We start from the raw sequence: 113,082 nt of genomic DNA, 5'->3' as shown, positions 1-113,082 counted from the left end.
GCGTAGATGGTGGCTGTCTGGCGACGCAGCAGCACCCTTTTCCCCATGCGGCCGCGGTTCTCCCGGTTCTCGCCGGTGATGGTGTACAGGCTCAGCACCGGATCCCCGTTGATTGCCAGGCTGAACTGATTTTCATTGCTGATGCTGGTGGTGGCGGTCTCCACGCTCCAGTCCCACCAGCTCTCCGGTATGGTGAAATACCACCCGCAGGACAGGCTGTGGTACGTCTTGGCCACGGTGGACAACTGCCCGTCGCCGTTGCAGCAAAGCCAGCTGACCAGACCGTCCGTCTGCTCCGCTGTCCAACTGGTGTCCGGACTGGGCAGCTCGATAATCCCGTCGCCGTTGATATCCTGGGGCAGCAGCTGACGATAGGGAAACACGGCGTTGGACATGCCGGTGCTGCTGCCGCTGAGTGCCAGATTCACCAGCCCCAGATCCTGGCGGAACACCAGAATATCCGTGGCGGCCATACCCTGCTCGTCCACACCGGTGATGTACAGCGCCGGCGTGTCGGCATCCAGCCGATCGCTGACCAGGCTGCCCCGGTTCACCGAGGCCATGGTGCTGGACAGCACGCAGCGGTAGGCCACGCCCATCTGCTCATCCTGCCAGCCGTAGAACTCCGCCACCGGCTGGCTGTCCGCGTCGGTGCGAAGCACCAGCAGGCTGGGGATACCGTCACCATTCAGATCCTGTATGGTAAAGCGCGTGTAGCCGCTGGACATCAGCGCCACTGGCTCCCGCGCCACGGTGTACACCGCCACGGTCTGCACCTCGGCGCTGATACGCCAGCCCACGATCAGCTCACGCCGGCCGTCGCCGTTCAGGTCCTGATAGTACACGCTGTCGATGGCGGTGCCGCTGCTCTCGATGGTGCAGTAGCGGGCATAGCTGTCGCCCTCGATCTTAAATACAAATATTTTCAGCGGCTTTTCGTCGCTGCTCATGCGGAAAAAGGCCAGGGCCTCCTGCTGTCCGTCGCCGTCCAGGTCAGCCATCTGCACCGACTGGATATTCCGCCCGCCGGTAGGCGAGGCGTACTCATAGCCCTGTGTGATCAGTGCCTCCAGCTCCTGTGTCAGGCCGGTGTACTCCTCCGCCATTCGCGGCAGGGTAAACAGTTCCTCCACCGAATCGTCAGAGAAACCGCAGCCGGTCAATGCCGCTGCCAGCAGCGCCAGCAGCCCGACCAGGCAGATATACCGTTTAAAACGCCGCATACAGCAGCACCTCCCTCCGGGTCATACTCTTACTTAAATATCATACCACATCTTGCACCGCTTTGGTAGAGGGAAAATCGTAAATAAACAGCAAATTAATGCCGGACGCAGAGAGCACCCCTTTCGGGGTGCTCTCTGTATTCCCCTGCCGGTGCAGGGTGGAAGACATCAGCCGTGGGAGGGATATCCTCTTAGGCATCGCGGCGGCCACGCCTCCCGCACAGCTTTACCGCGCCGGCCAGCGACAGGGCGGCGACCTCAGCGTATACGGCAATTCCCGCGTCAAAGGTCGTGGGGCTGACCGTCCTTTTCACAGGTGCAGGGGGCTCGCTGTAGTAATAGGCGGCCGCCGTGTAGGACACGGAGGGCTTGGGGAACTCCAGAGCCTCACCCTGCCCACCGACTGTGGCTACCGGTGTCAAGATCGCGCTCTCATTGGTATAAAGCGCCTTTGACACGTCTACGAGTGTGGTGGTGTCATCCACATAACCGTCCCCATTCAGATCCATCACACCGTGGGTGCCGGCGGCGGGCGTACCGGCGAGCTTTACAGTGTAGGAAAGCTTGACCGGGGCAAAGTTGGAGACCGGTTCGTTGATTTCCCATGTGAAGCTGTCGGCGGCACCGTCGTACTCTATCTTGAAGCGGTAATTACTCTCATTCCGGTCGCCGCCGAAGTAGGTCACATTTCCATCCTGCTTATATTGCAGTTCTTGCCCGCCAACGGTGAGACAAAACGTGCCGGGAACGAGATCGAAACTCTTGCCGACAGTATCCGCCACAGCGGAACCCTTATCAACAGCGTAGAGGACTTTATGTTGGATTGAGTCAAAAGCGACTGCTCTCCCTCCCGCCAGTCTGTTCATAAAGGCGGTACCCCACTGCCGTGTTTCCCTTGCCAACACGGCATGGCACTGATAGCCACTCTCCTGCATCGCTTTGTAGGTACTCTCTGTCAGATGCAGGGCTTTCTCCACATTTGAAACGTTTTCCTTTTTCTGCAGCAGTTTGCTATTTTCGGTCGGAGTCTGCCCAGTATATTGATAGTCCCAATCCTCGTTGTCATTGTCTGTCTCCATTCTTCCGGCAATATCGCTCATCCAGTCATTGATGCAGCCCTTGGGAATAAACGTTCCTGCCTCTTCGTCACTGTACCCGTACTGCACGTTCAACTCACTTAGCGTACCGCACTGGTTAACACCATTCGAGATTAGGCTGCCATCAAAGCTGCGCGTATACGGGGTAGTATGATCATCCCCCTTGCAGAACTGATAGGTAACGCCGTCACTGACAAATATCAGATGCTTGCGGTGCGGCTCGACCGCCGTATCGCCATCGAGCATTTTCTTGCCCGCAAGAAGTCCCGCATGCGTATTGCTGCCGCTGGATATAGTTTCCCTTATCGCAGCCTCAATGGTAGTATAGTTTTCCTTTGTAAGCTCCGTAAGCGGGAACGCAACATTTGCCTCCCGATTGAAAATAACAACGCCGACCTTGACCATCACACCGCGTTCCCTCACCTCTTTCTTCAGGTCGGCAAGAAGCTCTAACGCCTTATCCTCCTCATTTTCTCCTCCTTTTCCATTGTACAGACCTCTTTGTTTCAATTGTGCATTGAAACAAAGAGCAGTGGTACCACTGCTGGTTCGTGTATCTATTATATATTTTTATAGCGAAATATCAAGCAGTTATTGATATATTGGTAATTTTTGCAAAATTCGTATATACCCTTCTATCAGCGGCAAAAAAAGAGACATCCTCACGGATGTCTCTTTTTTGGTGCCGGTGACCGGACTCGAACCGGTACGCTGTCGCCAGCGGTGGATTTTGAGTCCACTACGTCTACCAATTCCATCACACCGGCAGATATTACCCGCACATTATACCGTAAATGGCCGGCGATTGCAAGACAAATTTACCCGCCGAAAGCACTGACGCCCAACAGGCTCAAGCCACCCATGATGGCACCGGCCAGCAGGACGCCGGCGGCGCAGGCGAAGGTGCTTTTTTTGAAGTCCATATCGAGCAGGCTGGCGGCAAGAGTGCCCGTCCAGGCGCCGGTGCCCGGCAGGGGAATGCCCACAAACAGCAGCAGCGCCCAGTACAGTCCGCGGCCGGCTTTGGCCTGGAGCTTACGCCCGGCTTTCTCCCCTTTTTCCAGGCAAAAGGTGAAAAATTTTCCGATATACCTCTTATCTCTCCCCCATACAAGCACTTTTCGTGCAAAAAAATAAATGATGGGAACCGGCAGCATATTGCCCGCGATGGCGATCAGATACGTCAGCCACAGGGGCAGACCGAAGGCCACGCCGTAGGGGATCGCGCCCCGCAGCTCGATCAACGGCACCATGGAGACGAAAAAAACGATGACACAATGCTTAAACATATACGTTCCTTCACTTTACTTCATTGTATACCTTATTGTATCCTTACTGTGCTTTTTTTGTAACTGTCATTATACCCGAAGGTGCTCTCTTTGACAAGAACCACAAGGGCTGTTTAAGAAAAACCTAAAATTTCTACCGGCTTTTTTACAGTTTCAGTCGACAAATCCCCCCTGTACCTGTTATACTACCTATAAGAAGATTTTATCATGGGAGGGAATGGGCCATGAGCGTTGCAGACGTCATATCGCTGCTGGGCGGTATCGCACTGTTTTTGTTCGGTATGTCCCTGATGGGCGAGGGCCTGAAAAAGGTCGCCGGCAGCCGCCTGGAGCTGGTGCTCTATAAGCTGAGCAGCACACCGCTGAAGGGCGTGCTGCTGGGCACCGGCGTCACCGCCGTGATCCAGTCCTCCTCCGCCACCTCTGTGATGGTGGTGGGCTTCGTCAACTCCGGCATGATGAAGGTCAAGCAGGCCATCGGCGTGATCATGGGCGCCATACTGGGCACCAGCGTCACCGGGTGGATCCTGTGCCTGTCTTCCCTGGAGGGCGGCAGCGGCGTGGTGCAGCTGCTGAGCACCGAGGTGCTCACCGGCATCGTGGCCGTGGTCGGCATCATCCTGCGGATGTTCACCGGCAAGACCAGCAACCGCTATGTGGGCGAGATCCTGCTGGGCTTCGCGGTGCTGATGTACGGTATGTCCGCCATGTCCGGCGCGGTGTCCCCCCTGCGGGAGAGCGAGGCCTTTATCCGCATCCTGACCAGCTTCTCCAACCCCATTTTAGGTATTCTGGTGGGTCTGGCGTTCACCAGCGTTTTGCAGAGCGCCTCCGCCGCGGTGGGTATTTTGCAGGCGCTGGCCATTACCGGCGCTGTCACCTTTGAGGTGGCTCTGCCCATCGTCATGGGCATCGCCATCGGCGCGGCGGTGCCTGTGCTGCTGTCCGCCCTGGGCGCCAACCTCAACGGCAAGCGCACCGCCTTTATCTATCTGCTGATCGACGTGCTGGGCGTGCTGATCTGGGCGCTGCTGTTCTACGGCGCCAACGCCATTATCCACTTCACCTTTTTGGACGCGGTCATGTCCTCTGTGTCCATCGCACTGATGAACACCCTGTTCCGCCTGGCCACCGTGATCGTGCTGCTGCCCTGCATTGGGCTGATGGAGCACATGGTGGAGCTGCTGTTCCCCGACGACGGCTCCGCCGCCGAGGAGCAGGAGATGGACCGGCTGGAGGAGCGCTTTTTGCAGCACCCGGCGCTGTCCATCGAGCAGAGCCGGCTGGTGACCAACTCCATGGCCGAACGGGCCGAGGGCAACCTGCTGATGGCCGTTGGCCTGCGGAACCGCTGGTCCGACAAGGATTTCCGCATGGTGGGTGAAACGGAGTCCGTTATCGACCGCTACGAGGACAAGCTGGGCACCTATCTGATGAAGATCACCAGCAAGTCCCTGTCTCAATCCCAGAGCGAGGAGGTCAGCAAATACCTGCACACCATCTCCGACTTTGAGCGTATCTCCGACCACGCACTGAACATTTCGGAGGCCGCCAAGGAGATACACGACAAGGATCTGCAATTCTCCCCTGAGGCCTGTCATGAGCTGGACGTGATAGAGTCCGCCGTCCGGGAGATACTATCCATCGCCGTGGGCGCCTTTGTGGAAAACGATCCCCAGCGGGCCGCCCGGGTGGAGCCGCTGGAGGAGATCATCGACGGCCTGTGCGACGAGATGAAGTCCCACCACGTGGACCGATTGCAGTCCGGCAGCTGCACGCTGAACCAGGGGTTCGTGTTCAACGACCTGCTGACCAACTACGAGCGCGTGGCGGACCACTGCTCCAACATCGCCGTGGCCATTATCGAGCTGGAGTCCGACTCCTTCGACACCCACGAGTATCTGAACAGTGTCCGGGCCATGAAGTCCAGTTCCTTCGCGCGGTACTATGAGGAGTACAAGCAGGAATATCATCTGTGAAAAACAGCCCTTCGGCGGTGGCCGGAGGGCTGTTTTTTTGTGTGCCGGGATGGGGAGTTTCGCGCCCCCTGGCGCGAGTAGCTTTCTTTCATCGTTGAAAGAAAGCTACCAAAGAAAGCCGCTTGAAACTACGTTTCAAGACTTCCTTGGCGCGGGAATGTGCAGGTGTTGCGCCTGCGGGCGCAAGCCTCCGGCGGCCACATTTCTTTCTGCGAAGAAAGAAATGTGGGAAAGAAAGTCGCTTAGACCTACGGTCTAAGGACCCCTTGGCGCGCTGTGGGTCATGCAGATTTGGCGGTATGCACTCGCGCATGAAGTGCGGTGGGTAACATTGTCGGTTCAGGGGACTGCTTGTACCTCTTGCGCCGCTGCCGCTGACGCTGTGCGAGGGTAGGGGTTGGTGCGCTGGTCGAGTGGCGATTATCAAATCGCGCCAAAGCCGCCCGGAGGGCGGCTTTGGTTGGTGGCGGCTGATGCCGCCGGGGTATGGGGGACGCCGCCTACGGGCGGGACGGGGAGTTTTACGCCGCTGCGCGGCTACACCTCATCCGTCACGGCTTCGCCGTGCCACCTTCCCCTCGAGGGGAAGGCTTTTTTCAACCGGGGGCGCTTCTTTTGGCTTTGTTTATCTCTTTTTGTTTGTTTATCTCTTTTTGGTGGCGCAGGTCAGGCCCGTCAGAGACAGGAGCGACAGGGCGGCGTAGAGGGCTACGCCGGGGTCGGCGGTCTTGGGGGCCTCGATGGGCTGCTCCGCGGGCGGGGCGTAGTAGTAGCCGCCGGTTTGGGGTTTTTCCTCCCACTTGGCCAGCAGATGCAGGGGACGCGTCACCGGCGTACTGAAGTTCCATGCGGCAGAGCCATCCGTTCCCGCTTCGTACCAATATTGGAAAACAAGATTTGGTTTGGTCGGGTCAGCGGGCTTTTCTGCCGGGGAGCCCAGCTTCGTCTCTCTCACCGTAATGTCATTGTCACTGCCCTGGTCCAAGTCAAATTTCACCGGGTACATGGCCGTAGTACTGCCATTACCCTCAAATGTGATCGTCTCGTCAAAAATGGTATAGCCCTCTTGGGAAGGTTCATGCGTAATAACACAGTTACCGACCCCACTCACGCAGACATTCCCCTTTACCGTGCCGCCGTGGGCTTTCATCGTCCCCGGGTCCATATAGATCGCACTGCTCTCCACAGAGCCAGCTGTGCAGTTCCGGATGGTACCGCCGGTCATTTCAAACCATGCACCGCCGACCAGGCAAACACCACCGCCGGTATAGGAAGCTTTGCAATCGCTGATCTCACCGCCGTTCATAGTGAATGTGCTCGATCCGGTATGTACCACAACGCCGCCACCCCAAACAGCGGTGCAGTTGGTGATCTTGGCCGTACCGGACATGGTAAAGCTCCCCTTAAATACAAACACACCGCCGCCCCGGCCGTGGTCGGTCGCACAGCCGGTGATGGTGCCGCCGGTCATCACAAGGTGTCCTTCTGATGAATTGTCTCCTATGTATACGCCGCCGCCATCCTCGGCATTACCGCCGGTGATGGTGCCGGACTTCGCCGCGCTGCTGTCCGTGATGGTCAGGGTCGCACGGTCACTCACCTCGAGCACACTGCCGGTGCCTCTCATCCTCAATACACAGCCGTTCAGGTCGAGGGTCAGGTTTTTTGCAATTTGCAGCGTGGCAGCAATCTCCGTATCAGAGCTCAATGTAATCGTATCGCCAGCGTTTGCCTTGTCTATCCTCCCCTGCAAGGTCAGTTCCGTCGCGCCGGCGGTGCACACCAGGGGATTTGTTACATCCCCCGATGTAACAAAAGCTGCCCATATGGGCAGCGCGCATACCAATACCAGGGTCATCAGGATGGGGAGCAGTCGTCTCTTCATGGCGGTTCCTCCTTCTATGGCTCACATATTTCTCTCCCGGGCCTGTGTGCCGCAAAATTTCTTGTTGGGAAAGTTTTTTTGCGTGCAGGCTCTGTTGTACGACCATCTTACCAGAAAGTGTCGCGAAAGGCAACGGGAATATCCAGATGTTGGCATAAAAAATCTGTGTGGGAGGTATAAGGGGAAGTTATGGGCCTTGGCGGGGGACGAAAAAAGACCGGCGGGGCCGGTCTTTTGTGTTCAGGCGTGGTATTGGGGTTCGTTGCCCTGGTAGATATCCTGCATCTCCCGGTCGATCTCGCTGATGGCGTCGGAGCACAGGCGCAGGCGGGCGGCATCCTGCTGGGTGAATTTGCGGTCGGATTTATACCGCAGCTCGTGCTCCAGACTGGCCCACATATCCATGGCGATGGTGCGGAGCTGGATCTCCACCGGCAGGACCATGGTGCCCTCGCTGATGACGATGGGCACGTTGACGATCAGGTGCAGGCTGCGGTAGCCGGTGTCCTTGGGCTCCTTGATATAGTCCACCTCGCGGAGGACGGTATAGGACTCGCTGCGGGTGAGCAGGGAGCGCAGGTAGTAGATATCGTCCAGATAGTTGCAGATGACGCGGATACCGGCCACGTCCTGGATGTGGGCGTAGATGTTGTCGATGCTGACCTCCAGGCCCCGGCGGCGCAGCTTGTCGATGATGCTGTCCAGCGTCTTGATACGGTATTCGATGTGGTGGATGGGCGAGTGGTCATACAGACGGGCGAACTCCTCGTCCAGGATCTCCATCTGCGTTACGGCTACCTTCAGCGCACTGCGGTACAGGTGCGTCACCCGCACCATGCCCGCCGCCAGCTCCTGCTCCTTCGGGGAAAGGCCCGCGGCGGTGGGAATGTCCCGCAGGCGGATGGTACCGCTTTTTTCGATCATCATGGGCAGACGCCCTCCTTTCGGCCGCAGCCCACGTCCGGGGCCGCAGTTTCATCCTACTATACGAATATGACCTGCCTGTGAACAAATCGATATTTCTTTAACAAGTATACCGACAGTTTGCGCGAAATGCAAGAGGGACGCCGTACAAAAAGCGCAAAGAAGGCGCCCACGGCTGCCGCCGTGGGCGCTGGGGTCATTTCCTGCAGCGGGCGAGGACGGCGGCGGCCACACGGTCGGCGGCCAGGCCGTCGAAATCGCGGCTCTGGGCAGCGGTGATGGCCTGACGCTGCTGTTTGTCCTCCAGAAAGGCCAGGGCCGACGCGGCCATGTTGTCCGGCGGGCAGGAGGCCGCCCAGCCGTGGGCGGTGAAGAACGCCTCGTTCCGCGTTTCGCAGCCGCCCACCATATCCGCCAGCAGCAGCGGCACGCCGCGGGTGCCGGCCTCGGTGATGCTGATGCCGCCGGGCTTGCTGACCAGCACGTCCGCGCTGTCCATGTACAGCTGCACCTGGGTGGTAAAGCCCACAGCCTCCACGCGGTACAGGCGGCGCAGCTCCAGGGCATAGCGCATCTGCTTGTTGCTGCCGCACAGCACCGTGGCAAAGTCGCCGTCGGCCATACGCATATCCAGGTCCTCCGCCACGTCGCCCATGGGGCCGCAGCCGATGCTGCCGGACATGAGGACGATGTGGCGGCCGGTCTCCGGCAGGCCCAGAGCTCTCCGCGCCGCGGCTCTATCGCCATGCTCGCGGAAGGCGGAACGCACGGGAATGCCGGCGGGCAGAAGGGTATCGCGGGCGATGCCGCAGCTGACGAACTCGTCGGCCAGCTCCTGATGGGGAATGACGCAGATATCCGGGGTGCAGGCACCTACCGTGGGGCTGCAGGTATAGTCCGTGGCCACGAAGCAGAACACCGGGCAGGCGCTCCACGCCTGCTTCAGCGCCGTCATCATCATGGCGGGGATCACGTGGACGCAGACAACGGCATCGTAGCCGCCGCTTTGCAGCGTGCGGCCCAGACGGCGAGCACCGCGGGCAATATAGCGGTACACCGGGCCGTCGCGCCGGTCCATCTCCTTGTCGCCCTCGGCGGACATATAGCCCGCCTTGTAGAGCTTGGGATACCGGCGGTAGAACCGGGTGTGCCACTTGGAAACGAATTTGGAGGCCTTTTTGGAGATGAAGCCCAAGCCGTCCATCACGTCGCAGGACGCGCCGCAGCGTTGGAGGCTGTCACGCAGGGCGGCGGCTACGGCGTTGTGCCCGCCGCCGGTGTTACAGGTCAGGATCAGTACGCGCATTTTGCTCTCCTTTCCGCTGCGCTCGCTTTCGCAGCAGCGCCGCCAGGCGCATGAGCCGGGGGCGGTTGTAGCGTTGTATCAGAATAAAGGGCAGATTGGCCAGCAGCACCCACACCGCCAGCACGATCGCGCCGCCCCAGCCGGGCCACAGCCACAGAAACGCCAGGCCCAGCAAACAGGAGGCCCCGTGGACCAGCTCCGCGCGGCACGTCTCCTGCACCAGCGCCGCGGCCTGATCCGCCGTCACGGCGCCGCTGCCGGGCAGTTCCTTCTTCACCATGTCCGGCAGGATGCGGCTCATGTCCGGCACCAGCTTCTTCCACTTATCGATGGCCAATTTGGTGTAGATGCGGCCGTTCTGCTCCCATTTCCGGCTGCGGAAGGGCCGCTTCTCCGGGTCAAAGGGACCGGGGATCGCCTGACCCAGCGGGTGCGCCAGCAGGGCCAGCGCCGCCGCGTACAGGACGCATTTCCAGAAGCCGCTCACGCCTTCTCCCCCCCGCAGCTGCGCTCCAGCGCGTAGCGCAGCGTGCCCTCCGTCAGGCGGGTGACGCGCTCCACGAACTGTTCCTCATCGTGCTTCATGCCGTAGTGCAGCCAGCTTTGCAGCAGGCCCACCAGCGTGGCCGTATACAGCGCCGCGATGGACTGCACATCCGTCTCCGCCACCGGCAGGTCCTCCGCCGTGCGGCGCACCAGATCCTCCACGGCACCGTAGACCACCTGGTAATACTCGCGCTCCAGCAGGTCGCGCTGGCTGGACTGGTACAGGTGGTAGACCGCGCGGCGGTTGGCGCGCATGAACGCCGCCACCCGCATCATCAGTTGGTACCAGCTGGTGCAGAGGGGTGGTGCGTTGAGGACGCGGTCCAGCTCCGTCTCCAGCACCTCGCGCACCAGGGCGTAGATGTCGCAGTAGTAGTAATAAAACGTATTCCGGTTCACGCCGCAGTGATCTGCGATGTCCACCACGGAGATCTTATCCAGCGGCCGCTGCTCCAGCAGGTCCAGAAAGCCCTTGCGAATGGCGTTTTTTGTGGTCTGTGCCATGTCCATGCTCCTCTCTTTGTGCAAAAACTGCCTTACCGCCTGTATCATACCGAATTCAGACAGTTTTTGCAAGATGCCCGTACTATGCACTTTAGGCAAAATGTGTGGAAATGTATGAACATAGTGTAAAAAAGCATCCCCGCACGGTGTGCGGGGATGCTTTTGCTTCAAATGGGGTCAGGCCGTCACCACGGGGCCGCCGTGCTTCTTGGCGCTGATCTTCTGGTAGGCGATGACCGCCGCCACCAGCACCAGGCCGACCACGTCGGTGAGCGTGCCGGGGATCATCATGCCCAGGCCGCCGACGGCCAGGACGATACGCAGCACCCAGTGGACCTTCTTATACAGATGGCCGTTCAGGGACGCCGCGATGGCAAAGATGCCCAACAGGGCACTGACGCAGATCTGCGCCACCTCCCACCAGCCGGAGATGTTTTCAAACAGCAGCGCCGGACTGTAGGCGAAGATGTACGGCACGATAAAGGCGGCGATGGCCAGCTTGGTGGCGTTGATGCCGGTCTTCATGGGGTCGGACTTGGCGATGGCCGAGCCGGCGTAGGCCGCCAGAGCCACAGGGGGCGTGATATCCGCCACGATGCCGAAGTAGAACACGAAGAAGTGGGCGGCCACCAGCGGGAAGCCCAGCTGAATGAGGATGGGCGCGCAGGTGGAGGCCATGATGCAGTAGTTGGCCGTGGTGGGCACGCCCATGCCCAGGACGATACAGCACAGCATGGTCAGCACCAGGCCGACGATGGTGGCGTTGCCCGCCAGCTGGACGATGGCGTTGATGAGGATGGAGGCCAGGCCGGTGACGGTGATACAGCCGGCGATGATGCCCGCCATGCTGCAGGCCACGGCCACGGTGATAGCGCCGCGGGAACCGGCTTCCAGAGACTCCACCGCGGAGAAGAAGGAGCGCTTGCCGGCATTACCCAGCGCCTTGCCGGTCGTCATGGGCTGGGTGTCGCCCTCACCGCGCTTGCCCTGCAGGAAGAAATTGACGAAGCCCACGGCAATGGCGGCCAGAATGGAATAGGCCGCGGAGTGGGACATGGTCTTGCTGCCGGAGGACACCAGCCACACCAGCAGGATCAGGGGAATGATCAGGTAGCAGTCACGGACCAGCAGACGCCACGCAGGCAGCTCCTCGCGGGGAACGCCCTTCAGGCCCAGCTTCTTGGCCTCCAGATGGACGGCGATGAAGATCCCGGTGAAGTACAGCAGCGCGGGCAGGATGGCCTTGACGGCCACCTGGGCGTAGGGCAGCTTCATGTACTCGGCCATGAGGAAGGCCGCCGCACCCATGATGGGGGGCATGATCTGGCCGCCGGTGGAGGCCGCGGCCTCGACGGCGCCGGCGAACTCGGGCTTGTAGCCGGTCTTCTTCATCATGGGGATGGTGAAGGAACCGGTGGTGACGGTGTTGCCCACGGAGGAGCCGGACACCATGCCGCACAGGGCGGAGCTGATAACAGCCACCTTCGCCGGGCCGCCGCTGGACCAGCCAGCCAGACGGTTGGCAAAGCTGATGAAGAAGTTGGCGATGCCGGTGCGCTCCAGGAACGCGCCGAAGATGATGAACAGAACGATGTAGGTATAGCACACGTTGATGGGCGTGCCGATGACGCCGGAGGTGGTGTAGAACAGCTTGTAGATGATGGTTTTCAGCGCGTCATACAGGGTGGTACCGTTCACCGCGCCGGCGTAGCTCAGCTGGTTGATGAACGCGTACACGATCAGCACGCCGGCCACGCACAGAATAGGCAGACCCACGCAGCGGCGGCACAGCTCCATCAGGATCAGGATACCCACCACGCCGATGATGACGTGGACCGTCTCGATACGGGTGGACAGGCGCACCAGCGTCATGGCGTTCAGCGCGAAGTAGAAGAAGCAGGCCGCGCCCACCACCATCAGCACGATATCGTACCAGGGCAGGTAGTTGACCCTGACGTGGTGCTTGCTGGCGGGGTAGGTCAGGAAGCCGATGATAATGATGCAGCCCACGAACATGGTGAGCCGGATCTCGGGCATGGCCTTGGAAAACAGGGTCATGCCGATGCAGAACAGACCGAACGCGGCCATGAGGATGCGGATGATCAGCTGGGGCGTACCCTCCCACAGGCGGGTGGCGGATTCACGGTCATATTTACGCATGACCGCGTCCAGATCCGGGGCCTCGTCCGCGGCGGTATTGACGCCGTCGGCCGGGCTGGTATCCGGTTTTTTCTTGTCGATGCTCATAGTCGTTTCTCTCCCTGAAGATTACAGAATAGCGCGAGGACTACGGCGGGAAACCCCGCCGTAGCCTCGAAAAGCGTCAATTCTCTGCTAAGGATTTAGTCGCCGAAGTACACGTCCTTGGCGATGACGGTCTCGGTGTAATAGTCGGAGGTCTCCAGCAGCTTGGCGATGTGCTCGCTGTCCAGGCTGACCAGGTAGGTATCCTTGGTGGTGGCCAGGTCGGTCACAGCGGTGGTGGGGGCACCGGCCACGATGAAGGCGGCGTCGATCTGGCCGTTCTTCAGGGCGTCGGCGCTGTCGCTGAAGGACTGGTAGGTGGGCTTGATGTCGTCCTCGGTCAGCCCGTAAGCACCCAGGACGTCAATGGCGTTGAAGTACACGCCGGAACCGGGAGCGCCGATGGACACGGACTTGCCGGCCAGGTCAGCCACGGTCTTGATGCTGGCGTTGGTGGTGACGATCTGCACCTGCTCCATGTACAGGGCGGCCACGGTGGAGAAGCCCTCGACCTTGCTCTCGAACAGGTTGGTACCGTTGTAGGCGTAGGCCATCACGTCGGACTGGCAGAACGCGAAGTCAGCGGTGCCGTCCACCAACTCCTGCACGTTGGCCTGAGAGCCGTTGCCCACCAGACCGACCACGTTGATGCCCGCGTTGTTGGTGGCGTGCTGGGCGATGACGGAGCCGAAGGCGTAGTAGGTGCCGGACTCGCCGCCGGTGACGAAGCGCAGGTTGCGGGAGTCGGTGTTGCCGGCGCCGTCCTTGACGGATGCGACCTCAAAGCCCTTCTCGGAGAAGTACTTGGCAGCGCCGGGGTGATAGGGCACGGAGGTGATGGAAGCGCCGTACTCCAGGCTCAGCTCGCCGTACTTGGCGTGGCTGGTGGTCAGGGACGCGGCGTTGTCGAAGATGTCCGCCACGAACTTGTACACGTCATCGCTGGACACGTCGTCGCGGGCCAGGATCACCGCGCCCACGGCCACGGTGGTGGTGTCGGTATGCTCAGCGGTCACATCGCCGCTGTCATCCTTCTTGTCGCCGCAGGCGACCAGGCTCAGCGCCATGACCAGCGCCAGAACCAGTGCAAAAAACTTTTTCATGTTCTTTCTCCTTATTGATAGATAAATTGTTTTCCTCTTCCTGAAAAACAGCTTTTTCCGCCGGCCGGTCGGGCGCGGCGGTGTTCAACGGTGCCATTATATCGCAGGCGTAAACTTTTTGCAATATCTAAATGCGGAAAATTTCATTTTTCTGCGGAACGATTTTCTCGTCCGTGCGGACGTTCCGCTTTTCTTAGTCAGCATTTCTTTCGGCAAATCCGTAGTTTTGTCTGTATCATGGTACTTTTTAGCGGTGGTCTATTCATAATGCTAAATTGTTTTATGCAGGAACGCCCCGCAAGAAGTGCATTTTCTGCCGGGCAATCCTGCAAAATAACAGAGGCGGGGCAAAGCCCCGCCTCTCAGCTTTCTGTCACATTCAACAGCTGCGCCGCAGCAGCTCGCATACCAGTTCATAGGTGCGCTCCGTGGAGGGCACGCTTAGCCGCTCCCGCACGGAGTGTACATCGTGCAGCTCCGGCCCCATGGACACCGCGTCCAGACCGGGGATCTTCTCCATCAGCAATCCGCACTCCAGACCGCCGTGGGTGGCCTCCACCACGCCGTCCTTACCGGTAAGATCCTTATACGCCGCCAGCAGCGTATCCCGGAACTGCGACTCCCTCTTGTACTGCCAGCCGGGGTACACGCCCCGCTCTGCCACAGTGCCGCCCGCCAGCGCCGCCACAGCCCGCACGCGCTGCGCCAGCATCAGCTTCCGGGACGCGATGGACGACCGGATGGAGAACGCGATGTGCAGTCCGTCGCCGCCCAGCTTCACCACGCCCATATTCAGGGAGGTCTGCACCAGACCGGGGAAATCCGTGTCCATAGCCTCCACGCCATGCGGCATGGCCGTCAGCGCCTGCACCAGCGTCACGGTGCGCTCTGCGGACACGGCTTTTGCCGTCTCCGCTGCCGCGCAGGTCAGCGTCACATCGGGGTCGGTGACGGCGTACTCGTTCTTCAGCACCCCCTCAAGCTCCCGAATAAACGCTTCGAACGCCCGGCCGCTGCCCTTGGGCAGCGCCACCGCCGCATCGCAGCGGGAGCAGATCACGTTGTCGAACTGCCCGCCGGAGAAGGCCGCCAGCCGCAGGCCGGGGAACTTCTCCAGCGCTGTGGCCAGTACCCGTCCCATGAGGCGGTTGCCGCTGCCGCGTCCCAGATGGATGTCCGCACCGGAGTGACCGCCCCGCAAGCCGGCCACGGTGATGCCGAAGCCCTCCATGCCCGCCGCATCGGTCAGCGCTGCGGGCAGCAGGCAATCGGAGCGCATGCCGCCTGCGCAGGACACGGTGAACACGCCCTCCAGCTCGGAGTCCAAATTCAGCAGTTTTTTGCCCTTCAGGTCAGAGCAGTCCAGCGCAAAGGCGCCGTCCATGCCCACCTCCTCGTCCACGGTGAACACCGCCTCGATGGGCGGATGCACCAGCGTATCATCCGACAGGATCGCCAGGATCATGGCCACGGCAATGCAGTTGTCGCCGCCCAGCGACGTCTTGTCCGCCCAGACCCACTCCCCGTCGGTCATCAGGTCAAGTCCCTCGCGGGTCATGTCCTTGGTGCAGTCGTCGGTCTTGGCGCACACCATGTCGATGTGGCCCTGCAGGATGATCGGCTCGGCGCTCTCGCAGCCGGGGGACGCCGGCTGCCAGATCACCACGTTGTTGCACGGCTCCTGCCGGTACTTCAGTCCCAGTTCCTTGGCAAAGTCCACGCACAGATCGCTGATGATCTTCGTGTTGCCGCTGCCGTGGGGCACCGAGCACAGCTTTTCAAAATATGTGAACACCTTTTCTGGCTTCAAGCCTTTCAAAACAGCCATTTTGATACTCCTTTCCCATGCGGCCGCGGTCTCCGCGCCGCCCATTCAGTATAGCATATCCGCCTGCCGAGCGCAAGCAAGTCCCTATGTGCCCACAGCCCATGCTTTCGCATGGGCTGTGTATGCAGCACACATTATCAGAAGTCGCCCAGGCCCATATCGTCCTCGGTGTTGGGCGCTTCCTCGTCGTCCTCCTCGGTGGGAGGCGCGGGGATGAATTCCTCCAGATAGGCCTCCTCCGGCAGGCCAGCCATATACGCCGGCAGGTTGATGATGATGCCGTCGATGTTATGGGGCAGTGTCATTTGGTACGTTTCCGTTGTCTCGCTGCCGCCCTTCTGCTGCATGACCTCCACGGTCAGCTCCAGCTTGTCGCCGATGACGGTGGTCAAGCAGCGCTCCTTTTCGTACAGCTTGGAGATCTGCTCGCCGTTCACGTACACAGTGATCTTATAGGGTGCCTCCACAGACTGGCCGCCCTTGTCCACTGCGCGGTTGTCGAAATAGACGGTGTGGCCGCGGCCGATGCGCAGCATCAGCACGGCGACGAGCACCAGCACCAGGATAAAGGCGATACGGATGAGCCACGAGCGTTTCGTCGTTTTCATGCGGTTCTCCCCTCCTCCTCGGCCTTCTGCTCAATGGCCAGCTGCTGACCCAGCGTGCGGTTCTCCTTGCGCTTCTTGGCCTCGTACATGACCAGTGCCACGGTGATAACGGCGTAGGACACGAACACGCGGAAGTACTCGCCGATCATGGAGTCGCCGGTGATCTTGGTTCCGGCGGCCGGCGCCACGATGAACATGGTATGGAACAGGAGCACACCCAGGAACACGTTGCCGATGGACGCCTTTTCCACGGAGGCGCCGCCCACCAGCAGCGCGGCGATGCAGAACATACCGACGTTGGTATGCGCCGTATAGGTGGGGAAGTTGCCCATGTTCTGCAGGTAGATGATCATGCCGAAGCCCGCGAACACGGTGGACATGACGATGGAGATCAGGCGGGTGCGGTCCACGTTGATACCGGCGTCCCGCGCCACGTTCATGTCCTGTCCCACCGCGCGCATGTCCTGTCCCAGCTTCGTGCGGCGGAACCACACGATGAACAGGCAGGCCAATGCGATGATGATCAGCGTCAGCACGGGGATCTTCACGCCGCCCACGTAGATGGCCAGCGCATTATCGATGCTCTGCCGCATCTGCAGAAGGCTGACTGTGTTGCGGATACCAAAGCCGCGGGGCAGCTTCAGTGTGTTGTGGAGGATGGGGATGATGGGCCCCATCATATACAGCACCACCAGCTGGTACACACCGGTCATGCAATAGGCGATAAAGTAGCTGGTGACCATCTCGCGGCCCTTGGCGCGGTTCAGGATGCTGCCGCACATAAGACCCAGCAGAATGGACAGGGGGATGGACAGGATGGCCGCCAGCACCAGACCTGGGATACCCCAGATCTGCCAGTCCGCCACCAGGATCAGCGCGATCTCGCCGGCCATAGCGCCCAGCGTCATGGCAAAGTTCAGACCCATACCGGCCATAATGGGGATCAGCAGGCTCAGGATCAAAAAGGCGTTGCGCCCCAGACGGGTCATAGCCTCGTTAAGTATGTAGCTCACCGGCAGGCCGGACACGGGAATGAGCACGGCGCAGATGATGATAAACAGGACGGGCACTGAGTTTTTGCCCAGGAATTGCTTTACGTCGAATCTCTTACCCTTCATGTCAGCGCCCCCTTTCCGTCTTTCTGGTCAGGGCATAGAGGATCATGCCGTTGGATACCACGATACGGATGACCTCGCTCATATCCATCTGGAAGGCGGCGCTCATCACGGTGGGGGTCATGGTCACCACGCCCTGATACAGGATCGTACCGATAATCACATTGCCGATGGATGCCTTATTCACCGACGCGCCGCCGATCAGGATGGCGGCCACGGCGGGCATGGCCATCCAGAAGGGGCCGTTGTACAGCTGTATGAAGCCGAAGCCCTGCTCATACACCAGAATACCCACAGCACCCAGCCAGGTGGACATGATCACGGAGATAAGCCGCATCTTGTCCACGTTGATGCCCGCTGCGCGGGCAAAGGCGGGGTTGGAGCCCACAGCGGTCATGGCGGTGCCGGTCTTGGTGTGCAGGAACGCCCACATCAGCACGGCCAGCAGCACGAAGAACAGCAGCGTACCGGTGGGGATCACCAGATTGATGCCGATGCAGTTCAGGTCGATGGTCAGAATGTTGGCCAGCGCCTTGTCATAATAGCCCTCCAACGAAATGACGGTACGCAGACCGCTGGCGGAGAAGCCCCACACCATGGTGGGATGCTTATACGGCAGCAGCAGCCACATCATGCACATGAAGGACACGGACGAGAAGCCCACATAGGTGGCGATCATCATCTCGCCGCCCTTGATCTTGTTCAGCAGCCAGCCGTAGCCGCCGCCGAACAGCAGGGCAAAGGGCGTGGCGATGAGGATGGCCATCAGGAAGCTGGCAAACCCCGTATAGCCCAGCTCGATGGACAGCGTGGCACCCAGCAGTCCGGACACGATACCCAGCGGCAGGCCGAAGTTCAGGCCGCAGCCGGAGTGTACCATGGGCACCATGGCCAGCACCATCACGGCGTTCCAGCTGAAACGGGTGATGATATTGGTGATCTGTGTGGGGAAATCCAGCCCCACGCAGGGCGCGGCGATGAGCAGCAGCAGCAGGAAGCACGCGATGATCAGACGCGGCAGGCCGAAGCTGTCCACCAACTCTCTGAATTTTGACTTGTTTCCAAGTGTGGTCGTATTGCCCATTTCTTCCTCCTTACTTCACCTGACTGACCATGAGCATACCGAACTCCTCGGAGGAATGGTCAGCAGGCAGGATACCGGCGACCCTGCCGCCGGAGACGATGGCGATGCGGTCGCAGATCTGGCGCAGCTCCTCCAGCTCGGAGGAGATCATCACCACCGTGACGCCGGATTCGCGGTTAAATTTCTTCAGCGCCTCCAGCACCAGCGCCTTGGCGCCCACGTCGATGCCGCGGGTAGGCTCGGACACGAAGAGGAAGCGGGGCTCCAGCGCGAACGCCTTGGCCAGACACACCTTCTGCTGGTTGCCGCCGGACAGCTCTCTGGCCTTCTGGGCGGAGCCGGTACACTTGATCTGCAATTCATCGATATACCGGTTCGTCACCGTGTGGATGGCCTTTTCGTCGCGCCATGTGAAGAAACCCATTCTCTTCAGGAACTTGTTCTGCACCTGCATGGCGGGGAACGCCACGTTCCACTCCAGCGACTCGTCCAGCAGCAGACCCACGCCGCGCCGATCCTCGGACACGAAGGCCAGCTGGGAGTCCAGGCACTTCCGGGGGCTGTTCAGCGCGATAGGCTTGCCATCGAACTCCACGGTGCCGCCCGCCTCGTACAGGCCCATCACACCGTTGGGAATACCCAGCTTGCCCTGGCCGGCCAGACCGCCGATGCCCAGGATCTCGCCCTCCTTCACGTCCAGATCCACGTTGCGGACGATCTCGCCGGGCATATCCACCCACAGCTTGCGGATGGACAGAATGGTGCGGGCATCGGAGTGGTCGCGGATGTCGTGGGCAGCGCCGCCGGCAGCCACCTCGCGCCCCACCATGTAGTGGGTGATGTCGCGGACATCCGTCTCGCGGGCAGCCACGTCCTTGACAACGTAGCCATCCCGCATGATGACCACCTTATCGCACACCGACAGGATCTCCTGCAGGCGGTGGGTGATGAAGATCACGGCGATGCCCCGGGAGGCCATGCCGCGGATGGAGTCCAACAGCGCCTGCGCCTCCTGCTCGGTGAGCACGGCGGTGGGCTCGTCCAGGATCAGCAGCTTCAGGTTCTCCTTGCTCAGCTCGCGGGCGATCTCCGTAAACTGCTTGTGCCCCACGGGCATGCTGCTGATGACCATCTTCTGGTCGATAGCCACGCCCATCTTCTCAATGGCTTTTGCGGCGCGGTTATCCATTTCCTTATAGTCGAGAGTGTCCAGGCGCGGGCCGAACACTTCTGAAATGACGCTTTTTTTCTTGGGCTCGCGGTTGAGGAGGATGTTCTCCGTGGCAGTAAAGCCGGGGATCAGCGAGAACTCCTGATGCACCATGCCGATGCCGGCCTTCAGCGCATCAAAGGGGGTGTTGAACTGCACTTTTTCTCCGTCGATCAGGACATCCCCCTCGTAGCCGCCCGTCTCACGGATCACGTCCATGCCAAACAGTATTTTCATCAAGGTGCTCTTTCCGGCGCCGTTTTCGCCCACCAGCCCCAGCACCTCGCCCTCTTTCAAGGTGAAGTTGATGTCTGTGAGCACCTGATTGCCGAAAAAGCCCTTTTTGATATTCCGCATCTCAAGCAGCGGAGCATTGTTCTTTTCCATATTCATCCCTACCTATAGCAGCGGGGAGGGAGGATGCCCTCCCTCCCCGCTTTAATGGTTGCTTCAAAAGCCTGTCGTCAGCTGATGGTAAAGTACTTCTCCGGGATCTCCACGTCGGCATTGCCCATGAAGTGGCCGGGATCGCCCATGATATAGGTATCCTGATAGATCAGGAACACGTTTTCAGACTTCGCGCCGGTGGTGGCGTTGGTGTAGCTGGCGCCGTTCCAGGCCGCCTTGGGAGAGTAGACCTGCAGCGCGGCAGCCACATCGTCCATGTCCTTCAGCTCGCTCTTGCCGTCCAGCACGTTCTTGGCGTGCAGAGCAAGACCGGCGGACAGGGTGTAGCCGTAGGAGTAAGCCCAGGTGCCGAAGTGATCGGCGCCGCCCTTCTCCACGATGGCGGACTCGACCTTGGTCAGGATCTTCTCGAAATCACCGGCTTCCTTGGTCAGATCAATACCCAGCGCGCCGGGATAGCCCATCAGGGGGGAGGGCAGGTCGGCCTCGATGAAGTAGCCGCCGCACTCCAGCAGGCGCTTCAGCAGAGGCTCGGTGTGCGCATCGTTGGTGCAGAAGTAGGCAGCGTTCTGGCCGTACTTCTCGACCCAAGCGGGCACCTGCTCCAGAATGTAGGCCTGAGCGCCGGAAACGCCCACGTCAGAGGTGGGATCGGGAGCCGTCTCCAGGACGAACTTCATGCCGAACTCCTCGCAGGCGGCCTGCATGATGGCCACGCGGCGGCTCATGGTCTCGTAGGACATGTGGCGGGGGAAGGAGATATGTACGAAGGTATCGCAGCCCAGCTCGTGCGCGGTGCGGATGATCAGGTAGCCGCGGGAGACGAAGTCATTGTTGGTGACCAGGTCGGCAGCGGAGCCGATCTCGGGCAGATCCTCGTGTGACTCACCTGCGATGCAGATGATGTCGGGGCGAGTCTCTTTGATCTTGCGGAAAGCCTCGGTGGTGCCGGGGACAGCCTGATTGACAATGATGGCCTTCATCAGGGGGTCGGCGGACAGGTTCACGATGCTCTGGATGGTGGTCTCGGTCTCCTCGGTGAAGTTGTCGGGATAGATGGCCAGCTGGACCATATCCTCGCCATACTCCTTCTGGAAGGCCTCGGCGCCGCGGCGATCATCCTCGGACTGAGAGACGGAGCCGGTCACGATGCCGATCTTGTAGGGCACGGTGTCGGTGTTGTCATCGGTCTCGCCCTTCTTTTCGCCGCAGGCGACCAGGGAGAACGCCATGATGAGAGCCAGCAGCAGAGAAACTACTTTTTTCATGTTTACCTCCTAATTCCTTTACCATAGTTTGTTGTTTCCTCCGCCAGAAGGAAACAGCGAACAGGGCGCGCCCCGTTCACTTCTATGCATTCGGGTGCTGCGCACCCATTTGATTTTACCAGATAAGTTCACACTCTGTCAACATATTTGTGTCTCTGAATGGTGTTCAATAGCGCATTTCCTTGTTTTTCATCCATACACTTTCCCCTATTTTTTGGCGCATTTGCATCATTTTCATGTATTTTTCATGCGGTTTTCTGTCAGAAGCCTGCTGTTTTGCTATAATAAACTTTTCTTTTGGCGAAATCTGTTTTTTGTCTGACTGCAGCAAAAGAGACAGGCTTCTGCCTGTCTCTCTCGCTTACCTTATAACTTATGGCACTCGTCAGATCTTCTGCTTCTCATCCACGATCTGGCGCAGCTTGGCGGAGAAGTCCTCCAGCGTCATGGCGCCCAGATCCTCGCCCTTGCGGGTACGGACGGAGACGGTGCCGTTCTCCATGTCGCGGTCGCCAACCACCAGCATGAAGGGGATCTTCTCCAGGGTAGCCTCGCGGATCTTCTTGCCGATCTTCTCGTTGCGGCTGTCCACCTCCACGCGGAAGCCCTGCTTGCGCAGCTCCGCGGCCTGCTGCACGCAGTAGTCGGCAGCGCGGTCAGTAATAGGCAGGAAGCGTACCTGCTCGGGCATCATCCAGGTGGGCAGCGCACCGGCGTACTCCTCGATCAGGTAGGCCAGCGTCCGCTCATAGCAGCCCAGAGACGTGCGGTGGATGATATAGGGCAGGGCCTTGTTGCCGTTCTCATCGATATAGTACATGCCGAAGCGCTCCGCCAGCAGCATATCGATCTGGATGGTGACAAGGGTATCCTCCTTGCCGTACACATTCTTGTACTGGATGTCCAGCTTGGGGCCGTAGAACGCGGCCTCGTCGATGCCCACGGTGTAGTCCACGTTCAGATCCTTCAGGATGCGCTCCATGGCGGCCTGGGCGTGGTCCCACTGCTCCGCCGTGCCCTCGTACTTGTTGTTGGGGTTGGCGGGGTCCCACTGGGAGAAGCGGAACGTGCACTTTTCCAACAGGCCCACGGTGCCCAGGCAGTACTTGGCCAGATCCAGGCACTGCTTGAACTCCTCCTCCAGCTGGTCGGGGCGCAGCACCAGATGTCCCTCGGAGATGGTGAACTGGCGGACGCGGATCAGGCCGTGCATCTCACCGGAGTCCTCGTTGCGGAACAGGGTGGATGTCTCGCCCAGACGCATGGGCAGGTCGCGGTAGCTGCGGCCGCGGTTCAGGAACACCTGATACTGGAACGGGCAGGTCATGGGACGCAGGGCAAAGCACTCCTTCGTCTCATCGGCGGGATCGCCCATGACGAACATGCCGTCCAGATAATGATCCCAGTGACCGGAGATCTTGTACAGCTCACGCTTGGCCATCAGGGGCGTCTTGGTCAGCAGATAGCCACGCTGCTGCTCGGTGTCCTCCACCCAGCGCTGCAGCAGCTGGATAACGCGGGCACCCTTGGGCAGCAGGATGGGCAAGCCCTGGCCAATGCAGTCCACAGTGGTGAAATATTCCAGCTCGCGTCCCAGCTTATTGTGGTCGCGCTTCACGGCCTCCTCCCGCTCCTTCAGATAGGCTTCCAGCTCGTCCTTGCTGGGGAAGGCCACGCCGTAGATACGCTGCAGGGTCTGCCGGTTGGAGTCGCCGCGCCAGTAAGCGGCGTTGCAGGCGGTCAGCTTGATGCCGTTGCCCTTGATGCGGCCGGTGGAGTCCACATGGGGACCGGCGCACAGGTCCACGAACTCGCCCTGCTTGTAGAAGGAGATGTGGGCATCCTCGGGCAGGTCGTTGATGAGTTCCACCTTGTAGGGCTCTTCCTTTTCCTCCATGTACTTGACAGCCTCGGCGCGGGGCAGCTCGAAGCGCTCCAGCTTCAGCTTCTCTTTACAGATCTTACGCATTTCAGCCTCGATCTCGCCCAGGTCGTCCTGGGTGAAGGCGAAAGGCGCGTCCAGATCGTAATAAAAGCCGTTGTCGATGCTGGGGCCGATGGCCAGCTTCACCTCCGGGTGCAGGCGCTTGACAGCCTGGGCCAGGATGTGGGAGCAGGTGTGCCAGTAGGTCTTGCGGTACTGTTCGTTTTCAAACGTAAATTCCTTGTTGACTTCGCTCATAGTCTGTTCCTCCTTGTGATCGGGGCTGGATAAATAAAAATCCCCACCCCTGAATGGTATCAGGGGTGAGGTAATAGGCATTACTCCACGGTTCCACCCTGCTTACGGCCTGCGCAGCATTTTTACTGTCCGCTGCGGATGGCGGGATATCTTTCGTCGAGACAAGGCGCAGGAGCGCAGGAATACGGTCTGTATTTCAAGCTTCTGCAACGCAGTATCGGCGGAAGAGATCCGGCATACGCCGTCGCTTTCGATCGCTGTAACGGGCGATACCCGTCCTGCTCGTCGCAGGCGGCTCGGAAGTGGTACGGGCCGTGTCCTTGGCGGGGTGCTTTCAGCCGGGGGCGCCCCTCTCTTTGGCCGCGGAAAAACAGCTTCTTCTTCGTCACTGCCTTTTTGATGGCAATAAGTATAAACCGTTCGGCGCGGTTTGTCAACGGGTGGTTTCACGGGGGAAGGGCAAAATCAGCCGCGTGAAGCAAAAAGAGACATCCTTTCGGATGTCTCTTTTTGCTGGCGCGGAAGGAGGGATTTGAACCCTCGCGCCGCTTTTGACGGCCTACTCCCTTAGCAGGGGAGCCCCTTCGGCCACTTGGGTACTTCCGCATACATATTTATTTTCTGGCGGAGAGAGTGGGATTCGAACCCACGGATGCTTTCACATCGCCGGTTTTCAAGACCGGTGCTTTCGACCACTCAGCCATCTCTCCGTGCGTAAAAGCGTCTCTCGTGCCAAACGCGAGTATTATATTACCATGCGCCGACGCCTTTGTCAACAAAAAGCCTCGGAAGAAATTTGAAAAAAATTCAAAATAGGACTTGCAAACCGCCGAAAACTGTGGTATTCTAAGTGGGCTGTTTGAGGCACAACAGAATATCCGGGTGTGGCGAAGTTTGGTATCGCGCTTGAATGGGGTTCAAGAGGCCTCGAGTTCGAATCTCGACACTCGGACCACGTCGGAGCAGGTTTGTATGCTTGCTCCGACTTATTTTTTACATAGCGGAGAGGGAGATGGTGTTGTCATCTCCCTCTTTTTTGTCCGGCGAAGGACGCGAAAAAGCGCGGCAGCTGCCGCGCTTTTTCCTCTTCCTCCCTGCTCGGTCCTTCCTGAAAGAAGGTCCCCCTCGCTGTTAAGTGAATTTAGTATACCATGAATACGCCCGTTTGTCTATCCTTTTTGCGCGCCGCATCCAGCATTTGCCACTGTTTTTCATGCATATCGCGCTGTCGCGCGGCAAAACTACCGTTGCGATACCCAACAAGGGCATTTGCCCCACAACATGAAAGGAGAACACAACTATGTCTACCAAGAACAGCAACAAGCTGAATGTCCCCGAGGCCAAGGCCGCTATGGATCAGTTCAAGATGGAGGCCGCCTCTGAGGTCGGCGTGAACCTGAAGAACGGTTACAACGGTCACCTGACCAGCCGCGAGGCCGGCTCCGTGGGCGGCCAGATGGTCAAGAAGATGATCGAGTCCTACGAGAAGAACCTGTAAACGGCCCTTCCCGCACGAAAAAAGAACCGCCTTCGGGCGGTTCTTTTTTACGTTCTCACAAGGTGACCTCCGTGCCGTTGTTCACCTCGATGCGGTAGCCGCCGGGGTTGTATACATCCGTTCCGTTGCCCCGGAAGCGGCAGTCATCCAGCGCCGCATAGGAGTTCGGCGGCAGGCACAGAAGCTCCAGCGCCGTGGTGTTGTTCAAAAAGTCGATGTGCCTGATGGTATATGTATAGGAGTTGCTGTACGCGGAGTCGTACCGCGCGCCCACCCCGTTGCCGCCGATATACCCGCCGTGGAGATAGACCCAGCCGCCGTTCACGGCCAGCGCGCCCACGTCCCAGCCGGTTACGCGGCAGTTCTCCAGATAGGTGGGCGCTCTGGCGGTCACGCCGGTTCCGCCTCCGTCTCCCTCGAAGCTGACCTCCGAAAAGCGGACGTAGGCGTGGCACCGCTCCGTGTCGCTCAGGGGCGTCACCGTCACCGGCGCGGCAAAGGTGGTGCCGCTGCCCTTCAGCGTGACCGCGCAGCCCACCGACACCGGCGCGTCATAGGTCACGTCCGGCAGCTCCACCGTGATGGACGTGTCCGCGTCGTACTCCTCCGCCAGCCGATCCAGCAGCGCCTGCAGCTCCTGCGCCGTTTCCAGCGGCGCGTCCTCCGGCGTGATGCGCAGCGCCTGCTGCTCCTCAAATTCCACGGTCATGGTCAGGTGCAGCACGTCGCCGCTCTTCATGCGCAGCGTCCAGACCACCTCGTTGTGGGTGCAGGTGGGATCCGCACGCAGCCGCCGGTACAGCAGCGCCGGGGACTCCGGTGTTTCCTCCTCCGCGTCCCACAGCTTCACCCGGCTCACGCCCTCCGGCGCGGTGACGGACACGTCCCAGCTGTCCAGCAGCGCGGCGAAATCCTCCGCTGCGTAGTCCTGGGTCACGGCGTCCTCCACCATGACGGTGGCGGGGAAGTCCACCGTTCCGCCCGCCGGGATCAGCTCCGAGCGATACCCCACCGGGTCGGTACGGCCCTCGATGGACGGCGTCACAGCCGTGAACACATGGTACTCCCGTCCGTCCGCGCCGGTGTAGTAGGTCTGGCAGGCCGCCAAATAGGGATCCGGGGCCGGGTCGGTCGCAGCGGCCGGATCGGCTACGCTGTTCGGGCGCTGCGGCTCCGTTTCGGCGGCCGGCCACAGCCAGACGGCCAAAGCGGCCAGTACCGCGGCAAGGCACGCCGCCAGCAGGCGCAGGCGGCAGTACGGGCCGATAAACAGCGGGAACAGGCAGAGAAAAGTGGCAATCGAACACGGCGCACTTTTGACCGGGGAGGTAGGTAAAAAAGTAGATTTTCCTATAGGTTTATGATATGCTGTTCTAAAAAATAAATGGTAAACCGAAATATCATATAAAAGTAGTGGAGAAAAATGATGGATTTGTTGTGGAGGTATATGAAATGAAAAAGATTCTCGTATTATCACTTTGCTTTGTACTTGCACTATGGATGGCAGGTTGCGTCCAGAATAAAAATATCAATTTTGGGGATGTCACGATGAAAGTTGTAGAGGGAAGTGTAACTCCTTCAGGTTTGACAGTTCGCATTTCAAATAACACAGGAATTGATATCAATGGCGGGATCAATTACGATTTTTCTATTGAAAAAAAGGAAGATGATAAATGGTCACCAGTAAAAGAGATCGGCGATAGAACTACTGACACCGAAACATATATTTTTCAAGGAGAAAGAGATTTGAATATCAATTGGTCTGAAATATATGGTTCGCTTTCGGCGGGAGAATACAGAGTCGTTAAGTTCTTTTATCCATCGACAGAAGATGGCTCTTATGGTACAGACGATGGTTTTTACCTATTCGCTGAGTTCAGTATCGAGTAACAAATACGAATTTTATCGGGGAGCAGCAACCTCTGTCGGGGCTGTCAATGGTCGAGATGAACGGCGCACAAGTGCGCCGCCATTGACCGCCCCGCCCGGTCTTGCCCTGCGGTTATCAAGGCGGGCAAGCCCTAGGGGTGCTTGCCCGCCTCCTTTAATTTTGGGCGGAGGTCAGTAGCCGAAATTGGCCTCAAATTGAGGCCAATTTTGGCAGGGGCTTGCAAAGCCTAGATCCCTTGCAATCGCAGGCTTTCTGTGATACTATTTTGATACTAAGAAAACGAGGTGTCCTAAATAGCAGGTGAAATATTAACATATTTGCGAAAGTTTTTCTTGTGAAATCACTTCAAATACACCCACATATATTTGAATTTGCCGAGCAGCAATAATCTGGACCGCTTTCTGTCGGAGAACAATGAAAATTTCCGGGACACGCCGCTACAGCTGACGCTGCAGCGGCTCTATACCACCACCGGCCTCTCCAAGGCCGCGCTGGCCAAGCAGTCCGGTATCAGCGAGGTATATCTGCACCAGCTGTTCTCCGGCTGCCGCTTCCCCTCCCGCAACCGCCTGCTGTGCGTATGCTTCGGCCTGGGCGCATCGGTGGAGGACGCCCAGGACCTGCTGCGGCAGGCGCGGCACGCGCCGCTGTACACCCGCGACCGGCGGGACGCCATCATTCTCTATGGTCTGAGCCACAGCATGACCTTGTTCCAGATCAACGACAAGCTGTTCACCGAAAAACTGGATACCTTATGCTGACACCGACAGGGGAAACCGGGGAGAAAGCAAGAGGAGCGCCCATGTGGGCGCTCCTCTTGCTTTTCAGTCCGGCAGACGGCCCTCCGCCAGCAGCCAGGCGCCGGCGGCCAGCAGCAGCGCCTCCGGCGGAAGCCGCCCCCAGCGCAGGGGCAGGGGGATATCCTGCGGCTCGATGGCCGCGCCGTTCACCGCCGTCAGCCGCCGCTGCACGCACAGCACCGGGCGGGGCGTCAGGCCGGACAGCGTCAGGCTGCATCGGGGCGACAGGCCGCAGCCCACCACCTGCTGCGCCCGCAGAGGCGCGGCGGTATTCTCCTGGGGCAGCAGCACCGTGCGGCACAGCGGCGCGCGTCCCAACACCGCCAGCCGCGCCGTGCCGGGCCGGTCCAGCACCAACAGCTCCCAGCACCGGCGCAGCAGCACCGCCTCGTCCACCGGCGGTACGGACGGCGGCAGCCAGCGCCCCAGTCCGCCGCGAAAAAATGCCATATCGACCATGTACGTCTCACCTCCCGCGTAGTCTGCCGCGCTTTGCGCCGTCTTATGCCCCGGCGGAAATTTCCCCTGTCCTTTTCGCGCCGGATGTGCTATACTGTCAGGTAGCTTGTTTCAGGAGGTGCCGCCATGCCATTCCGCGCGCATTTACATACCGTCAACCGTCACCGGCGCCTGGTGCGGCACTATTGCTTCAAGCTGGGTCTGGTGTGGCAGGGTCTGACCCACGACCTGAGCAAATACAGTCCCACGGAGTTTTGGCGGGGCGTAAAATACTACCAGGGCTGGCGCAGCCCCAACGACCAGGAGCGCCTGGAAAACGGCGTGAGTCTGGCGTGGCTGCACCACAAGGGGCGCAACCGCCACCACTTTGAGTACTGGATCGACTACTGCCGCCGGGAGGATGGGACCATCTATATCGGCGGATGCAAAATGCCGAAAAAGTATGTGGCGGAGATGTTCTGCGACCGGATCGCCGCCTGCCGGGTCTATCAGGGCGACGCATATACGGACGCCTCCCCCTACGACTACTACCAGCGGAGCAAGGACCTGCGGCGGACGGATGCCAGCCGCTTCATGCATCCGGAGACGGCGGCGCTGCTGGACCGGTGGCTGCTGCTGCTGAAGGAGCGGGGGGAGGAGGCGGCCTTTGCCGCTATTCGCGCCGAATTGGCGGACAGCGCCTACTGACGGCGGAGCGCAGGCGCTTTGTTAAGAAGAAAACAATAGATTTTTGAACATTTCCCTTGCTTTCCATCACTATTTGTTTTACAATGTTTTGGTACATTTTGATGTGAGGTTGTCAACAACATGGCCCATCCCTATAAAACGCGGGAAGGCGGCGCCACCGTGACGGTGTTCGTACCCTACGACTGCCAGAACAACTGCCCCTTCTGCATCAACAAAAAAGAATACGCGGACTGCTCCGGCTTCAGTCTGGAGAAGATACTGGCAAGCATCCGGGTGATGGACGGCATCACTCCCCGGTGTGATTTTGTGTTCACCGGCGGCGAGCCGCTGGCCGACCTGAACGCACTGCAGCAGATGCTGGACGCCATCCCCGCCACCCACAAGATCTATATCAACACCACCTTCCCCGCCCAGACCCACACCTCCTTCGAGGAAATGCTGGCCTTTACGGAGAGGAACAAAGACAAGATCACCTGCATGAACATCTCCCGCCACCTGCAGCACTATGTGGAGGAAAGCCCTGACCAGGTGCTGGGGAAGATCGCCTGCCCCACGCGCATCAACTGCGTGCTGTACAAGAACTATCCGGCGGCGAAGCTGGTGGACTATGTGGAACGCTTCCTGCCCTACCGTATCCCCATCCAGTTCCGGTACGACTACACCGAGACGACACCGGAGAACCTGTACGAAGAGGAACACGACAAGATATTGCAGGACCTGAAGCGCCTGTTCACCTACAAGGGGCTGGACGGCTGCCGGATGCGCAACGGCTTCCACTTCGAATACAAGGGCCTGCACATGACGTACCACAAGACGCTGCCCTACTCCACCATTGAGGAGAAGGGGCCGGACGGCGTGACCTACGACATTCTGTACGACATCCTCATCAAGCAGAACGGCGAGATACACAGCGACTGGACGGGCGTGAAGATGGACGTGGATGCCTACCGCAGGGTGGTGTTCGAGCCCTACGACCTGAAGGTACTGAACGGGACCATTGACTTTTGAAAAAGAGACCGCTTTGCGGTCTCTTTTTTTCGGAACCCGCGGCGGGGTCGCTCCGTCATAGGTAGTGAAAGCCTTGGCGGAAAATAAATGGCTTGTTTGTATTTACCCCCTTTTACTTCCGCGCGGTTTGTATTATAATGATGTATTGAGCCGGTATCTCATATACCGGCGGGCAAAACAGTCTTGAGTGAATGATAAGGAGCAATTCTATGAAACGTTTTATGACCCTGCTGCTGGCCATGCTGATGGTCCTGTCCCTGGCCGCCTGCGGCGACAAGTCCTCCGCCACGGTGGATGCCGAGGGGCTGGGCAAGGCGCTGGCCGAGCGCGTACAGTTTGACAGCACCATGAGCGCTATCGACGCCGGAGACTATCTGGAACTGCCCGAGGGCAGCAGCGCTGCCGCCTATATGTCTGACGGCAGCACCATGGAGGAGATCTTTGTGGTGTCCTGCAAGGATAAGACGGACGCATCGGCGGTGAAGATCGCCATGCAGGAGCTGCTGGACAGCCAGACGCAGGAGGCCGGGCGCTACCAGCCCGAGGAGGCCGAGCGCCTGAACAACGCCGTTTTCGCCACTTACGGCACCTGCGTGGTGCTGTGCGTTACCTCTGACACGGATACCGCCAATGCGGTCATCAAGGAGTATGTAGGATGAGTCCGCGGTATGAACGGCGGCAGCGGGGCGGAGGCGGCGCGCTGCTGCTTCTGATCGCCGCCGCGGCGCTGGTGGTGGCGGTGCTGGCCATCTTCACCGATGTATTCAGCGGTAAAAAGGCGCCGGACAAGGATACAGACAGCCCTGCCGTCACCCAGCCCGCGGACGGCGAGCCTGACGGGACCGGCGACGCGGACAACACCGCGAAGGACCCGGAGGGCGATCAAAAGGGTGGTCAAAGCGGGAACGGCGATGGGAGCACTGATAAGCCCGCCGTGGCCACCACGAAGCCGGCAGCCTCCAATGTGATCACCACCGACGCCACGCCTTATCAGTCCGGCGGCGTATACATCGTGGGCAATGCCGGATATGAGATGTACAACTATGTGGGCTCCCTGGCGGAGAAGTACCAGTCCACGGTCAACGCCGTGGCGGACAGCCTCAGCGGCGTCAGCAATGTCTACGCCATGGCGATCCCCCTGTCCAGCAGCATTACCCTGCCGGACAGCCTGCTCAGCGACATACCCGGCAGCGATCAGGCACAGGCCGAAAAGGATATTCTGGCGGGAATGGGGCAGAATATAAAAACGGTGCCCCTGCATGACGCGCTGAACGCCCATCGGACGGAGTACATCTATTTCCGCACCGACCACCATTGGACGGCGCTGGGCGCCTATTACGCCTATGTACAGTTCTGCAACGTCAAGGGCATTACGCCCCACGACCTCAGCGACTATGAGGTGAGCCAGTACACGGGCTTTTTGGGCTCCTTCTACAACGACGGCGGCAAGCCTCAGGCCATGGCGGATGATCCGGATACGGTGAACGCCTATCATCCCGTCAGCAGCACCGCCGCCATGAAGTACGGCAGCAGCGAGGACAGCGAGCTCACCGGCGGCAAGGTGATCTTTGACGAGTCCACCGCAGCGGCCAGCCTGAAATACGGCGCGTTCATCATGGGCGACAACCCCTTCACCGTGATCGAGAATCCCGAAGTCAGCAATGGGCAGAGCTGCATCGTGGTGAAGGAGTCCTTCGGCAACGCCTTTGTACCGTTTCTGGTGGACCACTACCAGACGGTGTATGTGGTGGACTACCGGTATTACGGCGGCAGCGTCAGCGCACTGGCCAAGGCCAAGGGCGTGACGGACGTGTTGTTCGTCAACAACCTGTCCGCCATACGCGGCAGCTATCAGATGGGTAAGCTGGCCGGCGTGAAGTGACATCTGTTTTGAACAGGGCGGGCAAGCCCGCCCTGTTCCTTTTTCTGACTATCCGCAAAGGAGAGCACATCACATGGTATTCAGCAGCACCACATTTTTATTGGCGTTTTTGCCGCTGGTGGCTATTTTATACTATATCTGCCCACGGAAGCTGCGGAACGGGTTGTTGCTTGTCTTCAGCCTGCTGTTTTACGGCTGGGGTGAGCCGAAGTACATTCTGATCATGCTGTTCTCCACGGTGTTCGACTACTGCAACGGTCTGGCCATCGGCCGCTTTCGGAACAAGGGAAGGGAGGGCGGCGCCAAGGCGGTGCTGGTCATCTCTGTGGTGGGAAACCTGGCGATCCTGGGCTTTTTCAAGTACACGGATTTTGCCATCAGCAACCTGAACGGTCTGCTGGGCACAGCCATCCCGGCGCTGGGGCTGCTGCTGCCCATCGGTATCTCCTTCTACACCTTCCAGACCATGAGCTATACCATCGACGTGTACCGGGGGCTGGTGCCGCCCCAGCGGAACATCGTGGACTTCGGCGCGTATGTAACGCTGTTCCCCCAGTTGATCGCGGGGCCTATCGTGCAGTACAAGACGGTGGCCTACGACCTGGAGCACCGGCGGGAGTCGGTGAGCGAGGCCAGCGAGGGTCTGCAGCGGCTGGTGATCGGTCTGGGCAAGAAGGTGCTCATCGCCAACCAGATGGGCGCCATCTGGGAGGACATCGCCGCCATGTCGGACCCCACAGCGGTCACGGCATGGATCGGCGCCATCGCGTACACGTTCCAGATCTATTTTGACTTCTCCGGCTATTCGGACATGGCCATCGGCCTGGGGCATTTCTTCGGGTTCCATTTCCTGGAGAACTTCAACTATCCCTATGAGTCACGTTCCGTCACCGAGTTCTGGCGGCGGTGGCACATCAGCCTGTCCACCTGGTTCCGGGAGTACGTCTACATCCCCCTGGGCGGTAACCGCAAGGGCAAGGGTCGGCAGCTCCTGAACATTGCCATCGTCTGGCTGCTGACCGGCCTGTGGCACGGGGCCAGCTGGAATTTCGTGCTGTGGGGCGTATACTACGCCGTACTGCTGCTGCTGGAAAAGACGTTCCTGCTGAAGTGGCTGGACAAGGCGCCCCGGTTCGTAGGGCACGTGTACACCTGCTTCTGCTTCGTCATGGGCTGGGTGCTGTTCGCCATCACAGACCTCGGCGCGCTGGGGGCCTATGTGGGCCATATGTTCTCCGGAACCTTTGCCGACAGCACCACGGCGTACCTGCTGCGGTGCGGCTGGCTGCTGCTGGTCCTGGGCGTCATCGGCTGCACGAGCCTTCCCAAGCGGCTGTGGGAAAAGCGGGAACAGGCCCTCTCCCCCGCCCTGTCGGACGGACTGCGAACGGTGTGGGTAGTCGTCGTACTGCTGGTGAGCATGGCGTTCCTGGTGGGCGACAGCTACAACCCGTTTTTGTACTTTAGATTTTAAGGAGGCGGCGCTATGAAGAAACGAAGCGGCATCGCGCCGCTGATCGCCATCGGCGGCATACTGCTGGCGCTGTCTGTCGGCAGCTTTTTCCTGACGCCGGACCGGGCATTCTCGGAGAACGAGAACCGCTATTTGCAGCTGACGCCCAGACTCACCTGGGACCGCATCATGTCCGGCGACTTCATGGAGGACGTGGAGGACTATACCAGCGACCAGATCGTCTTCCGGGACTTCTGGACCGCCGCCCGGTCGGTGCTGCAGCGGGCCGAGGGCAAGGAGGACATCAGCGGCACCTATCTGGGCGCGGACGGGAGGTACTTTGCCAAGGTGACCGATGACAGCTTTGACTGGGTAAGGCTGGAGAAGAACGCCGGGTATATCCGGGATTTCTTTGCCGCCAGCGGCAAGCCCTGCACGGCGCTGATCGTGCCCAGCCCGGCCGGAATTCTGAGGGATATGCTGCCGGAGAACGCGCCGTATTTCAACGAGGACAAGGCCTTCGGCCGGCTGGGTGATATTCTGGGCGGTACGCTGCTGGACAGCCGGGAAACGCTATCGGCGGTGGACGATCCCTACTACCACACGGACCACCACTGGACCACCATGGGCGCGCAGGCGGCCTATACACTGTGGGCACAGGCCACGGGGCACACCGCCCGCAGCTATGACCTGACGCTGGCCACGGACAGCTTCCGCGGCACGCTGTACTCCAAGGTGCTGCTGCCGGACAGCGTATACGACAGCGTGTACTACGCGCCGGAGATCACGGTGGAGAGCGTGGTGTGCGACGGGAAAGACGGCGCGCTGTACGACCTGTCCGCCCTGGAGCAGAAGGATAAGTATGAGCTGTTTCTGGGCGGCAACTACGGCCAGTGCGTCATCACCACCGGCATTGAGAACGGGAAGCACTTGCTGCTGGTGAAGGACTCCTTCGCCAATTCCTTCGTACCGTTCCTCACCGGCGACTATGAGACCATCACCATGATCGACCTGCGGTACTACCGGGGCAGCATGGCAGAGCTGGCGGCGGAGGCCGACAACATTCTGGTGTTGACCGAGGTCACGAACCTGGCGGGCTCGGGAGACTATTTCAAGCTGAGTAAGTGAAAACAGGCGTGCGCTCCGCGCACGCCTGTTTTGTCCTCTTTACAAACGGCTGTTTTTTGGTATAATAGTAAGGCTAAGGAAATTTACAGGCACAAGGAGAGACGATATATGGCCGTTATCGAGTACGACGAGTATAAACAGAAACTGCAGGCGCTGGAGCCCACCCTGGGCGAGCTGGAGAAGGCGCTGGGTATCCCCAAGGCCCGTGAGGAGCTGGCCGAGCTGCAGAAGGAGACGGAGCAGGAAGGCTTCTGGAACGATCTGGAGCGCAGCCAGCAGGTGAGCCGGCAGGTGAAGCGCCTGGAGAACAAGATCAAGAAGCACGACAAGCTGGTCAGTGAATGGGAGGACACCCTGACCCTGTGCGAGATGGCCCAGGAGGAGGACGACCCCAGCCAGCTGGAGGAGGTCGTCAGCGGATATGAGACGCTGGAAAAGGAGATCAGCGAGCGCCGGCTGGCGGCGCTGCTCAGCGGTGAATACGACGCCAACAACGCCATTCTGACCTTCCACGCCGGCGCCGGCGGCACCGAGGCCCAGGACTGGACGGAGATGCTGTACCGGATGTACACCCGCTGGGCCGAGCGCCACGGGTACACCTACCAGCTGATGGACTATGAGGCCGGCGACGAGGCGGGCATCAAGTCCGCCACTATCCTCATCGAGGGCGAGAACGCCTATGGCTATCTGAAGAGCGAGAACGGCGTGCACCGGCTGGTGCGCGTGAGCCCCTTTGACGCCAACGCGCGGCGGCAGACCAGCTTTGCCGCGCTGGAGGTCATGCCGGAGCTGGACGACGACAGCGAGATCGAGATCCGTCCGGAGGACATCGAAATGCAGGCCTGCCGTTCCAGCGGTGCAGGCGGCCAGCATATCAACAAGACGTCCTCCGCCGTGCGTCTGACCCACCTGCCCACGGGCATCGTGGTGTTCTGCCAGACGGAGCGCAGCCAGTTCCAGAACCGGGACAATGCCATGAAGATGCTGCGGGCTAAGTTGGCGGAGCTGAAGCTGCAGCAGCACGCGGAGAAGATCAGCGACCTAAAGGGCGTGCAGATGAAGATCGAGTGGGGCAGCCAGATCCGTTCCTATGTGTTCATGCCCTACACTCTGGCCAAGGATACCCGCACCGGCTATGAGATGGGCAACATCCAGGCGGTGATGGACGGCGATATCGATGGGTTCATCAACGCGTACCTGACCGCCGCCGCTAACGGTGAGATCAAGAAATAAAGATTTTGGGAGGCCGCTGCGCGGCCTCCCTGTTTTTCCCCGGTGTACAAAAAGAAGCGGCTCTTAAGAGCCGCTTCTTTTTCATTCAGTTCAGCACTTCTCGAAGACCACCGCGGTGCCCATGCCGCCGCCGATGCACAGGGTCGCCAGGCCCTTCTTGGCCTCGGGACGCTTCTGCATCTCGTGCAGCAGGGTGACGATGATACGCGCGCCGGAGGCGCCTACGGGATGGCCCAGAGCGATGGCGCCGCCGTTGACGTTGACCTTGCTCATGTCAAAGTGCAGCTCGCGGGCCACGGCGATGGACTGGGCGGCAAAGGCCTCGTTGGCCTCGATCAGGTCGATGTCGTCGATGGTGACGCCGGCCTTCTTCATGGCGTTGCGGGAAGCGACCACGGGGCCGACGCCCATGATCTTGGGATCCACGCCGCCCTGGCCCCAGCCGATCAGCTTGGCCATGGGCTTCAAACCGTACTTGGCCACAGCCTCGCCGGAGGCCAGCACGATGGCGGCAGCGCCGTCGTTGATGCCGGAGGCGTTGGCGGCGGTAACGCGCTGGGTGCCCTTATCGGGAGCATCCTGGCAGCCGGTGGGCTCGAAGGTGTTGACCACCACGGGGTTGGGGGACTCGGGGCCCACGGGGAACGCGCCCTTCAGCTTGGCGATGCTGTCCGCGGTGACACCGGCCTTGGGATACTCATCCTTGGCGAAGGGAACCATTTCCTTCTTGACCTTGATCATCACGGGGACGATCTCGTCATCGAACCTGCCGGCGGCCTGGGCGGCCTCAGTCTTCTGCTGGGAGGCGGCGGCGAACTCGTCCTGCTCGCGGCGGGTGATACCCCAGATGTCGTTGATATTCTCGGCAGTGGTGCCCATGTGATAGTTGTTATAGGCGTCCCACAGGCCGTCCTTGATCATGGTGTCCACCAGCTTCTTGTCGCCCATACGAGCGCCCCAGCGGGCGTCCATGGAGGCAAAGGGAGCGGCGCTCATGTTCTCGGTACCGCCGCAAACCACGATGTCGCTGTCGCCGGCCAGGATGGAACGGGCGCCCTCGATGACGGACTTCATGCCGGAGCCGCAGACCATGCCCACGGTATAGGCGGGGACGGAATAGGGGATACCAGCCTTGATGGAGACCTGACGGGCCACATTCTGGCCCTGGGCAGAGGTCAGGATGCAGCCGAACATCAGCTCATCCACATTCTCGGGAGCCACGTTTGCGCGCTTCAGAGCCTCCTTGACCACCACGGCGCCCATTTCGGCGGCAGGGGTGTTCTTCAGGGAGCCGCCAAAGGAACCGATGGCGGTACGGCAGCAGTTAACAACATACAGGTCTTTCATGAAAGTTACCTCCTATAAAATATGTTGAAGATAGTATACAACAAAGGCTCGCGCCTGTCTATCCCTAATGATAGTCACAAATTTAACAATAGTCAATCCCAAATTGCAACTTCGTTAAAAAATCGTCAAATCGAGCATATCAAATGGCGGTTTCCCGTCATTTTGACGAAATGACGCATCCTCATGCCGCCGGTTCGGCGTCAGCTCCGGTATCGGCAGTGTCCTCCCCCGCCGTGTCGGTACCGGCGTCGGCGCTGTGGTCATGGCCATCATCGGCGGTATGACCACCAGCCTCCGCCATGGCGGCCTGCATCTCCGCGCGGAGCTCCGTCATCCGGTCATAGAAGGCTCCCACGTCCAGGCTGCTATACAGCTTGGCGTTGGACACCACGGAGGCGTTGGCCAGCCGGTCGCTCTGGACCTGCTGGAAATAGGCGTCCGCAGCCACGGACAGGTCCAGATCGGTACGCAGGATCACATAGCAGGAGCCATCGCCGTAGGGATCAATGACGGCGGTCAGCTCCTCCAGCTCCAGCGCCATGATGGCGTCGCTGAGGGGATCGCCCTCAGCGGCGGTCAGGGTAACGGCGCCCACAGCCTCCTGCTGCAGCTCCTCGCACATGGCGGCGTACTCCGCCGCCTTGTCCTCCGCCTTCTGCCAGCGCTCCAGCAGATCGGCGGCCATGGTCTCGGCATTTTCGCCGGTGAGGGTCAGCACATAGACGCTGGCATAGCCCTGCTCCTGGGCGTAGGCGCGGACGGCATCCTCGTCATACAGGCTGCCGCCGGGGCCATAGGCCGTTTGCAGGCTGCTGTTCAGGTATTGGGCGGCCAGCATACCGTCGAAGGTCTCCTCGCTGATGCCCATCAGGGCCAGCTGCTGCTGATAGCCCTCCTCGCCGTAAAGGGACACCAGCTTCTGCCGCTGGAGAGCCAGGGCGGCCATGTCTCCGTCGGTGAGGGCGATGCCCTCCTGCTCTGCCCAGGCGCGGGTGACGGCAAAGCGCTTGGCGGCGTTCACCGCCTCCAGCTTTACATAGTCGCCGTAGGTAATGCCGCCCTCGGACACGGCGGCGTTCCAGTCCACGTCCGGCAGCTGGCTCGCCAGATAGGTACAGACGTAGTCCACCCAATAGAGGTACTCCTCACAGGTGACGATCTGACCGTCGACGACCAGCATCTCGCCGTCCGGGTGAAGGCCGCTGGCCTGATACAGCAGGCCCTCGGTGCTCTTACCGCCCTTCATGCCGCCGGTGAGGGCAAACGCGCCCACCAGCATGACGGACACCAGCGCGCCCGCCAGAAAACGGATCCAGTTATTCTTCATGTTTTGCCTCCTCAGGGGACTGCGCCCCGTTCATTTGTTGTGTATCTGTCTGATGGAGCCGCAGGGCCTCCACCAGCGCGCCCGCGGCGGCCAGCGGTTCCTCCCCGGGCTGCATATACAGTGTCAGGCGGGGCGCTGCCCCGGCGGACAGCTGCGCGCGGCTGCGGTAGGCCGCCATGGTGCACACCGCCAGCAGCGCGGCGGCATCCACCCGATCGTCAAAGCTGAACACCAGCTGGCGGCCCTTCTGGGTGATATCGGTGACGCCGCAGTCCATAGCGGCGGCGCGGAGCAGCGCCACCTGCAGCAGCGCCGTCACCGGCGGCGGCACGTCGCCGTAGCGGTCCAGCAGCTCGTCGGTGAGCTCGGACTCGTCCTCCGGCGTGCGGAGGGCCGCGATGCGGCGGTAGAGGTCCATGCGCTGCCGGGCGGCGGGAACGTAAGACTCCGGGATATAGGCCGCCACGGTGATGTCAGCGGAGCACTCCACCCGGGCGGGGGCGGTCTTGCCCTGCTGCTCCAGCACCGCGTCGTTCAGCAGCTTCAGGTACATATCATAGCCCACGGACATCATGTAACCGGACTGCTCCGGGCCCAGCAGATTGCCCGCGCCGCGGATCTCCAGGTCGCGCATGGCGATCTTGAAGCCGGAGCCAAACTCTACATACTCGCGGATGGCGGTCAGACGCTTGGCGGCCACCTCGGTGAGCACCTTGCCGGCCCGGTAGGTCAGATAGGCGTAGGCCCGGCGGGGACTGCGGCCGATGCGGCCCCTCAGCTGGTGCAGCTGGCTCAACCCCATGTTGTCCGCGTCCTCGATGATCAGCGTGTTTACATTGGGGATATCGATGCCGGTCTCGATAATGGTGGTGCAGACCAGCACGTCGATCTCACCCTCGGCCATGCGGGCCATCACGTCGCTGAGCTGACCCTCGGCCATCTTGCCGTGGGCTGTCTCGATGGCAACGTCCTCGCCCAGCAGGTCACGGAGACGGGCGGCGGTGGCATCGATGCTGTCTACCCGGTTATGCAGGTAATACACCTGTCCGCCCCGGCCCAGCTCCCGGCGGATGGCATCCGCCAGAAGGCCCCAGTCATGCTCCAGCACATAGGTCTGGACGCTCTGGCGGTCCTGGGGCGGCTGCTCGATGGTGCTCATGTCGCGGATGCCGGACATGGCCATGTTCAGCGTCCGGGGAATCGGCGTAGCAGAGAGGGTCAGGGTGTCCACCTGCCGGGCCACCTGACGCAGACGCTCCTTGTGCGTGACGCCGAAGCGCTGCTCCTCATCGATGATGAGCAGCCCCAGGTCCTTGAACTGCACACCCTTGCCCAGCAGCTTATGGGTGCCGATGAGCAGGTCCACACGACCATCCTTCACCCGTTCCAGCACATCCTTGACCTGCTTGGGGGTGCGGAAGCGGGACAGGACCTCCACCGTGACCGGGAAGGCCCGAAACCGGGCGGCGGCGGTGGCATAGTGCTGCTGCGCCAGCACGGTGGTGGGCACCAGCAGCGCCACCTGCTTGCCGTCCAGGATGCACTTCATGGCGGCGCGGAGGGCCACCTCCGTCTTGCCGTAGCCCACGTCGCCGCAGAGCAGCCGGTCCATGGGCACGGGTTTCTCCATATCGGCCTTGATCTCCCGGATGGCGGTCAGTTGATCGTCGGTCTCCGTATAGTCGAAGGCCTCCTCAAACTCCTGCTGCCAGGGGGTATCCGGTGAAAAGGCGTGGCCGCCCAAGCGTTGGCGCTGGGCGTACAGCTTGATGAGCCCGTCGGCCAGGTCCTTGGCCGCGGCCTTGGCACGGCGGGTGGTCTTGGTCCACTGGTCGCCGGAGAGCTTGTTGAGCTTCACCTTTTCGGTGTCATCCCCGCCGCCGATATACTTGCTGACCAGGTCCAGTGAGGTGGCGGGGACGTACAGGCAGTCGCTGCCGGCGTACTGTATCTTGATGTAGTCCTTCTCCACGCCGTCCACCGGCAGGCGGATCATCCCGGCAAAGCGGCCGATGCCGTGGTGGATGTGGACCACCAGGTCGCCCACCTCCAGGTCGGCGTAGCTCAGCAGCCGCTGGCGGCTGTCGGGTTTGGGTGGGCGGGGCCTTTTGGCCTTGCCGGACAGGGCACGGGTCAGCTGCCCCTCCGTCAGGACAGCCAGCTTCAGGGCAGGCCACTCGCTGCCGGCGGACAGTGCCCCCACGGAGACGAGCGTCTGGCCCGGGGCGGGGACGGCATCGCCCTCCAGCGCCAGGGCGGCGGGGATATGGCGCCGCTGGAGAAACTCCTGCATATTACGGCAGCGGACCGCGCCGCCGCAGAGCACCAGCACGCCGAAGCCGGCGGTCAGATAGTGGGTGATGTCGGTGGCGGCGGCATCCAGGCTGCCGCCGTAGCCGGAGAGCTGCTTGGCGCTGACGTCCAGCAGCAGGCGGGGCGGCAGCAGATAGCGGCTGGTGGGCAGGCTCTCCAGCTGGCAGAGGGCAAAGCGGGAGAGCACCGTCTCCAGCTCCGGCTCCGTAAGGGTCAGGTCGCCGAAGGCGCCGGCCATGAGGCCGGCCTCCACGGCGGCGGTAACATCCTGGCGGGTCTGAAACAGAAAGGCCCGAAGCGTCTCCTGCACCCGGCCGGCCTCGCCGGCACAGAGGATGGTGTCCTGGGCTAGATAGTCAAACGCGGTGGTCTTGTCCGGGCAGACGGCGGCCATATAGCGGTCCGCGCCGGGTGGCGCGATCCCCTGGCGCAGCAGTTCGGCATCGTCCAGCAGACGCTGACGAATGGCGGCGTGCTCCTTCTTCAGGCGGCGGGCGGCATCCTCCATGCGCCCGGCGGCGTCGGCGGCGGTGGTCTCTTCGGCAAAGGGCAGCAGCTCGGACGCCGGCAGAATACACACCTGGCGGCGGTTCAGCACGCGGCGCTGTGTGGCTGTCTCGAATTCGCCCAGGCTATCCAGCTCGTCGTCGAAAAACTCACAACGCAGCGGGCGCTCCTCCCCGGGGGAGAACACGTCCAGAATACCGCCCCGCAGGGCAAACTGACCGGGCCCCTCCACCTGATCGGTGCGGGTGTAGCCGGCGGCGGTCAGACGGCGGCAGAGGTCCTGCACGTCGTACCGCGCGCCCACCTCCAGAGAAAAGGCGGCGGCGAGCAGCACCTCCCGGGACAGACAGCGCTGCACCAGGGCGGCGGCGGTGGTCACCACAACGGGGGCGTCGCCCCGGGCCATACGGTACAAGGCGGACAGCCGGGCATTCTCCCACTGGCGGCTGTAAGCGGCGGGGCGCAGCTGCAATTCGCGCTCCGGCAAGCACACCGGCTCCACGCCCAGCAGAACGCGGATATCCGCCGCCTGACGCTGAACGTCCTTCTCATCGGCACACAGGAGCAGCAGCGGACGCTTCGTCTCTGCCGCCAGCGCGGCGGAGAACATGGCCCGGTGGACGGGGGCAAGCCCCGTCACGGCAGCGCAGCAGGTAACGGCGCTGCTGTGCAGCGCCGCCAGCAGCTCCTGAAGCTGCGGCAGAGCAGATAACTTGTCTAACAATCCGGTCACGGGGCATCCCTCCTTTCCCCTCCGGCGGCACTTCGTGCCGGTCAGTTAAATCTGTTCATAGCCCGGTCCGGGCCTTCATCAATGACGGACAGGGCGGCATCGGCTGCACGGTCCAGGGCAGCGCGGAGGGTCTTGGCCTCCTCGCCCTGGGGCTTGCCGATGACCCAGTCGATCATCTCGTGATCCGGGTGATCGGGCATCCCCACACCCACCTTGATACGTGGAAACGCATCGGTGCCCAGGTGCTGAATGATGTTCTTCAGCCCGTTGTGACCGCCGGCGGAGCCGCTTTTGCGGATACGCAGCTTGCCCACCGGCAGGGACACGTCGTCGGAGATGACCAGCACATGGTCGGCGGGTACCTTGTAAAACCGCGCGGCCTCGCCCACGGACTCGCCGGAGAGGTTCATGTAGGTCTGGGGCTTCATCACCAGTATTTTATGCCCCTTGTAGTCCAGCATACCGGTCCATGCCTTGAAGCGGAGCTTATTCAGGGCAAATTTCTCCTTTTCCATCAGGCTGTCCAGGGCCAGCCAGCCCATATTGTGGCGGGTGGACTCGTACTTGCTGCCGGGATTACCCAGGCCCACCAGCAGCCACTCCACGCCTCCGCTGCCGTTCCGATTAAAAAACAAGGCTGTCGCCTCCTTGCATGCACAAAATAAGAGGACTGCAGACGCAGTCCTCTTATTATAGCACCGTTTTTCGGGTTTGGAAAGTATTTTAGTTGAACAGCTTGGCGATGGAGATCTCCTGATAGATGCGCTCGATGGCCTCGGCGAACATGGGGGCCACGGAGATATACTTGATCTTGTCGCAGCCCTCGCCCATAGACTCGGGAATGGTGTTCAGCAGAGCGACCTCCTTGATGACGCTGTTGTTCAGGCGCTCCAGCGCGGGGCCGGACAGCACGCCGTGGCTGGCGCAGGCATATACGCTGTTGGCTCCGCCCACCTCCACAATAGCCTTGGCGGCGTTGCAGATGGAACCAGCGGTGTCGATCATATCGTCGAAGAGGATGCAGTCCTTGCCCTCCACGTCGCCGATGACGTTCATGACCTCGCACTGGTTGGCCTTCTGGCGGCGCTTGTCCACGATGGCCAGGCCCATGTGCAGCTTCTGGGCGAAGGTGCGGGCGCGGGCCACAGAGCCCACATCGGGAGAGACGACCACCATGTCCTCGCACTTTTCGCCGAACTTCTTGGCGTAATAGTCCACGAACACGGGGTTGCCCAGCAGGTTATCCACGGGGATATCGAAGAAACCTTGGATCTGGCTGGCGTGCAGGTCCATGGTCAGCACGCGGTCGGCGCCGGAGGCGGTGAGCATATTGGCCACCAGCTTGGCGGAGATAGGGTCGCGGGACTTGGCCTTACGGTCCTGACGGGCATAGCCGAAATAGGGGATCACGGCGGTGACACGGCCGGCGCTGGCGCGCTTGCAGGCGTCGATCATGATGAGCAGCTCCATCAGGCTGTCGTTGACGGGTTTGCAGGTGGAGTTGATGAGGAACACATCGCTGCCGCGGACGGTCTCGTACAGGGAGACGGACGCCTCACCGTCAGCGAAGCTTTTAACCTCTGCCTCGCCCAGCTTGATGCCGATGAGCTTGCAGATCTCCTGTGCCAGCGCGGGATTGGCGTTGCCTGTAAAGATCTTCATATCCTTGCCGTGAGAAATCATGGTGCGTACTCTCGCTTTCTATCCGAATTTTTATAGGTACAGGTATATTGCAAACAGCTGCGCTGTTCCGCACTTGTTAAAAAGAAAACAAAAATGCCGCCCACTGACAGTGCGCTCTACAGCGCGGCGTACAGCGTGGACGGCACGGCACCCGAAAGGCGGGTGCGGTCATGGACAGTATTGCACTTGTCGGCGCGAATGCGGCCCATTGGCACTCACCTCTTTCTGCATTGTTCTCTGCCCCTATTATAACAGGTCCTGCGGGAAAATCCAGTATTTTTCCCGTTTTTTTCGGCAATAATTTTTCCGGCAGCGGTCCGTGGGCGTTCGTCTGTCTTTTGGTGGGTCAAACAGAAAGTATTTTGAATGTTTCGGAGAAATATCGCCTGCTTTTGGTATTTTATAGTTGCATTTCCCATTACATTGTTTTACAATAGTTGTCGCTTATGTAATAGGAGTGTGATACGGTCATGCTGCACATCGTACTGGTCGAACCGGAAATACCCCAGAATTGCGGTAATATCGCCCGCACCTGCGCCGCCACCGGCAGCCAGCTGCACCTGGTGCGGCCTCTGGGCTTTGATATTTCCGACCGGGCGGTGAAGCGTGCCGGACTGGATTACTGGCACCTGGTGAACGTACAGGACTACGACGGGCTGGAGGCGCTGTTTGCGCGGCACCCGGAGGCGGCCGCCGATCTGTGGCTGGCCACCACCAAGGCACCGCAGGACTACACCCGGGCACGGTTCTCGCCGGATTGCTGGCTGTTCTTCGGCAAGGAGACAGCCGGGCTGCCGGAGGACTTCCGCAGGACCCACTATGACCGGTGCATACGGCTGCCCATGCGCCCGGAGGCGCGGAGCCTGAACCTGAGCAACTCCGTGGCGATCCTCACCTATGAGGCGCTGCGGCAGAATGGCTTTCCCGGTCTCGCCGGAACCGGCGAGATGGCAAATATATGAATTTCACGTGAGAGGAGCGTATTCCATGAATTACAATAAAAAAACAGTACAGGATGTAGACGTCAAGGGCAAGAAGGTCCTGCTGCGCTGCGACTTCAACGTGCCCCAGGACAAGGAAACGGGCGCGATCACCAGCGACAAGCGCATCGTGGCGGCACTGCCCACCATCAAGTATCTGCTGGACAACGGCGCGGCGGTCATCGCCTGCTCCCACCTGGGCAAGCCCAAGGGTGAGTGGAAGATGAAGCTGACGCTGGCGCCCGTGGCGGAGCGTTTGAGCCAGCTGCTGGGCCGGGAGGTCATCTTCGCCAAGGATATCGTGGGTGAAGATGCCAAAGCCAAGGCCGCTGCCCTGCAGCCCGGCCAGATCATGCTGCTGGAGAACCTGCGGTTCGATATCCGCGAGGAGAAGAACGACCCCGGCTTCGCCAAGGAGCTGGCGGACATGGCGGAGCTGTATGTGTCCGACGCCTTCGGCACCGTGCACCGTGCCCACGCCTCCACCGTCGGTGTGGCGGCATACCTGCCGGCGGTGTCCGGCTTCCTGGTGGCCAGAGAGCTGTCCGTCATGGGCAAGGCCCTGGACGACCCCAAGCGGCCCTTTGTGGCGGTGCTGGGCGGTGCCAAGGTCAGCGACAAGATCGCGGTCATCAACAACCTGCTGGACAAGGCAGACACCATCATCATCGGCGGCGGCATGGCGTATACCTTTGCCAAGGCCCAGGGCGGCAGCATCGGCAAGAGCCTGTGCGAACCGGATAAGCTGGATTACGCCCTGGAAATGATCGAAAAGGCCAAAAAGAACGGCGTGAAGCTTCTGCTGCCCACAGACACCGTGGCGGCGGACGACTTCTCCAATGACGCCAAGCGCCAGGTGGTCAGCACCATGGCCATTCCCGAGAGCTGGGAGGGTATGGATATCGGTCCCGACACCATCAAGACCTTCTGCGACGCCGTGAAGGGCGCGGGCACCGTGGTGTGGAACGGCCCCATGGGCGTGTTTGAGTTCGACAACTTCGCCGCCGGCACCCGGGCCATGGCCCAGGCGCTGGCTGACAGCGGCGCCGTGACCATCGTGGGCGGCGGCGACAGCGCGGCGGCGGTGGAGCAGCTGGGCTTTGCCGACAAGATCACCCACATCAGCACCGGCGGCGGCGCGTCGCTGGAGTTCCTGGAGGGTAAGGAGCTGCCCGGCGTGGCCTGCCTGCTGGACAAGTAAGGTCCGGCAGCTTCGCCGCGGCCAGCGGAGCGGATCGGCCGCGCAGGCTTTGGCGAAAACCGTTTTATTTTGTGTGCATATCCCCATTTCTATATAAAAGTAAAAGACGAGGAGTTAGTTTGTTATGAATCGCAGATATCGCAAGACCATTATCGCCGGCAACTGGAAGATGAACAAGACCGCCAGCGAGACGAAGAAGTTTGCCGAGGAACTGAAGGCCCTGCTGCCCAAGGCCAAATGGTGCGACATTGTGGTGTGCGTGCCCTCCGTAGATATCGCCGCCGCCATCAAGGGCTTCAAGGATGCCCGCGTGTCCGTGGGCGCACAGAATGTGTTTTATGAGAAGAACGGCGCGTACACCGGCGAAGTCTCCGCCGATATGCTGAAGGACCTGGGCGTAAAGTACGTCATCATCGGTCACTCTGAGCGCCGCCAGTATTTCGGCGAGACGGATCTCACCGTCAACCGCAAGGTGCTCTCCGCGCTGGAGGCGGGTCTGCACCCCATCATCTGCGTGGGTGAGACGCTGGAGCAGCGGGAGCTGGGCATCACCATGGAGCTGATCGCGCTGCAGGTCAAGTCCGCCCTGGCCGGCGTGCCCGCGGAGAAGCTGCGGAAGTGCGTGATCGCCTATGAGCCTGTGTGGGCCATCGGCACCGGCAAGACCGCTACCGCCGAGCAGGCCGCTGAGGTCTGCACCTTCATCCGCACCACCGTGCGTCACCTGTACGGCGCCCGTATCGCCCGCAGCATCACCATCCAGTACGGCGGCTCCATGAAGCCCGCCAACGCGGCGGAGCTGCTGGCCCAGCCGGACATCGACGGCGGCCTTATCGGCGGCGCCTCTCTGAACCCTGAGGACTTTATCGCCATCATCAATGCTGCCAACCAAGGCTGAGCATTTCCAAGGAGGAACGGCATGAATAAGACCCCTACCACCCTCATCATCATGGACGGCTTCGGCATTGCGCCCCCCGCGGACGACAATGCCGTCACTCTGGCCAAGACGCCGGTGCTGGATAAGCTGTTTCAGGAATACGCCCACACCACGCTGTCCGCCAGCGGACTGGACGTGGGTCTGCCCGCCGGGCAGATGGGCAACAGCGAGGTAGGCCACACCAACATCGGCGGCGGCCGCGTGGTGTTTCAGGACCTGCCCCGCATCAGCCGTGCTATCGAGGACGGCAGCTTCTTTAAGAACGAGGCCTATAACCAGGCGATGGACAACTGCCTGGAGAAGGGCACCAGTCTGCACCTGTGCGGTCTGCTGTCGGACGGCGGCGTACACTCCCACATCGAGCACCTGTTCGCCCTGCTGCAAATGGCTAAGGACAAGGGGCTGACCAAGGTGTACGTCCATTGCTTCCTGGATGGCCGGGACGTGTCCCCCACCAGCGGCAAGGGCTTCGTGCAGGCGCTCGCCGACAAGTGCGCCCAGCTGGGCGTCGGCAGGATCGCCACGGTGATGGGCCGCTACTACGCCATGGACCGCGACAAGCGGTGGGAGCGCGTACAGATGGCCTATGACGCCATGGTATACGGCGAGGGCCGCCGCAGCGACGACCCGGTGGCCGCCGTGGCGGAGAGCTATGCCAACAACATCACCGACGAGTTCATGGAGCCGGTGGTTGTGGACGGCGACGGCACCATCAGCGACAATGACAGCATCATCTTCTTCAACTACCGGCCCGACCGGGCCCGGGAGATCACCCGGGCCATCGTGGACCCGGACTTTGACGGCTTTGCCCGGGAGTTCTTCCCCACCACCTATGTGTGCAACACGGAGTACGACGCCTCCATGCCCAACGTGCTGGTGGCGTGGCCCCGCATCGCCGTGAAGAACGGGCTGGGTGAGTACCTCAGCCGCATGGGCATGACCCAGCTGCGGATCGCCGAGACGGAGAAGTATGCCCATGTGACGTTCTTCTTCAACGGCGGCGTGGAGACGCAGTACCCCGGCGAGGACCGGGTGCTGGTGCCCTCTCCCAAGGTGGCCACCTATGATCTCCAGCCGGAGATGAGCGCCTTCGAGGTGTGCGACAAGTGTGTGGAGCGCATCGAGTCAGGCGCCTATGACGTCATCATCCTGAACTTTGCCAACTGCGACATGGTGGGGCACACCGGCGTGCTGGAGGCCGCCATCAAGGCCGTGGAGACAGTGGACACCTGCGTGGGCAAGGTGGTGGACGCCACGCTGAAGATGGGCGGTATCGCCATGGTGACCGCCGACCACGGCAACGCCGAGGATATGAAGCAGCCCGACGGCAGCCCCATGACCGCCCACACCACCAATCCGGTGCCCTTTATCCTGTGCGGCGCCGGCACAGAGCTGCGGCCCGGCCGGCTGGCGGACATCGCGCCCACCATCCTGGACGTGATGGGTCTGGCCTGCCCGGAGGAGATGGACGGCAAGACGCTGATCGTGAAGTAAAACGAACGATCCGCTTTTACGCGAAGTCCCGAAGCGCGGCTTCGGGACTTCCTTATAAGGAGACAAACCCATGAACATATTTGTCATCGGCTGCGGGCGGTGGGGTTCCCTCATCACCTGGTATCTGGATCACATCGGCCATCATGTGACGCTGTACGGGCGGCAGAGCTCGCCCCGTATGCAGTCCTTTCTGGCCACCCGGCAGAACGATCTGCTGACGCTGCCAGACTCCGTGGGGCTGACCACCGACCTGCGGGACGTGGAGCAGGCGGAGACGGTCATCATCTCCATCGGCTCCCAGAGCCTGCGTTCTCTGCTGGCAGAGGCGCCTATGCAGGCCCTGCGAAGCAAGACGGTGGTGCTGTGCATGAAGGGCCTGGAGATGGGCACCGGCGAACGGCTCAGCGTTATCGCCGGATCACTGCTGCATGAGAGCAACACCGTGGCGGTCTGGCTGGGGCCGGGCCATGTGCAGGAGTTCTACCGGGGCATCCCCAACTGCATGGTCATCGACAGCGGGAACGACGCTGTAAAGCGCCGACTGGTACAGGAATTCTCCAGCGACCTGATCCGTTTCTACTATGGCGGCGACATGATCGGCAACGAGGTAGGCGCCGCGGCCAAGAACGTGGTAGGCATCGCGGCGGGTTTTCTGGACGGCGTGGAGATGTCCAGCCTGAAGGGCGCGCTGATGAGCCGGGGCACCCGGGAGGTGGCGCGGCTGATCAAGGCTATGGGCGGCAATGAGCTGTCCGCCTACGGGCTGTGCCATCTGGGGGACTACGAGGCCACGGTGTTCTCGCCCTACAGCCATAACCGACAGTTCGGCGAGTCCTTCATCCGCCATCAGGACTATCACCGGCTGGCGGAGGGCTATTACACAGTGGAGGCACTGATGGTGCTCCGCGAAAAGCACGGCGTGGAGCTGCCGATATGCATGGCGGTACACAACATCCTGTACGAAAGCGCCGATCCCCGGGCAGAGCTGAGCGGCTTGCTGCGGCGGGGCCTGCGGGCGGAATTCGACGACTGAATATGAATAAAACATCCTCTGTCCGGCGACAATACGGGCAGAGGATGTTTTATTTCGGCGTGCCGCCCGCCGGAAGGGGCGGCGGCGGGACTTCCCGCCAGGAAAGGGACACGCATATGAAGGACTCCCGAAACGAACGGCTGCGGGCTATGTTCGCCGGGCGGGGCTATTACATAGCCATCGCCCTGTGCCTTGTGGCCGCAGGAACGATCGGCTATTTTGCCCTGAGAGAGCGCCCGGTGACCGTGGAGCAGACGGACACGCCGCCGGTGCTGGATATCCAGCCCGTCACCCCCACCCAGCCGGTGGTAAAGCCCGCGCCGGTGGTCATCCCCGACCCGGTGGAGGAGGTGGAGATCACCGAGCCGGCAGAGCTGCTGCCCCAGGTGGTATCCCCTCTGGACGGCACCACAGTGACGGTGTTCAGCATGACGGAGCTGTTATATGACCCCACTATGGCCGACTGGCGCACCCACGACGGCATCGACGTGCAGGCCGACGAGGGCGCGGCGGTGAAGACCGCCGCCGCAGGGACCGTGCAGTCCGTTACCGACGACGAGCTGATGGGCACCACGGTGGTCATTCAGCACGACGGCGGGTACGCCACCCAGTACAGCAGCCTGCAGGCGGACGTGCCGGTGCAGCAAGGGCAGCAGGTGGCCGCCGGAGAGGTCATCGGCCGGGTGGGGGCCACCTCCGCCGCCGAGAGCCGCATGGGGCCGCACCTGCACTTCTCCGTCAGCCGGGACGGGGCGGTCATCGACCCCCACGACTATGTGAACGGCGGCGAATAAGCGAAAAGAACGCCCTGTCGGGCGTTCTTTTCGCTTATTCCATAGATGTGACGGTGCCCATGAACAGGGGCACGCAGGCGTGGGTGTCCACGACCATGTAGAGGAAGGGGCGATCCAGCGTCACGGTCTTGACGTCGGTGGGCCGCGCGCTGCCGCCGTTCACCTGCACTGACGTGGCCGCGGCGGCCCTGGTGCCATTCTCGTCCAGCGACAGATACGTCTTGTGCAGCACAGAGGAGACGTACAGATTATTGCCGCTGGGCGCGCTGCCTATGGCCCGCAGATCAGCTCTGGACACGTCAAACAGGTCCGTGATACCCATAGCCGTCAGCGCCTTCTCCAGCTCCAACTCCGTTTGGGCGGTAAACCGCGGGATGGACGCCTGCACATCGGCGTATTGGTGACCGGTGATCAGCTGATACAGATGCTCGCCGGTGAGGTTCTTCAGGTAGTCCTCCAGCGTCACGCCCTCATCGGGCAGCAGCGCTGCGAACGCATATTTCCCGCCGTCATAGGGCTTCAGGAAGCCGGTAACGTTGTTGCCGGACAGATAGATGCTCTCGCTGCTGGTCAGGTAATCCGCCGTCTGGCGCGCACCGGAGGCGGCGGTGAAGGTCCCGCCCTCGCGGATATCCGACGCTTCGTAGGGCGTCTCCCACCGGGCGTCAAAGCAGGCGGCGTTGACCAGATACAGCATGGTGGCCTCGCCGGGTGCCTGCTCCAGCAGACTGTCGATCAGGCCGTTTGTCTCCTTGCTGACCCAGCGGTTCAGGTCGGTGACCAGACTGCCGTCGAACGCGGAACGATAGATCTCCGCATTGTAGTAGTTGACGCAGGCGCGCAGGAAGCTGTCCTCCACCCGGAAGGTATCCCGCACCCACGCGGAGTTGGCCAGCGAAACGGCGCAGCTCTTGTACACGGCCGGCAGGCTCATGCGGTAGGTGTACAGAAATTCATTCAGCTGGTTCAGGCTCATACCCGCCGCCGTTTCCATCTGCTTCAGGGTATTTCCACCGGCGCCGTTGGCCGTCATGCCCAGTGCGTTCAGGATGGACACCGGTGACAGCAGCACGCCCGTCTCTCCCGCCCGTTCACTGCGAAGCAGTGACAGGGCGAAGGCCGACACCGCCTCGCCTCCGGCGGTCAGGTCGGTAGTCGTGTCCAGTGCCTGGGGCACGATATCCTTGGTCAGTGCCTGCGCCTTGATACCGCAGCCGGGCAGGGCCAGCAGCATCAGCAGCGCCAGCACCAGCGCCGCCGCACGTTTTTTCATAGGATCCGCCTCCTTTCAAAAGGCTCATCTGTTATATAGACGCAATTCCTTCGGAAAAGGTTTCCCGCCCGCAGAAAAAGCGCCGCCATCGGCGGGGATGGCGGCGCGGTATGTCACTTGCAGTATTTCTCGATGTAGGCATCCTGGCACTTGATGATGATATCCACCGCCGCCTGACGGCCCAGCACGTCGCTGACCACGGTCTCCTTGCCCTCCAGGCTCTTATAGACCCGGAAGAAGTGCTTGATCTCGCTGGCCACGTGGGCAGGCAGCTCGGAAATATCCGTATACAGATGATAGGTGGGATCCTCGAAGGGGATGGCGATGATCTTCTCATCCAGGTCGCCGCCGTCCTCCATGGTGATGACGCCGATGGGGAAGCAGCGCACCAGACTCATGGGGCGGATGGACTCGCTGCACAGCACCAGCACGTCCAGAGGGTCGCCGTCGTCGGCCCAGGTGCGGGGAATGAAGCCGTAGTTGGCGGGGTAGTGGGTAGAGGTGTAGAGGATACGGTCCAGCCGCAGCATACCGGTATCCTTATCCATCTCGTATTTGTTCTTGGAGCCCTTTTCGATCTCGATGACCGCCCAGAAATCCTCGGGCTTTACCCGCGCGGGGGCAATATCATGCCAAATATTCATAGGATGTTCCTCCTGTTCCAGTTTGTTCCGTGGACACATTATAGCGCAGAAAAGCGCGGCGCGCAACGGGGTTTTATAACTTTGTCGAAATGTTTTTTCCAAAAGGTGTTGACACAGGCCGGGCGGTGTGGTATTCTAACAAGTGCCTGATCCGCCGGTGTGGTGGAATGGTAGACACAGGAGACTTAAAATCTCCCGGCAGCAATGCCGTACCGGTTCGAGTCCGGTCACCGGCACCACCCGGTACAGTACAATATCGCGGAGTAGAGCAGTTGGTAGCTCGTCGGGCTCATAACCCGGAGACTTTTCCGATTCTTCGGAGCTCTAAATTCCGCAAAAACTCTATATCGCGGAGTAGAGCAGTTGGTAGCTCGTCGGGCTCATAACCCGGAGGTCGCAGGTTCAAGTCCTGCCTCCGCAACCAAACAGGAACTGCAAACCCATTGATTTCAAAGGGTTTGCGGTTCTTTTTGTTTTAACCGCACCCTTAAATCTCTTTGCTCATTTTGCTGTGACACCAACCGACACCAATGTGTCAGCGTCCTGCATTGTTCGGGCTTTCGGATATTTGATGTTGCGAAAGTGTGGTTTTCTGATACTCTTTCATGCTCTTGACACCAACGATTGACACCAACCGTTTCCCTGACACCAAATGACACCAGTTTTGCTGGCAAGTCATACTGAAAAAATAAGCTGCTCATTTGATGTTATTTTTCAATTCTGGCGTGGATGGCTTTTGCTTTGACTCCAACGCGTTGGTGTCAAAATCAGCTTGCTTGCGCTTGTTTCTCGTTTGCGTTGGTGTCAATGGCTAAATCGCGAATTTGGGGCATAGCTGCATTGGTGTCACCACTCAGTTCCAGTCCTTGGATATCCTCCGCAGCGATGCTGATGGTCGGCTCTTGATTATGCCGGGCATCCTCTATGGTGCTAATGGTCGGGTCTTGAGTCTGCGGTGCATCTGCGGAAGTATCATCAGAACTGCCGCTTATACTGCAGCTCATATAGTTGCCTCGCATTTTCTCCATGCTGATCTTCTTATGATCCGGAAGGACATGTCCATAGAGATTAAGCGTAGTTGATGCCTGCGCATGACCCAGTAATGCAGACAAGACCTTAATGTCCATACCTGACTCCAACGCTCGTGTCGCAAACGTATGACGCAGCGCATGGAAGTTCGCAGACTCGATTCCGGCAGCGGCTACTATGCGCTTAAAAAGCGTTTGGTAGACTTTCGGATCGTTGTGATGGCCCAGTGGCGTGGCAAAAATATAGCCCTGATCCTGATACTCTGATCCCAGTGCATCCTTTAGAGCGTTCTGCTTTTCTTTGTATGCCATCAAGTCGTCCCACAACTCATCGAACAATGGTATCTTTCGCATGGACAACTCAGATTTAGGCGAACGCACAACGATTTCCGTTGATGGAGTTCCTTTTTCTTTTTTAACGAGATGCCCTTTTTCATCAACCTTCTGCAGTCTGCCAAGTGTCCGCCTGACGTAGATGTAGTGTTCTTTTTCATTTACATCTTTCCAGCGCAAGGCAAGCAGTTCACCCAAACGAACCCCGGTACTGACTGCAAAGGTTATCCCATAGGCATGCAATTCATCAACACGGCTTACAGCGTCCTGTAATACCGCCTGCTCTTCCACGGTTAGAACGCGCATTTCTTTGGACTTGACCTTTGGCAATTTGACATTCAAAGTCGGATTTCTAAGAATCTTGTGGTCAGCAACTGCTTGGTCTAATGCCGAATGAAGCATATTGTAAATATTCCGCAACGTCTTCGGAGCTAACCCCTTCTTCTCTTCTGTACCGGCTTTTTCCTTAAAGAACTTCTGGAGATCCCTGGTGCTCAAAGATGTCAGCTTTATTTGCCCTATCTCCGGGACAAGGTGTATCCGTACATATCCTTCATAGGAGATGTATGTTGACCGCTTCACCGTTGGCAGGGCATATAACTCTAACCATTCTCGCAGCCATTTTTCCACGCTGTATTTATTGGGTTCTACGTAGGCACCTTTTGCAATCTCGTTCAGTATCTCGTTGAGTTTCTGCCTCACCTCCTCGAAAGAATCGCCATAGACCGCTTTTCGTTTGCTTTCCACTGTATAGCGTCCCATGTAGCGGCCATCTTTGCGTTTTGTAATGGATCCTTCTCCATTTGCTTTCTTTTTGCCCATACTTTTATTGATCCTCCTTACTGTCGTACAGGCATACAAATCGTACCATGTGGGATATAAACCTTTAGGTTTTTCCACACATAATATCTATACGACTTTCCGAAGGAAAACTCAACAGGAATCAAAGCAAATAACAAAAGTGCCTTTTATGTATTGTTGCGTTCTTTACCAAAGTTGGCGTCCATCCACTCCAAAAAATGTTTTTTGCTGATGATGATTCTTCTGCCAACTCGGATTTTAGGAAAATCATACCTGTTTACGACCTCATAAGTCTTATTTTTAGAAATGCCCATAATCTTTGACAATTCGCGCGGGCCAAATATCATGGGGATTTCTTCTATATCTTTGTAGTGATCCATATCACATCTCCTTATCGCTTTTTGCGCCACCTGCCGGTCCATTTCCTGCGCTCTCTTCGACCGCGTATTAGCAGGCTGCCGCTGTGCGGCACTTATGCGGTGGGTGCGCTCCCTTATGTTCTCGCACACTATCCGCCGCTCCTGTATAACCTCCGGTGGGGCTGTTCAGTTTTCAAGGTGCATGTAATAGAACCAGTCATCTTCTGACTGGCTTAGCCTTACACTAAATAAAAAGAAATCAGGCACCGTAAATTTAACATGCGAAGTAATATTTTTTCAAATTCTCTATATGGGCGATATTGTTTCTTGACTACCACAATATATTGTGGTACTATTACCATGTAATTGTTTTTTGTGCAACGCCTATACAGGCATTTCAGAGTGTTTCTGAACCGCACACGTTGTTAAGCTTGTATTTTAGTCAACAACGCCACTATGCCGCAGAGCAGTGGGCTGTTGACTTTTTTGTTTTTGAGGGGACATTTTCCCCTGCAGCGAGAATGACACCGGCCATGCCATCGGCAGGCGCAAGTATCCGAGAGGATCAGGATGTCATTCTCGCTTTTTTTATTTACCCAAATGCCGTAAGGCTTTGGAATATATTTGAAAGGTGGCATCCACATGAGCAGAAGGAATTATCCCGGCAAACGCTTGTATCGGTATCGAGAAGGAGACCGACGCAGGCAGAAACTCAGGAAAACGGAGCGGAAGGCGGCAAAATACCGCTGCAGCTATACCCGCGTTGTACCCCATCAGACGGGGCAGCGGAGGGTATAGCCATGGCAGTCGCAAGCGAGTCTTATGCACCGTCAGTCCTGGTCAGCACGGAGGGTCTTCCTGAGAAAGACTGGCTGGAATACCGGCGCAGGGGGATCGGCGGCAGCGATGCAGCCGCCATATTAGGAATCTCACCGTTTGCTGCGGCACGGGATCTCTACTATGACAAGCTGAAAATCGTGCCTTTTGACGACTCGGAGAGCAACTGGGTAGCTAAGAAGATGGGGCATCTGCTGGAGGATCTGGTGGCAGAGATATTCCATGTGAAAACGGGGTATCGCATCTATCAGATCAAGAAGATGTTTTATCATCCAGTACATACGTTTATGCTGGCGGATATTGACTATTTTGTAGAGCTTCCCGGAGGGCGAACCGCGATCCTCGAAATAAAAACCACCAACTATAATGCAAAGGATCACTGGTGGTCCGAGGATGGGCGGGAGATCGTTCCCCTCAACTATGAGGCTCAGGGGCGGCACTATATGGCCGTGATGAACATTGATGAGGTCTTCTACTGCTGCCTGTACGGCAACAATGAAGATGAAGTCATCATCCGGCATATCGACCGTAACCGGGACTATGAGGCGGAGCTGATCGCGCTGGAGCAGGATTTCTGGGAGAACCACATCCTCACCGGCATGCCCCCACCCTATACGGAGGACGGCGATCTGATCCTTAACAGCGTCAGACGTCATTTCGGGCCAGCTGACCCATCGGCGCCGGAGCTGATACTGGAGGGGAATATGGCACTGCTGATCCCCCGGTATCTGGAGCTTCAGACCCAGCGAAACGCAGAGAAACGAAACTATGAGCACATTGAAGCGGAAATGCGGCGGCTGCAAGGCCGCATCGTCGCAGAAATGGGACGAAGCTGCACGGCTGTCTGCCAGGGGCGTGAAGCGGCTTACAGTATCAGCTATAAGCCTGTGCGTAAATCCGGCATCAGTAAGGACAACCTGCAGCGTTTGCAGGCGCAGCACCCGGACATCTACGAGCAGTACGTCACTGTTTCGGAAAGCCGGCGCTTCTATGTGAAAAAGCGACGAGAGGAGGCTGCATGAGTTGGCTTATACAGGCATCTATGAACGGACGATCTTCTATAACCCTGTCAACAAGTACAGCGTGATCAGCGTAAAGACCTCAGACCGTTCTATCCCAGAAAAGGCTCGCAGCGCGTACCGGCATCGGGACAATATGATCCATTTTGCCGCCGTGGGCTATGAGCTGCCGCGCACCGATCAGGTCAGCATGATACTGGACGGTGAGTGGAAAGAGGGTAAAAACGGCTTTCAGCTGCATGTGACGAAATGTGAGGAGGTCGTACCTCAGACCCGCGAAGGAATCAAGGGGTATCTTTCCTCACGGCTTATCAAGGGCATTGGCGGCAAGACCGCCGAGCTGATCGTAGACCGGTTTGGCGCAGATACACTGCATGTGCTGGAGAATGAACCGGAGCGGCTGCTGGAGATACGGGGTGTCAGCAAGGCAAAGCTGGAGGAGATCATTGCCTCCTATAACGAGAGCCGAACACTTCGTGATCTGATGCTGCTATTGGCCCCCTTTCAGATCACCCCCACCACCGCCACAAAGATTTATGACCATTTCGGCGCACACAGCGTGGATATCCTGCGGGATAACCCCTTTGAACTCTGCCAGGTGTCTGGTTTCGGTTTCAAACGTGTGGACGCGATCATGCGAAAGAACAACTGGCCCCTCAATTCCCCCATGCGTATCCGCGGTGCGGTATTTGCCGCGCTGGAGGGTGCAAAGGGAGATGGCGGTCATCTGTATCTGGATGCAGAGCAGCTTCGCAAGGAGTCCATGGCTCTGCTGAACAGCATGATCCCCGTTCCTCAGATGCGGGTAAAGGCAGATGATCTGGAGGCTGTGATCGACGACATGCTGCTGCAAGGCAAGATCATTAACAGCAACGGCAACTATTATCTGGTCAAGACCTTCGCGCAGGAGGACGAAACCGCTCGCAGCATCGCAAGGCTGCTCTGCCGCCCGGTAGAACGGGTGGATGTGCAGGACTTGCTGACAAGGGTACGGCGTCAGTTGGGGGTCGAGCTCTCTCTGCGGCAGACGGAGGCTGTTCACATGGTATTCCGCAGCGATCTGTCCATCATTACCGGCTCACCCGGTACCGGCAAGACCACCGTCCTGAAAGCGGTCATTGAGGTGTTCAAGCTGCTGAAGCCATCGGAGAATATCCTGCTGGCAGCCCCCACCGGCCGGGCAAGCCGCCGCATGGCGGAGAGTACCGGCGTAAACAATGCCAGCACGCTGCACAGCCTGCTGGGACTGTTTGGTGAGGATGGCGGCTTCCGGAAAGGTGAGGAAGATATGCTGGACGCAGGCCTTATCATCGTGGATGAATCGTCTATGATGGATATGTGGCTAGCACGGCAGTTCTTCTCCCGCATTGGGCCGAACACGAAGGTTCTGCTGGTGGGCGATGCAGACCAGCTGCAAAGCGTTGGAGCCGGTGATGTGTTCCGTGAGTTGATCGACTGCGGGCTGATCCCTGTGACGGTGCTCAATGAGATATTCCGTCAGAAGAAGGACAGCCTTATCGCCTATAACGCGCAGAAGATCAACAACAATGACACCGGCTTTTTCTACGGCAATGATTTTACTGTCTGCAAATGCGCCAACCAGGAGGAAGCCGCCGAACACCTGCGGAATCTCTATCTGGCACAGGTGAAGCAATACGGTGTAGACCGCGTGCAGATCCTATCGCCCTTCCGCTCCACCGGCGCGGCCTCCGTTGACCAACTCAACGAGGCGATCCGAGAGCTGGTGAACCCGCAGACGGAGGAAGCCGATCTGAAGGTGGGCAGCCTCTATTTTCGGGTAGGTGATAAGGTGATGCAGAACAAGAACAGTATTAAGGCGTCCAATGGCGATATTGGCTTTATCCGCAGTTTTCGCCATGATGAGCGGGATGGTATGCGCATATCGATCCAGTTTTCGCCCACGAGGGTCGTGGAGTACTCCATGGAGGAAATGGGCCATGTGGAGCTTGCCTATGCTACCACCGTCCATAAGGCGCAGGGCAGTGAGTTTGATGTGGTACTATTCCCTTTGCTGAGGAGCCATGCCCGGATGCTGACGCGGAGCCTTGTCTACACGGCTATCACCCGCGCTAAGTCAAAGGTCATTCTGGTGGGTCAGATCGGCATGCTCTACATGGCGGTTCACAAAGACGATACCGGAAAACGCAACACGCAGTTAGGACAAAGGATCTCACTCTATACCAATACGTTCAAAGTGCAACAGCGCAGTGCTTGAGTATCACTGTGAATATTTTGTAAAAATGAGGCAAGCGCGTTAAATCTACGCCCTGTCTCATGTTTTTATTTAGAAAGGAGCTTTTGAAATGAATACACCCGAATCCACTTTGTTCAATGCTGTCCCCGTCGTGTCTGAGCTGAACCGTGTCGCAGGCTTCGATCCGTTGCGATTCTTGAAAAAGACTGCCAACGGACACGAGCTGGATCTGCGATATAAAAAGCTCTGGTTCAGGCTGAAATATCCCGCCGGACGCACGCGGCTGACGCCGCTGCGCATCACGGATCAGTTGGCGATCATCGAGGCAAAGGTATTCTTCGACAAGGATGATGCCGACCCCGCCAGCAGCTACATTGCCACCATGACACAGGAAAACGCACCTGCCGGTCTGTATATTCAGGCTGCGGAGCATGATGCTCTGGACATGGCGCTGACCAACGCCGGCTTCGGCGTCCAGTTCGCACCGATGCCCAAGGCGGATACGCCTTACGCAGAGCCGATCACGCCTGTTATGCGGAGCGAGCCGGCCCCTGCACCTCAAGCGGCAGCGGAACAGGTCAGAACGGAACCTGCTGCGGTACGGGCCGATATTGAGCCTGTGGTCGTACAACAACCTGAACAGGAAGTGGTTCACCATGCAGAAAAAGCCGTACCTGACACGGCGCCGGTGGAAGTCTCTGCGGAACAGCCTGCGGAGGCCGTTGTAGAGCCTGTGGTAGAAACGGAACTGCCCTTCGTATATGACGAGCCAAGTGCCGCCAGTTATACCAAGGACATGGATGTGGATACCATCTGCACTCTGATGACCGAAGCGGAGGCCGAGGAGATCATCGTGCCCATCGGCACATGCAGCGGACAGACGCTCAAGCAAGTCGCCGAGCGGCGGCCAGCCAGCCTCAAGTGGTATGTGAAGGGCTATTCCGGGGATGACAATATCCTGCGGGCCGGTGCCAAGCTGATGCTGGACAAGCTCCAGCGTCTGGCAAATGCCAGCTGACAGACGAATCGTTCGAGATGATGGTAAGGAGGTGGCGCGGTGGCGCAGCCACAGGAGTTCCCGTTCAATATCATGGATGTGGCTGAGCTGCTGCATCTGCATATCCGGCGCAGACAGGCGGACAGCGTATATGCCGACTGCCCGATCTGCGGTGATAAGCGGGGGAAGATGAACATCAACTTTGCTAAAAACCTCTGGCGCTGCAACTACTGCAACGAAGGCGGCGGTATGCTGTCTCTCTACGGAAAGGTATACGGGATCAGCAATTCTGAAGCCTACCGTGAGATCTGCGACACGCTGCAAAACGGCCTTACGGCGCCGGAGTACACCGCAAAGGTGCTGCCGGAGCAGACGGCGATTGAGCAATCCGTCCTTGCCTCACCGCAGGAGATCCACCAGACATTTTCCATGCTGCTGGAGCTGTTGACGCTTACGCCTCAACACCGCAAGCATCTCCGGGAGGTGCGCGGGCTGACCGACGAACAGATAGAACGGCTGGGGTACAAAAGTACCCCGCCCTTCTACCTGTGCCGGTCACTGGCGCAAAAGCTGCGCAGCCGAGGCTGTAAGGTGGAGGGCGTTCCCGGCTTCTATGTAGGTAAGGATGACAAATGGACGGTCAACTTCAATTCCGTCACGGCAGGGATCATCATCCCCGCCAAAGGTATTGATGGGATGATACGCGGCGCACAGATCCGGTTGGATACGCCTATCCGAGAGCAGGAGAGCGACCCTGACAAGAGCGGGACAAAGTACCTGTGGCTATCCTCCGCTTCCAAGAAACGCGGAGTATCCTCCGGCAGTCCTGTCCATTTCGTGGGCGATCCCTTTGCGCGGGTTGTCTATGTGACGGAAGGGCTGTTGAAAGCGGACGTGGCCCACTTTCTGATGGATCGCTCCTTTGCGGCTACGGCAGGTGCCAACAACGTCAACAAGCTGGATATGCTGTTTGCGCTGCTGGCCACCAATGGCACAGAGGTCATCATTGAAGCCGAGGATATGGACAAGTATCACAACGCCGCTGTCAGCAAGGGCGCGTCGAAAATCTATCTCATGGCACGCAGCCATGGGTTGGAGTGCCGCCGCCTGACGTGGGATCCGAATTATAAAGGCATTGATGACTGGCAGCTTGCCATGCGGCAGAAAAAAGAGCAAAGAGATGTTTCTCAAATGAATTTCAGAACGCGGTTTGTCTGCGGGCTCTGTTCCTTTGACGCCATCAGTGAGGAGATCGCCGCATGGCACGAGAGGAACATCTGCAGCAGTACGCTCCACGATCACCTGGGTCTGAGTGAGCAGGAGTACGCCCGCTTTTTGCGGGATGGTGACGCGGCACTGGAGCAGTATCTTTTATCCCTGCGAGCGCAGCAGTGTTTCCGTATCTACCAGCCGGATGTATCTGAGGGCAAGGCCGCAGATTTCGCCTTTGGCGGGATCAGGGCTTTGCAGAAGGCCGGCTATGAACAGCCGCCTGCCTCGGAGTACGCGCTGGTCTATGAAGGAGCTCTGGTGTGTGAAGTGCAGCAGGACGACGCCATCCGTCTGAAACTGGTGGCGGCGCGATACAGCGGCGAGCTGCCTGCGGACTATCATGGACGTAGCGTTTCACCCTCCACGGTGATCGAGTTCTTTGACGAAAACGGGCGCAGATACTTTTACTGTGATGGGAATGATAAATTCCTGCCGGTAAAGTTCTCGCCAAAGCTGGCAAAAGATAAACGGGAACGGCACTGAGCTGTTCCACCATAAACGAACGGCATCGGGCAGGTGTTTCTATCACCCGCCCAATGCCGTTTTATTTTGAAATGGAGGAGCCTTATGGGAGTATATTCAGAGATGGCCGCAGACTTGCGGGATAATGTACAGGATCGAAGCCCGGCGATACAGGATGCCGCAGAGTTGGCGTCCAGACGGGCAGACGACCGGCAGCAGGCTGAGGAGGAGCAGGCGAAGGCTCTGCTCTCCCAGATGCAGCAAAACGCAGATGATTCCCCTCCACCTTCCAATCTGAAAGCAGATAAAAAGGCGGAAGAGGATCGTAAGCGGCAGGAGCATGAGCAGGCTGAGGCCAAGCGGAAAGCCGAGTGGGAGGCCAGGCAGCGAGCCAAGGAGGAATCTGAACAGGCCGCATGGGAAAACGCGGTAGCGATGAGCGATGACGAAGTGATGGCCGCCTCTATGAAGCGTGTGGGCGACGATTCCGAACGACTGACACGCCGCAACATGAAGCAGTGCGTCACCGAGTATATCCAGACGCTTTGCCTTGAGGATGTGGCCTTTGCCCGGAATGTCATGCACCCCCGCAAGAACATGGTCAACTGCTTCCGTTATATCAAACGCAGGGCATTTGAGTTTGCCAAGCAGGAGATGGAGGACAATGACGTCAAGCCCTCGGCTGAAGGCTACGGCACCGACGTGCCGGACGGGCTTTGCTACCAGTGGGCGGAGGATTACTTCAAAGATATGAACGCAAAGGAGGATCGTGGTCAAGAAGAAAAGTTTGTTCCTAAACCGTATTACGGCGGCAGGAGCAGCACGACGAAAAAGGCGGAGAAGAAAAAAGCGGAGAAGCCCGCCGCCAAAGCGGAGGAAAAACCAGCCGACACGCCAACGGAAGCTGCACCCTTGGACGAACAGATCTCTTTCGATAGCCTGGGGGTGAGCGCATGACTCGTAAAATAGACAAACGCGCCTGCCGCAAGTTTGCCATGCCGGAACTGGAATTCAATCTGAATGAAGGCGTGCTTCATGTAGAGAGCTACCCCTATATTATCCGCACGGCAGTGCAGAATATTGCCGGGCAGCGTATCCTGGTGCTCTATATCTATCAGAGGGAGAGCATTCTGGCGGGCAGCATCAAACCCCGTTGGGTCATGTTCCACAGCCGGGATGATTTCGCCACACTTTCATTTAGAGAGGATGCGAAGGCCACATGGCAATGCTCAACATTGGGTTCCTTGGACCGAATAGGAGGCTTTGACAGTAAGTGTGCTTTCTACCGGCAGCAGGACGAATCTCGCGTAGCTCGCTTTTGTAAATGTGAGCGCGGCGCTATTTCAATGTTAGGTTATCTGCAACGGCTGATTTCATACCGCAAGGAGTTAGAACGTAAGTGGAAAAAGCAGCGTGCGATCATAGACCGGATGAAATATGTGCCAGTGCTGCCCCGAGACCTTAAAGGTTTTATCCACCGCGAAGTCATGCCGCAGTATATCTTCTATGATTACCAGCGAAAAGCGCCGGGGCATGCATATTGTACCGCTTGCCGGCACGAGGTCCGTATTGCGGCAGCTAAGCACAACACCTCCGGCCTCTGCCCTCGCTGCAAAAAGAAGATCACATTCAAGTGCAGAGGAAGGCGTGGACGTATTTTTGACCGCGAAACGGTTCAAGTGCTGCAAAAGGCGGAGGGTAACGGACTGGTACTGCGGATCATAAAGGTGTACCGTTCGTTTGCTGACTCAGACATCCCAAACCATTTTGAGATCTGGGAAAATGCACGGCAGTTTATTACCCTTTCATCGAGCGGACAGTGCAGCGTTGATGCCTACTACTATCATTATAAGGCTGGATACGATTTGACTCCGTGGTGCAATGGATACCGCCCGGTATTCGACCGGTGGAAATATAATTTTACGGCAGATATGAGCGGGGTCTTATATCAACGCAACTTATCTGATACGCTGAAGGATACGCCGTGGGCCTATTCACAGCTGGAGGCATTTTCCGGCATCGCTTCGTTTTCGGGAGTGGCAACATTCTTGAGTGCATATATAAAACGGCCCAAGATTGAGCATTTGATCAAGATGAAGCTTTACCGCTTGGTGAGTGGCATCATATATGGAGGTTATAGTTACTCCGCACTTCAAGCCATCAATTTCAACGGTGAGAACATGCGGGCCATATTAGGTATTGATCGGCCTTATTTTCCACTCTTACGGGAGTTGAATCCTTCAATCGACCAATTACATCTGATTCGTCAGCTGCTCCAAGCAGATCACAAACCGAGCACGGAACAAATAAAGTGGTTTATTGCCAGCAAGATCAGCAATGCCGACGCGGCGAAAGAGTTGCTTGCTCACATGAGTGTGCATAAACTGCAGCGTTATGTGGAGCAGCAGTTTGCTCCGGAAGATGAAGCGGCTTTGAAGCGTGTAGACTATTACAAGATGAACACGCTGATCACCGACTACCATGACTATCTTTGTATGTGCAAGGAACTGCAATATGACGTGAAAAATAGCTTCATATTGTTTCCGCGCGAGCTGAAGGCTGCCCATGACAGTGTAGCAAAGACACTGAAGGACAAACGCACGGCAGAGCATGAAAAAGCTATCGCAGGCAGCTTTGACGAATGGCAGAAGCGGTATCAGTATCAGAGCAAAGAACTCATGATGATCCCTCCGCATTCCGCAAAAGAGATCGTGGATGAAGGTGCGGCGCTTCATCACTGTGTGAGACTCTATGTTAAAAATGTTGCCGAAAAAAAGAGCGTCATTCTCTTTGTGAGGAGTGTTGACGAGCCGGATAAATCACTTTGTACCGTAGAGGTAAAGGATGGTCAGGTTACGCAGGCACGAGGCTTTGACAACAAGGAGCCTCCGGCTCAGATCACGGCATTTATTGAACAATGGAAACAGCGGGTGCTGTATGCCTCCGATAAGGCCGCAGCTTAAAAAAGGAGTTGGACAGTATGAAACAATTAGGGAATCTTGCCATCGTCTGCGCGAAACGCGCAGATGTATCCTTGCAAATTTCGGAGGGCCAGGTCTTCGTGCGTTATGACACCATTTCCCCGCAGCCATGGTCTGCACCGTGGAATGACGATAACGCTATTCTTGCCATGATCCGAAAGCTGAATTTCGGTGATAGTATCAACGAAAGGAATGAACATAATGGCTAACGCAGTAGAAATGAGCACTATGAGAAAGCTGGTCGCACAACTCAACCGATACCGGCACGAATACTACAACCTCAATGCCCCCAGTGTAGCAGATGATGTGTACGACTATATGTACGATGAATTACTGGCGTTGGAGGAGCATACCGGTGTCTGCATGGCGAATTCGCCCACACAGACGGTTGGGTATCCTGTCGTGTCAGCATTACCAAAGGTCGCACACGACATTCCCCTGCTATCGCTTGATAAGGCCAAGAGCATTGAGGCTCTGATCGCATTTCAGGCAGGGCGTACAGTTGATCTGTCACTGAAGCTGGATGGTCTGACAACAGAGTTGATCTATGAAAACGGTCAGCTTATCCGCCTCTCAACGCGCGGAGATGGGTATATCGGCGAGAATATCACACACAACGCAAAGGCGATCTCCGGCATTCCCGAACGCATCCCCTATGAAGATCGATTGGTGGTCGTCGGCGAGAGCTTCATCCACAACAGCGATTTTGAGAGCCTGAAATCCATCACGGACAGCGCAGGCAATCCGTATAAGAACAGCCGCAATCTGGCAGCCGGGTCCATAAGGGCTTTTGACGCAGCGATCTGCGCCCAGCGCCATGTGTCATTTCTTCCCTTCTCGGTTTTGGAAGGATTCGAGGAGCACACGGACTGGGCAAACGGAAAACATGCGCGGCTTCTGAAACTCACTGAGTTTGGGTTCGGCGTCATTCATGCCGTACAGTTGCAGAATGGCGACAAGGCACAATATGAACAGCTCATAGCCCAAATGCGCGAGGCCGCAGAAAAGAGCGATCTCCCCATCGATGGTCTTGTCCTGACCTACGATGAGGTGGACTACTCCAGGACCTGCGGGCGCACCGGTCATCACTTCAAGGATGGACTCGCCTTCAAATTTGAGGACGAGTTATACCAAAGCGTCCTGCGGGATATCGAATGGACACCTTCGCGCACCGGCGAGATCGCGCCGGTGGCGGTACTCGACAGCGTAGTGATCGATGGATGCACCGTATCGCGTGCCAGCCTGCACAACTTATCTTTCATTGAGAGTCTTGAGCTGATGCCCGGCTGCCGTGTGTTGGTGTCCAAGCGAAACATGATCATTCCTCATATTGAGGAGAATCTGGAGCGTGGGCATTTTGATCTGGATGCTGTAACGCCGAAGCACTGCCCCTGCTGCGGTGCAGAAACGCGGTTTCATATTACAGACGGAGGGAAAAAGGCACTCTTCTGTGATAACCCAGACTGCGCCGTGCGAAAGCTTCGGCGGTTCGTGCATTTTGTCAGCAAAAAAGCTATGGATATTGAGGGCTTATCCGAGGCCACACTGGAGCGTTTGATTGCTCGCGGCTGGCTACACAGTTTCACAGACGTCTATCGCCTGGATCACTATATGCAGGAGATCATCTGCATGGACGGATTTGGCAAGAAATCGTGGGATAATCTGTGGGGTGCCATACAGCGCAGCAGAAATACCACATTTGAGAGGTACCTGATTGCCATGGACATCCCGATGATAGGTAATCACGCCAGCAAAGTGCTGGCGAAGCAGTTTGGCAGCTCGCCTTCCGCTTTCGAAGAAGCCGTGGAAAATGATTTCGATTTCTCACAGCTTCCCGATTTTGGAGAAACACTGCACCAAAACATTCATCAATGGTTCGCACAAGAAGAGAATCGTATTCTTTGGGAGGAATTACAAGAAATGGTGACGATCCAAACCGTAACTACCGAAACGCACTCAATGGAGAGCAACCCGTTCGTGGGCTGCACGATGGTTGTGACCGGAAAGGTCGAGCCCTATACCCGCAGCGGCATCAACGCGAAGATCGAATCGTTGGGTGCTGTGGCCGGCAGTTCTGTAACAAAAAAGACCGACTATCTGATCTGTGGTGAAAACGCCGGCAGTAAGCTGGATAAGGCACGTGCCTTGGGCATCCGTGTACTGTCGCCGGGCGAGTTTTTCCAGATGATCGGAGAATGAGGCGCGGCCGTTAGTCGCAAAAGGGGTAGAGTGCGCAGTGCTCTCTACCCCTCCACTCTAAAATGCAAGAAAGGTGTGAATGAAGTGAAAGAGCTCACAGAGCTGAAAAACGAGTTTTATGAGGTTATGTACAAATACGAAAAGAGTTTTTCGGAAGAGGGTGTTATGGCTAATCTGACAACCTGGCAGACAGCGAAAGCGGATCTGCTTTCACTGCTGCGGCGTCATCCCAATTGGAACGAGGATGAACAGGCTATCATCTTCGACTGTAATCAGGCCCTCTCTATTCATCCTGATATGGTAGATGAAACGGCCTTCACGCTGCTGGACATCGCCTCTGAGATGATCAGCGGTGAGCAGCTGGAGGATTTCCGCACAGCACTGCATGCGGCCGTGTCAGGCTATAGCTGCACCGTTTCTGAAGAAAATCTGGAGATCCTACGCCAGCGCGGCGGGATACGCTGTGCTAAAGATCAGAAGGCCAGCCGCATTATTGGAAAACTTTGCAAGAAATACGGCGTCGATAGGCACACCCGGTACAACGCCGTTTTTGCACAGCTTGCCGACGCTCTGAACCCGTTGACCATGCAGGAGATCGGAGTTCTCTCCGTACATCCCTGTGACTTTTTGGAGATGTCCAGCAAATCCAACACATGGGTGTCCTGCCATCGCCTTAGCGACGGAGGATATCAGGCAGGTTGTCTTTCCTATATGAACGATAGAGTCAGCATGGTATTTTATGCCGTAGATGCCGACGTTTCTGGGGAATACCGCAAAGCCATACGCCGATACCGGCAGATGTTTTTCTATGAAAACGGCACCCTGTTCCAGTCCCGGCTTTATCCTGCCGATACAGGAAACGCGCTGGAAGTGTCCAAGCTGTTCCGCCATCTGGTGCAGAAGGCTATTTCCCGATGCCTGACGGAACCAAACCTCTGGTACCTGAAAACAAAACGTCCTGACTTGAACGCCCATCTCTCGACCTATCGAGGCAGCTTACATTATCCGGACTATAATTATCATGGTAATCTCTCGGTTCTGCAGGGACATAGAAAGGACACGGAGTTGACCATCGGAGCTGCAGCCAAGTGTGTCTGCTGCGGTAATGAGCTGCGGAGCAATGGTGCCATCAAGTGTTCTTGCAAAGAGGTGGCCGTCTGCCGTAAATGCGGGCAGACGGTAGCGCGTGGTCAAGGAATCTATCTTGAAGATGGTTTTTACTGCAAGACGTGCCTGCATATTTGCGCCGCCTGCGGCCGCCCCACTTTAGGCACTATGTATCCAGCTTATAACCGGCGCGGCACCTTGGTGGAGGTCTGTCAGGACTGCTACCAGCAGTTGACTTCCGGTTGCGCATCGTGCAGCATGGCCTCCGCCTGTCGTGCTATGGGTCATACGCTTTGTGAAAAAGCTACCGTAGCGGTGGCGTGAGGAGGAGCATAATGAATATTTGCGAAGCTATGGGAATGAGTATATCCCATTTTGAAAGCATCTTGAAGATGACCCAGCGCGAGCTGAAAGAGCATCTTGTGCAGCAGCTGCGCGCGCACGACTATGAACCCGTCTGTAAAAGCGGATTTCTTTATGCAGAAGGCACTGTCCCCGTGTTGCTGGTTGCCCATCTGGACACGGTTCATACCCATCGGCCGGACATCATCTGCTGCTCCGAGGATGGACGCTACCTGATGTCGCCCTACGGGATCGGCGGTGATGACCGTGCCGGTGTGTATATGATCTTGATGCTGATGCGCGAGTGCCATTGTCATATCTTGTTTTGCGAAGACGAGGAGCTCGGCGGTGTGGGTGCAAGGAAATTTACCAACAGCAAGCTGCGTCCGGAGGTCAACTATATCGTTGAATTGGATCGGCGCGGCAGGAATGACGCCGTATTCTATCACTGCGATAACCCTGACTTCATGGAGTTCGTTTGCAGCTTCGGTTTCAAGGAGAACTCCGGCTCGTTCAGCGACATCTCTGTGGTCGCACCGCACTTGAAAACTGCGGCTGTCAATATCAGCGCAGGTTATTTCAATGAACACCGTCCCCATGAGATGATCGATACCTATGCCATGTGCGAGAATGTCCGCAGGCTAACCGCTATGTTTTGGCAAAACACCTGTCACTTCCCGTATAAGGAGCGCGTACACGCGCGCGGCTCCATGTTTGGAGAGCAAAGCAGCCTCTTTGCTCCGATGGTGGAACGACCGTCGCGGGCAGCCACGTGTAAGCTGTTGATGCCCCTGCCGGAAGAAACGCGGCTTTATATGGGGCAGCATCAGATTGGCTCTGCACCGGAATATAGGATGGATCGTTCCGGGAACCTCTATATGTACTTGGAGCGACTGAATGCCGCCGTAGAGGCAGAAGGAGTGTTCGCCTGCGATGCAGGAGGTCATCCCCCCGTGTTCTCGGCGGTCTGCGAAGGGACGAGGTTTCTGCCGGTATATACCTATGAAGAAGCCGTTGAGAGACTTGAAAATGTATAGTTATTAGTGAAATTGGGAAGCCCAGCTCGCCTTTCATGCGAACTGGGCTTCTTCCATGCAGCGGCTAAACCATAATTTCCTTAGAATGCGACGGGAGATTTCTCTCTATCGAATATTGAACTTTGCCACGCACTTTAAGAACAGCAGGCACAGTTCCTGAAGCAGATCCTCATCAAAGATCCCGTTGACCACGGATTCCTTGTATAAGAGCGGGTAGTACATATGCAGAAGTTCCTCCATTGCAGACGAATCCCCGGTCTTCGCACTCATGAACAGCTCCATGAAATCATTCACCTTTACCACCTCCCACAGCGTTTCTCAGGCGCGAGACCGTGCGATGATAGGACATGGCCGCAGCTCCATAGGTGATACCGAGCGACAGCGCAATCTCGGAAAGACTCATCTCTCCAAGGACTTTAGACAGAAATATGTAACGCTCTCGCTCGCTTAACCCTTGCATAGCAGCGAACAGACGCTCATTCTCCAATCGCTGCATCAGCGACAGCCCACAGAAGAAGTCCGTTTCCTCACATAATTCCATCACCTCGCTGTGTCCCTCCATGGGCAGTTCTGTCCGAAGAGCTGTGGAAATTCTCCTTAAATACGTTCTTTTGTAATTGCGAATCGCGGCAATCAGATAGGCTGTAAACTGGTTCTGTACCGCGCACGACTTGTACTGACTATCCCGCATGGCAGCAGGCCTCCTTTATCATAATGGTTTCGTTGGGGGAACGGCCATTATGGGCGGACCTCTGCACCGCACGGTGTTTTTTGTTGCTTTTCGACACAAGAAAAACGCCCGCATTCTGCTCAGGGCAGAATGCGGGCGTTTTGATATTCGGCGTTGTCTCAGCTCAAAACGTATTCGCGTAAAGGGCTGTCTTTAGCGTCACTTTGTATCTTGTCCATAGTTCAGGCAAGGTCTTTTTGGTGTGTGTCGGTAAAAAAATGAAGCCCAACCTTTGCAGAATATGCAAAAGAGGGCTTATCCCCTTTATTTATCTTCGCTTCGGTTACGGTGCAGGCTTGCCTTCAGTGCCATAACAGTATCCGTGATGATTTTTACTTCATCCTCGTTACAATCTGCGACCAGATCAGAAAGCCAACTGTTCAGGACAGGCCGCGCACTGCGCATTTCCATGCACAGCACCTCGGCGGGATCACAGTCCAGAATATTCATCATTTGCACAAGCAGCTTTGTGCTGGGGATCGTCATGCCGGTTTCAATATGGCTGATATGTGTAGACCCCACATCAGTCATCGCAGCCAGCTGCTCCTGCGTCATGTTTTTCCGTATGCGCGCTTCCTTGAGCCGTGCGCCTATAAATGCGTAGTCTATCATACAAACAAGTCTCCTGCAGATGAAGTGTTCTTAACTTGTATTGTATGTGCATTTTGGGCATGTTTTAATATCCTAAATGTGCAACCGCCCATATACTTATAGTTGCAGGGAAATTTATGCCGTTTTTTGGTGCATCAAAGTATTATTTGCCTAATTAAGTCAAGTTTTTTCGTTGAAAGGTCAACAAATCTCAAAAAGCCGGTTCGTAGCACACTTATAGCGCACACGCCGACAAAAGCGAACCATCCTACCACGCCGCACGCTTCCCTGTTTTTTCACCGCTGCCCTAACTGCTCCGTCACGGCAAAGTGGTTTTTCTCGTACCGGATCAGCCCATCCCGCTGCATGAGGGACAGCTCGTTACTCAGCGCGCTGCGCTCCACGTTCAGGTAGTCCGCCAGCTGCTGGCGGTTGTAGGGGATGTCGAATTCGTAGCTGCCGGTGCGCTTGATGCACTCCGAGAAATAGGACAGCAGCCGCTTGCGGATGGACTTGGGTGAGGTGTGCAGCACCCGGCGGGAGAGCTGCAAGTTCTTCCCGGCGGAGAGTGTCAGCAGGTTCCGCAGCAGCCGGAGATGGCGGGGACACACCTTGGCGCAGGGCTCCAGCACCTGCCCGATGTGCAGCAGCAGCACCTCCGTGTCCTCGGCGGCGGTGACGTTGACCATCAGCGGCTCACCCGGCACGCAGGCATACGCCTCCGCAAAGATGCCGCCTGCGCCCACGCTGCTGAGGACGCTGTTGTTGCCCCACACGTCCCCCATCTCGATGATGACCCGGCCGGACAGCACCACGCCCAGCTGCTCCGTGGGTGTCCCCTCCGGCAGAATGACCGCGCCCTTTTTATAGGTGCGCTCTACGGCGCGCAGGCAGCGCAGCATTTCCTCGATGTCCGGCACCGTCATGCCGCGAAATAGCGGGGTGTTTCCCAAATTGATCCGCATATTTTTCTCCTTTTCGTTGGCGTGCCAACAGACTTTCATAAATTATGATAGTAAAATGAAGCCACAAAGTCAAGAAGAACCGCAAGGAGGACAAAAATATGGTACGGAGAATCATTGAGATCGACAGGGATAAGTGCAACGGCTGCGGTGCCTGCGCCGAGGCGTGTCACGAGGGCGCCATCGCCATGGTGGACGGCAAGGCGCAGCTCATGCGGGACGACTACTGTGACGGGTTGGGGGACTGCCTGCCCACCTGTCCCACCGGGGCGATCACCTTTGTGGAGCGCGAGGCGGCGGCATACGACGAGCAGGCCGTCATGGAAAACAAGCAGCGTAAAATGCGGAAAGCGGGCATGACGCTGCCCTGCGGCTGCCCCGGCAGCCAGTCCCGGAATATTCAGCGTCAGGACGCGCCCGCCGTGGAAACGCCGCAAGCCCAGCAGGCGAGCCGCCTGTCCCAGTGGCCGGTGCAGATCAAGCTGGTGCCGGTGAATGCGCCCTATTTCGACGGGGCGCGGCTTCTCATCGCCGCCGACTGCACCGCCTACGCCTACGCCGCCTTCCACGAGCGGTTCATCAAAGGACACATCACGCTGGTGGGCTGTCCCAAGCTGGACAGCGTGGACTATGCCGAAAAGCTGACGGAGATCATCCGGGAGAACGACATTAAGAGCGTCACCGTCGTCCGCATGGAGGTGCCCTGCTGCGGCGGGCTGGAGCTGGCGGCGAAAAAGGCACTCCAGCAGAGCGGGAAGTTCATCCCGTGGCAGGTGGTCACCGTGACGGTGGACGGCCGGCTGAAGGAGGAGTAAAACACAGGAGAACACGAAAGGAGAAGTATTATGAAATACGTTTGCACCGTTTGCGGTTGGGAGTACGACGAGAGCGCAGGGTATCCCGAGGGCGGTATCGCGCCGGGAACGCCATGGAGCGAGGTACCGGAGGATTTTGAATGCCCCCTGTGCGGCGTGGGTAAGGACAGCTTTGAGGAGGCGTGAGCTTTCTACAAAAGGAGTAAAGACGATGAGCTATGATAACTGGAAGGACAAAGTCGGCACATTCGAAGTGCTGGACGTGCGGGGCAAAAAGCTGGACTTCTTCCCCGCATTGAAGGCAAAGGCTGCCGCGCTGAAAAATGGCGAAGGACTGCATATCATCCAGACCTTCGAGCCTGTCCCCCTGTACCCGGTGCTGGCCCTTATGGGCTTTGAGCGTCACACGGAGAAGGTGAGCGGCAGCGAATACCACGTCTGGTTTTATCGAGTGAGGAAAGGAGAATAACCGCATGAGTTACGAAAACTGGAAGGACAAAGCGCAGGGGTTTCAGACCATGGATGTGCGCCATATACAGGGCAGCTTTTTTGAAGGGCTGAAGAAACGAGCCGAGACGTTGGAGGTGGGCGAAGGGTTACACATCATCCAGACCTTTGAGCCGCATCCACTGTACGCTGTCATGGAGGGCTTGGGCTACGAGCACTACACCGAGCAGCGGGGTGAGGCGGAGTTCCATGTCTGGTTCTGCCGTGTGGAGAAGAAGGAAGGCGACAGCTCCGCTCCCTTCAAGCCACTGGCTCTTTTGAACTATCCCGTGATCGACGAAAAGCTGGGGCAGATCGCCGTGGATTTTTGGGAGACCACATGGCAGAGCGAGAAGCGCGTACTGCCCTACGAAACGCGGCTGCTGCTGTCCCTGACCAACGCTGTGGGTGCGGGCCGGATGCGGCAGGCGGTGCGGGAGCTGGTAAAGGCATATGTCCACGGCGTGGAGAGTGCCGCGCTGGACGACGTGTTCGAGCTGCTGGCATGGAATCAGGGCATTGGCTTTTTCAGCAGCGAGATCGGCCCCTCGGCACTGTTTCAGGCATACAAGCTCATTAAAAACGGTGAGAAGCAGGGCAAGTCCCGGGAGGACATCTGCAGCGCGCTGCGCGAGAAATTCGGAGAGAAGAACCCGGAGATGCAGGTCTTGCATTAAAAGCAGAGAACTTTACAAACAGCTGCGCGGCTGCGGGGAGAACGCTCTCCGCAGCCGCGCAGCTTTTGGGCTTGGTTCTTTTTCGCGGGTACTCTCTTCTTGCAGCCCCTGCCTTTTTCCAATCGCTTTATTTTCAGAGAATATAAGATATATTTCCATTAAATCCCCGTTCTTAACAAAGATTTTAGCCCATTCGCTTTATTATGGTAATAGAATGCAGCGTGTCTGTCCCACCAATGCCGCCCTCTTCCGCTGCGGCCGTGGAGACAGTAAAAATAAACAGTCCTTGCGGCAGAAACGCCGCAGAAGAACGACGACAAAGATCAAGGAGGAACGAACATGCACACGAAGAAACTAATGACATTGCTGCTGGCAGTCGTGCTGGTGCTCTCTCTGGCCGCCTGCGGCGCAAAGGGCGGCGATCACATGGACGGCATGGACAACGAGCCGAAGAACGCCGAGGAGGCGGCTGCTATGCACAAGGAGCTGACAGCGCAGGAGGCTGCTATTCTGGCGGAGAACACAGCACTTTGGGAAAAGGTCTTTATGGCAGCGGACAAGGGTAAGATCATGATGGAGGACGGTAAAAACTACGGCGACTTTCTGCTGGAAACCATCGACGCCGCCAAGGATCAGTTTTCATCAGACGAGCTGAAGCTGCTTCAGGGCGAAGCGGAGAAGATTCGCGACATCGGAAACAAGCTGGCCGCACTGGAGGAAAAGTATCCCGAGATCATGCAAAAATCTCTGGACAGCGATATGAATATGCCGGCGGACAAGGATATGGACACGATGCCCGACAGCGGCAATAAGGACAATAAAACCGACGGCGGCAACACAGGCAATAAGACCGATAGCGGCAGCACTGGCGACACCCCCGACAATGGCGGTACGGGCAACAAGACTGATAGTGGCAGCACGGGCAGCAAGACGGATGACAGCAGCCTGCCGAAGTTCCCTGCCTTTGAGGGCAAGGATCTGGACGGGAATACGGTAAAGAGCAGTGATCTGTTCTCCGGCAAGGCCGTCACCGTGGTGAATTTCTGGTTCACCACCTGCGGTCCCTGTGTGGGCGAGTTGGGCGATCTGGACGCGCTGAACAAGGAGCTTTCCGGCAAGGGCGGTGCGCTGATCGGCATCAACGCCTTTACGCTGGACGGCGACGAGACGGCCATCTCTGACGCCAAGGATGTGCTGACCCAGAGCGGCGCCACCTATCAGAACGTGTACTTCGATTCCGGCAGCGAGGCGGGCAAGTTCGTGGAGAGCATCTACGCCTATCCCACCACCTACGTGGTCAACCGCAGCGGCCGCATCGTGGGCGATCCCATTGTGGGGGCTATCACCAGCAAGGCGCAGGCCGATGCACTGCAAGCCCAGATCGACAAGGCACTGGCTGCCGATATGGGCTGATCCAATATCTTCAAAGGGAGGCTATTATGAAGAAAAAGAACTGTAAGCTGACGAGCATTCTGCGCGTCATTGCCCTGCCCCTGGTGGGTAGTGCCGGAGGATGGCTGTATTACCGCTATGTGGGCTGTGCCACCGGCACCTGCGCCATTACGTCCAGCCCGTGGCTCTCCACCGGCTTCGGCTGCGTCCTTGGGTCGCTGCTGTACACCGTCCTGCGACCCGGCCGCAGCAAAGGGCAGGACGGCGATGGGGCGGAGTGACCCTTGCTCCCCCCGAAAGGAGGAAACGCCATGTATCGAAGCGCATTGGTCCTTCTTTTCATCGCGGTACTGCTGCTCAGCGGCTGCGCCGCAGAACGGCAGCGTATACCGCGGGAAAAGGACACGCAGGGAACGGACATGGCCGGACAGTCCTCGGATATGTCCGGCGAGGAGGGTATGTATATGGACACCACGGAAAATGTCATCTATCTGGCAGGCGGCTGCTTCTGGGGCATGGAGCAGCTCATGCAATCCATCCCCGGCGTCATCGACGCCCAGAGCGGCTATGCCAACGGCACCTGCGAGGCGGACGCCACCTACCAGACCGTCTGCAAGGGCGACACCGGCTTTCGGGAGACCGTTCGGGTGGAATACGACCCCGAGCAGGTGAGTCTCGACGCGCTGCTGCTGGCTTACTTCTATGTGATCGACCCCACGGTACAAAACCGGCAGGGCAACGACCGGGGCAGCCAGTATCAGACCGGCGTGTACTACACCAACGACAAGGCCAGGGAAACGGTGGAGCGCATCGCGGACATCGAGCGGGGCCGCAGCGAGAAATTCTTTGTGGAACTCGGCCCGCTGAGGAATTACTATCCCGCCGAGGAATATCACCAAAACTACTTAGAAAAGAACCCCAACGGCTACTGCCACATCCCCCGGGCGGAGATGGAGCTGTTCTCCAGGCTGCGCATCGATCCGGGCGACTACCGGAAGCCTGCGGCGGAGACCATCCGGGACACGCTGACGGCGGAGCAGTACCGCGTCACACAGGAGAGCGGCACGGAGCGCGCCTTTACCGGAGAGCTCTGGGACAATTTTGAAAAGGGCATCTATGTGGACATCGTCACCGGCGAGCCGCTGTTCTCCTCTACGGATAAGTTTGAAAGCGGCTGCGGCTGGCCTGCCTTTACAAAGCCCATCGAGAGTCCTGCTGTGGTGGAACGGGAGGATTTGAGCCACGGCATGCGCCGTACGGAGGTGCGCAGCCGCGCCGGTGACTCCCATCTGGGTCATGTATTCACCGGCGATCCGGAGTCGCCCAACGGCGTGCGCTACTGCATCAACAGTGCCGCCCTGCGCTTCGTGCCTTACGCGAAAATGGAGGCCGAGGGCTACGGATACCTCCTGAGTTTGTTTGAGGGATAAGCCGCAAACGAATACGTTGACGCAGCAGAAAAGAAAGCCCCCGCTCGACTGAGCAGGCCACACAAGCCAGCTGACCCTCCGTATGCTTCAGTACATACGGAGGGTCAGCTGCTGTTCGTAATGAAATCCTTTTGCTCTGAAGGCGCTTTTGGGGGTTGATACGTAGGAAGCGGCTCGATTAGTTTCCTGCTTTCGTTCCGCGGATATATTCCTGCTGTGCTGTCATTTTCGCAGCTGCAAGCACCATCAGCTGCCGCTCACCCTCGATCTCGCTGGGATAGGGATAGGATTTTGCGCATTGACGAAACTGCGCCATGAGCTTCTCAGCCTTCTTCGGGTTTTGTTCGACCAGCAGTGCATACACATATTCCGTGCGCAGCACCGACGGGTATTTTTTCATGGCCTTCATGACCCTCAGCTGATCCCTTGTCCGCATTTCGTCCAGGATTTCCTTTCGGTTTTCCGAGATCATTTCCACATACATCTGATCGCATACCATCAGATTGCGATATAAGCCAATGATCCCATTTTGCTGGGCGAGAAGCCGTTTCATCAGCGTGTCTGCTTCATCAAACCGCTGCTGATCCATCAAACGGTTGCATGCCAGCACGCCGGTCGTGGCTACGATCCCGTTTTTCATCAACTCGTCAGAGGGGACTTTGAACCACTCATCGGGCATATCCTTTAAGCGAAGTCCCTTTGCGATTTGTTCATTTACCTTCATCTGGATCCAGAACGCCCAGGTTGCCTCTTCACTGCGGGAAAGCTCCAGTGCGTTCCTTCCATCATTGTTTACCGGCCCCATTTTGATGGGCAGACCGTTTATCAGGGCGAAGGCCAGCCCGATAACCGCAAAGGTCATCAGGATCGTCCAGCCCAGCGAACGGGCGGAGCAGAGGAAAGACAGTCCCACACAAAGCACGGCTGTGGCCAGGTTTATGATCGCACCGCCGAAGTTATACAGCATTACCGGCATTTTCCCGTCCTTCAAGTCGGGTGGTATCATCAAGCATTGGCCGCCGGTTCCGGCGATATGCAGCTTCCTGCATTGTATGCGGCCGTCGAGCTTTACCCACATCAGATTTGCGATCCGAAAGGAGCTGAAGCGGTAGCCGGTCATCAGGCCAAAGATCAAATGCCCTGCCTCATGGATAATGAGCTGAATCAGTATGGCGGCGTATGTGCCGATAAGCATCAGTGCAAGGGGTATAATCTCCGAAAAAAGCCCTTTTTCAGACTGGCCCGCCGTATCCATATACATCAGATCGAATATGCCGCAGGCAGCACCAAGCAGCATGTAAACCACGTAAGTAATCCATTGTCCCTTGTTCTGTGCCGTTTTCTCTTTCTTCTTTTTTGTCATGAGACCTCCATTATTGGTTCTTCTGCATCTCCCATCATACCGGAATTATGAAAACAAATTGACAGCTACTGCAAGACAAATCCAAGTTAGTCTAACTGTTGCAATTTCCTGTTTTTTGCTTTCAAACTTGCTGGCAACGAATAGCATTTTATGCTGCTTGTAAGCGGCAAGTCCACAAGGGATAGATACGCAAACGTTGCAAGGGAGTGTAGCTCCTTTGGTGGAACGAGATAGCGAAACATTCTCGATCATGCTTGCCGTTCATCGGAGGCTTCTTCCCTCTGCTTTTGATATTCTTCTAGATACCGATCCAGATAGACCTTGTTGACGGTGGCCACGATCGTGTTGCGGAGAAGATCCTTTGCGTCGGATTGTGTCTCGCCGAGGCCCTCTCTTGCGGGAGCTAAGCCGAACGCTGCGCCGAGCATATTCTCAAACTCGTCACAAAAATAGTTATATGCGGTCGGGAGGGTATAGTTGTCCCCCTGTATGCTGAACATCATTCGAAGCCCTTCCAACGGGACAACGGGCTTGACTACGGCGATAAACAGGAGCCGCGCAAGGTGCTCCGCTGTGTATGACTTTTTTATAGGGGAGGAGATCAGCCCCTGCTTCACGTAATTGCTCACCATGGAGCTTGTCAGCTCCGGTTCCCCCAACGGCGCAAGGTGTGTGTTGACATAGCGTACCACCTGCTCCAAATAAAGCCCGACATCCGGAATCTGTGCATACCGCGGTAAGCGAAAGCCCTCAATAGCCTCTATCATATTATTCACTCCCTTTTCCATGCGGCCATTATACACGGCTCTCATCAATCTTTCAATGGTTTTACAAAATCTTTTTATCGGTTTTCTAAAAACCGTTGACGGAATGATAAAAACCTGATAGAATTTCGGTGTCGGCTTTCAAAGTCGGTTGAAATGTTTCTTGTTATTTGGAGGACACACAATGAATCAGTTTCGTATCGTCGCAGACTCCAGCTGCGACCTTCTCACACTGGATGGAGCAGACTTCGTCAGTGTTCCGCTCTCAATACGCACTGACACTGAGGAGTTTTACGATGACGCCAATCTTGATGTTGACGCGATGGTCAGCACGCTCCGCGACACCAAAGGGCGTTCCTACAGTGCGTGTCCGAACATCGCAGACTGGGAAAGCGCATTCGGTGAGAGCGGCAATGTGATTGTCTTTACCATTACCAGCGCTCTTTCAGGCAGCTATAATGCTGCCTGCGTGGCAAAGAAGAATTGTGAGGAACGCAACCCGGCCCGGCGCATCTATGTTGTGGACTCCCTTTCCGCCGGACCTGAAATCGCCCTTCTCATTGAAAGGGCTTTATATGAGCTGCATTCTCATGTGGACTTTGATAAAGCCTGCGAAGCCTTGAATACATATCAGGCGCATACGCACCTGCTTTTTGCATTGGAATCCATGCACAACCTTGCACAGAACGGCCGTGTCAGCAAGCTCGCCGCAACGATGGCAAGCGTCCTCGGAATCCGCGCCATCGGGCAGGCCAGTGCCGAGGGTACGCTTGAGATGCTTGGGAAATGCCGTGGAGCCCGGAAAACACGGCAGTTTATGCTGGACGAAATGGAGCATCTTGGCTACAGGGGCGGGAAGATCCGGATCGGGCATTGTCAGAATGCGGCGCTTGCGCTGGAGCTTTGTACCGAGATCCAGCAGCGGTTTCCAGAGGCGGATGTGCGAAGCTATCCGCTGCGGGGACTGTGCAGCTATTACGCCGAGCGCGGCGGGATCATGCTGGGCTTTGAGTCATGAAAGCAGGCGCAACCAATGAAAAGGGAAGAGGCGCCGGAATCTTTCATCTTATCGTGCGCATTCTGACCCTGCCACCCATCGTCATTGGCATAACAGTGCTCCTGATGTATGTCCCGGCAAATCTTTTGACACTGCGGGAGCTGCTCCTGTGCGAGTTGTTTTTGCTGCTCATTCCCATGGCTGCATATCCTATACGGGAGATATTCCACATTGGAAAGGATCGGAGAAAGGGACAGCGCAGCACGGCACTGGTATGCAGTGCCATCGGATACATATGCGGGTTTCTCTGGTCAATGCTGACCCCGTGCTCCTGGCTTGTCCACATTCTCTTCCTCTCCTATGTCATTTCCATAGCAGCACTGCTGATTCTCAACACCGTTTTCAAGCTGCACGCAAGCGGCCATGCCTGCAGCACAACGGCTCCTGCGTTTCTGCTGACCTGGAAGCTTCATCCGCTTTTTATTATACCGTCCGTGCTGCTGATCGCAGCGGTCTACCGTTCCTCTCTGAAGCTGTCGCGCCACACCCCGCCGCAGCTCCTGATTGGCTCGGCAGTCAGTCTGCTCGCCTGTGGTATTTCACTGCTGATCTACGGACTCGGATGACAGTCATGTGACCCGATAACTAAAAAATGCGCCGTACCGCTACTGCAATGTGGCACGGCGCATTTTCTTCGTAATCACTCCCGATCCTGTTTCCTTGGCTCACCCAACCGCCGCATCATATGGATTTTGCATCGGCCGGATCTCATACGGGTCGGTTCGAAGCATAACGACGGTATCTGAGTTTAGCCGATTTTATCTTTCATCTGTTTCCACCTTAAAGATTCCACACACAGTATCACAGCAGCTCATCCGCCACGCTTGCCGTAAAAACTGCGTTTACGTGTCGTTGCCGCTTATCGTTAGATATCCATTGTCAAGAGGTATGCGGCACCCGTCGCCCTATCATATACGCACAGGGAAACATTTGTGTATGCGCTCGTTCCCGGGTTTCGATCTACCATTTTCCAGTAGCCGTCCGCGATCAAGGGCAGCTCCACATAGGCGGAAAGGCTCTCTAAAAAGTTCTCAGCCGCTTCGGGGAGGGGAAAGCGTTCCCATTGCAGGAACGCCTGACGAACGTCCTCCCCAACGGTCAGCTTATATAGTGCGATTCCCTCATAAGGAAACCCTTCGTAGTTATTGAAGAGTTCCTCAAGCACATAGTCTTTCTTATCAATATGCAAGCCAAAGTCCCGCATAAGCTGCGCCTTGGGATCACCAAGGCGATTTGACCCACACGACACCAGAAGAATTCCGGTACACACGAGAGCCATAACGCATATCAGTTTTTTCATTTTCATATCGACAACCTGTAACAACAAAACCGTTTGGAGGTTTATGACTTTCTCTTCACGCCAAAGCTCCAGAAGAGGAGAGAAACGATTACTATCAACGGAACAAAAGCACCTGTGCTTATGACATTTAGAAAATATAGCGCAATTAGGCCGGTCGCAGCGGCAGTGGCAAGCAGCCTTGCAATAAGACTCCGTTTCATGAGCTTTTTCATGATTTACTCCTTGTGTATCACTCCTTAATAGGAGGGTACTTACACTTACCATCATAAGGATATTCTAATACAACAGAGTTTTTCTCGTCAATAATAGTCAATGTCATTCTATTAAAACGCAATGGTTCACCTTTTTTGTGCGTCCATACCTCATAATGATAATAATACTTGTTGTTTATATCATCATTAAAAGTGACAACTATCAAATATCCTCCTTGCTTCCAGTCTTTAACCGGCTTTTTAATGGCGATATTGTCAGGATCTATTCCTTGTTTATCTATATAAGTTTCGAAGGCTTTTTGTGCAAATGCTTTTTGTAATGGATATTGGTATATAGCTATGCCAAGAATGATTATACCTAACACCAACAACACCATTCTCTTTTTCTTGCCCATAGCTGCACTCCTTTTGAAAATGCGTTATTTTAGTTGCGGCATTGGCGCATAATTCAACGCCATAATTGCAAAAACCAAAGCCACAAACACGAGCAGAGCAACAGCGATGATTTTCAGCACGCGCCGCGTCCGATGGTTTCTGATGGCAAGCTGTGTATTGATGCGGGACAGCTCCTTCGCCAACTGGTTCGGTTCCTCTTTGCCTTCCGCCTGGGTGCCCAAAAGCTCGCTTACAGTCGTTTCAAGAATGACAGCCAGCTTTATCAACTGCTCAGCATCGGGAACCGACTGACCTTTCTCCCATTTTGAAATGGTCTGCCGGACGACATGGAGACGTGATGCCAATTCCTCCTGTGAAAGACCTCGCTCCCTGCGTTTCAGTCGAAGGTTTTCTTGAAACATGGAAATCCCTCCTTCCCTCAAAGATTGCACACACAGTATAGCAGTAACAACACCGTCGTGGCAAGCAACGCAAAGTAACATTCGTGCATTTGACCCGCGATGGCTCAATGGCAAAAGGTGTTCACTGTACCTCGCTGGGCTTTGTACCGACCTCCACAACGGTATCGCAGCAGCTCTCGATCAGCTCCCTGTCGTGGGTGATCACGAGAATGGCTCTGCTGTTCCGCGCTTCGCTTTTCAGCCTTTCTGCGATCAGGCGCATATTCTGCCCGTCAAGGCCGCTGGTGGGCTCATCGAGAATCAGTATCCTGCGGCCGGAAAAGATGGCGCAGGCGATGGCAAGGCGCTGCTTCTGCCCGCCGGACAGAGCGGACGGATGCGCGTCCCTGTACTCGTAAAGCCCAAACTCCTTCAGCAAATGTCTGGCACGGTCTTTGTTTTCTTCCGTCAATTCGGTATTCAGCAGCAGCTCCTCCGCCACGCTTGCCGTGAAGAACTGCGTTGACGTGTCGTTGCCGCAGTAATAGATCTCCCTGCGCCGGACGGCCGCTCTTGCTTTTTTCCCGTCTATCAGGATATGTCCCCTTGTCTGCCTTGCCAGCCCGCAGAGGATCTGCGCAAGGGTGGTTTTCCCCGCGCCGTTTTGTCCCGTTATGGCGGTCACTTTGCCCTCCGGAAAGGATAGGGAGACATCATCGAAAATGACTTCTTTGCGTATTCTTTTCGAGAGCCCTGCTGTCCTCAAGGCGGCAGGGCTTTCGTCCAATACGGAGGGAGCGGGAAGACTCTTTCCCTCGCGCGGAGAGCGCAGACCCATACCTAAGATGTCCGCTTCCGGCAGAAGGAGCAAATCCTCCGGTGTATACTCGGCCGCTATTCTGCCGTCTCGCAGATATAAAAACCGGTCTGCGATCCCCATCAGCCAGTCGATCCGATGCTCCGCGATGAGCAGGGTAAAACCCTGCTCCTTGAGCTGCCGGAGGGTCTGCGCAAGCTGCCTCGTCCCGGCGGCATCGAGATTGGCCGTCGGCTCGTCGCACACAAAGACCTTTGGCTTCATGGCATATACGGACGCAATGGCCGCCCGCTGCTTTTCTCCGCTTGAGAGGACGTCAACTGCCCTGTCTTTCAAATGAGACAGCTTCAATGCCTCTATGGCGGCGTCCGTCCTCTCCCGTATCTCCCGGGTGGACAGGCCGTAATTCTCGCAGGGAAAGGCCACCTCTCCGGCAAGCTCGGAGGAAAAGAACTGGCTTTTGGGATCCTGAAAAACGCTTCCCACCAAACGCCCGATCTCCCATGTGGAAAGCCTTGATATGTCCTTGCCGTCTATCCTCACGCTTCCGCTGAAGTCTCCGGGGTAATAGGACGGCGCAAGCCCGTTGGCAAGCCTTGTCACGGTGGTCTTGCCGCAGCCGGAAAGCCCCGTCAGCACGACGCATTCGCCGCTTTTTACCGAAAGGGAAATGTCCTGTACGCCTCTGTCTGAGTTTTCGTATTGAAAAGAAGCGCGTATAAGCTCGATCATGCCATGCTCCTTTCCAAAACCAAATAGGAAGCCGTAACTATCGCACATGCGGCTGCCGCGATGTGATCCCGCGCCCCGGCCTTTTGCTCATAATAGCTGCCGCGCACGCCCGGACGCTCCGCGCCCCTTGCAACAGCGGAAACGGAAAGCTGATCGGCGAGCTGCAATACCCGAAGAAGAAACGGAACCAGCACATACTCCATGCTCTGCACGGGATGTGCGAGCAGCTGTCCCGCTGCGGTCAGCCCTCGGTTTTTCATGGACATGCCTACGCCTTTCAGCTCCGTCCGCATGGTGGGGAAGAAGCGAAAGACCACAAGAAGCCCAAGAATGAACGGGGTGGGCATACGGAGGCGGGATAAGAACGCGGAGAGCATCCCCGGCGGCGTGGTGATCAGATCCCATGACACCAGAAAGATCGGTGACAGATTCCAGAACATCAGAACATAAAATTCCGAAAAGACCGGCATGTGCAGCCCGTGGAAGCGGATGCCGTAGAGCAGCAGCGCCAGCAACAGATAAAAGCAGCCATAGGACGCGGCAAGGCGGAAGCTCCGCTGCATAACGAGATAAAGAAGTGCGCCGCCGGTCAGGATGCAGGTGAGCAGCACATTCCCGCCGATGGTTACTCCGGCAAAGACGCACAGCAGCGCCCACAGCTTGACCGGCACCGCAAAGGATGCGTCCGCTCTCATAGAACGCCGGCCTTCTTAAAATGCCTGCGGATCAGCCGACTGCCCACCATGCAGCCTAAAAAGCCCATCAGCGTCGTGAACAGCAGAATAAAGGCCAGCCAGCCGGGAGAGGTGTAGTAACGCACATAGGAATCGATGTAGCTCTGCTCCATGCCGCTTGCCAGCGCAAAATCGTAGTAGGTGTCCCAGAAGAACCAGATGGGCAGCAGATTGACCCCGTTGTACAGCAGGCTCGCCGCCGTCCAGGTGGCAGTCAGCCGTTTCGGTTTTTGGCAGGAGCCTTCCTTCCAGAGAATCGCCTCGCAGAGGATTCCCACGAGAACGTAATAAGGAAGCAAGAACCAGTTGCCCATCAGCAGGAAAATCACACCGAGGATCGTCATATAGATCAGCGTCACAAAACGCTTGCCGATCCGGCTGACCATGAGCATATAGACCGGCGCGCAGAGGAACATGGTGATCCCCACCGACAGCACCATGCTGACAAAGTCGTTGGCCATGCAGACCATATTGACGACGAGCTGGATCACGATCAGTACCGCCGAAAGCAGCACTGTGGTGATCACATCCCTGACAGACCATTTATTCGTTTCTTTCATAAACGCCTCCTTGTTTTCGATACTTCGTTTTCCAATATTGTACTCGGAATTCTGTTTATCTCGCAGCGTTCTACGCCGTCCACTCCATGCTCTCGCTCTGGAGCTGCGCCATGTGGCGGAACAGGCCGTTCTTTTTCAGCAGCTCCGCCGGAGAACCCATCTCAACCACGCGGCCGCCGGAGAGCAGGACGATCTGATCGGCGTTCATGACGGTACGCATGCGGTGCGCGATGATGAGCACCGTCTTATCCTTGATCAATCCGGACAATGCCGCCTGCACCGCCGTTTCATTTTCCACGTCCAGTGAGGCCGTGGCCTCGTCCAGCAAAATCACCGGCGCGTCCTTCAAGATGGCGCGGGCAATGGAGATGCGCTGCCGCTCACCGCCGGAGAGTCGGGAGCCGTTTTCCCCGATCAGGGTATGGTAGCCCTCCGGCAGCCTGGATACGAAGGCGTCGCACTGCGCCGCCTTCGCCGCCGCCAGCACCTCCTCGTCGGTGGCGTCCCGCTTGCCGAGGCGGATGTTTTCCATCACGGTATCCGCAAACAGTACCACATCCTGAAATACGATGGCGTAGTTTTTCAGCAGCGCCTCGCCGTCCACCGTGGACACGTCCACGCCGCCCAGTTGCACCGTTCCCTCCGTCGGGTCCCAGAAGCGGGCTGCCAGCTTGGCCGCCGTGGACTTTCCGCCGCCGGAGGGTCCCACCAGCGCCGTCACCTGCCCTTGCTTCGCCGTAAAGGAGACGTCCCTTAGCACATCCTCTTTTTCCCGGTAGGCAAAGGTCACATGCTCAAAGCGGATGTCGTAGCCATCGGGATCATATTCGGTCAGGCCGGTCATGCGCTTTTCGTTCTCGATCTCCTGCATACGCTCGATGCGCACCTCGCAGGCGAAAACCGCGGCCATGTTGGCAAACATGGAGCCGATGGGGTCATATACCCGAGTGGCGGCGATAAGGAACATCAGAAACGGGATCAGCGCCAGGTCGCCGCGGCTCATGAGCAGCACCCCCGTGAGGACGGTGGTGGCGATGCCCAGCTTCAGGAAGGACTGCGCCGCCGTGACTACGGAGCCTGTGAACAGCTCGCCCCGGATGGTGTCCTGCTCCGCCTCATCCAGCCTGCGGTTCAGGTCGGCGATATACCGCGCCTTTTGGTTACACGCCTTGATCTCCGGCGCGCACTCCAGCACCTCCTGCATGGCGTCAGTGGCCGCGCGACGGGTGACAAGCCCCTTCTTTATATGCCGCTTTTCCATGCGCCGGGAGAGATAGACCATCAGCAGCGACGCAGGCACCACCCACAAAAGAGCCAGTGCCATCCGCCAGTCGTAAAGCAGCATGCCTGCGGAAATCAGCGCCGTGGAGATGAGCGCGCCGTGCATGGCGGGGTAAAAGTGGGAGAAGGCCTTTTCCAGCGTCTCCGTATCCCCCATGATGGTGGTTGTCAGGTCGGTCAGGTCCCGGTTTCCGAAGAAGGACAGCGGGAGCTGGCGCAGTACCTCCGCCAGCCGGATGCGGCGGTTGGCACTCTCCCGGTAGGTGGCTTCGTATAAGGCTTTGTATTGGATCAGGAAGGTCACAAAGAGCGCGGCGAGGGCAAGGACGCCCGCGGCCAGAAAGCGCGTAAGCCCCGCCCTTGGGTCGGTGCCGTTTGTCAGCGCCTCTACGATGCCGGAGAGTGCCGTGGCCAGCACGCCTACGGGCAGCATTTTGCTGATGTTGACCAGTACGGACCAGAACACGGCGGCCACATAGTCTTTTGCGCCCTTCTCCGTCATGGCGTATTTTTTGCGGATGCGTTCGATCATGCGGCACCTCCCACCTTCCACTGCGCGGCCTTTTGGTATTCCTCCCACATGGCGGCATATACGCCGCCCTTTTCGAGAAGCTCATCGTGCTTTCCTTCCTCGGCGATCCCGCCGTCCCGGATGACGAGGATGCGGTCCATGTTCCGCACCGTGGACAGGCGGTGGGCGATCATCAGCACGGTCTTGCCCTTCATCAGCGCCTCGAAGGCCTTTTGTATCTTCGCCTCGTTCTCCGGGTCTGCAAAGGAGCTGGCCTCATCCAGCACCACAATGGGCGCGTCCTTTAAGATCGCCCGGGCCAGCGCGATGCGCTGCATCTCACCGCCGGAGAGGTACACACCCTTGGCGCCGATCACGGCGTCCAGCCCGCCCGGCGTCTTTTCCAGAATGTCGCCGCACTGGGCAAGCTGCGCCGCGTGTAATATCTCCGCCTCGGTGGCGTCCGGCCGAGCGGCGCGGATATTGTCTCGGATGCTCTTCTTAAACAGGCGCACCTCCTGAAAGACGAAGGATATCTGCTCCATCAGCTCCGCCGTGGGGATGCTTCGCACATCCCGTCCGCCCAGGAGCACCGCCCCTGCCTGCACATCGAAAAAGCGCGGGATCAGCCGGGCGATGGTGGTCTTGCCGCCGCCGGAGGGACCCACCAGCGCCCACGCCGCCCCCTGCGGCAGATGGAAGCTCACATTCGTCAGCGCGGGCCTGTCCGCGCCGTCATAGGAAAAGGTGACATTTTCAAAGGAAATGCTGCTGTCCGCGGGCTTGCTTCCGCTGTCCGCCGCAGGCTCGGGAAGGGGCGACTCCTTCAATATCGCCTCCAGCTTGTTCACTGCCTCGGCGGCCTCCATCTGTGCGTTGACCGCGTACATCAGCCGCTCCATCATAAAGGCAAGCTGGGGCGCGAAGAAAATGTAAAACACCAGGTCGGCCAGCACCGCCCAGCCGTCTGCCGCGCCTACGAGAACCATCCCCAAGGGTATGAGAAGCAGGAACATGCTGTTCAGAACCACCGTAAACAGGGTGTAGGGCATACGGCACATCATGGCGTAGCCGCTGGCAAGGTCGCGGTAGCTGAGGATGGCGGCATGAAAGCTCTTGAAGGAGTAAACTGTCTGCTGGAATACCTTCACCACCGGGATACCCCGGACATACTCTGTGGCCTCGGCGGAAATGCGCTCTCCTGCCCGCTGGTATTCCTCAAAGAACTTCATGCCCGTCCCGGTCATCATGCTCATCAGGCAGATAAGCCCGATGATCATGGGGATCAGGCAGGCAAGCCCCATGCGCCAGTCAAAGACGAAGAGCAGTCCCACCGCCAGTATCGGCGTTACGATCCCACCCACCGCGTCGGGGATGGTGTGGGCAAGGAGGGTTTCGGTCAGCGCCGCGTTGTCGTCGATCTGCTTGCGCAGCCGCCCCGTAAGGTTGGCGTTAAAGTACCCCAGCGGCAGGTCAATGAGATGGGCGACCGCCGCCTTTCGCATATTCGTCGCCACCCGGAAGGCCGCAAGGTGCGTACACATGAGGCCGGCGAAATAGATCGCCGCGCTCAGAAGCGCCGCCGCCAGCGCGTACCAGCCGTAGCGGGCAAGCCCTGCCGGAACACCGCCTCCCGGCGTTAAAATGCCTCTGGCCGCGTACCAGACAAAGACGAACGGGAAAATGCCGGCCGCCGCCGAAACGCCGGACAGCCCGCAGCCCAAGACGGACAGCCACTTATGCCCTCCGGCATATGCCAGCAGCCTGCCCAGCACCGGCGGCTGCTTTTCTTTTTTCTGTTTGCTCATATTCCGTGTTCCTTTCTTAAAATATATAGGTTTGTTGGAGGATGCGCCGCGCTGGTTAGAGATGACTAACCGACAGTTATTTTTTAAGGCTCATTCGAGCCTTAAAAGTCCGCTCCAGCCGGAGTGGAAAAAGATAGCCAGTTCATCGACGTATTTCATGGCTTCCTCTCTCGGCATATCGTGGACGATGGTTTCGCACACCGCCGTAAAGTAGGCCCTTGTGATCATGTGATGAAGCTGACGGGTCATGCTCCCGGAGAGCATACCGTTTTTTCTGAGGAGGGCGTAGTATTCTTCGGATCGATCGACCTCCAGCTCCACCAGCACCTCGATGAAATCCGCGTAGCCCGTTCCCTCCGATCGGCAGAGGATCAACTTGAATTCGTCGAAATGATCGTACATGAACGCAACAAACTCATGCAGGTGCTGGGTGGAAAGTGCAAGGCTGTCTTTTGTTTTTCCCTCTGGCACGAGATCGAAATAAGTGTCCTGTGCCGCCTTGAAGCGGGTAAGCAGCTCGCTTGCGGTCTCGCCCACAAGGTCTTCAAACAGAGCGGTCTTATCCGGGTAGTAGCCGTAGAAGGCACCCTTCGTGAAGCCTGCCTCCGCGACGATTTTATTCAGAGATGCGTCCTTAAAACCTTTTTCCAGAAATTCTTTTTTCCCAACTTCGAGGATCCTCCTCTGGGTTTCCGTTCGTTCCATCTCCTACGCCTCCTGATATACCAGCAGTACATACCGCTGGTATATTATAACCGCGTAGATTTGGTTTGTCAATGGGAGTGACACATTTTATACGAAACACATATACCCTTGCCTGGAGGATTCGCGATATTCTTTTGTGCATGGAAGGGAGTTCATACAGCCATATATGGAATCTCCAGCGAAATGCCTGCGGCACTTCGCTGGAAAAGCACTTAAAATAGCAGCAATGGCTGATTTTTTGACTTGCCCTTCATCTCACCCATTCTATCACCGCAAAATACCCTTTGCAACGCAAATGGTTCATCGGAGTGCCGCCTGCGCGAGGCAATCTCTGACCGCTTCACGAATGGCATCGCTGGTAAATGTTGCAGATGAAACGGCATCCACATCCCAGGTCTGCGCCTCCACGATTTGGGAAGGGATCTCATCTATTGCGCGGTCTGAGATCTTTACTGTTTCGCTGTGAGATAGGACATGTACAGACAATATGCTGCTCCCGTCAAACTCTACCTCTACGGTAATCGGACCGGAATAACCTTCAGCGGAAGCCGTATAAACGCCCGCCGTGTAGATGTCTCCCGATTTGCCGCATCCGGCGCACAGCAGCAGCGCACCCACCAGCACGGAGAACAGCACTGATTGCACACCTTTTTTCATGTGTTCGAACCTCCTGTTTTTTTGTTCTGCTCCGTTATCCTGAAGGGGAGGCATACCGGAACGTTTAATACCGGATGTGTAATGACCTCCGCTTCTACATCAAAGATTTCCCGTAACGCCTGCCGGGTAATAACCTCTTGCGGCGTACCGGCGCTGTGCAGCATCCCGTCTTTGATCGCCACCAAATAGTCGGAAAACATGATGGCATGATTTAAATCATGAAGAACCATTACGATGGTAACACCATTTTCCCGGTTGAGGCGGCGCAGAAGGTACAATATATCCAGTTGGTGCGAGATGTCCAAATAGGTCGTGGGTTCATCCAGAAACAGCAATCCGGTTTTCTGCGCCAACGCCATGGCGATCCATGCCCGCTGTTGTTGACCTCCCGAAAGCCTCTCCATTTCTCTGTGTTCAAGGGGACCCATGCCTGTACTGGCAAGAGCCCACTGGATGATCTCCCGATCCTTTTCGCCGAGACCGCTTAGCGCCGACCTGTAAGGAAAACGCCCGTATTCCACCAGATCGCCGACTGTGATGCCGGCAGGGGCTTGCGCTCCCTGCGGCAGCAGCGCAAGCCTCTGGGCAACACGCTTTGTCGGCATTCTGTGGATCGCTTCGCCATCAAGGTATACTGCGCCGGAATCCGGGGAAATGATCCGGCACAGTGTCTTCAGTATGGTGGATTTCCCAGAGCCGTTGGAGCCTATCAAGGTGGTTATGCTGCCTTCAGGGATTTTTAAGTCAAGCCCCCTGAAGACGGCCTCCCCGTTATATCCGGCAGACAAACCCTTTGCCTGCATATGTGAAAGCATAGACATCCTCCCTTAAAAATACCTGCGGAGCAGGAACAGAAAATACGGAGCCGAAAGCACGGAGATCACGATACCAACCGGGATCTCCCTCGGCTGAAAGGCAGACCGTCCCAACGTGTCTGCCAAAAGCAACAGCAGCGCCCCCAGCAGCATGGAGGCAGGCATAAGGGCGTGGTGTCTGCCTCCGATTAACCTTCGTGCCATATGCGGCGCTACCAGTCCCACAAAACCGATCCCTCCACTGACGGCAACGCAGGCAGAGGTAAGAGCCACCGATGCAATCAGGAGCAGTCTCAACTCCCTCTCTACGGCTGCCCCCAGAGAAATGGCAGTATTCTCTCCTAAGAGCAGAATATCCAGTATGTTCGTCTTTGTAAGAAGAAAAGGAACCAGTATGAGCATATAGGGCAACAGGGCAAGAACCTGATGCCAGCTCGTTCCCCAAATATTTCCTGCCAGCCATCTTGCCACGAGCTGATAGCTGCTGTTGTCCATGTTCGCGGCCATGATCAGCATAAAAGAAGAAAATAGGGACGCAAGACCGATGCCGCCCAACAGAAAATATATTGGGAGGAGTTTTCCGTTCCTCTTTGCAAAAAGATACAGCAGTCCCGTTGTGCAAAGCCCGCCCGCTATGGCAAATATCGGCTGGTATGCCATGGTACGTATATGCAGCGCAGGGAAAAATGTCAGGAACAGCATAACGGCAAATCCCGCACCTGCGTTTATGCCCAATATCCCCGGATCGGCCAGCGGATTCCCCGTGACAGTCTGCATAACGCATCCGGCAAGTGCCAGACCCATCCCACATAGAACGGCGAGGACGATCCTCGGAACGCGAAACTGCGCTACGACTACGGAGGTTCCCTCCATATGCGGTTGGAATATGCTGTGAACCGCAGTCGAGAAGGGAATTCTTGCGTAACCACTGTTAACGGATAAGATAGCCGTAGCTACAATCAGGATAAGAAGACCGTTGAGGATAAGGAGCTGCCTGGTTTTCTTTTTCATAAGACCATGCCCTCCTTCCTGAAAGTAAGCGCAAAAAAGACGGGCACGCCGAGGATGGATACCAGTGCGCCGACAGGCGTATCAAAAGGGGCGTTTATCATGCGTGCCGCAATATCCGACAGCACCAGCACAACGCCGCCCATGAGCGCAGACACGGGAACCAGCCTGCGGTAATCACCGCCCACAAGAAGTCGGGATATATGCGGTACGATAAGACCGATAAATGCGATGCCTCCCACGAGCGATACACTGGCTCCCGCAAGCAGCAACACCACAAGCATACCGAAAAGCCTGACTGTGCGGACATTTACACCCAAGCTGGCGGCGCTATCTTCTCCCAGTGCCAGAGCTGATAGCCGGCTCGATAAAAGCAAACCAAGCGCACCGGCTGAGAGAATCACCGGGGATAGCATTTTCAAGCTTTGCCATGTCACACCGGACAAACTGCCCGCACTCCAGAAAGAAAGGGATTTCACGATTCCAAACGCCAGAGAAACCGCCTGACTCAACGCGGTAAGCAGAGCTGATACAGCAGCACCTGCCAGAATGAACCGGAAAGATTCGGACCTATGTTTGCCAGCGCCGAAACCGTAGACCATGAATACCGCAAGAGCGGCTCCGGCAAAGGCGGCGCATGTTTTCACGATGTCTGGTGCGGCGGGAAACAGAATTGCGGACAGTACAACAAAAAAACTGGCTCCCGCATTGATCCCCAGAAGACCGGCGTCTGACAGGGGGTTTCTGGTAATTCCCTGCATCACAGCGCCGGAGAGAGCGAAGGCCATTCCTGTCAGCCCGGCAGCCAGCGCCCTGGGCATACGCATTTCCAACATAATCATTCCAACGCCGGAAGCCTTAGCGGGGGACATAACCGTTTCCGCAAAGACCTTGAAGCCACCGCCGGCAATGCCGGAGCAGACGGAGAGAACCATTGAGAACCCAAGCATCAGCACCAATGCGGCAAGAATAATCAGAAAAGCCGGCGCGGAGCGTTTGTATCTCTCTTGTCTCTGCGATATTCCTGCAACCGCGCCTGTTTCCTTACTCAACGTCCCCATGGTTCAGAATCGCGTTTGCGAGTTTTTCCAAATAGAGTTCCTTTCCCATCGCCGTAAAAGCCATATTATACTGATCCTCATTGATACCAAAGTAAACGTTGCCGGCTTTGACCGCTTTCATATTCTTCCACACGGCAAGGTTCCCCGTGTCTCCAGCTTTGCCGTCGTCGCTAAAAAAGAAGATGTGATCTGCATCGATCAGGGAAAAGTATTCCGCATCGACCACTTCACCCCAGACATTCTCCGGTACACCGGCTGATGGTGTGAGTTTCAGCTCATCGTAGACAAGCTCACCCGGCCCGCCGCTGCGATAGATGTAATAGGAACCAAAATGAACGGAATTGGCCTCCAATACAGCAAAGGTTTCGTCCCCAATCATATCCCTGATTCTCGCCGCAAGCTCCGCAGCTTTGGCGTCGTAGTCGGCAAGCCATTTTTCTACGGCTGCTTCTTTATCAAACCACTGTCCCAGCTGCTGAAATCTTCCACGCCAGTTAACATAGCTTATGTCATCGTCGATCATGACCGTGGGAGCAATAGCTGCGAGTTGTTCATAAACCTCCTCATGGCGAATATTCATAATGATCAGATCGGGCTTTAACTCCGCAATCTTTTCGAGATTCAGGTCTCCGGTAGAAGAAGACCCGGAGTAATTGCCGACAACCTCAATACCTCTTTCGGCAAAAAGCGTTGTCAGATGTTTGGGGACAGACACCCCATCGAACATGCTGGTATTAGCCGAGGCGATAACCTTCATATCCAGAATAAGAAGTTCCTCTGTCAAGCCAGCTACATCAACGATGCGCTGTGGATTTGCCGGGATGGCAACCTCGCCCTTCATATCCGTTACCGTGACGGTATCCGAAACCGATCCCTGCGGCGTGGTATCCGTTCCAGCACAGGCTGCAAGAGCAAACACAAGCACAAGGCACAACATGAGCATTGCGAATTTTTTCATTCTGATGACCTCCTGAGTAATAAATCTTTAGTTAGAGCAAGCTAACCAACGGGCGCGCATAGCGAAATAACAGAACAGCTGAGTCTTTTAACCGTGTGGGGTTAACCTTTTCTAACCGTCTACCATTATACAGTCGGCGAAAGGAAAAATCCCCCCGAAAACGCCATGTCTTTCCCCTAAAGCGCCATGATGCTCAGTGCAGTAATAGAATAATTCATAAAGCTATGCTATAATCAGAATCGTTGCTCAATAGACAAACCGAAAGTTATGGAGGTGTTTTTTTGCGAGTATACAAAAGTAAAGAAGAACTCAAAGCTGAAATCAATAAAACATTTGAGAAGTATATTTCGGAGTTTGACAGCATACCAGAAGCCTTAAAAGATAAAAGGGTTGATGAGGTTGACCGAACCCCGGCAGAAAACCTTGCCTATCAGGTGGGTTGGACAACATTGGTTCTTAAATGGGAGAAAGATGAAAGAAGGGGACTTCAAGTAAAGACGCCGTCAGACGAATTCAAATGGAATCAACTTGGCGAGCTGTATCAGTGGTTCACGGATACCTACGCTCATTTGTCTCTTCAAGAGTTGAAAGCCGAACTGAACGAAAATGTCAAGTCTATCTGCGCAATGATTGATTCGCTCAGTGCGGATGAATTATTTAAGCCGCATATGAGAAAATGGGCTGATGATGCTACAAAAGCAGCTGTATGGGAAGTTTACAAGTTCATTCACGTTAATACTGTTGCTCCTTTCGGAACTTTTAGAACTAAGATCAGAAAATGGAAAAAGGCGGCACTGTAACTTCCGGTTCATCAAGCCAATATGCCCTTAAAACACGAGCGGCGGGACAGACTCTATCTGTCCCGCCGCTCTGCTTTTTCAGCGGCCAAGGTTCTGCTTGTGTGTCCTGCGAATGGTTGACTCCGCCCAGCACTAACATCGATGTGTATGTCGCTGCTGAGCAACTCACATTTCAAATGATATAGCTTCCACTGGACAAGCTCGTCCCAAAAACGCGCTGCATACTATTCCTGTTTTTCAAAGGAAGCTGCAATCTTTGTAATTTTCATCCAAGTAACCATAAAAGAATACACCTATTCCTTTGCTTTAATGTTTCAGAATGGTAAGCTCCGCTTATATTCGCTCGGAGTGCATCCAAACTTTTTTCGGAAGGCGTCGCTGAAATGGCTGATGTTGCTGTACCCCACCAACCCTGCTACGTCTTTCACCTGAGCGTCGGGCGCAGACAACAGTTCGTAGGCGTGCTCCATGCGGCGGTTTAATATATATTGATATATGGTGATTCCATAGTGCTTTCGGAATATCTCACGGAGTTTAGATTCACATATAAAGTGCTGTCTGGAGAGCTCCGCGATGGTCACGGATTCCAGAAATCCCTCATCTATCTGTCGCCTGACCCGAAGTAACGCCTCGCTATCCGCCCAGCTCAACGACCCCTTCACAGCAACAGAATTCTGATCCATCATCTCGTTCGCAAAGGCTGCAACAAGTTCCAGTATCTTTCCTTCCTGATACAATGACTTTGCACAGTCATTATAATTACACTGCAATATCTGGCGTATTGTGGTTTCTATGGTAGCGGTGATTCTATGTTTTGGTGGGGGTTTTGTCCCGTCAAAGACGGCACAAACCTTTTTCTCCTGCAAACCATCCATCACAGACCGAAATCGGCAGGGATGCAGGTTCAGCCCGACGCCTACATATCTCTGTCCTGCCTCATAGGTGTTTTCCGCATCAAACAGCCCGCTGCCATATACGCAGCAATTTCCCTTTTCTAACAACGTTTTTTTGTTTCTGGCCGAAGACTTCCACTCCAACGCATCGGAAAGAGAGAAAATGACGGAAAAAGAATCCTTGTACACCTGCTCCCGCAATACTGTGTCCCTGTAAAACATTACATCGCAGATATACATCTCGATATTGGGACACGGTGAAATATAGCGAAAATATCCTTCTCCAATATCGCTTGGCAAAGCGACCTGCTTGTCTTTCATAATACCGCAAAGCTGCTGCATTGCGGGGGAGAAAAAGTCGTTGCGCTCCGTTTGCCCATGAAGAAAATCATATCGTGCTTCTTGCATACCAGGCCACCTCCTCTGACACATGATTAGACACTTTTATGTATGCAAATTGGTCCATTCCACCTTTCCAGTTCTGCGCATGGGTTAGCCTACTCTAACCAGCGGATGAAAGAAAAGGCAACCTGCCTATACGCAGTTTGTCTCAAATCCGACGGCACAGCCCTATAAAAAATATGATACCATAAGCGCGCAGGGATTTCAATGTAGAACACCAGACATTCCTGCTTTTCCTCGAATTTTCCGTTTGCCCAATGTCATCCGTGTGCCGAGAAAGAAGGCCTCAGTACTTTCAGCGAAAGATTCAATCGATTCCAACACGTTTTCTTATTCGGCTTTACGTCTACTCGACGCAAATACTTTCTGTCACCTATATTGGGATGCTTGAGCAAAAGCTGACCGCCGAGCGGAAAAAGCTCTCCCGCCGCTATTCCGCGCTGAAAGACGAGGTAAAGGAAGCGGAGCAGATACGGAAGGGCGTTTACAGTATCCTGCGGGAAGAAAACCGCAAAGAGCAGCCTGCGCACAAGCAAGACCTTGAACGATGGAAAACGGCCACGCAGAGAGTAAAATGCCCTGCGTGGCCGACTGCTTTATGCCTCTCACATCATAACAGAGCCAACGGCTTGATAAGGTCAGCAGGCTTGTCCTTCATCAGCATAAGTGCGGGTTCCACATTTTTCAATCCATGGAACTTGTGCGTAATGAGCTTTTCGGGATGAATGCGACCGGTCTGAACCAAACGAGCCAGTTTCTCCGAACGTAATCTTCCACCGGGCATTAGCCCTCCGACGATCTTTTTATGTCCCATCCCGCAGCCAAGCTCAATGCGAGGAAGCCCGATGGTGTCTCCTTCTCCGAGGTAATTGACATTGCCAATCACCCCGCCTGGCTTCAACATTTGGATGGCCTGAGAGAATGTATTATTGTCGCCTCCGGCAACAATAATACGATCCACACCTTTGCCGGACGTTTTCTCCATGATCTGCTCTACAATGTCACCCTCCCGATAGTTGATGATGGCTGTGGCGCCAAATTCCAAAGCAAGTTGGGCGCAATTCTTTCGCGATCCCACCGCATAAATATCGGCCGCCCCGCGAATGGCTGCGGCAGCAACAGACATGAGACCGACCGGACCAATACCAATCACAGCTACGGTGTCGCCAAACTGAATATCCGCCAATTCCGCTCCATGAAATCCGGTGGGAACCATACCCTGTGTGCCGATTATTTCCTGCATCCCTAAGCACACGGTAATTGCGAAAGGCTCACGCTGCGTCGCCGCTCTTGATGTAGGCGGCAAGAATGGCAATAAACTCTGAAGGAAGAGGCTTTCGCTTCAAGGGATACTTCGTGATGGATCTCAGGGCTTCTCTTTCCGTTTCCCATACCCGGTCCACCGCAACGCAGACGCTGCTCTTCACGTTGAAAATACAGGTGTGATAGTGTCCGGCAACCGCCGGGTACAGCCACCATTCAGCAAACGGCGTCCGGGCTGGCTGCCGGGTCATCAGGTAGACAGCATACGAAACATGAAAAAAGCGCGTGTTTTCCGCAGATAGGCCAAGCCGGCGCAAAAGCCCGTATATATCCCCAATCTCCATGGATCACTACGCCACCTCTCTGTTCTCGACTTTTTCAATTTCCTCCCGCAAGGGAGATAAGATTTCCTTTATCTCCCCTTCCTCCAGCATGAGCAGCAGGAACACCAGTGCAACAGCAGAAAAGCAGTATATGCCCCGCTCCAAATCGCTATATGCCCGCCCGGTGATACGAAGCTTCTCCGCCATCTGCTCCTGTGTCAGTCCCCTGCGTTTTCTCAAAGTGCCGACATATTCCGAGAAGAATTTTCGGAGTATTTCTTTATATGGATTCATGTGCTGAGACCTCCGTTTCGACAGATTTCTGCATCTTCTGCAAAAATCTTATTCCATCATGAAGTGTGCTTCCATGTAGCGCACTTCGTGTCTCCTTAGAAACCGAGGGCAACGGTCAAAGCCATCCGTTTGTACCGTGGCCGGAATACAAGAAGCGCAGCCGCAGATGCTCTCTGCGACTGCGCTTCTATCCGTCCTCAAGACTTCGACCTCACACAACACCATATTGTCGTCTAAGTAGGTGACGATGCTCTTTTTTGAGGCATCAGGCGGCCGGGCGAAACCAAAATCGGTGCCTACTCCGCGCAGAACTCAGCCACCAGCGCATCCATCTGTGCCTCACTGGTTTGGTTCAGTGCGCCGCGCAACAGCAAGAATAGGAGCAGCACTGCCGCTGCCGTCAGCAAAAGCAGAAGCAAATGCAGCCCGCGAAAGGGCGTTATAGAAAACTCGTTCATTTCACACGCCGGAACGTCTTTCCGGTCTTCTCCTCAAGAAATCGTTCGAATTCCTCCACCGTCCCGCCGGTAAGAGTACGCTTATCCAGAGGCTGCGCATAGCGTTTTTTCATCAGAAAGATGATGTAGTCCTGCGACTCAGCCAGTGCGTCGATCAGCTCGTAGCGGAAGGTGGAGGTGGTGGCCGCCGTAACGACAGTATAGGAATCCTCGCCGAACACAACATGATAGTCCTCTGTGCCTGCCAGCGTGTTTTTGCAGGCGATCATTCCATTGAATCGATCCTGAAACAGCAGAACGGACAGCAGCATCACCTCTACCAGCAGGGAAATCACCGTACGGGCATCGAGCGTAAAAGGCTCTCCGTCGAATGGGATCAGCAGCAATGCGTTGATGAAAAAGACGCTCCAGCCGAAAACGGCCCAAAGGATGCTGCGTTTTCGCCGCAGCACCTTGCGCATCGCGCGGGCGGCTATGGTCATAGATCGATTTGTGATGTCGCTGTGAATTTCAAATGTCATACATCTTCTCCTTGTAAATAACTCTGCATCCGCAGGTTTTGCGGTGCATTGCAGCCGCCCTCGGACGGCAGAAGCTCCCGCTTATTCATTTTACCATGTCGAAAATAAAGTCCATGTTAAGTTCCTAAATCTCTAACGGGTCATCTCGAATGTAGAGGCATCAAGACACACATTGAAAAGCCGCTCCTCTAATGCGCCGCCCTATCCTCCTGTGATAAATCCAATATCATCTGACTCAGCAATGATAAGGATTCAGTTCAAGCACATTCATAATGCCGCTGCCAGACGGATTTTGGTATAGTAGAGCCTTGTAGGGGCGGAAGTGTTCCTCTTTTCCGGAAGACAAGCAAAAGCTTTCTGAAGCTGTTGCCGCACGCTGCAGCGTGACGGGAAGCGGTAAATAGCACTTTTTGCAGCTTTTCACCCACTTTTAACGGTTTTAATTGCAAACTATTCCCTGTATAATGACCTCGTAAGACAGTTTTGACACCACAACATCTATTTTGAATGGAGGATCAACTTGAGAAGATTTGTTTTTGTTTCGCTTATCTGCGTAAGCATTCTCGCGATGACAGCCTGTGGCTCTACCAGAGCGACCACACCCACCCCGGGAAGTAACGGTACGGCCGTTGAGCAAGGAGTGCTGCGTGTTGCAGCACTCTATGACATCAGCACCATGGATGTTTCGCAGACCACAGACGACTACATGGTGCCTATGAACGTATTTGACCGCCTGTTTGAGTCTGAGGTTCAATCTGACGGCAGTACGGCCATCGTTTCCAGCCTCTGCGAGAGTCATATGGTTTCTGACGATGGTCTGACCTACACCTTCACGCTGAAAGACGGGATCGTCTTCTCCAACGGCAATGCATTGACTGCCGACGATGTCCAGTACACGTTTGAGCGGCTTCTGACTGCCGGCGGTGTGAACGACGATATTCCTCTTGAGGTCGTCGGTGCTGAGGCTCTGCAAAACGGCGAGGCCGACACACTTGAGGGCTTTGCCGTAATCGACGATACACATTTTTCCATCACGCTCAACACCGCGAACGCAGGTTTCCTTGCAGAGCTCACCTCTCCTGCTATGTCCATTGTGGATAAGGAAACCGTAGAGAGCGTCGCCAATTTTGGTTTAAGCTGCGAGGATACCGTCGGTACCGGCCCCTATAAGGTAACGGAATGGGTCGTAAACGACCATTTCACCCTTGAATACAACGACAAATACTGGGGAGATGTACCGTCCGTAAAGAAAGCGATCGTCTCCATCATTCCCGACCCCTCCACCCAGAACCTCATGTATCAGAATGGCGAATTGGACATCATTGACCTTGAGGCTCTTGATTCCAGCATTGTCGAGGCCACCTATAAAGCGCAGTACGCCGACAAGCTTGTTGTCAGCTCTCGGGTGGGACTTACGTACTTTGCACTCAACGAGAACAATCAGTACCTCTCTGATGTCAACGTGCGCAAGGCACTGCAGATGGCAGTTGATGCCGACACTATCGTTTCCTCCATCTACGCTGGGAACGCCATGGTCGAAAACGGCATTATTCCTAAGGGCGTCTGGGGCTTTAACAAAGATCTCACACGTTCCGCTTACGATCCCGAAGGTGCGAAGGCACTTCTTGCCGATGCAGGCTACGCCGACGGCGAGATAAGTTTCGAGCTTTCCATGGACTCCTCCGCCTCCAGCAATCTTCAGCTCGTCTATCAGGTCGTGCAGCAGAACCTGCAGGCAATCGGTATCAATGCTGGGATAAAAAGCTATGACGAGTCGTCCTGGCTCGACCTGCGTAAGTCCGGCGAGATGGACTCCTTCATCGCCACATGGACGATGGACTATAATGATCCCGCCAACATTATGTACACCTTCTTCGGCAGTGCCGCCAAGACGCGCATCCGCAGCTTGAACTACTCTGACACCGAGGTCATGGCGCGTGTTGCCGCAGCCTCCGGCATCACGGATGACGCCAAGCGCATGGCAGAGTATCAGGCACTTGAAAAGAAGATCGTCGTCGATGATGCCGCCTGGGTTCCGCTTCTAGGCAGCACCCACCTATTTGCGATTGGCGATCGCGTTGAGAGCTTTATCCCTTACTGGGCAGGGTTCAGCAACTTCTACGTTAATGACGTAACGCTCAAGTAATTAAAAATACATATCAATGTGCGGCAGGACACCCGATATTTCGGGTGTCCGCGCTGTGTATTCAGGAGGCTGAGTTATTGGCAAGAAACATACTCAACCGCGTCATTCAAGCCGCGATAGTAATGCTTGGCGTGGCGCTGCTTATCTTCATAATGCTTCGCATCGTACCGGGCAACGCTATTGTCACGATGATGGGTGAGCACGCAAAGTTAGAGACGATCGAGCGCATGACACGCGAGCTCGGGCTGGATCAGCCGATATACGTACAGTTTTGGCGTTACATATCCGATGCTGTGTGCGGTGACTTCGGCACGAGCTACTCCCTCAACCGCAGTGTGACGGAGCTTATCGGTGTGGCGTTTCCCAACACCGTTCACCTCGCGCTTGCTGCAGCACTCATCGCGTGGGTGACTGGTATAGCCTGCGGTATAATCGCCGCTGTGAAAAAAAACGGGATACTCGACCGGCTCTTCATGGGCATGTCTCTGCTTGGTGTATCTGTACCAGTTTTCATGGTGGCAATGGTGCTGCAATACTTTCTGGCGTATAGGCTTAACTGGCTCCCTATCTCCGGCGTGGATAGCTGGACCGGATACATTCTCCCCGCCATCGCCCTCGGTTGGAATAGTGCAGGCAGTATTGCACGCCTCACACGCTCTACTCTGCTGGAGGTCATGCAGGAGGATTATATCGACACCGCACGGGCCAAGGGTCACCGTCAGATCGGTGTTATCATCGTGCATGCGCTGAGAAACGCACTGCTGCCGGTGATAACAATGATGGCAGTACAGCTTTCCTCTCTTCTCTCAGGTGCTGTGATATGCGAAACGGTGTTCTCTGTCAACGGCATAGGCCGTCTGCTTGTGCAGGCAATTGAAGGGCGCGATATTCCGCTCCTGCAGGGTACAATACTCTTCTCAACGCTTCTTGTCATTCTCGGCAACCTTGTGGCCGACTGCCTGTATGCCGCACTTGACCCACGCATAAGTAAGGAGGTGTGAACATGAGAAAATCTCCCGAACTTCCAAACGAACTGTGCGCACAGCTTGGCGAGGCGGAGACCTTTGCCTCTGCCGCAAAACGCCTGTGGCGGGAAAACAAGCTTGCCGCAGCTTCCGCCATTGTGATACTGCTATTTATCCTCGCTGCAATTCTTGCGCCGGTACTCACACCCTACACCTTTGACAGCATGGACCTGCACAACCGCCTTGCCCCACCGTCGCGTGCGCATCTGCTCGGTACGGACGAGGCCGGGCGGGATGTTCTGACACGGATGCTGTACGGTTCGCGGGTGTCACTGCTGGTCGGCATAGTGCCGACCGTCATCTCTATGCTGGTCGGGGCGATACTCGGTATAATCGCCGGGTACAACGGTGGGCAGACGGACGCCGTGATCATGCGCATTGCGGACGTCATGCTGGCGTTCCCGTCGATGTTCCTCGCAATGGCGATAATGTATACTCTCGGCGATGGGATGATCAATATTTTCCTTGCCTTAGCACTCGTCAACTGGGCAAGTGTTGCGCGCATCGTGCGTGCGGAAACGCTTAAGCTCAAGGAGACGGAATTTGTAGAGGCGGCACGCTCCATCGGTGTGGGGAAGCTGGTGATCATGCTCCGGCATATTTTTCCAAATTGCGCACCTTCACTTATCGTACTCTTTACGCTCAACATTCCCTCCGCTATTCTTTCAGAGAGCTCGCTAAGCTTTCTGAGTATCGGTATAAAACCTCCGCAGGCCTCATGGGGACTGATGGTAAACGCCGGGCGGCAGTTTCTTTATAGCCAACCCTGGCTTAGTCTATCGCCGAGCGTCGCCATTATGGTTGTCGTACTGGCGTTCAATTTTCTTGGTGACGGCCTGCGCGACGTACTCGACCCGCATCTTAAAAACCAGTAAGGAGGAAGAATAATGGACAACGCGACCGTGCTGTGTGTTGAGCATCTATGTACCAGCTTCTTCACACAAAATGGCGAGATCAAAGCCGTTAATGATGTGTCCATATCCGTTCCGCGCGGGAGAATAATCGGCATTGTTGGCGAGTCTGGCTGCGGGAAGAGCATGACGGCGCGCTCCATCATGCGGCTTCTACACTACCCGGGCAGAATCGTCGGCGGCAGTATAAAGCTTGCGGGTAAGGAGCTGTTGGAGCTCTCTGAGCATGAGATGTCCACTGTGCGCGGCGAGGAGATAGGCATGATTTTCCAGGAGCCTATGACGAGCCTTAACCCTGTGATGCGTGTTGGACTTCAAGTGCGTGAGACGTTGCTGCTGCACCGTAAGATCTCGCCGCGGGAGGCAAAGGCAGAGGTTCTGCGCATATTCCACAAGGTCGGCATATCCGAACCGGAACGGCGTTATAACTGTTATCCGCATGAGCTGTCCGGCGGACTGCGCCAGAGGGTGATGATCGCGATGGCAATGATATGCCGGCCCAAGCTCGTCATCGCCGATGAGCCAACCACGGCATTGGACGTGACCGTCGAGGCACAGATACTCCAGCTCATGCGTGCGCTGCGCAATGAAACAGGCTCCGGCATTGTCATCATCTCACACAATCTCGGTGTCATAGCACAGCTGTGCGACTACGTTTATGTGATGTACGCCGGCCGCGTTGTGGAGCAGGCGGATACGTTTGATCTATTCGCCCACCCCATGCACCCCTATACCGCAGGTCTCATGGCTGCCGTCTCCTCGCTTGCACGCGGCAATGGTGCGCTGGAGATCATCCCCGGCACTGTTCCTAATCTACTGCATCTGCCAGTGGGGTGCAGCTTTTCTCCGCGCTGCGCCAAGTGCGGTACGCACTGCGGCGATGTCGTGCCGGAGCTAAGGGAGGTGTCTTCCGGTCATCTTGTGCGCTGTATCAACATACCGGAGGTGCGCCTATGAACGAAATTCTGCTTGAGGCCAAGGGACTGACAAAGGAGTTCACTCTGAAAAACAGGAAAAAAGTACACGCCGTTTCCGACGTGTCACTTGAGATATTCAAGGGTGAAACGCTTGCCCTTGTGGGTGAGTCCGGCTGTGGCAAATCAACACTTGGACGAACGCTTATCCGGCTCATAAAGGCAACTTCCGGCGAGATAACATTCGGCGGAGTGGATATCACCTCACTCCGCGAGAAGGACTTCGGCCCATACCGTCGCCGTATGCAGCTCATATTTCAGGATCCCTACGCCTCCCTTGATCCGCGCATGACCGTGCGTGACATTGTGGCGGAGCCGCTGAAAACGCACAAACTCTGCCACACAAAGGAGGAAATGACCGAACGCGTGCTCTCGCTTCTGCGCGATGTCGGCATCCCGGAGGAGTTCCTCTTCCGCTACCCCCACCAGTTCTCCGGCGGGCAACGCCAGAGGATAGGTATTGCACGCGCCATCGCCCTCGACCCGGCACTCATTGTCTGCGATGAGCCGGTCTCCGCACTCGATGTTTCGGTGCAGAATCAGATACTCAACCTTCTTCGTCAGCTCCAGCATGAGCGCGGGCTGAGCTATCTGTTCATCAGCCATGATCTGTCCGTTGTGCGCTTCATCTCCGACAGAATATGCGTAATGTTTCTCGGGCGGTTATGTGAAATCGGGCGTACAGCAGAGGTTTATTCCGCACCGCTGCACCCATATACACGTTTTCTCATCAACGCCATTCCCAAGGCTGACCCAGCCGCACGCTTTGAGGAAAAGCCGCTTCTGACAGGGGAGCTGCCAAGTCCCACTGACCCACCGCCCGGCTGCCGTTTTCACACGCGCTGCCCTTACGCAACAGAGCGCTGCCGCCGCGAAGCACCGCAGCTGCGCCCTGTCGCTGGCCGCCTTGTTGCCTGCCACCGTGCAGAGGAACTGCGCCGATAGCGAATCGTCGCAGAGCGATGAGCTTCGCGAAAGAAGCGGCGGCGTTTAAGGTCTTGTACTTGGCGGACGACATCTGCATTTATCTCCCCATCGGGAGCGTGATCTCAAACACAGCGCCGGTGTCCCCGTTGTAAGCGCGGATGGTTCCCTTGTGCAGGTGGATGATCTCCTTCGTCAAGGCAAGGCCGATGCCAGATTTGCCGCTTTTCCCCATGTAGAAGCGCTCAAAGATGTGGGGCAGGTCTCCCTCGGCAATGCCATCCCCATCGTCCTGTATCCGGATTATCACATTCCGTTTGTCGGGCCAGCAGGTCAGGCGCAGCTCGCTGCGGGCATACCGCAATCCGTTGGTCAGGATATTCGTGACCGCCCTGCGGATCTGCGTGTCATCGCATTTGACCATGATGGGTTCTTCAGGGAAGTCCGGCGCGATGGTAATGCCGCTGGCAGCGGCTGCCGGTTCCACGGCGCGTATGCTGTCGTAGAGCAGTTCTCGAATATCCGTTTCGGAAAGGGTAAGCGGCTGCCGCCCCATATCGATTTTTGAGATGTCAAGAAGCTCGTCCACCAGCCCCGTCATGCGGTCGCTCTCCGCCAGAATCACCTCCGCCGCGCTGCCTGTGTCCATCACGCCCGCCTGTATGCCCTCCGCATAGCCCTGTATCGCCATAAGCGGCGTTTTCAGCTCGTGGGAGGCATTCTGGAAGAAGGTCTGCTGCCGCTCCGCCTCCTTTTCGATGTCACGGCCGAAGCGGAAGCCCAGCAGGCACATAACGGAGGAAATTGCCAGCAGCACCCCAAAGAACGCCCAGTTCAGCGTCACGATATAGCGGGTGATAGGCCCGATATCTATGTACATGATATAGGAATACGGTTTTTCCGAATTGCCGTAGTCCTCCTGCACGGGCATGAAGATCAGGTGGTGCTTGTCTGCCTTGAAGTCGTGGCATCGATTGGGCGCAACAGACCGTTCACTGCAATACGCCAGCAGCTTTTTCTCCAGCCGATAGGTGTCCTGGCTCCATGTGTTGGGCTGGTAGCCGTTCTCCAGCTCAAGAAACACAATGCTGGGCGTGAAGAAATGCTCCTCCGCCCCGTCGTCCCAATCGTCATCATACACCTCGCCCTCATAGGTGTAAGGAATGGTGCGATTCTCATACTGCGCCTCATTGCGCAGTGCCTTTTCCGCCTCGCTTACAAAGTGGGCGGGGATCACAACGTTCACCGCCAGCATGAAAAGGGCAAAGAGCAGCAGTGCCGCACCGAGGATCAGATACACGATCCGCAGCTTGATGTTTTTCATGTGCGCTCCGCTCCTTTCAGCTTATAGCCAAAGCCCCATATGGTGCTTACGCTGACAGTGCTGCCCGCTTGCAGCAGCTTTTTTCGGATACGGCGCAGCGTTTCATCGGTCACGCGGGTCTCCACCTCCGAGTCGAAGCCCCATACTGCGTTAAGTAACTCCTCACGGGAATAGGCTTTCTCCGGCTGCTTCAGCATATAGCTGACCAGCCGCAGTTCGGTTTGGGTCAGTGCAACAGGTGTATTCCCGCAAAGGACGGCATTTTCCGTGGCGGAATAGCGGAGATCCCCATAGCGCAATTCATCTACTGCCGCCGCTGTTTTCCCCCTGTCCATCTCCACCCGGCGCAGCAGGGCTCTCACCTTCATGAGCAGAATAGTAGGACGGAAGGGCTTGGTGAGATAATCGTCGCTGCCCTGACTGATGCCCATAACGTAGTCCAGCTCGCTGTCCTTGGCTGTAAGCAGGATGATGGGAATGTCGGAAACAGCGCGAAGCTCCCGGCACACGGTAAGGCCGTCCGTGCCGGGCATCATAATGTCCAGTATGACCAGCTCCGCAGGCTCCTGACGGAATGCCTCCAGCAGCGCGTCACCGCTTTCAAAGGAGTGCACAGTATATCCGTCACTCGCCAAAAAGCTATGGAGCAGTTCCCGGATGCTCTTTTCATCGTCCGCCAAATAGATGGAATGTCCCATGGTGACCTCCTAGAAAGCAGCGCCAAATGCTGCGCACAGGCGCAGCATCGGCGTCGTATTTAGTTCATCATATCAGAAAACCTCTTTGCCGTCAAAAGGGGCAGATGCCGCTTTCGCAGCCGGTATCGCCCCAAATGGTATCGTACAGCTTGCACAGCTGGTTATCAAGCTCTACCAGACGGTTGTAGTCGGCGATCAGCGCGTCCTTTTCCGCGTCGGTCAGGAAGCTCAGGCTGCGGATGAAGGTGGTCTCATCGTAGTTGTCGAAGTCGTAGTTGTCCGGCAGGTTGAAGTAAGCCTCGTCCACCTTGTCCCACAGATCGGCGTTCTTCTCGCAGAGGCGGTCATACTCCTGCTCCAGCGTGTCGATCTCGTCCAGCACCTTGGGATCGGCCTTTTCCAGTGCCTTCTCGTAAAGCGGCATATTGTCGCAGGCGGGCAACTGCCCATACAGCTTCTCCATCTGGGCATCCAGCTCGTTCAGCTCCTTGATGTCATTCAAAAGGGTTTCCTTCTCCGCCTCCGTCAGCGTAGTCATGTTGCGGATGAACGCTGCCTCGTCAAAGTCCTCGAAATCGTAGTCATCAGGCAGGGCATTGCAGGCCTCGTCCACCTTGTCCCACAGTGCTTCATTTCTCTGGAATACGGCATCGCTTTTTTCCTCCAGTGCCTCGATCTGATCCCAAATGGCATCCTCGTTTTCGGTAGCGATGAGGGTCTGCGGCTCTGCCTGATTGGGCGCAGCGGCAAATGCCGCAGTCGATGCTCCGATGGCCGTTACCGTCATTGCCAATGCCAGTAAAAGGCTCCAAACTGTTTTCTTTTTCATGGTATATTACGCTCCTTCTTTGAAGTATTCAGGTCGTGTATCAACCTTGTCCGTATCATATCAGAAGAAGGCTCTGACTTCCCCCGCAAAAGTGCGGGGAAAGTGTCACAAAACTGTCATAAAGTCGGTACGTCGGCACTTTTCAAGGCAGCCTTGACATAGAGGAAGCCCGGTTTGTACAAGACTGCTTGTGGGCGCAAAGAAAATATGCTATAATCTGTCCTGTGTGATTGAATTCAGGAGGGACGCCATGTTTTATACGGATGAGGAAATATCTGTCATCACCGGCTTTCTCAACGGCTATCTTGTGCGTGACCATGCCAGTTCCAAAGTAAGAGAATCGTATATCAGGATCAGTGCAGGGCTTCAAAGTCATACATTGACCAAGGACGATTATGCTTGGCTGGAGAATGCTCTGTTGTTTCTGCGGCCGTACTGGTGGAGTGACCGCGAGGATGGGAAAATGCTGATGGATGCGTTCCTGCATACGCAAACATTAGCAAAAAAAGAATAGCGAAAAAGATGAAGGATGTACCAGCTGATACACCCTTCATCTTTTTTTATCGGTTTATTTGCGTTTCGCCCCTTCAAGATTTTGTCGGGGTCATGGCCACGCTGATATGCTCCGCTGGACATGATCGCCCATCCCGCGCCTGCTCTGCTCCGTCCTCAATGCCTAATGACCTCAAACAAGGCCATTGTAGCGGAAAGCTGCCGGGGCGTACAGGTGGAAAACGCTTCTTCGCCGCGAGAACCGGCTTATCCATTCATAATAATATGTAATAGGCTGCATTGCGAACCATGCAGTCAGACCGACTGGCAAACCCCGCCCACGCTGTTCTTGCTCATTGAATAAATCTTACCACTGTTTAATCTCTGCCCACGAGAAGCGAAATCGTCATCGAACTGGTGCTATTATTCTTATACACGGCATCGTAAAAAGACCTGGAAGAATCCGACATCTTATTGATTGAAATGCACGAGCAACCCGCTTGAATACCACTTTCATAGTATGCACTACTTGTGTTGCTTTCCTCATTGGTGCTGAATGTGCCTGTGTATACGGAATGCCTTGTACCGCCGACAGAGGAAGCATTTCTAATGGTTACGGTTACGCTTCTATTTCGAGTTGTAGCGTAGCCGTTATAATCGGGATGGATAAAGTAAAATCCCGCAAAAAACGCAATTGAGGTATCGTACTGATACGTTGTCAAAGTTCCGCCTGCGGGAATATTATACTGAGTCCCGTTGACGTATAGTGTGCGTGTCTGATAATAGGTTTCGACAATATTCCCGTCGGCATCGCGGATCACAATGGCGAACGGATTATCATCGTTGACAACGCAATTCTGGGTGTCTTCCGAGGTAACAGCAAAGGCCGAAACAGAACATATCGAGAGAACCAAAACTGCTGTCAAAATAGAACTGAAAAATCGCTTGATCTTCATTGTCATAATTACTACTTTCTCATTCTATCAGATGCGTGTATTCTTATCATCAGCGATTAAACCTACATTCGTGTCGAGCATAAACACCCCCTTTCTAATTCTTGGCAAAAAGGAATAATAATCACTGCAATCGAATGCGAAACGCCTATCTTTCAAACACGGTCTCCCCGTTGAACGTTAACCGGCAGATGCATTCAGGCTCGATTGGCTCGTCAAACCGTGTCCAAATCATGCAACTATCGTCGGCTTGGTCGGCTGTGAAGCTCCAATCGCAGGGGATAGGTTTGCCGTCCGCGTCAAATACCCTGAACGCGCCGAGAATGCCGGTGGTAGAGTCCACATAGTCGGCGAAATACACTGCCACGGACAGCTTGGAGCACTCGATCCGCTCCGCCGTCAGTTCCTCCCCGCCATAGGTCAGGGGCACGTTCTCTGCCAGCACCTCGCTCGCAATGGTAACGGGCGTTTCCTCCAGAGTGACCTTCCATTTTCCCGGCAACACAGTGGTATATATCTCCTTTCCGCCCCAGTGCATTTCAAGGTAAGGAAGTGCCTCCTTATCAATGGTCACAAACTCCCAAATATAGCACCAGTCGGCATCGGTCGCATCGGGGTCAAACGCGGAAGGGGGGCTGAAATGAACGCTGGGATCCGGATAAATGACAGCACCCGTCCGTGTGTCGATGAAATACCAGTTCTCCGGGGCTGTCCATTCGTTCTCCTCCGCCGGGCCCTTCATGACCAGTTGGAGTACACCGTTTTCCCAACCGGCATTGCAGATGGACGCGCCGCCGTAGGGTAGTTTTACCTCCGCATCGCCTGGCTGCCACCGATACCGTGATGTTCCGTTGGCGAAGCTATCCAGACATTGCGGTAAGTTGGCGTTTTCACCGGTATTTTCCACCATTTCCGCCACGTTGAAGTCTACCTTTACATCCTTGAACAGTTCTTGCTCCTGCCAGTTGGTGAGACTCATCACAAGGCCGTTGGCACTGTCGCCCGGCTGCCAGTCGGCGTATACGACGCCCTCCAATTCATTCTCCAGTACGCCCGCCTTCCGCTCCAAAAAGCGAGACACATAAGCGCCGGACATCATCTTACCGGGAAAATACAGCTCGAAGTCGGCAAATTTCCCTGTTTGGTCAAGGACGGCTCCCTCATTTGCCTTTACGGAATAGAGAAGATAAAGGGCTCGTTCATCAGAGATCACCTTTTCCACCTTGATCTGCAGTTCTTCCGTGGCTGCGGCCTGCGGTTGCTGTTGGGAGATCACCGATGCCTCGTCTGCGTCACCGATGACGGTCTGACCGGAGGAAAAGATGTCGCGCCACGACAGCGGTATTCGGCTGATGGCGAAGGCGGTCACGGATACGCCCAGTATGATCAGCACCGCCGCACACGCGGCAGATAATTTGGGAAAGCGGGTGCGTTTTCTCCGGCCTGCATTTGTGCGGTTAAAGTCGAGGGCTTCTTCCAGGTATACGGTGTCAATATCTCCGATGGCTGACACCAGCTTGTCGGTTTTCCGATCCATTATATGTTTGCCTCCTTACGATTCAGGTATTGATGTAGTTTCCCGCGTATTCTGCTGAGCCGGACAGACACGTTGTTCTCGGTGATGCCAAATGCGTCAGCCAGCTCGGATATTGATTCTGAGAACCAGTAGCGTTTCACAAACATGAGTCTGTCATCTTTGGGCAAGACAGCGAGAAATGCGTTGATCTGCGCAGATAGTTCACTTATCGAGAGCTGCTCATCCATGGAGCTGTCGGGGATACAGTCCTCCAGTTCGGATAGTGAGACCTCAAATTGGCTGCCCCGCTTTATCGCGGAATTGGTACGGAGCTTCTTCAAAGAGCGGTTGCGAACGATACGGCAGATGTAGGATCTCAGCGGGTCGGGGGATTGAGGAGGAATACTGTTCCATGCGCCAAGATAGGCGTCGTTCACACATTCTTCCGCGTCCTGATGATCATTCAGAATGCTTCTGGCGATTTTCATGCACAGGTCGCCGTATTTTTGGGACAGTTCAGTGATGGCCTGCTCTGAGCGCTCAAAAAACAGGCGTATAATTTGTTTGTCATCCATATGGCGGCGATCCTCCTTTTCCTCTTATCTATTAACTACCTTTTTAGGAGCCAATATTACATATTTTTCAAATTATTTTAAATTTTATCAGGAAAAGCGAGCCAGGTAAAGGAGTGCGGTCGCCGCTCACGAAAGAGACATACCCTAACCGCACAGGATTGTCAACGGACGCCCTGTATCTACCGTAGTTTTCCCTTGTTACCGGATAGAAAAACAGACGTGGAAATCTCCACGTCTGTTTGATACACATTTGTCAGAGCTTCTTTAATTCCCTCAAAGGATTTTGGAGCGCATTGAAGATATTGAACCGGCTGGTCGATCAGCTATCTTCCTCTATCATCAATCAGAAGAAGATCGTCTCGTGTTGCGGCATGATTGCATATCATCGTATCCATGAGTGCTGCCAACGCTGCTTGCTGCGCGGATGTCAGGCAATTCCATTTATCCAACATCTCACGCTGCGCGGGAGTCAGAGCCACACGAATGTCGTCCTGCGCAAAGAATTGCGACAATGTAACACCGAAAGCTTCGCAGATCTTCTCAAGCGATGCAAACGATGGCGTCATAGATTTTTTATACCACGAGGAGATGGTAGACTGTGGCAGGCCAGAGCGTTCAGCAAGCTGATATTCCGACCATCCCCGTGCCTCACGATTCTGCTTGATGATTTCAAGAATATCTGTCACAACTTCACCACCTTAGATTTTTCGTTTATTATACTTTGGAAAATCGTTGCATTTTAATAATTATTGTCGCATTATTTATTGCGACAATAATCTTTGTGAGGGTGTGACTGCTTTGGAAGAAGGCTGCCGTATATACCGTTGTGCAGTCATAGGGCAAGCACCCATGCGCTTTCCATGGGGGTTTGATGAAGAAGATAGTGGCTGCCGGAAAATGAAAATCGAACTGGCGCAGCAGGTTATGGCGCTGCGCCAGCGCGGTGTGACACAGTTTCTGACCGCCTGCGACTGCGGCGTAGGTCTTTACGCAGCCGAAATCGTCAATGGTCTGCGGGAAACCACCGACCAAGGCCTGATGCTTTTCTGCTATACACCACATGAGGAACAAGCCACAAAGTGGGCGCCGTATCTGCGGGAACGCTATTTTACTATGCTGGAAAAATGCACCCATATTTCGGTCGTGTGTCCCGTGGGTACGCCGGATGCACAGCTGCAAGCCTATAGGAAGATCATCGACCTTGCCGATGTGGTACTATGTGTTCATGATACGGACTTGTCAGCAACGGACAGTGTGGAAAACAGAGCCTTTGCTTTTGCTGTGGAAAGCCATACGCCCACGCTGGTCTTGCATCCGAAAGAGCTGACCGCAGAGTGGGTCGGCGAGCGGTTCTATCCCAGACGGTCTTGATAACAGGATGATTAGCCCTTGTTCACGACGCAGCAAGCCGGATCGCGCCTTGCCTGCAAAATCATAACCTCCGGCTAAGCCGGAGGTTTGATTTGGCCCTATAAGGGCCTATTACTGGCAAGCCCCTCAAGGGGCACTGAATTTTATTTCACTTGCATTTTCTGCCCTACAGCCCGTAAACGGGCGATTTATGTTCTACTTGTGGCTAATTCTTTTATCAAGACTTCTACTTGTAGCTCGCTTCGCTCGATGCTTAAAGCTAAAGCTTTTACGGGATGCCTCCACCGGCAGAGCCGGTGGTTTCCGTATCCAACAAAAAGCCGTAGGCATCTGTGCCTACGGCTGCATGAGGAAAAGCTCGTTTTTCGTAAATCATATACAATTCACGAAACAAGTCCCTGTTTTGCTTGGCGGCACGGTAATTGCTGAGATCTCTGACGGATTTTTTGACGGAATTAAAACGCTGCCCGCCCCTTCCATGGGTAAGAAACATATGCTCTGAACAGCCTGCCTTTTATGGGCCAGAGAAGAATGGATATACGTCTGCAATGTCGTCCGAACATCAGCGTGGCCCAAAAGCTCACTGAGGCTCTTGATGTCCACACCATTCTCCATGCACCTTGTCGCGTAGGTATGTCGGAGGGCGTGAAAATTCCGATAGCGGATACCGCAGCGTTCCAGCAGCTTCCGGTATCGGTATTGCAGTGTGCGCGGTTCCATCGGCGTGTCCGTGTTGGTCAGCAGATAATTGTCTCTCTGAATGCTCTGGGTGGTCGCTTTCAGCAATTCCAGCATATCATTGGGAATGGCTACAAGACGCACAGAACTGCCGCTTTTCGGGGATTGCACCACCAGATGTGTCCCGGAAGCATCGCGTACACGGGCAGCCGAGCGCTCAATTCGCAGAAAGCCGGAGCGGTAGTCAATGTCGCTTTTGCGCAGAGCGCAGATCTCACCAAGGCGCAGCCCTGTATTCAGAACCAGAAGCACGCACAGCCCTGTCATGTCTGGCGATGCCAAGATCTTCCGTGCCAATGAGGAGATTTCCTGATTGCAAAACACCTCTATCTTCTTGCTGCGGTACGCGGGCA

109 protein-coding genes and 7 tRNA genes (1 of these 116 only partly in view) are annotated in these 113,082 nt (G+C 56.7%); 49 read left to right on the top strand and 67 right to left on the bottom strand.

Annotated elements, in window-relative coordinates:
- The 4 genes from ACOMDU_RS08645 to ACOMDU_RS08630 all read right to left on the bottom strand — a co-directional run.
- On the bottom strand, positions 1 to 1,223 hold the 5' portion of the coding sequence (locus tag ACOMDU_RS08645; protein ID WP_421129969.1) for a VCBS repeat-containing protein. It extends 94 nt beyond the left edge of the window; only the first 1,223 of its 1,317 coding nucleotides appear in the window; the start codon lies at positions 1,221 to 1,223; its stop codon lies off the left edge, out of view.
- Between the two features lie 191 nt (positions 1,224 to 1,414).
- On the bottom strand, positions 1,415 to 2,830 hold the full coding sequence (locus tag ACOMDU_RS08640) for a vWA domain-containing protein (RefSeq protein ID WP_421129968.1): 1,416 nt from the start codon (positions 2,828 to 2,830) through the stop codon (positions 1,415 to 1,417).
- A gap of 170 nt (positions 2,831 to 3,000) precedes the next feature.
- Positions 3,001 to 3,087, bottom strand: a tRNA-Leu gene (locus ACOMDU_RS08635).
- A 51-nt stretch (positions 3,088 to 3,138) separates the two neighbouring features.
- Positions 3,139 to 3,609, bottom strand: coding sequence for a COG2426 family protein (locus tag ACOMDU_RS08630; protein WP_421129967.1), 471 nt, complete (start codon positions 3,607 to 3,609; stop codon positions 3,139 to 3,141).
- A 224-nt stretch (positions 3,610 to 3,833) separates the two neighbouring features.
- Between ACOMDU_RS08630 and ACOMDU_RS08625 the strand changes: the two genes are divergently transcribed.
- Positions 3,834 to 5,588: a Na/Pi cotransporter family protein gene (locus ACOMDU_RS08625; RefSeq protein ID WP_421129966.1), complete on the top strand. Its 1,755-nt coding sequence runs from the start codon at positions 3,834 to 3,836 to the stop codon at positions 5,586 to 5,588.
- Positions 5,589 to 6,231: 643 nt separating this feature from the next.
- Here ACOMDU_RS08625 and ACOMDU_RS08620 read toward each other — a convergent pair.
- The 17 genes from ACOMDU_RS08620 to ACOMDU_RS08540 all read right to left on the bottom strand — a co-directional run bounded on the left by ACOMDU_RS08620 (position 6,232) and on the right by ACOMDU_RS08540 (position 24,513).
- Positions 6,232 to 7,473 (bottom strand): InlB B-repeat-containing protein, encoded by a 1,242-nt coding sequence (locus ACOMDU_RS08620; protein WP_421129965.1) that lies wholly within the window; start codon positions 7,471 to 7,473, stop codon positions 6,232 to 6,234.
- A gap of 240 nt (positions 7,474 to 7,713) precedes the next feature.
- Entirely contained in the window at positions 7,714 to 8,400 is a 687-nt protein-coding gene (locus ACOMDU_RS08615) for a GTP pyrophosphokinase (protein WP_421129964.1), read from the bottom strand.
- A 193-nt stretch (positions 8,401 to 8,593) separates the two neighbouring features.
- Positions 8,594 to 9,703, bottom strand: a complete 1,110-nt coding sequence (locus ACOMDU_RS08610) for an MGDG synthase family glycosyltransferase (protein WP_421129963.1) — start codon at positions 9,701 to 9,703, stop codon at positions 8,594 to 8,596.
- The gene (locus ACOMDU_RS08605; RefSeq protein WP_022135145.1) at positions 9,678 to 10,190 is read right to left on the bottom strand and encodes a glycosyl-4,4'-diaponeurosporenoate acyltransferase CrtO family protein; all 513 of its coding nucleotides are present in this window, start codon (positions 10,188 to 10,190) and stop codon (positions 9,678 to 9,680) included. The genes ACOMDU_RS08610 and ACOMDU_RS08605 overlap by 26 nt, the downstream gene beginning before the upstream one ends.
- Positions 10,187 to 10,753 carry a TetR/AcrR family transcriptional regulator gene (locus tag ACOMDU_RS08600; protein WP_421129962.1) on the bottom strand — a complete coding sequence of 189 codons (567 nt, stop codon included), beginning with the start codon at positions 10,751 to 10,753 and terminating at the stop codon, positions 10,187 to 10,189. Before ACOMDU_RS08600 ends, ACOMDU_RS08605 begins: the two co-directional genes overlap by 4 nt.
- A 177-nt stretch (positions 10,754 to 10,930) precedes the next feature.
- The gene (locus ACOMDU_RS08595; protein ID WP_421129961.1) at positions 10,931 to 13,000 is read right to left on the bottom strand and encodes a TRAP transporter permease; all 2,070 of its coding nucleotides are present in this window, start codon (positions 12,998 to 13,000) and stop codon (positions 10,931 to 10,933) included.
- Between the two features lie 95 nt (positions 13,001 to 13,095).
- Positions 13,096 to 14,100 carry a TAXI family TRAP transporter solute-binding subunit gene (locus tag ACOMDU_RS08590; RefSeq protein ID WP_421129960.1) on the bottom strand — a complete coding sequence of 335 codons (1,005 nt, stop codon included), beginning with the start codon at positions 14,098 to 14,100 and terminating at the stop codon, positions 13,096 to 13,098.
- Between the two features lie 379 nt (positions 14,101 to 14,479).
- Complete coding sequence (locus ACOMDU_RS08585) at positions 14,480 to 15,928, bottom strand: aminoacyl-histidine dipeptidase (RefSeq protein WP_421129959.1); 1,449 nt, start codon at positions 15,926 to 15,928, stop codon at positions 14,480 to 14,482.
- 137 nt (positions 15,929 to 16,065) lie between these two features.
- Complete coding sequence (locus ACOMDU_RS08580) at positions 16,066 to 16,536, bottom strand: DUF6672 family protein (RefSeq protein WP_421129958.1); 471 nt, start codon at positions 16,534 to 16,536, stop codon at positions 16,066 to 16,068.
- Complete coding sequence (locus tag ACOMDU_RS08575; RefSeq protein WP_421129957.1) at positions 16,533 to 17,654, bottom strand: ABC transporter permease; 1,122 nt, start codon at positions 17,652 to 17,654, stop codon at positions 16,533 to 16,535. The genes ACOMDU_RS08580 and ACOMDU_RS08575 overlap by 4 nt, the downstream gene beginning before the upstream one ends.
- A gap of 1 nt (position 17,655) precedes the next feature.
- Positions 17,656 to 18,735 (bottom strand): ABC transporter permease subunit, encoded by a 1,080-nt coding sequence (locus tag ACOMDU_RS08570; RefSeq protein ID WP_421129956.1) that lies wholly within the window; start codon positions 18,733 to 18,735, stop codon positions 17,656 to 17,658.
- 10 nt (positions 18,736 to 18,745) lie between these two features.
- Complete coding sequence (locus ACOMDU_RS08565) at positions 18,746 to 20,332, bottom strand: sugar ABC transporter ATP-binding protein (RefSeq protein ID WP_421129955.1); 1,587 nt, start codon at positions 20,330 to 20,332, stop codon at positions 18,746 to 18,748.
- Positions 20,333 to 20,409: 77 nt separating this feature from the next.
- On the bottom strand, positions 20,410 to 21,621 hold the full coding sequence (locus ACOMDU_RS08560; protein WP_421129954.1) for a DUF3798 domain-containing protein: 1,212 nt from the start codon (positions 21,619 to 21,621) through the stop codon (positions 20,410 to 20,412).
- A 166-nt stretch (positions 21,622 to 21,787) separates the two neighbouring features.
- Positions 21,788 to 21,952, bottom strand: coding sequence for a hypothetical protein (locus ACOMDU_RS08555; protein WP_421129953.1), 165 nt, complete (start codon positions 21,950 to 21,952; stop codon positions 21,788 to 21,790).
- Between the two features lie 54 nt (positions 21,953 to 22,006).
- The gene (gene thrS, locus ACOMDU_RS08550; protein WP_421129952.1) at positions 22,007 to 23,803 is read right to left on the bottom strand and encodes a threonine--tRNA ligase; all 1,797 of its coding nucleotides are present in this window, start codon (positions 23,801 to 23,803) and stop codon (positions 22,007 to 22,009) included.
- Positions 23,804 to 24,317: 514 nt separating this feature from the next.
- Positions 24,318 to 24,409: transfer RNA gene (locus ACOMDU_RS08545), tRNA-Ser, on the bottom strand.
- 16 nt (positions 24,410 to 24,425) lie between these two features.
- A tRNA-Ser gene (locus ACOMDU_RS08540) sits at positions 24,426 to 24,513 on the bottom strand.
- Between the two features lie 168 nt (positions 24,514 to 24,681).
- On the opposite strand from ACOMDU_RS08540, the gene ACOMDU_RS08535 reads away from it, so the two are divergent.
- A tRNA-Pro gene (locus tag ACOMDU_RS08535) sits at positions 24,682 to 24,758 on the top strand.
- Positions 24,759 to 25,103: 345 nt separating this feature from the next.
- Positions 25,104 to 25,301 carry an alpha/beta-type small acid-soluble spore protein gene (locus ACOMDU_RS08530; RefSeq protein WP_022135450.1) on the top strand — a complete coding sequence of 66 codons (198 nt, stop codon included), beginning with the start codon at positions 25,104 to 25,106 and terminating at the stop codon, positions 25,299 to 25,301.
- A gap of 55 nt (positions 25,302 to 25,356) precedes the next feature.
- Here the strand turns inward: ACOMDU_RS08530 and ACOMDU_RS08525 are convergent, their stop codons facing one another.
- A complete protein-coding gene (locus ACOMDU_RS08525) occupies positions 25,357 to 26,508 on the bottom strand; it encodes a hypothetical protein (RefSeq protein ID WP_421129951.1) in 1,152 nt (383 codons plus the stop codon).
- Positions 26,509 to 26,753: 245 nt separating this feature from the next.
- On the opposite strand from ACOMDU_RS08525, the gene ACOMDU_RS08520 reads away from it, so the two are divergent.
- Together ACOMDU_RS08520 and ACOMDU_RS08515 are read left to right on the top strand one after the other, a co-directional pair.
- Positions 26,754 to 27,191 (top strand): immunoglobulin-like domain-containing protein, encoded by a 438-nt coding sequence (locus ACOMDU_RS08520; RefSeq protein WP_421129950.1) that lies wholly within the window; start codon positions 26,754 to 26,756, stop codon positions 27,189 to 27,191.
- Between the two features lie 372 nt (positions 27,192 to 27,563).
- On the top strand, positions 27,564 to 27,953 hold the full coding sequence (locus tag ACOMDU_RS08515; protein ID WP_421129949.1) for a helix-turn-helix domain-containing protein: 390 nt from the start codon (positions 27,564 to 27,566) through the stop codon (positions 27,951 to 27,953).
- 63 nt (positions 27,954 to 28,016) lie between these two features.
- Here ACOMDU_RS08515 and ACOMDU_RS08510 read toward each other — a convergent pair whose 3' ends face one another.
- Entirely contained in the window at positions 28,017 to 28,451 is a 435-nt protein-coding gene (locus tag ACOMDU_RS08510) for a hypothetical protein (protein ID WP_418539805.1), read from the bottom strand.
- A gap of 126 nt (positions 28,452 to 28,577) precedes the next feature.
- On the opposite strand from ACOMDU_RS08510, the gene ACOMDU_RS08505 reads away from it, so the two are divergent.
- The 7 genes from ACOMDU_RS08505 (at position 28,578) to prfB (ending at position 35,842) form a co-directional block, all read left to right on the top strand.
- Complete coding sequence (locus ACOMDU_RS08505) at positions 28,578 to 29,138, top strand: DUF5662 family protein (protein WP_022135234.1); 561 nt, start codon at positions 28,578 to 28,580, stop codon at positions 29,136 to 29,138.
- Between the two features lie 120 nt (positions 29,139 to 29,258).
- Positions 29,259 to 30,146, top strand: coding sequence for a 4Fe-4S cluster-binding domain-containing protein (locus ACOMDU_RS08500; protein ID WP_421129948.1), 888 nt, complete (start codon positions 29,259 to 29,261; stop codon positions 30,144 to 30,146).
- Between the two features lie 209 nt (positions 30,147 to 30,355).
- A complete protein-coding gene (locus ACOMDU_RS08495; protein ID WP_421129947.1) occupies positions 30,356 to 30,805 on the top strand; it encodes a DUF4358 domain-containing protein in 450 nt (149 codons plus the stop codon).
- Entirely contained in the window at positions 30,802 to 32,028 is a 1,227-nt protein-coding gene (locus ACOMDU_RS08490; RefSeq protein WP_421129946.1) for a DHHW family protein, read from the top strand. The genes ACOMDU_RS08495 and ACOMDU_RS08490 overlap by 4 nt, the downstream gene beginning before the upstream one ends.
- Before the next feature lie 73 nt (positions 32,029 to 32,101).
- Positions 32,102 to 33,502 carry an MBOAT family O-acyltransferase gene (locus tag ACOMDU_RS08485; RefSeq protein WP_421129945.1) on the top strand — a complete coding sequence of 467 codons (1,401 nt, stop codon included), beginning with the start codon at positions 32,102 to 32,104 and terminating at the stop codon, positions 33,500 to 33,502.
- Between the two features lie 12 nt (positions 33,503 to 33,514).
- Positions 33,515 to 34,609 carry a DHHW family protein gene (locus tag ACOMDU_RS08480; protein ID WP_421129944.1) on the top strand — a complete coding sequence of 365 codons (1,095 nt, stop codon included), beginning with the start codon at positions 33,515 to 33,517 and terminating at the stop codon, positions 34,607 to 34,609.
- A gap of 108 nt (positions 34,610 to 34,717) precedes the next feature.
- Complete coding sequence (gene prfB, locus ACOMDU_RS08475) at positions 34,718 to 35,842, top strand: peptide chain release factor 2 (protein WP_421129943.1); 1,125 nt, start codon at positions 34,718 to 34,720, stop codon at positions 35,840 to 35,842.
- Positions 35,843 to 35,932: 90 nt separating this feature from the next.
- On the opposite strand, the gene ACOMDU_RS08470 is transcribed toward prfB, so the two are convergent.
- The 5 genes from ACOMDU_RS08470 to ACOMDU_RS08450 all read right to left on the bottom strand — a co-directional run bounded on the left by ACOMDU_RS08470 (position 35,933) and on the right by ACOMDU_RS08450 (position 43,752).
- Complete coding sequence (locus tag ACOMDU_RS08470; protein ID WP_022135241.1) at positions 35,933 to 37,189, bottom strand: acetyl-CoA C-acetyltransferase; 1,257 nt, start codon at positions 37,187 to 37,189, stop codon at positions 35,933 to 35,935.
- A 181-nt stretch (positions 37,190 to 37,370) separates the two neighbouring features.
- Complete coding sequence (locus tag ACOMDU_RS08465; protein ID WP_022135242.1) at positions 37,371 to 38,516, bottom strand: hypothetical protein; 1,146 nt, start codon at positions 38,514 to 38,516, stop codon at positions 37,371 to 37,373.
- Entirely contained in the window at positions 38,506 to 42,069 is a 3,564-nt protein-coding gene (gene mfd / locus ACOMDU_RS08460) for a transcription-repair coupling factor (RefSeq protein ID WP_421129942.1), read from the bottom strand. Before mfd ends, ACOMDU_RS08465 begins: the two co-directional genes overlap by 11 nt.
- A 41-nt stretch (positions 42,070 to 42,110) precedes the next feature.
- Positions 42,111 to 42,704, bottom strand: coding sequence for an aminoacyl-tRNA hydrolase (gene pth / locus ACOMDU_RS08455; RefSeq protein ID WP_421129941.1), 594 nt, complete (start codon positions 42,702 to 42,704; stop codon positions 42,111 to 42,113).
- 88 nt (positions 42,705 to 42,792) lie between these two features.
- Positions 42,793 to 43,752: a ribose-phosphate pyrophosphokinase gene (locus ACOMDU_RS08450; RefSeq protein WP_022135245.1), complete on the bottom strand. Its 960-nt coding sequence runs from the start codon at positions 43,750 to 43,752 to the stop codon at positions 42,793 to 42,795.
- A 170-nt stretch (positions 43,753 to 43,922) separates the two neighbouring features.
- Here ACOMDU_RS08450 and ACOMDU_RS08445 point away from each other — a divergent pair, with 170 nt between their 5' ends.
- The 7 genes from ACOMDU_RS08445 (at position 43,923) to ACOMDU_RS08415 (ending at position 50,191) form a co-directional block, all read left to right on the top strand.
- A complete protein-coding gene (locus tag ACOMDU_RS08445; RefSeq protein ID WP_421129940.1) occupies positions 43,923 to 44,189 on the top strand; it encodes a hypothetical protein in 267 nt (88 codons plus the stop codon).
- A 33-nt stretch (positions 44,190 to 44,222) separates the two neighbouring features.
- Positions 44,223 to 44,714 carry a tRNA (cytidine(34)-2'-O)-methyltransferase gene (locus tag ACOMDU_RS08440; protein ID WP_022135247.1) on the top strand — a complete coding sequence of 164 codons (492 nt, stop codon included), beginning with the start codon at positions 44,223 to 44,225 and terminating at the stop codon, positions 44,712 to 44,714.
- 25 nt (positions 44,715 to 44,739) lie between these two features.
- On the top strand, positions 44,740 to 45,933 hold the full coding sequence (locus ACOMDU_RS08435; protein WP_421129939.1) for a phosphoglycerate kinase: 1,194 nt from the start codon (positions 44,740 to 44,742) through the stop codon (positions 45,931 to 45,933).
- Between the two features lie 124 nt (positions 45,934 to 46,057).
- Positions 46,058 to 46,831: a triose-phosphate isomerase gene (tpiA, locus tag ACOMDU_RS08430; protein ID WP_022135249.1), complete on the top strand. Its 774-nt coding sequence runs from the start codon at positions 46,058 to 46,060 to the stop codon at positions 46,829 to 46,831.
- A 21-nt stretch (positions 46,832 to 46,852) separates the two neighbouring features.
- Positions 46,853 to 48,364, top strand: a complete 1,512-nt coding sequence (gene gpmI / locus ACOMDU_RS08425; protein ID WP_421129938.1) for a 2,3-bisphosphoglycerate-independent phosphoglycerate mutase — start codon at positions 46,853 to 46,855, stop codon at positions 48,362 to 48,364.
- A gap of 70 nt (positions 48,365 to 48,434) precedes the next feature.
- Positions 48,435 to 49,397: an NAD(P)H-dependent glycerol-3-phosphate dehydrogenase gene (locus ACOMDU_RS08420; protein ID WP_421129937.1), complete on the top strand. Its 963-nt coding sequence runs from the start codon at positions 48,435 to 48,437 to the stop codon at positions 49,395 to 49,397.
- Positions 49,398 to 49,513: 116 nt separating this feature from the next.
- Positions 49,514 to 50,191, top strand: a complete 678-nt coding sequence (locus ACOMDU_RS08415) for a peptidoglycan DD-metalloendopeptidase family protein (RefSeq protein ID WP_421129936.1) — start codon at positions 49,514 to 49,516, stop codon at positions 50,189 to 50,191.
- A 34-nt stretch (positions 50,192 to 50,225) separates the two neighbouring features.
- On the opposite strand, the gene ACOMDU_RS08410 is transcribed toward ACOMDU_RS08415, so the two are convergent.
- Positions 50,226 to 51,464, bottom strand: coding sequence for a serpin family protein (locus tag ACOMDU_RS08410; protein ID WP_421129935.1), 1,239 nt, complete (start codon positions 51,462 to 51,464; stop codon positions 50,226 to 50,228).
- A 113-nt stretch (positions 51,465 to 51,577) separates the two neighbouring features.
- A complete protein-coding gene (locus tag ACOMDU_RS08405; RefSeq protein WP_022135254.1) occupies positions 51,578 to 52,108 on the bottom strand; it encodes an inorganic diphosphatase in 531 nt (176 codons plus the stop codon).
- A 153-nt stretch (positions 52,109 to 52,261) separates the two neighbouring features.
- On the opposite strand from ACOMDU_RS08405, the gene ACOMDU_RS08400 reads away from it, so the two are divergent.
- From ACOMDU_RS08400 to ACOMDU_RS08390, 3 genes are all read left to right on the top strand, one after another.
- A tRNA-Leu gene (locus ACOMDU_RS08400) sits at positions 52,262 to 52,347 on the top strand.
- An 18-nt stretch (positions 52,348 to 52,365) separates the two neighbouring features.
- Positions 52,366 to 52,445, top strand: a tRNA-Met gene (locus tag ACOMDU_RS08395).
- A gap of 11 nt (positions 52,446 to 52,456) precedes the next feature.
- Positions 52,457 to 52,532, top strand: a tRNA-Met gene (locus ACOMDU_RS08390).
- Positions 52,533 to 52,875: 343 nt separating this feature from the next.
- Here the strand turns inward: ACOMDU_RS08390 and ACOMDU_RS08385 are convergent.
- Together ACOMDU_RS08385 and ACOMDU_RS08380 are read right to left on the bottom strand one after the other, a co-directional pair.
- A complete protein-coding gene (locus ACOMDU_RS08385) occupies positions 52,876 to 54,291 on the bottom strand; it encodes a tyrosine-type recombinase/integrase (RefSeq protein WP_421129934.1) in 1,416 nt (471 codons plus the stop codon).
- A 146-nt stretch (positions 54,292 to 54,437) separates the two neighbouring features.
- Complete coding sequence (locus ACOMDU_RS08380) at positions 54,438 to 54,650, bottom strand: helix-turn-helix domain-containing protein (protein WP_421129933.1); 213 nt, start codon at positions 54,648 to 54,650, stop codon at positions 54,438 to 54,440.
- A 779-nt stretch (positions 54,651 to 55,429) separates the two neighbouring features.
- Between ACOMDU_RS08380 and ACOMDU_RS08375 the strand changes: the two genes are divergently transcribed.
- From ACOMDU_RS08375 to ACOMDU_RS08330, 10 genes are all read left to right on the top strand, one after another.
- The gene (locus ACOMDU_RS08375) at positions 55,430 to 56,488 is read left to right on the top strand and encodes a YqaJ viral recombinase family nuclease (RefSeq protein WP_421129932.1); all 1,059 of its coding nucleotides are present in this window, start codon (positions 55,430 to 55,432) and stop codon (positions 56,486 to 56,488) included.
- A gap of 1 nt (position 56,489) precedes the next feature.
- The gene (recD2, locus tag ACOMDU_RS08370) at positions 56,490 to 58,721 is read left to right on the top strand and encodes an SF1B family DNA helicase RecD2 (protein ID WP_421129931.1); all 2,232 of its coding nucleotides are present in this window, start codon (positions 56,490 to 56,492) and stop codon (positions 58,719 to 58,721) included.
- Between the two features lie 88 nt (positions 58,722 to 58,809).
- Positions 58,810 to 59,718 (top strand): hypothetical protein, encoded by a 909-nt coding sequence (locus ACOMDU_RS08365; RefSeq protein WP_421129930.1) that lies wholly within the window; start codon positions 58,810 to 58,812, stop codon positions 59,716 to 59,718.
- A gap of 39 nt (positions 59,719 to 59,757) precedes the next feature.
- Positions 59,758 to 61,452, top strand: coding sequence for a YodL domain-containing protein (locus ACOMDU_RS08360; protein WP_421129929.1), 1,695 nt, complete (start codon positions 59,758 to 59,760; stop codon positions 61,450 to 61,452).
- Between the two features lie 84 nt (positions 61,453 to 61,536).
- A complete protein-coding gene (locus ACOMDU_RS08355; protein ID WP_421129928.1) occupies positions 61,537 to 62,388 on the top strand; it encodes a Cas9 inhibitor AcrIIA9 family protein in 852 nt (283 codons plus the stop codon).
- Positions 62,385 to 64,394, top strand: coding sequence for a PcfJ domain-containing protein (locus ACOMDU_RS08350; protein ID WP_421129927.1), 2,010 nt, complete (start codon positions 62,385 to 62,387; stop codon positions 64,392 to 64,394). The genes ACOMDU_RS08355 and ACOMDU_RS08350 overlap by 4 nt, the downstream gene beginning before the upstream one ends.
- Before the next feature lie 17 nt (positions 64,395 to 64,411).
- Positions 64,412 to 64,621, top strand: coding sequence for a hypothetical protein (locus tag ACOMDU_RS08345; protein WP_421129926.1), 210 nt, complete (start codon positions 64,412 to 64,414; stop codon positions 64,619 to 64,621).
- A complete protein-coding gene (ligA, locus tag ACOMDU_RS08340) occupies positions 64,614 to 66,611 on the top strand; it encodes an NAD-dependent DNA ligase LigA (protein ID WP_421129925.1) in 1,998 nt (665 codons plus the stop codon). The genes ACOMDU_RS08345 and ligA overlap by 8 nt, the downstream gene beginning before the upstream one ends.
- Positions 66,612 to 66,695: 84 nt before the next feature.
- The gene (locus ACOMDU_RS08335; RefSeq protein WP_421129924.1) at positions 66,696 to 68,042 is read left to right on the top strand and encodes a hypothetical protein; all 1,347 of its coding nucleotides are present in this window, start codon (positions 66,696 to 66,698) and stop codon (positions 68,040 to 68,042) included.
- An 11-nt stretch (positions 68,043 to 68,053) separates the two neighbouring features.
- Positions 68,054 to 69,097 carry a hypothetical protein gene (locus ACOMDU_RS08330; protein WP_421129923.1) on the top strand — a complete coding sequence of 348 codons (1,044 nt, stop codon included), beginning with the start codon at positions 68,054 to 68,056 and terminating at the stop codon, positions 69,095 to 69,097.
- Between the two features lie 105 nt (positions 69,098 to 69,202).
- On the opposite strand, the gene ACOMDU_RS08325 is transcribed toward ACOMDU_RS08330, so the two are convergent.
- From ACOMDU_RS08325 to ACOMDU_RS08310, 4 genes are all read right to left on the bottom strand, one after another.
- On the bottom strand, positions 69,203 to 69,391 hold the full coding sequence (locus tag ACOMDU_RS08325) for a helix-turn-helix domain-containing protein (protein WP_421129922.1): 189 nt from the start codon (positions 69,389 to 69,391) through the stop codon (positions 69,203 to 69,205).
- Positions 69,384 to 69,788 (bottom strand): sigma-70 family RNA polymerase sigma factor, encoded by a 405-nt coding sequence (locus tag ACOMDU_RS08320; RefSeq protein ID WP_421129921.1) that lies wholly within the window; start codon positions 69,786 to 69,788, stop codon positions 69,384 to 69,386. Before ACOMDU_RS08320 ends, ACOMDU_RS08325 begins: the two co-directional genes overlap by 8 nt.
- Before the next feature lie 303 nt (positions 69,789 to 70,091).
- Positions 70,092 to 70,439 (bottom strand): helix-turn-helix domain-containing protein, encoded by a 348-nt coding sequence (locus tag ACOMDU_RS08315; RefSeq protein WP_421129920.1) that lies wholly within the window; start codon positions 70,437 to 70,439, stop codon positions 70,092 to 70,094.
- A 275-nt stretch (positions 70,440 to 70,714) separates the two neighbouring features.
- Complete coding sequence (locus ACOMDU_RS08310; RefSeq protein ID WP_421129919.1) at positions 70,715 to 71,383, bottom strand: Crp/Fnr family transcriptional regulator; 669 nt, start codon at positions 71,381 to 71,383, stop codon at positions 70,715 to 70,717.
- Positions 71,384 to 71,481: 98 nt separating this feature from the next.
- On the opposite strand from ACOMDU_RS08310, the gene ACOMDU_RS08305 reads away from it, so the two are divergent.
- The 7 genes from ACOMDU_RS08305 to msrB all read left to right on the top strand — a co-directional run bounded on the left by ACOMDU_RS08305 (position 71,482) and on the right by msrB (position 76,180).
- On the top strand, positions 71,482 to 72,195 hold the full coding sequence (locus ACOMDU_RS08305; protein WP_421129918.1) for an ATP-binding protein: 714 nt from the start codon (positions 71,482 to 71,484) through the stop codon (positions 72,193 to 72,195).
- A 30-nt stretch (positions 72,196 to 72,225) separates the two neighbouring features.
- Positions 72,226 to 72,381, top strand: a complete 156-nt coding sequence (locus tag ACOMDU_RS08300; RefSeq protein ID WP_212818966.1) for a rubredoxin — start codon at positions 72,226 to 72,228, stop codon at positions 72,379 to 72,381.
- Between the two features lie 25 nt (positions 72,382 to 72,406).
- Entirely contained in the window at positions 72,407 to 72,664 is a 258-nt protein-coding gene (locus ACOMDU_RS08295) for a DUF2249 domain-containing protein (RefSeq protein WP_421129917.1), read from the top strand.
- A 4-nt stretch (positions 72,665 to 72,668) separates the two neighbouring features.
- The gene (locus ACOMDU_RS08290; protein ID WP_421129916.1) at positions 72,669 to 73,358 is read left to right on the top strand and encodes a DUF2249 domain-containing protein; all 690 of its coding nucleotides are present in this window, start codon (positions 72,669 to 72,671) and stop codon (positions 73,356 to 73,358) included.
- 339 nt (positions 73,359 to 73,697) lie between these two features.
- Positions 73,698 to 74,771: a TlpA disulfide reductase family protein gene (locus ACOMDU_RS08285; protein ID WP_421129915.1), complete on the top strand. Its 1,074-nt coding sequence runs from the start codon at positions 73,698 to 73,700 to the stop codon at positions 74,769 to 74,771.
- Between the two features lie 26 nt (positions 74,772 to 74,797).
- On the top strand, positions 74,798 to 75,031 hold the full coding sequence (locus ACOMDU_RS08280) for a hypothetical protein (protein ID WP_421129914.1): 234 nt from the start codon (positions 74,798 to 74,800) through the stop codon (positions 75,029 to 75,031).
- A 30-nt stretch (positions 75,032 to 75,061) separates the two neighbouring features.
- Positions 75,062 to 76,180, top strand: coding sequence for a peptide-methionine (R)-S-oxide reductase MsrB (msrB, locus tag ACOMDU_RS08275; RefSeq protein WP_421129913.1), 1,119 nt, complete (start codon positions 75,062 to 75,064; stop codon positions 76,178 to 76,180).
- A gap of 178 nt (positions 76,181 to 76,358) precedes the next feature.
- Here msrB and ACOMDU_RS08270 read toward each other — a convergent pair whose 3' ends face one another.
- Together ACOMDU_RS08270 and ACOMDU_RS08265 are read right to left on the bottom strand one after the other, a co-directional pair.
- A complete protein-coding gene (locus ACOMDU_RS08270) occupies positions 76,359 to 77,543 on the bottom strand; it encodes a M50 family metallopeptidase (RefSeq protein WP_421129912.1) in 1,185 nt (394 codons plus the stop codon).
- A gap of 248 nt (positions 77,544 to 77,791) precedes the next feature.
- Positions 77,792 to 78,310 carry a DUF1836 domain-containing protein gene (locus tag ACOMDU_RS08265; RefSeq protein ID WP_421129911.1) on the bottom strand — a complete coding sequence of 173 codons (519 nt, stop codon included), beginning with the start codon at positions 78,308 to 78,310 and terminating at the stop codon, positions 77,792 to 77,794.
- A 181-nt stretch (positions 78,311 to 78,491) separates the two neighbouring features.
- Between ACOMDU_RS08265 and ACOMDU_RS08260 the strand changes: the two genes are divergently transcribed.
- Both ACOMDU_RS08260 and ACOMDU_RS08255 read left to right on the top strand, forming a co-directional pair.
- The gene (locus ACOMDU_RS08260; protein ID WP_421129910.1) at positions 78,492 to 79,325 is read left to right on the top strand and encodes a DegV family protein; all 834 of its coding nucleotides are present in this window, start codon (positions 78,492 to 78,494) and stop codon (positions 79,323 to 79,325) included.
- Positions 79,326 to 79,378: 53 nt separating this feature from the next.
- Positions 79,379 to 79,930, top strand: coding sequence for a hypothetical protein (locus ACOMDU_RS08255; protein WP_421129909.1), 552 nt, complete (start codon positions 79,379 to 79,381; stop codon positions 79,928 to 79,930).
- Positions 79,931 to 80,229: 299 nt separating this feature from the next.
- Here ACOMDU_RS08255 and ACOMDU_RS08250 read toward each other — a convergent pair whose 3' ends face one another.
- From ACOMDU_RS08250 to ACOMDU_RS08180, 15 genes are all read right to left on the bottom strand, one after another.
- Positions 80,230 to 80,670, bottom strand: a complete 441-nt coding sequence (locus tag ACOMDU_RS08250; protein WP_421129908.1) for a hypothetical protein — start codon at positions 80,668 to 80,670, stop codon at positions 80,230 to 80,232.
- Between the two features lie 35 nt (positions 80,671 to 80,705).
- Entirely contained in the window at positions 80,706 to 80,876 is a 171-nt protein-coding gene (locus ACOMDU_RS08245; protein ID WP_421129907.1) for a hypothetical protein, read from the bottom strand.
- Between the two features lie 17 nt (positions 80,877 to 80,893).
- Complete coding sequence (locus tag ACOMDU_RS08240; protein ID WP_207732053.1) at positions 80,894 to 81,271, bottom strand: DUF3139 domain-containing protein; 378 nt, start codon at positions 81,269 to 81,271, stop codon at positions 80,894 to 80,896.
- Between the two features lie 24 nt (positions 81,272 to 81,295).
- Positions 81,296 to 81,673: a helix-turn-helix domain-containing protein gene (locus ACOMDU_RS08235; RefSeq protein WP_421129906.1), complete on the bottom strand. Its 378-nt coding sequence runs from the start codon at positions 81,671 to 81,673 to the stop codon at positions 81,296 to 81,298.
- A 121-nt stretch (positions 81,674 to 81,794) separates the two neighbouring features.
- Complete coding sequence (locus ACOMDU_RS08230; protein ID WP_421129905.1) at positions 81,795 to 83,201, bottom strand: ABC transporter ATP-binding protein; 1,407 nt, start codon at positions 83,199 to 83,201, stop codon at positions 81,795 to 81,797.
- A complete protein-coding gene (locus ACOMDU_RS08225) occupies positions 83,198 to 83,896 on the bottom strand; it encodes an energy-coupling factor transporter transmembrane component T family protein (RefSeq protein ID WP_421129904.1) in 699 nt (232 codons plus the stop codon). The genes ACOMDU_RS08230 and ACOMDU_RS08225 overlap by 4 nt, the downstream gene beginning before the upstream one ends.
- Positions 83,893 to 84,495 carry an MptD family putative ECF transporter S component gene (locus ACOMDU_RS08220; protein WP_421129903.1) on the bottom strand — a complete coding sequence of 201 codons (603 nt, stop codon included), beginning with the start codon at positions 84,493 to 84,495 and terminating at the stop codon, positions 83,893 to 83,895. Before ACOMDU_RS08220 ends, ACOMDU_RS08225 begins: the two co-directional genes overlap by 4 nt.
- A 70-nt stretch (positions 84,496 to 84,565) precedes the next feature.
- A complete protein-coding gene (locus ACOMDU_RS08215; protein WP_421129902.1) occupies positions 84,566 to 86,308 on the bottom strand; it encodes an ABC transporter ATP-binding protein in 1,743 nt (580 codons plus the stop codon).
- Positions 86,305 to 88,095 (bottom strand): ABC transporter ATP-binding protein, encoded by a 1,791-nt coding sequence (locus ACOMDU_RS08210; RefSeq protein ID WP_421129901.1) that lies wholly within the window; start codon positions 88,093 to 88,095, stop codon positions 86,305 to 86,307. Before ACOMDU_RS08210 ends, ACOMDU_RS08215 begins: the two co-directional genes overlap by 4 nt.
- A gap of 90 nt (positions 88,096 to 88,185) precedes the next feature.
- Positions 88,186 to 88,800, bottom strand: a complete 615-nt coding sequence (locus ACOMDU_RS08205) for a TetR/AcrR family transcriptional regulator (RefSeq protein ID WP_421129900.1) — start codon at positions 88,798 to 88,800, stop codon at positions 88,186 to 88,188.
- A 300-nt stretch (positions 88,801 to 89,100) separates the two neighbouring features.
- The gene (locus tag ACOMDU_RS08200; RefSeq protein ID WP_421129899.1) at positions 89,101 to 89,457 is read right to left on the bottom strand and encodes an FMN-binding protein; all 357 of its coding nucleotides are present in this window, start codon (positions 89,455 to 89,457) and stop codon (positions 89,101 to 89,103) included.
- Positions 89,454 to 90,272, bottom strand: coding sequence for an ABC transporter ATP-binding protein (locus tag ACOMDU_RS08195; protein WP_421129898.1), 819 nt, complete (start codon positions 90,270 to 90,272; stop codon positions 89,454 to 89,456). Before ACOMDU_RS08195 ends, ACOMDU_RS08200 begins: the two co-directional genes overlap by 4 nt.
- A gap of 12 nt (positions 90,273 to 90,284) precedes the next feature.
- Complete coding sequence (locus ACOMDU_RS08190) at positions 90,285 to 91,283, bottom strand: FecCD family ABC transporter permease (protein ID WP_421129897.1); 999 nt, start codon at positions 91,281 to 91,283, stop codon at positions 90,285 to 90,287.
- On the bottom strand, positions 91,280 to 92,332 hold the full coding sequence (locus ACOMDU_RS08185) for a FecCD family ABC transporter permease (RefSeq protein ID WP_421129896.1): 1,053 nt from the start codon (positions 92,330 to 92,332) through the stop codon (positions 91,280 to 91,282). Before ACOMDU_RS08185 ends, ACOMDU_RS08190 begins: the two co-directional genes overlap by 4 nt.
- Positions 92,325 to 93,299, bottom strand: a complete 975-nt coding sequence (locus tag ACOMDU_RS08180) for an ABC transporter substrate-binding protein (protein WP_421129895.1) — start codon at positions 93,297 to 93,299, stop codon at positions 92,325 to 92,327. The genes ACOMDU_RS08185 and ACOMDU_RS08180 overlap by 8 nt, the downstream gene beginning before the upstream one ends.
- 281 nt (positions 93,300 to 93,580) lie before the next feature.
- Between ACOMDU_RS08180 and ACOMDU_RS08175 the strand changes: the two genes are divergently transcribed.
- The gene (locus tag ACOMDU_RS08175; protein WP_421129894.1) at positions 93,581 to 94,099 is read left to right on the top strand and encodes a ClbS/DfsB family four-helix bundle protein; all 519 of its coding nucleotides are present in this window, start codon (positions 93,581 to 93,583) and stop codon (positions 94,097 to 94,099) included.
- A gap of 314 nt (positions 94,100 to 94,413) precedes the next feature.
- Here the strand turns inward: ACOMDU_RS08175 and ACOMDU_RS08170 are convergent, their stop codons facing one another.
- The 6 genes from ACOMDU_RS08170 to ACOMDU_RS08145 all read right to left on the bottom strand — a co-directional run bounded on the left by ACOMDU_RS08170 (position 94,414) and on the right by ACOMDU_RS08145 (position 98,253).
- Positions 94,414 to 95,400, bottom strand: a complete 987-nt coding sequence (locus tag ACOMDU_RS08170; protein ID WP_421129893.1) for a helix-turn-helix domain-containing protein — start codon at positions 95,398 to 95,400, stop codon at positions 94,414 to 94,416.
- A gap of 604 nt (positions 95,401 to 96,004) precedes the next feature.
- Positions 96,005 to 96,637 carry a zinc-binding dehydrogenase gene (locus tag ACOMDU_RS08165; protein WP_421129892.1) on the bottom strand — a complete coding sequence of 211 codons (633 nt, stop codon included), beginning with the start codon at positions 96,635 to 96,637 and terminating at the stop codon, positions 96,005 to 96,007.
- A gap of 28 nt (positions 96,638 to 96,665) precedes the next feature.
- On the bottom strand, positions 96,666 to 97,001 hold the full coding sequence (locus ACOMDU_RS08160; protein ID WP_421129891.1) for a sporulation initiation factor Spo0A C-terminal domain-containing protein: 336 nt from the start codon (positions 96,999 to 97,001) through the stop codon (positions 96,666 to 96,668).
- A 6-nt stretch (positions 97,002 to 97,007) separates the two neighbouring features.
- Positions 97,008 to 97,274, bottom strand: coding sequence for a helix-turn-helix domain-containing protein (locus ACOMDU_RS08155; RefSeq protein ID WP_421129890.1), 267 nt, complete (start codon positions 97,272 to 97,274; stop codon positions 97,008 to 97,010).
- A 296-nt stretch (positions 97,275 to 97,570) separates the two neighbouring features.
- Positions 97,571 to 97,732, bottom strand: a complete 162-nt coding sequence (locus ACOMDU_RS08150; protein WP_421129889.1) for a hypothetical protein — start codon at positions 97,730 to 97,732, stop codon at positions 97,571 to 97,573.
- A complete protein-coding gene (locus ACOMDU_RS08145) occupies positions 97,729 to 98,253 on the bottom strand; it encodes a YcxB family protein (RefSeq protein ID WP_421129888.1) in 525 nt (174 codons plus the stop codon). Before ACOMDU_RS08145 ends, ACOMDU_RS08150 begins: the two co-directional genes overlap by 4 nt.
- Before the next feature lie 520 nt (positions 98,254 to 98,773).
- On the opposite strand from ACOMDU_RS08145, the gene ACOMDU_RS08140 reads away from it, so the two are divergent.
- The 5 genes from ACOMDU_RS08140 (at position 98,774) to ACOMDU_RS08120 (ending at position 104,254) form a co-directional block, all read left to right on the top strand.
- Complete coding sequence (locus ACOMDU_RS08140) at positions 98,774 to 100,399, top strand: ABC transporter substrate-binding protein (protein WP_421129887.1); 1,626 nt, start codon at positions 98,774 to 98,776, stop codon at positions 100,397 to 100,399.
- A gap of 77 nt (positions 100,400 to 100,476) precedes the next feature.
- Positions 100,477 to 101,400, top strand: coding sequence for an ABC transporter permease (locus ACOMDU_RS08135; protein WP_421129886.1), 924 nt, complete (start codon positions 100,477 to 100,479; stop codon positions 101,398 to 101,400).
- A gap of 2 nt (positions 101,401 to 101,402) precedes the next feature.
- The gene (locus tag ACOMDU_RS08130; RefSeq protein WP_421129885.1) at positions 101,403 to 102,299 is read left to right on the top strand and encodes an ABC transporter permease; all 897 of its coding nucleotides are present in this window, start codon (positions 101,403 to 101,405) and stop codon (positions 102,297 to 102,299) included.
- A 12-nt stretch (positions 102,300 to 102,311) separates the two neighbouring features.
- Entirely contained in the window at positions 102,312 to 103,292 is a 981-nt protein-coding gene (locus tag ACOMDU_RS08125; protein ID WP_421129884.1) for an ABC transporter ATP-binding protein, read from the top strand.
- Complete coding sequence (locus tag ACOMDU_RS08120) at positions 103,289 to 104,254, top strand: ABC transporter ATP-binding protein (RefSeq protein ID WP_421129883.1); 966 nt, start codon at positions 103,289 to 103,291, stop codon at positions 104,252 to 104,254. Before ACOMDU_RS08125 ends, ACOMDU_RS08120 begins: the two co-directional genes overlap by 4 nt.
- A gap of 79 nt (positions 104,255 to 104,333) precedes the next feature.
- Here the strand turns inward: ACOMDU_RS08120 and ACOMDU_RS08115 are convergent, their stop codons facing one another.
- The 3 genes from ACOMDU_RS08115 to ACOMDU_RS08105 form a co-directional block, all read right to left on the bottom strand.
- Entirely contained in the window at positions 104,334 to 105,557 is a 1,224-nt protein-coding gene (locus ACOMDU_RS08115) for a sensor histidine kinase (protein ID WP_421129882.1), read from the bottom strand.
- Positions 105,554 to 106,255 carry a response regulator transcription factor gene (locus ACOMDU_RS08110; protein WP_421129881.1) on the bottom strand — a complete coding sequence of 234 codons (702 nt, stop codon included), beginning with the start codon at positions 106,253 to 106,255 and terminating at the stop codon, positions 105,554 to 105,556. The genes ACOMDU_RS08115 and ACOMDU_RS08110 overlap by 4 nt, the downstream gene beginning before the upstream one ends.
- Positions 106,256 to 106,346: 91 nt before the next feature.
- A complete protein-coding gene (locus ACOMDU_RS08105; RefSeq protein ID WP_421129880.1) occupies positions 106,347 to 107,084 on the bottom strand; it encodes a hypothetical protein in 738 nt (245 codons plus the stop codon).
- A 250-nt stretch (positions 107,085 to 107,334) separates the two neighbouring features.
- On the opposite strand from ACOMDU_RS08105, the gene ACOMDU_RS08100 reads away from it, so the two are divergent.
- A complete protein-coding gene (locus tag ACOMDU_RS08100; RefSeq protein WP_421129879.1) occupies positions 107,335 to 107,598 on the top strand; it encodes a hypothetical protein in 264 nt (87 codons plus the stop codon).
- 355 nt (positions 107,599 to 107,953) lie between these two features.
- Here ACOMDU_RS08100 and ACOMDU_RS08095 read toward each other — a convergent pair whose 3' ends face one another.
- The 4 genes from ACOMDU_RS08095 to ACOMDU_RS08080 form a co-directional block, all read right to left on the bottom strand.
- A complete protein-coding gene (locus ACOMDU_RS08095) occupies positions 107,954 to 108,538 on the bottom strand; it encodes a hypothetical protein (protein ID WP_421129878.1) in 585 nt (194 codons plus the stop codon).
- 139 nt (positions 108,539 to 108,677) lie between these two features.
- On the bottom strand, positions 108,678 to 110,066 hold the full coding sequence (locus ACOMDU_RS08090; protein WP_421129877.1) for a DUF4179 domain-containing protein: 1,389 nt from the start codon (positions 110,064 to 110,066) through the stop codon (positions 108,678 to 108,680).
- Complete coding sequence (locus ACOMDU_RS08085; protein ID WP_421129876.1) at positions 110,066 to 110,620, bottom strand: RNA polymerase sigma factor; 555 nt, start codon at positions 110,618 to 110,620, stop codon at positions 110,066 to 110,068. The genes ACOMDU_RS08090 and ACOMDU_RS08085 overlap by 1 nt, the downstream gene beginning before the upstream one ends.
- Positions 110,621 to 110,943: 323 nt before the next feature.
- Positions 110,944 to 111,306 (bottom strand): helix-turn-helix domain-containing protein, encoded by a 363-nt coding sequence (locus tag ACOMDU_RS08080; protein WP_421129875.1) that lies wholly within the window; start codon positions 111,304 to 111,306, stop codon positions 110,944 to 110,946.
- 103 nt (positions 111,307 to 111,409) lie between these two features.
- Here ACOMDU_RS08080 and ACOMDU_RS08075 point away from each other — a divergent pair, with 103 nt between their 5' ends.
- Positions 111,410 to 111,991, top strand: coding sequence for an SLOG family protein (locus tag ACOMDU_RS08075; protein WP_421129874.1), 582 nt, complete (start codon positions 111,410 to 111,412; stop codon positions 111,989 to 111,991).
- 372 nt (positions 111,992 to 112,363) lie between these two features.
- On the opposite strand, the gene ACOMDU_RS08070 is transcribed toward ACOMDU_RS08075, so the two are convergent.
- Positions 112,364 to 113,082 (bottom strand): site-specific integrase (locus ACOMDU_RS08070; RefSeq protein ID WP_421129873.1); only part of this gene is annotated, 719 nt, incomplete at its 5' end.

Source organism: Vescimonas sanitatis, assembly GCF_049060325.1.
Taxonomy (GTDB): domain Bacteria; phylum Bacillota; class Clostridia; order Oscillospirales; family Oscillospiraceae; genus Vescimonas; species Vescimonas sanitatis.
Note: the sequence above shows the minus strand (reverse complement) of the source record. Positions and strands in the feature narration are given on the sequence as shown.

Excerpts from the sequence above, each read along its gene's own strand:
- ACOMDU_RS08160 (WP_421129891.1), bottom strand. The coding sequence starts at position 97,001 with ATGGAGATTGGGGATATATACGGGCTTTTGCGCCGGCTTGGCCTATCT.
- ACOMDU_RS08260 (WP_421129910.1), top strand. The coding sequence starts at position 78,492 with ATGAATCAGTTTCGTATCGTCGCAGACTCCAGCTGCGACCTTCTCACA.
- ACOMDU_RS08570 (WP_421129956.1), bottom strand. The coding sequence starts at position 18,735 with ATGGGCAATACGACCACACTTGGAAACAAGTCAAAATTCAGAGAGTTG.
- ACOMDU_RS08115 (WP_421129882.1), bottom strand. The coding sequence starts at position 105,557 with ATGAAAAACATCAAGCTGCGGATCGTGTATCTGATCCTCGGTGCGGCA.
- ACOMDU_RS08290 (WP_421129916.1), top strand. The coding sequence starts at position 72,669 with ATGAGTTACGAAAACTGGAAGGACAAAGCGCAGGGGTTTCAGACCATG.
- ACOMDU_RS08410 (WP_421129935.1), bottom strand. The coding sequence starts at position 51,464 with ATGAAAAAACGTGCGGCGGCGCTGGTGCTGGCGCTGCTGATGCTGCTG.
- ACOMDU_RS08170 (WP_421129893.1), bottom strand. The coding sequence starts at position 95,400 with ATGCAAGAAGCACGATATGATTTTCTTCATGGGCAAACGGAGCGCAAC.
- ACOMDU_RS08155 (WP_421129890.1), bottom strand. The coding sequence starts at position 97,274 with ATGAATCCATATAAAGAAATACTCCGAAAATTCTTCTCGGAATATGTC.
- ACOMDU_RS08320 (WP_421129921.1), bottom strand. The coding sequence starts at position 69,788 with ATGCGGGATAGTCAGTACAAGTCGTGCGCGGTACAGAACCAGTTTACA.
- ACOMDU_RS08195 (WP_421129898.1), bottom strand. The coding sequence starts at position 90,272 with ATGCTTTCACATATGCAGGCAAAGGGTTTGTCTGCCGGATATAACGGG.
- msrB (WP_421129913.1), top strand. The coding sequence starts at position 75,062 with ATGTATCGAAGCGCATTGGTCCTTCTTTTCATCGCGGTACTGCTGCTC.
- ACOMDU_RS08435 (WP_421129939.1), top strand. The coding sequence starts at position 44,740 with ATGAATTACAATAAAAAAACAGTACAGGATGTAGACGTCAAGGGCAAG.
- ACOMDU_RS08355 (WP_421129928.1), top strand. The coding sequence starts at position 61,537 with ATGGGAGTATATTCAGAGATGGCCGCAGACTTGCGGGATAATGTACAG.
- ACOMDU_RS08520 (WP_421129950.1), top strand. The coding sequence starts at position 26,754 with ATGAAAAAGATTCTCGTATTATCACTTTGCTTTGTACTTGCACTATGG.
- ACOMDU_RS08620 (WP_421129965.1), bottom strand. The coding sequence starts at position 7,473 with ATGAAGAGACGACTGCTCCCCATCCTGATGACCCTGGTATTGGTATGC.
- ACOMDU_RS08105 (WP_421129880.1), bottom strand. The coding sequence starts at position 107,084 with ATGAAAAAGAAAACAGTTTGGAGCCTTTTACTGGCATTGGCAATGACG.
- gpmI (WP_421129938.1), top strand. The coding sequence starts at position 46,853 with ATGAATAAGACCCCTACCACCCTCATCATCATGGACGGCTTCGGCATT.
- ACOMDU_RS08405 (WP_022135254.1), bottom strand. The coding sequence starts at position 52,108 with ATGAATATTTGGCATGATATTGCCCCCGCGCGGGTAAAGCCCGAGGAT.
- ACOMDU_RS08190 (WP_421129897.1), bottom strand. The coding sequence starts at position 91,283 with ATGAAAAAGAAAACCAGGCAGCTCCTTATCCTCAACGGTCTTCTTATC.
- ACOMDU_RS08575 (WP_421129957.1), bottom strand. The coding sequence starts at position 17,654 with ATGAAGGGTAAGAGATTCGACGTAAAGCAATTCCTGGGCAAAAACTCA.
- ACOMDU_RS08220 (WP_421129903.1), bottom strand. The coding sequence starts at position 84,495 with ATGAAAGAAACGAATAAATGGTCTGTCAGGGATGTGATCACCACAGTG.
- ACOMDU_RS08500 (WP_421129948.1), top strand. The coding sequence starts at position 29,259 with ATGGCCCATCCCTATAAAACGCGGGAAGGCGGCGCCACCGTGACGGTG.
- ACOMDU_RS08420 (WP_421129937.1), top strand. The coding sequence starts at position 48,435 with ATGAACATATTTGTCATCGGCTGCGGGCGGTGGGGTTCCCTCATCACC.
- ACOMDU_RS08485 (WP_421129945.1), top strand. The coding sequence starts at position 32,102 with ATGGTATTCAGCAGCACCACATTTTTATTGGCGTTTTTGCCGCTGGTG.
- thrS (WP_421129952.1), bottom strand. The coding sequence starts at position 23,803 with ATGAGCGAAGTCAACAAGGAATTTACGTTTGAAAACGAACAGTACCGC.
- ACOMDU_RS08490 (WP_421129946.1), top strand. The coding sequence starts at position 30,802 with ATGAGTCCGCGGTATGAACGGCGGCAGCGGGGCGGAGGCGGCGCGCTG.
- ACOMDU_RS08380 (WP_421129933.1), bottom strand. The coding sequence starts at position 54,650 with ATGGATCACTACAAAGATATAGAAGAAATCCCCATGATATTTGGCCCG.
- ACOMDU_RS08385 (WP_421129934.1), bottom strand. The coding sequence starts at position 54,291 with ATGGGCAAAAAGAAAGCAAATGGAGAAGGATCCATTACAAAACGCAAA.
- ACOMDU_RS08630 (WP_421129967.1), bottom strand. The coding sequence starts at position 3,609 with ATGTTTAAGCATTGTGTCATCGTTTTTTTCGTCTCCATGGTGCCGTTG.
- ACOMDU_RS08225 (WP_421129904.1), bottom strand. The coding sequence starts at position 83,896 with ATGAGAGCGGACGCATCCTTTGCGGTGCCGGTCAAGCTGTGGGCGCTG.
- ACOMDU_RS08310 (WP_421129919.1), bottom strand. The coding sequence starts at position 71,383 with ATGCGGATCAATTTGGGAAACACCCCGCTATTTCGCGGCATGACGGTG.
- ACOMDU_RS08265 (WP_421129911.1), bottom strand. The coding sequence starts at position 78,310 with ATGATAGAGGCTATTGAGGGCTTTCGCTTACCGCGGTATGCACAGATT.
- ACOMDU_RS08610 (WP_421129963.1), bottom strand. The coding sequence starts at position 9,703 with ATGCGCGTACTGATCCTGACCTGTAACACCGGCGGCGGGCACAACGCC.
- ACOMDU_RS08600 (WP_421129962.1), bottom strand. The coding sequence starts at position 10,753 with ATGGCACAGACCACAAAAAACGCCATTCGCAAGGGCTTTCTGGACCTG.
- ACOMDU_RS08125 (WP_421129884.1), top strand. The coding sequence starts at position 102,312 with ATGGACAACGCGACCGTGCTGTGTGTTGAGCATCTATGTACCAGCTTC.
- ACOMDU_RS08240 (WP_207732053.1), bottom strand. The coding sequence starts at position 81,271 with ATGGGCAAGAAAAAGAGAATGGTGTTGTTGGTGTTAGGTATAATCATT.
- ACOMDU_RS08110 (WP_421129881.1), bottom strand. The coding sequence starts at position 106,255 with ATGGGACATTCCATCTATTTGGCGGACGATGAAAAGAGCATCCGGGAA.
- ACOMDU_RS08345 (WP_421129926.1), top strand. The coding sequence starts at position 64,412 with ATGAAACAATTAGGGAATCTTGCCATCGTCTGCGCGAAACGCGCAGAT.
- ACOMDU_RS08505 (WP_022135234.1), top strand. The coding sequence starts at position 28,578 with ATGCCATTCCGCGCGCATTTACATACCGTCAACCGTCACCGGCGCCTG.
- ACOMDU_RS08560 (WP_421129954.1), bottom strand. The coding sequence starts at position 21,621 with ATGAAAAAAGTAGTTTCTCTGCTGCTGGCTCTCATCATGGCGTTCTCC.
- ACOMDU_RS08445 (WP_421129940.1), top strand. The coding sequence starts at position 43,923 with ATGGACAGTATTGCACTTGTCGGCGCGAATGCGGCCCATTGGCACTCA.
- ACOMDU_RS08450 (WP_022135245.1), bottom strand. The coding sequence starts at position 43,752 with ATGATTTCTCACGGCAAGGATATGAAGATCTTTACAGGCAACGCCAAT.
- ACOMDU_RS08315 (WP_421129920.1), bottom strand. The coding sequence starts at position 70,439 with ATGATAGACTACGCATTTATAGGCGCACGGCTCAAGGAAGCGCGCATA.
- ACOMDU_RS08085 (WP_421129876.1), bottom strand. The coding sequence starts at position 110,620 with ATGGATGACAAACAAATTATACGCCTGTTTTTTGAGCGCTCAGAGCAG.
- ACOMDU_RS08590 (WP_421129960.1), bottom strand. The coding sequence starts at position 14,100 with ATGAAAAAGTTTTTTGCACTGGTTCTGGCGCTGGTCATGGCGCTGAGC.
- ACOMDU_RS08150 (WP_421129889.1), bottom strand. The coding sequence starts at position 97,732 with ATGAACGAGTTTTCTATAACGCCCTTTCGCGGGCTGCATTTGCTTCTG.
- ACOMDU_RS08245 (WP_421129907.1), bottom strand. The coding sequence starts at position 80,876 with ATGAAAAAGCTCATGAAACGGAGTCTTATTGCAAGGCTGCTTGCCACT.
- ACOMDU_RS08200 (WP_421129899.1), bottom strand. The coding sequence starts at position 89,457 with ATGAAAAAAGGTGTGCAATCAGTGCTGTTCTCCGTGCTGGTGGGTGCG.
- ACOMDU_RS08595 (WP_421129961.1), bottom strand. The coding sequence starts at position 13,000 with ATGAGCATCGACAAGAAAAAACCGGATACCAGCCCGGCCGACGGCGTC.
- ACOMDU_RS08100 (WP_421129879.1), top strand. The coding sequence starts at position 107,335 with ATGTTTTATACGGATGAGGAAATATCTGTCATCACCGGCTTTCTCAAC.
- ACOMDU_RS08565 (WP_421129955.1), bottom strand. The coding sequence starts at position 20,332 with ATGGAAAAGAACAATGCTCCGCTGCTTGAGATGCGGAATATCAAAAAG.
- ACOMDU_RS08180 (WP_421129895.1), bottom strand. The coding sequence starts at position 93,299 with ATGAAAAAATTCGCAATGCTCATGTTGTGCCTTGTGCTTGTGTTTGCT.
- ACOMDU_RS08580 (WP_421129958.1), bottom strand. The coding sequence starts at position 16,536 with ATGAAAACGACGAAACGCTCGTGGCTCATCCGTATCGCCTTTATCCTG.
- ACOMDU_RS08130 (WP_421129885.1), top strand. The coding sequence starts at position 101,403 with ATGAGAAAATCTCCCGAACTTCCAAACGAACTGTGCGCACAGCTTGGC.
- ACOMDU_RS08365 (WP_421129930.1), top strand. The coding sequence starts at position 58,810 with ATGAATACACCCGAATCCACTTTGTTCAATGCTGTCCCCGTCGTGTCT.
- ACOMDU_RS08095 (WP_421129878.1), bottom strand. The coding sequence starts at position 108,538 with ATGACAATGAAGATCAAGCGATTTTTCAGTTCTATTTTGACAGCAGTT.
- ACOMDU_RS08120 (WP_421129883.1), top strand. The coding sequence starts at position 103,289 with ATGAACGAAATTCTGCTTGAGGCCAAGGGACTGACAAAGGAGTTCACT.
- ACOMDU_RS08210 (WP_421129901.1), bottom strand. The coding sequence starts at position 88,095 with ATGAGCAAACAGAAAAAAGAAAAGCAGCCGCCGGTGCTGGGCAGGCTG.
- ACOMDU_RS08295 (WP_421129917.1), top strand. The coding sequence starts at position 72,407 with ATGAGCTATGATAACTGGAAGGACAAAGTCGGCACATTCGAAGTGCTG.
- ACOMDU_RS08235 (WP_421129906.1), bottom strand. The coding sequence starts at position 81,673 with ATGTTTCAAGAAAACCTTCGACTGAAACGCAGGGAGCGAGGTCTTTCA.
- ACOMDU_RS08090 (WP_421129877.1), bottom strand. The coding sequence starts at position 110,066 with ATGGATCGGAAAACCGACAAGCTGGTGTCAGCCATCGGAGATATTGAC.
- ACOMDU_RS08470 (WP_022135241.1), bottom strand. The coding sequence starts at position 37,189 with ATGAAAGACCTGTATGTTGTTAACTGCTGCCGTACCGCCATCGGTTCC.
- ACOMDU_RS08350 (WP_421129927.1), top strand. The coding sequence starts at position 62,385 with ATGACTCGTAAAATAGACAAACGCGCCTGCCGCAAGTTTGCCATGCCG.
- ACOMDU_RS08415 (WP_421129936.1), top strand. The coding sequence starts at position 49,514 with ATGAAGGACTCCCGAAACGAACGGCTGCGGGCTATGTTCGCCGGGCGG.
- ACOMDU_RS08230 (WP_421129905.1), bottom strand. The coding sequence starts at position 83,201 with ATGATCGAGCTTATACGCGCTTCTTTTCAATACGAAAACTCAGACAGA.
- ligA (WP_421129925.1), top strand. The coding sequence starts at position 64,614 with ATGGCTAACGCAGTAGAAATGAGCACTATGAGAAAGCTGGTCGCACAA.
- ACOMDU_RS08440 (WP_022135247.1), top strand. The coding sequence starts at position 44,223 with ATGCTGCACATCGTACTGGTCGAACCGGAAATACCCCAGAATTGCGGT.
- prfB (WP_421129943.1), top strand. The coding sequence starts at position 34,718 with ATGGCCGTTATCGAGTACGACGAGTATAAACAGAAACTGCAGGCGCTG.
- ACOMDU_RS08300 (WP_212818966.1), top strand. The coding sequence starts at position 72,226 with ATGAAATACGTTTGCACCGTTTGCGGTTGGGAGTACGACGAGAGCGCA.
- ACOMDU_RS08215 (WP_421129902.1), bottom strand. The coding sequence starts at position 86,308 with ATGATCGAACGCATCCGCAAAAAATACGCCATGACGGAGAAGGGCGCA.
- ACOMDU_RS08615 (WP_421129964.1), bottom strand. The coding sequence starts at position 8,400 with ATGATGATCGAAAAAAGCGGTACCATCCGCCTGCGGGACATTCCCACC.
- ACOMDU_RS08480 (WP_421129944.1), top strand. The coding sequence starts at position 33,515 with ATGAAGAAACGAAGCGGCATCGCGCCGCTGATCGCCATCGGCGGCATA.
- ACOMDU_RS08145 (WP_421129888.1), bottom strand. The coding sequence starts at position 98,253 with ATGACATTTGAAATTCACAGCGACATCACAAATCGATCTATGACCATA.
- tpiA (WP_022135249.1), top strand. The coding sequence starts at position 46,058 with ATGAATCGCAGATATCGCAAGACCATTATCGCCGGCAACTGGAAGATG.
- ACOMDU_RS08285 (WP_421129915.1), top strand. The coding sequence starts at position 73,698 with ATGCACACGAAGAAACTAATGACATTGCTGCTGGCAGTCGTGCTGGTG.
- ACOMDU_RS08270 (WP_421129912.1), bottom strand. The coding sequence starts at position 77,543 with ATGACAAAAAAGAAGAAAGAGAAAACGGCACAGAACAAGGGACAATGG.
- ACOMDU_RS08530 (WP_022135450.1), top strand. The coding sequence starts at position 25,104 with ATGTCTACCAAGAACAGCAACAAGCTGAATGTCCCCGAGGCCAAGGCC.
- ACOMDU_RS08375 (WP_421129932.1), top strand. The coding sequence starts at position 55,430 with ATGGCAGTCGCAAGCGAGTCTTATGCACCGTCAGTCCTGGTCAGCACG.
- ACOMDU_RS08305 (WP_421129918.1), top strand. The coding sequence starts at position 71,482 with ATGGTACGGAGAATCATTGAGATCGACAGGGATAAGTGCAACGGCTGC.
- ACOMDU_RS08250 (WP_421129908.1), bottom strand. The coding sequence starts at position 80,670 with ATGAAAATGAAAAAACTGATATGCGTTATGGCTCTCGTGTGTACCGGA.
- ACOMDU_RS08510 (WP_418539805.1), bottom strand. The coding sequence starts at position 28,451 with ATGGTCGATATGGCATTTTTTCGCGGCGGACTGGGGCGCTGGCTGCCG.
- ACOMDU_RS08280 (WP_421129914.1), top strand. The coding sequence starts at position 74,798 with ATGAAGAAAAAGAACTGTAAGCTGACGAGCATTCTGCGCGTCATTGCC.
- ACOMDU_RS08465 (WP_022135242.1), bottom strand. The coding sequence starts at position 38,516 with ATGAAGAATAACTGGATCCGTTTTCTGGCGGGCGCGCTGGTGTCCGTC.
- ACOMDU_RS08165 (WP_421129892.1), bottom strand. The coding sequence starts at position 96,637 with ATGCAGGAAATAATCGGCACACAGGGTATGGTTCCCACCGGATTTCAT.
- ACOMDU_RS08330 (WP_421129923.1), top strand. The coding sequence starts at position 68,054 with ATGAATATTTGCGAAGCTATGGGAATGAGTATATCCCATTTTGAAAGC.
- ACOMDU_RS08495 (WP_421129947.1), top strand. The coding sequence starts at position 30,356 with ATGAAACGTTTTATGACCCTGCTGCTGGCCATGCTGATGGTCCTGTCC.
- ACOMDU_RS08625 (WP_421129966.1), top strand. The coding sequence starts at position 3,834 with ATGAGCGTTGCAGACGTCATATCGCTGCTGGGCGGTATCGCACTGTTT.
- ACOMDU_RS08205 (WP_421129900.1), bottom strand. The coding sequence starts at position 88,800 with ATGGAACGAACGGAAACCCAGAGGAGGATCCTCGAAGTTGGGAAAAAA.
- ACOMDU_RS08585 (WP_421129959.1), bottom strand. The coding sequence starts at position 15,928 with ATGGCTGTTTTGAAAGGCTTGAAGCCAGAAAAGGTGTTCACATATTTT.